Below are 93,375 nucleotides of genomic sequence, written 5' to 3'. Positions count from 1 at the left end.
CCATCGACTCCCTGCGGGCAGGTGCCCGGACGGCCTGATCGTGTCAGGATCTGCCCGTCCGGCCGTGCCGGTCGCGGTCGGAGAAGGGCGGTAGCTAAGGTGTGCGCCACAGTCAATCGGCCGCATCGACGCCGCTGCTGCCTGAAGGACGTCGGGTACGTGGGGGGACGAGCTCGGCATGGCGCAATCCGTGGACGATCTTTTCTGTGAGTTCGTGCGGACCCGCTCGCCGGCGTTGCTGCGAACGGCGTTCCTGCTGACCGGCGACCGGCACCTCGCCGAGGACCTGGTGCAGGACGCGCTGGCCCGCACGCACCGGGGCCGGCGCCGGCTCAATGATCCCGGGCACTTCGAGGCGTACACCCGCACCGCCATGTACCACCAGCATGTGAGCTGGTGGCGGCGCCGCAAGGTAGCCGAGTCCCTGCCCGGCGAACTGGCCGATGTGGTTCAGCCCGGCAGCGACCATGCTCGCCGCACTGATCTCAAGCTTGCCCTGCACCAGGCTCTCGCTCAACTCACCCAGCGGCAACGCGCCGTGCTGGTGGCGCGGTTCTTCGAGGACCGCAGCGAGGCCGAGACCGCGGATCTGCTGCAATGCTCAGTCGGCACGATCAAGAGTCAGACCAGCAAGGCTCTGGCCCGCATGCGGGAGATAGCGCCCGAGCTGCTTTCGGCAGTGATGGAGGAGGCCTGATGACCAACAACCTCGGGCCCCTGCGTCAGGCCATGTCGGATCTGAGCGAGCACGGCGGCACCGCCGACATGTACGAGCGCACCCTGCGCAAGTCGCGGCAGTCACAACGGCGGACAGCGCTCACCACCGGCGCAGCGGCGGCGACGCTGGTGTTCGCCATCGGCGGCACGGTCGCCTTCGCCACCCGTGACAGACCCGACCCTCCGACGCCACCCGGATCCACCAGCACCAGTGATGGACCCCAAAATCCCACCTGTCCGACGACGCAGACCCTCGGGACCCTGGTCGAGCTGCCGGCGGGCTGGACTTTCGCTTCCAGGGCAGTGGACTGCGTCGAGACGTGGGCGGCGGCCGACGTGCAGCGTCCGGACGCTGGCGCCGTCATCTACCTGTTCCATTACACGGCCGCCACGGGCTGGCGATTCCACGACCAGGGCACCGGTTGGGACTGCAAGGACCTGAACCTGACCGAGCCGGCGTCGTTCTGCACGTCCTGACCGCCTGCCCGGGAAGTCCCCGGGCTGAGGATCCGCGGCCCCGGCCACCTGCACGCCTGAGTGTGGTCCGCTGGGTTGGCAGCGCGGCGGTGACGGTCCTTGTGCTCGGCGATGGCCGGCGGGTCTCGTAGGCTCTGTCAGTGCAGACCAGTCGAGGACGGATCATGACGCAGATGTTGGACGCGGCGGAGAACGCCTCGCCGGTCGATGCAGTCGAGGCGGTCACCCGGGAGCTCGGTGCGGCGCTGGGTGCGCGCAGCGTGTCATTCCTGATCGCGGACCTCAGCGGTCGGGCGCTGGTCCGGTTGGCCCATGTGCCGCTCGGCGGTGCCGGTGACGGCCGCCGGGACGGTGACGAGGTTGCCACGGTGATGCCGTTCGACAACGGCCCCGCCGAGCAGGCGCTACGCAGCCAGACAGCGGGGGTTTTCGCGCAGCCTGACGGATGGATGGTGTTGGCGCCGGTGACCGACCGTGGTGAGGCGATCGGTCTGCTCGAGATGATCCTGCCTGACGAGCCCGCCCCGGCGATGCTGCAGGAGATCGCCCGCACGGCGCACGTGCTGGCGTTCGTGGTGATCGCCAACCGGCGGTACACCGATCTGTTCGAGTGGGGGCAACGCACGACCCCGTTCACCCTGTCCGGCGAGATCCAGCGCCGCCTGCTGCCCGCCTCGTTCACCTGTGAGAGTAGTGCGTTCACCCTGTCCGGCTGGCTGGAGCCCGCCGCCAGCGTCGGCGGGGACACCTTCGATTACAGCCTTGCCCGCGACGTGCTGCACTTCAGCGTCACCGACGCGATGGGCCACGGGGTGGCCAGCGCGCTGACCGCCACCCTGGGCGTGGGCAGCCTGCGCAACAGCCGTCGCCGCGGCACGGCTGCTCTGGTGGCACAGGCTGACACCGCGGATGCCGAGGTGGCCGAACACGCCGCCGTGCCGGGCAGTTACATCACCGCGATCCTCGGCCGCCTCGACCTGCGTACCGGCGTGTGCGCGCTGCTCAACGCCGGGCACGTGCCGCCGCTGCTGGTGCGCGACGGGGACGTCCGGTCGCTGCCGCTACCGGCCAACTTTCCCCTGGGTATGTTCGCCGGGGCCGGTTACCGCGATGGCGAGATCACGCTGCGACCCGGCGACCGTCTGGTACTGCTCACCGATGGCATGCGGGAGCGTAACGCCGCCAAACTGGATCTACCGAACATGCTGCGGTCGATTGCTCACCTGCACCCGCGTGAGGCTGCCCGGGCCCTGGCCGACGCCGCGCTCGAGGTCAGCGGACCGACCCTCGCCGACGATGCCACGCTGTTCATCCTGGACTGGCACGGCGGGCACAGCGAGGAGCGGCGGACTAGCGCCGGCGCCGACCAGGCGCGCGCCAGCGCCGCGCTGCCTGACTGAGCTACCGGCCCGTCGCGTCATCGGCGGACGGCACGCTCGCCTCGGCGGCCTGCACGCTGTCATACACGTCGATGACCCGATCCACCGATGTGACCGTCAGCACGTTACGCACGGCGGGCTGCGCCGCGGCGACGGACAACCGTCCGTCAGCGACACGCATCGCCTTGAACATCACCACCAGCGCACCCAGTGCGCTGGAATCCATGAAGCCCACCCCGGCCAGATCCACCACCACCTGCGGTTCACCGGCGTCAACCAACCGTTGCAGACCCTCGCGCAACTGCGGAGACGTCGCCATGTCCAGCTCGCCGCGCACCTCAAGCACGGTGCAACCCCGGCCCGGCCGGGCCGACAACAGCAAGTCCACGACACACTCCCCACGCCGATGATCCCCGCATACTCTATTCTGCCGGCGGGCGAAGCGCCGCCGGCAGGTGTACGTCGAGCGGACATCTTGACCGTTTCAGCTCAGCAACCCCGGGTAAGGCTGACAACAGCCGGTGCGTCCCGCTTCAGCCCGGCGCGGTTGCGTACGGGTCGAGGAGGAACTTCGCGATGCGCGTGACCATGACGCTGTCGCTGCCGCGGCAGCCGACCTCGGTGACCCGAGCCCGCCACACACTCGTCACCTTGCTGAGCCTCACCGAGGCCACCGAGGAGTCTCGTGGCCATCTCGCCGTGCTGATCACCGAGGCATGCGCCAACGCGGTGATGCACGCCGATCTCGACAGCACCGTCGACATCAGCATCGATATCGATGATCACATGTGCCTGCTCGAGGTCGGCAACCGCGGCAGTAGTCCCAACGGCGCTGGGCGGCTCGACGTCGACCTGCCCGACCCGCTCACCGTCGGCGGCCGTGGGCTGCCCTTGATCGCCGCACTTGCCGACGCGGCGGCCTTCGTCGCCGGGCCACCGGATCAGGTGCTGCTCCGCATCACCAAATACCTCGCCGACCCGCTGCCTCAGTCGACCTGATGACCGGAAATGCCCGCCCGGCGCCGACGTGCGTCACCAGGCGGTCGGTGCAATACCACCACTACGGAGCGTGTCGTCAGCTCACTGACGGCTCTCCTTGATCTTCGGCAACAGCGTGCCGTGGTCACACCGCGCCTTGATCTCGCTCCTGTTGCCCGCGGACAACAGCACCACCTGGATCTCCTTGGCCGGCCCGGGGTGGTAATCCTTGAGGCGGTAGCCGGCGGCAGGAGCGACGTCCACAACGCGAGCCTGATCGCCGGTGCAGAGCACTGTCACCACACCACCGAGTGCCCGCAGGGCCGTGCCTGGCTTCGGGGAGGTCGGCGCCGGCGCGGCACTGGACGGGACCGTCGACCGTTCGGCACTGGCTGACGTCGTAGGACCAGGGCCGGCCGATGAACCGGCTCCGGCGCTCGATTCAAGCGGCCCAGCCGGAGCGGCCACCGTGCGGCTTGGTCGAGAGACTGGTGCGGGCTCCGCGGACGTCTGCCGGGCAGCAGGTGTCTCGGTGGCAGACACATCGAGGGCAGCGTCGGGCCGAGCGGCACCCTCACGTGCGGCGATGCCGCCCGATCCGCCGTCGCCAGGTACGAACTGAGGGAGCACTAGCGAAACGGTCGCTGCCGTCGCCATGAGAACGGGGATCAACACGGCATTCGGGATGCGGCGACGCCGATCGGGAGCGGGGTCGGCGGTGGGCGGGGCCGACACGGGCGGGACGGATGCCGACTGCGCCGCCTGTTTCACCCGGCGCTCGGCGTCATCGGCGAGGCCGTGCAGGGCCGCGGCCACCTCCGCGGCGTCCGGTCGATCCGCGGGGTCCCGGGCGAGGCAACGGTCGAGGAGGCGGTGAACCTCCGGTGACACGCCCTCGATGTCCGGCAGCGGCGCCGGATCGACGTACACGTGAGCCGTCAACATCTGCGTGGGGGTCTCCGCCGACCAGGGCAGCTCGTTGGTCAGCGTTCGGTACAGCAACAGCCCGAGCGCGTAGACATCGGAAGCGGGCAGGACAGTGCCACCGGCGAGCCGTTCCGGCGCGAGGTAGGCCGCAGTGCCCAACAGTTGTCCGTCCGCCTCCAGCTCCGGCCGACCCACTGTGGTGGCGATACCGAAATCGACCACCTTCACACCGGCCGGTGTCAGCATCACGTTGGACGGCTTGATGTCCCGGTGCACAAGCTGACGTTCGTGCGCGGCGGCGAGCGCCTCGGCGACCTGCGCGCACGTCCGCATCGCGACGGCCGGCGGCAGCGGACCGGCGGCAAGGCGCTCGGACAGGGTCTCGCCGGGCAGCAGTTCCATCACCACGTACGAGACCTGGCGGCCGGCGGCATCGGTGTGCTCGCCATAGTCGTACACACTCGTCACGTGCGGGTGCCAGAGCCCCGCTGCGGCCCTGGCCTCTGCCTGGACGCGTTGCCGCGCGCCTCGGGCGGCGGCCTGCGCGCCGGCCAGGACCTTGACTGCCACCCCACGTTCGAGGACGCGGTCCCACGCCCGCCAGACGACCGACATGCCGCCAGCGCCGAGACGGCTCTCGACCTGATACCTGCCGTCCAGCAGATCACCGACCATCACTGGGACAGCTTGCCAGAGTGGACCCTAGGCGGCAGGGCGACCGCATTCCACGCTGGTCAGAGGCCGTCACGGGCAAGGTCCCGTCGCTTGGGGCCACGGGCTACCCGATCAACCGGGCGCGCTCCGGTGGCCAGCGGGCTGACCCGAGGCCTCAGGAACCGGCCGGCTCCCAGAGCAGGATCTGGCGGTGGTGGCTGAGACGTGGAGCCAGGCGGCGCCGACGACGTGCCCGTCGATCTCGGCGACGAACGGCAGATGTGTGTCCCTGTGGGAGGCCACCCAGTCGGTGTACGCACTGAGTCTGCCCTCGTCGATGCCGCGTAGCCCCGCGAGCGCCGCCACGTCTGCCGCGCTGGCCCTCCGCACGATCACCCGGGGAAGTCCAGGGCGAGCCGATTGCTGGCGGTGCCCCCAGTCGGCCCGGCCGGCACTTCGGTGTGCGGTGGGGGACAATCGACTCATGTTTGTCATCAAGGAGCGGTTCTTCTCGATCGGCGACGACTTCGACGTGCTCGACGAGCACGGCACCAAGGTCTTCCACGTCGACGGCAAGGTGCTCAGCGTCCGCGACAAGGTCGTCATCGAGGACGCCACCGGCCGTGAGGTCGCCACGCTGCACCGGCACCTGGTGGCGCTGCGTCCCACGTACGAGATCCGCATCGGCGGCGAGAAGGCCGCTGAGGTTCGCAAGAAGCTGCTCACGCCGTTCCGCGACAAGTTCACCATCGACGTGCCGGGGCCCGATGACCTGGAGATGAAGGGTGACCTGCTCGACCACGAGTACGTGATCGAACGCGACGGCACCGAGGTGGCCTCGGTCTCCAAGCGGTGGCTGACGATCCGGGACACCTACGCCGTGCAGGTCACCGCCGGCGTGGACCCGCTGCTCATCATCGGTAGCGTCCTCGCGCTCGACCTGGCCATGAACCGTGACAAGAAGAAGGCCGACGAGGACTGACCGTCTGGGCGGCAACCGCGGTGCGCGGGGTCGGGCCACGGGTCTGGCCCGGACGGCCGCTCGAGGGCGGAGGGGTCGGGTGCTGCTGCACCCCGACCCCTCCGGCCTGCTCCGTCGGCGCGGGGATAGGAATCTCTCAGCTCACCCGCAGCGTTGACCGTTGAGGTTGAAGGCGGTCGGCGCCGGATTGGTGCCGCTCCAGGTGCCGTTGAAGCCGATGCTGGTGGACGCGCCGGGGGCGAGCCTGCCGTTCCAACTCATGCTGTCCGCTGTGACGCTCGTTCCGCTCTGTTTCCAGGTGGCCGACCACCCCTGGCTGACCTTCTGGCCGGTGGTGGGGAAGTCGAAGGCGAGTTTCCAGCCGTCGACAGCGGTGGTGCCGGTGTTCTTGATAGTCAGTGTCGCGGTGAAGCCGCCCGGCCAACTGTTCGCCGTGTAGGCGACCGTGCAGCCGCCGGTCGGGGCGGTGGGCGCGGTCCGCACTGTCAGGCCGGGCGAGGCCGCCGAGACGTTGCCCGCCGCGTCGCGGGCGGTCACCACGAAGGTGTACGGGGTGTCCGGCGTCAACCCGGTGACGGTGTACGCGGTGCCGGTGGCGCTGCCCACCTTCACGGTGCCGGCGGTGTCGACCCGGTGCACGTCGTAGCCGGTGACGGCGGTGTTGTCGGTGGACGGCGTCCAGGTCAGCGCGACGCTGTCACCGGTGATCGTGCCGGCGGTCGGCTTGCCCGGGACGGTCGGGGCCTGGGTGTCGCCGGGCGTGGTGCCGCGCGGCAGCACCAGGTGGGTGATGGAGTTGGCCGGGAAGGTGGTCGTGAGGTCGCCAGCGGTCACCGGAAGGTCTGCCTCCCGGACGACGCCGCTGAGATCCGCCCCGCTGTAGCGGTAGACCTGAGCGGTGCTGGCGGAGGCCCCGGTGAGGGCGACCGGGCTGGTCAGGTCGTCGCCGGTCTTGTTGACGACGACCACCGTGAGGGCCTTGTCGGCGCTGCGCTCGGCGGCGTACACCGCCAACTTGCCCTGGTCGGCGCTGGTCGCCTGGACGGAGGTCTCGCCGAACGCGCCGCCCTTGCCGTCGTAGTTGCGGTAGACGCGGAACGCGTTGGCCACCGGTTGGTCGGCCGTGGGCGCGGTCCAGAGGGTGGCCAGGTCGAGCCCTTCGCGGCCGAAGATGCCGAGTACGTCAGCCTGGGCGAGGGCGCCGTTGAGCGACCCGAAGCCACCCCAGTTGTACTCGGTCATCGCGACCTTCGTGCCTGGGTAGTGCTGGTCGACCAACTCGCGCAGGCGCGGGATGAACCGGACCGGACTGTTGATCCAGCTTTCGTCCACGTAGGTCGGGTCCCAGAGTTGGCGGGTCGAGCGCAGCCGCAGCGCCTGGGTGTTGGCGTCGCCGGCCGCGTCACCGAGCACGCCGGACTGCTGCGGGTAGAGGTGGACGTCGAAGTAGTCGAGGATGCGGGTGCCGTGCTGCTGCTCGTACTCGCGCATCCGGTCCAGGTACCACGGGCCGAGGTCCTGGCCGCCGTGCGCGGCCTTGTCCGGTGGGTTCGACCAGCATCCGGTGCGTGAGCAGGTGTCCTGGTCGAGGCCCGAGAAGATGATCGAGTTGAGGCCCCAGCCGACTGGACCGAGCGTCTTCGCGCCGGGGTCGGCAGCCTTGATCGCGGCGGCGTACTCGTAGGTGCGGTCGCGTAGCTCGTCGTATCCCATGCCGGTCGGGCGGACGTCGCGGTGGGTGGATTGCCACAGGTCCGGCTCGTTGTCCAGGTTGTAGAACTGGACCCCGCCGTCGGTGGCGGCGCCGAACTGCCCCTTGAGGTGGTTGACGAAGTCGGTGACGTACTCCGGGCCGACGGCGACGCTGGTGTCCTTCGGATCGTTGCCGGTGACCAGCGTCCCGTCCGGCTTCTTGCCGTTGCCACAGTCCGGTGCCCAGGTGTCGGTGGACTCCTGCGGGCCGTACTTGGCGACGCTGAAGCCACAGGCCCGCGACCGGTCCTTGGCGATCCAGCCGAGCATCGGCACCGTCATGACCGTGGCGGCGCCGGTGGCCTTGTTCTGCTGCACGAACCGATCGCTCTCCGAGCCCTTCGGGAGGTCGCCGGGGCTCGGGTTGTCGTTGGGGATGTTCTCGAAGTACCAGTCCGACGCGCGGTTGGTGGTGTCGGCACGGAAGTTGTAGCGGGTGGTGGCGTTGCCACCGTAGCGGTGCACCGGCAATCGCAGGTCGCTGGCGAGGGCTTGGTCGGCGAAGTTCATGCCGTAGATGTACGGGCTGATCTGGTGCCGGGCGGCAGTGGTGTCCACGGCCAGCGCCGGGCCGGCCGCGGCCAGGGCGGGCTCCGGCAGGGCCAGACCGCCGAGGGCCGTGGCGAGCACGACCGGAAGTAGAGCTGTGGTGGGACGCACGAGCATTCCTTTCGCATAGGAGCTCGCCGATGGGAGCGCTTCCACAGCGTTACGTCTTCGCGGCTTCGAGTCAACGCCCAACTCAGGGGCAGTTGGCGAGCGGCAGGTCGGCTTCACTTATACTGACGTCTATCTATGCGTACCTCAGCGTCGCATGACCGGAACGTTCCTGCTGGCCCGGCCCCTGTGGTGGGAGACCAGCCGTCCTGGAGGATGACAATGCGCAGATTTCTCGCTGTGTTCAGCGCCGCCCTGATCCTCGGCGCCGCAGTCGGCAGCGTCCCGGCCGGGGCATCCGGGGCCTCCCGGCCCTCGTGCCCCCGTGGCCTGCTCTTCTGTGAGGACTTCGAGCGACTGCCTCCCGGGGGGCCCAGCACGTTGAACTGGGGCGTCGACACCCGCCACGGCACGCTCACCGTCGAACGTGCCCGTCGTGGCAACCAGGCGCTGCACATCCGCACCGTTGACAACGGACGTGCGTTCCTGCGCGTCGACGACTTCGCCGCGCCGGGCAACCGCTTCTACGGGCGGATGCGTCTACGCGTCGACGCCTTCCCCACGGCCCCGGACTGGGCGCACTTCACGCTGGTGGAAGCGACCGGCACCGGCAGCGCGGAGGTCGTCCGGCCGGTCGGGGGGCAGTACGCGCCCACGGTCCCCGGAACCTTCTGGGGGATCGGCGCCGACGGCGGTCCGACCGGCGACTGGACCAACTGGCGGGAGTCCGCCCCGGTCGTTGAGGACACCTGGCAGTGCTTCGAGTGGAAGATCGACTCGGCGGACAACCGCGTCGAGGTGTGGATCGATGGCGTGGCGAACCCGGAGTTGACAGCCTCCACGACCGACCACGGTGGCAACAACGTGCCCTTTGTCCTGCCGACGGTCGACACGGTGAAGATCGGCTGGCAGCTCTACCAGGGCGGCACGACGCCGGGCGAGTTCGACCTCTGGATCGACGACATCGCCCTCTCGAGCAAGCGGCTCGGCTGCTGATCTGAGGCCGGTGACTCGGAGGCTCTCTGCCGGGGTGCGGCCTTGCTGCCGCACCCCGGCGACGCGGACCGGCCTCCATGGCGATCATCGACATCTCCCGCTACGATCCGACATCGATGGATTACTGAGCGTTGATGTGTTCTGTCCGCAAGCCCTGGACGCTGGCAATCCGGCGCCGCTACGAACGTGGTGCCGACCTGAGGATCCACGCCGTCTCGACGAAGGGAATCCGGATGACGGAGAGCGCGCAGACCACCGAGAGCCGAAGCCTCCCGCCCGCGCGGCCGTACCCGTTCAGTGTGCCCGACCGCCTGGTCGTCGACCCGACCTATGGCGAGCTGCGCGAGAACGAACCGATGACCCGGGTGAAGCTTCCCTACGGCGAGGAGGCGTGGCTCGCCACCCGGTACGAGGACGTCCGTACGGTCCTCGGCGACGTGCGGTTCGGTCGCGCTCCGGCCGTCCAGCGTGACGAGCCCCGGCTCACCCCGCGCCAGCAGTACAGCGGCATGCTGACCTTGGACCCGCCCGATCACACTCGGCTGCGCCGGCTGGTGGCGAAGGCGTTCACGGCACGTCGGGTGGAGGCGCTGCGACCCCGAACCCAGGAGATCGCCGACGCGCTGGTCGACACCATGGTCCAGCTCGGTCCTCCGGCCGACCTGGTGGAGCACGTCGCCACGCCGCTGCCGATCCAGGTGATCTGCGAGCTGCTCGGAGTCCCGTACGCCGACCGCGACCGCTTCCACATCTGGTCCGAGGCGATCGTCTCGACCACCTCCCTGCCCGCGGAGACGATCCAGGAGTACCTGAACAACCTCTGGGGCTACATCGGTGGTCTGGTCGCCGAGCGCCGCCGCGAGCCCGGGATCGACGACCTGCTCGGCGCGTTGGTGCGGGCCCGCGACGAGAATCAGGATCGGCTCAGCGAAACCGAGCTGGTGGAGCTGGCCGCAGGGCTGCTCGCGGCCGGCCACGAGACCACAGTCACCCAGATCCCCAACTTCGTCTACGTCCTGCTGCACAATCCGGACCAGCTCGCTCGGCTGCGGGCCGACCCGTCGCTGGTGCCGGCCGCGGTCGAGGAACTGCTGCGGTACGTGCCGCTCGGCGTCGGCTCCTCATTCGCCAGGTACGCCAAGGAGGACGTCGAGGTCGGCGGGGTGCTGGTCCGGGCAGGTGAGCCGGTTCTCGGCTCACTGTCGTCGGCGAATCGGGACGGCACCGTCTTCGCCGACCCGGACCGGCTGGATCTCGCCCGCGAGCAGAACCCGCACCTGGGCTTTGGCCACGGCGTACACCACTGCGTCGGCGCGCAGCTGGCCCGCATGGAGTTGCAGGTCGCCGTCGCCACCCTCGTGACTCGCCTGCCCGGGTTGCGGCTCGCCGTACCGGAAGCAGATCTGCGGTGGAAGCGGGGCATGTTGGTGCGGGGCCTGCTCGGCATGCCGGTGGCCTGGTGAGCACCGCCTGGCGAATCGGGGTGGACTCGGGCCGCTGCATCGGCACGAGCATCTGCGCCGGCACCGCGCCCGAGCACTTCCGCCTGGTCGACGGCCGGTCCACGCCGCTGACCGACGTCGTCGTCCCGGACGACGTCATCCTCGACGCCGCCGACTCGTGCCCGGTGGAGGCGATCACGGTCCACGACACCACCGACGACCGGCTGATCGCGCCGCAGGAGTGACCCGAGATCGAGCCCGGCCGTACCGGTAGCGCCCGCTGTCGTTCAGCCAGAAGGGAAGGCGGATCTCGGACAGTGCGATGCTGGTGGGCTCCTCTGATCCGCAGGATGCCAGGTAGCCCCCGGCCGACACCGGCGTCAGCAGCCGCCGTCGCCGGCTGCCGGACGATCGGAGATGCTGATGACCACCCCGATGGGCTCGCGCCGGCACCGCCCCAGCGACGACGTCCGGCGGCTGCACACCGCGCTGCTGCGGATGCCCGTCGACATCGCCACCGACGAACTGGTTGACGCCCGGTACGGGCCGTCCACCCGTCGCGGGGTGGCCGAGTTCCAACGGGCGCACAAGCTGCCGGTGACCGGCACGGTGGACGGGGCGACCCGGGACGCGGTGCAGATGGTGCTGGCCGAGCCGCCGTCCCGGTTCGTGGTGGTGGGTCGGGTTCGTTGGGTCGACGGGCAGCCAGCGAACGCTCTGACGGTCGGCGCGTTCGACCGGGACCTGCGGCACGCCGAGCAGCTCGGCGAGGCGACCACCGGGGACGACGGGCTGTATCGCGTCGACTATTCGCGCGACCAGTTCACCCGCTCGGAGAAGCAGTCCGCTGACCTGTTCGTCCGGGTGTCCGCTGGTGATCGGCTCCTGTCCGACCCGCCGCTGAGCGCGGTGCTGTTCAACGCTCCCGAGCTGGCCGCGCTCACTGTGGATCTGTCCGGTGGCGGGGACCGGGAACGCAGTGAGTACGAGCGGATCCTCGCCACGATTGTCCCGCTGCTCGGCCAGGTCCCGCTGTACGACCTGAGGCAGGACGACGAGGTCGAGGACGTGACGTTCCTGGCCGCCGAGACCGGACTGCCCGCGACGGCGCTGGCGCACTTCGGTGTGGCGCAGAAACTGGCCGCGTCCTACAAGCTACCGGCGGTGTTCGGTTACGCGCTGTTCGCCGAGCGGACGCTGTTGACCACGAGCCGCACCGGTGCCGCGCTCGCCCGGTTCGACGTCGATCTGAACACCGAGCTGCGGCCGCTGTACTACGACATCGCCCTGCTCGACGAGCACACCGTCCGGAACGCCGTCGCCGACGCCGTGCGCCATCGGTACGTTCCCGAGGACCTGCTCGGCGAGCTGGACCGGATCCTCGACATGCTGGCCCGGGTACGGCCGGAGGCCAAGGAGTACGTCGAGCAGGAACGGCCGAAGGTGTTGTACGGGCGGGTGGAACGGTTCCTCGCCGACGGCGCGCACGAGCGGGTCCAGAGTCTCCTCGCCGCCGACGCCGCCGGTGACCTGCCCGGGCTGATCGCCCGGCTGGCCGACGCGGCGGCGTTTCCCGACCGGTCGGCCGCCGAGGCGGCCGGCGCGGCGAGCGTGCTGGCCGACGTGCTGGGCTACGACGAGACGATCGTCGACCGGGTCCGCGACCGCGAGGGGATCGAGGGGGCGGCCGACGTACGCCGGCTGGCCCGGCTGGCCCCGGCGGACTGGCGGCGGGTGTTGCGGGACAGCACCACTGATGTCCGGGTCGCCGGTCAGCCGGTCCGGCCGGAGCTGATCGACCTGCACGCCGGCGCGCTGGCCCGCAAGCTGGAGAGGCGCTATCCCACCACGGCCTTCACCGCGCAGCTCGAACGCGACGCGGGCGTCGTGGCCGACACCACAGCCAACGCCGCATCCGGCATTGAAGGCGAACGCCCCGACGGCAGTCCAGATCGGCCCGGCCCCGGTCAACGGGCCGACCCCGACGAGCAGCCCGGCAACGAGGAGCGGGTCAGCGCCGCCGAGCGCGCCTTCGGTGGGCACCGGGACGCGGTGCTCGAACTGCTCACCGCGAATCCGGACTTCGACCTCGCGACCGGCAACGTGGAGCGGCTGCTGCGGGACCACCCCGAGCGGCTGCGGACCGGGCGGCCGGCGCTCAAGGCCGCACAGCGGATCTTCAAGCTGGCGCCGACCTATCGGCAGACGACGGCGTTGCTGGCGGCCGAAGTGCCGTCGGCGGCTCGGATCCACGCCCTCGGCGAGACGCGGTTCGTGGCCACCGCCGTGGACACCGGACGGTTCACCGACGAGCAGGCCCGGTCGGTGTATCGCCGGGCCGTGGACGTGCACGTGGCGAGCGGGTTGCTGGCCGGTGAGCTTCAAAGCGCGGCGCGGGCGCTGCCGGTCCGGGCACTGGGCGGCTCGGCGGCCCCGGACCTCACCGCTGTCAGCGCAGACTTTCCCAACCTGAGCAGCCTGTTCCAGCTCGCCGACTCCAGCTACTGCGAGCCGTGCCGCAGCGTGCACAGTGCCGCCGCGTACCTGGTGGACGTCCTTCAGTTCCTCGGCAACCGGCTGGTCACCGACGCCGACACCCCGGGGCCGGCCACCACGGTCGCCCGGGACGTCCTGTACGGTCGCCGGCCGGACCTGGGTGACCTGGATCTGAGCTGCGAGAACACCGACCTTCCGCTGCCCTACCTGGACCTGGTGTGCGAGCTGCTGGAGGAGGCGGTGGCGCCGGACGCGGGCCTGGCGTTCGGGGGCCCGCTCAGCGGCGGCGTCGATCCGGTGGAGGCGCCGTCGGCCGGGCTGCTGAGCCTGTTGCAGGGCCAGGGATGGCCGTTCACCGACCGTTCCCTCGTTTACGAGCCCGACCTGGCTGGGGCCCGAGTGGTACGGGACATCGGCGTGGTGGCCAAGGCTACGCCGGACGGGGCCGGCGGGTGGTTCGTACGCCGATTGCGCCAGACCACCGGCACCGCGCTGGAGTTGGCGGCCGCGCCGCAGCACGTGAATGCCGCCGCCTACACCCTGCTGGCGGGCAGCCGGTACGCGTTCGCCCTACCGTTCGACCTGGCTCACGAGGAGACCCGCAGCTACTTCGCCCAGTTCGACATGGCTCGGGCCGACCTGATGCGGGCGCTGCGCCGGTCGGCGGGCCCGAGCGACGAGGCCATCGCGGCCGAGGAACTGGGAATCAGCGACGCACAGCGGCAGTTGGTGGTCACCGCCGACCCGGCCGCTCAGGACGACATCTGGAACACCGCGCCGCTCGGCGCTCTGGGCGGCATCGCCCGGGTGGACAACTTCCTCGCTCGGGCGCGCCTGGACTATCGGGAGTTGACCGAGCTGCTGGCGCTGGCCTGGGTCAATCCCAGTAACGCCATGTTCGTCAAGCACCTGGACACCGGGTCCGACCTCAGCGCAAAGCGGATCCAGCAGCTCGCCGACGCGCGCCTGGACCGGATCCACCGGTTCCTGCGCCTGCTGCGTGCGCCGGCCTGCACCGGTTGGACGCCGCCGTTGCTGGACCGGGCGATCCGGGCCGACGCGCTGGGCGGCGGCGCCCTGGACGACGGTCTCCTGGTCGCGGTGGCGGCGCTGCACCGGCTCACGGCGCGGCTCGGGCTGCCGTTGCCCGAGGTCGTCGACCTGTTCGCGCCGCTGGACGAGTCCCGGTACGCCGAGGTGTTCCGCAACACGGCGAACGGCCCGGTCCTCGAGGCGTTCGAGCCGGCCAACGTTCTCGCCAACGAGCAGGCGGAGCTGACCACACCCGGCTCGGGTGCTCCGCTGTCGACGCACGAGGCGTACCTGGCGACCTGCCTGGGGGCCACCACGGCGGACACCGCCCTGCTGGTGGCCGACCTTCCGGCCCCGGCGATCGTCAGCAACGTCGGTCTGCACGCGGTATACGCCGGGACGCTGCTGGCCCGGGCGCTCGGCCTCACCGCCACCGAGTACCTGATCATGAAGGATCTGATCGGGTCGGATCCGCTCACCGCGCCGGCCACCGCGCTGGCCTTCGTCGAGCGGTTCGACGCCGCCCGGGCCGGCACCGGCATCCGCCCGGCTGACCTGCGCTACCTGCTCCGACACGAAGCCGACGACCTGGCCGCGCGGGACCTGCCGGACGAGACGCTGACCGCGGTGCTCACCGGGTTGCAGACCGGCTACCAGAGCGGGTACGCGGCGACCCGACCCGCTGTCGACCCGACGGCGCCCCCCGAGGAGAACCTGCCGGGCATGCGTGCCCTGCTGGCCACCGTGCCCGGGATGACCGAGGCGGACCTGGCCGGCTTCGCCTCGATCGTGGACGGTGGTTGGACCGATGCGGTGACCACCCCGGCGCAGTTCGTCGACGCGAAGCTCGCCGCCCTGGTGGACACCACACCGATCACCGCAGCGATCGTGGCCAGCCCCACCGAGGCCCAGCAGACCACGCTGCTGTTGGCCATCACCACGGCCCTGTCCAGCTACGCGTACACCCGTACCAAGCAGGAGCTGGCGGTGGCGGCGGTGGCCGGCACCTTCGGGTTCTCGGCGGACGCCGCCGCGACCGTGCTGGCCGGCGCGGAGCTGACCCGGCCGCTGCTCGCAGTGCTCACCGACGACGCGCTGGTGGACCTGGTGAACGAGCCAGCGGCGCCGCCGACGGTCACCCCGGCCGGGTTCGACGAGCAGTACCGGGCACTGCGCCTGCTGCACGTCCTGAGCCGACTCGTCGACCACCTGACGGTGCCCGACGCGGATCTCGGCTGGCTGCTGACGAACGCCGGGTCGCTCGGCTGGCTGGACCCGGACCGGGCGCCCTACCAGACCGGCCGGCCGCCGGCCCCGTTGGCCGAGTGGATCAGGTTGGCCGCCGGGGTCGAGCTGGCCCGCACCTACCCACCGGTGGCGAACCCGCTGGACGCGGCGACGCCGTGGACGGTGTACGGGTTGTTCGACCTGGTCCTGGCGACCGGCACCACCTCCACGCAGGTCCACACCCAGCTGGCGCAGCTCGGTGGCTGGGACGCCACAGTGCTGGCCGACCTGGACACCCACCTCGAACTGTCGGCGATGGACCTCACCGCGTACCGGTCGCCGGCGACGATCCAGCGACTGGCCCGGGCGCTCACCCTGCTGCGCCGGCTGGGCCTACCGGTGGCGGCGGCGGTGCCGCTGGTCCAGCCGGTCACCACGGCGGCCGGGGCGGCCACCATGCGGCAGGCACTGAAGGCGCGCTACGCCGAGGCCGAGTGGTTCGGGGTGCTCCAAGGGGTGCAGGACCGGCTGCGGGTGGCCAAACGGGACGCGCTGGTCGCGTACCTGTTGGCCGAGAACCCGGGGCTGCGCGACACCAATGACCTGTACGACCACTTCCTCATCGATGTCGAGATGGGCGCCTGCATGGCGACGTCGCGCATCGTGCAGGCGCACGCCACAGTTCAGTTGTTCGTGCAGCGCTGCCTGCTGGGCCTGGAGCCGGACAGCGTCGCGGCGGTCACCGAGGATCCGGGTTGGGACCAGTGGAACTGGATGGCCAACTACCGGGTGTGGGAGGCCAACCGGAAGATCTTCCTGTATCCGGAGAACTGGATCCTGCCGGAGTTGCGCGACGACAAGTCGGAGCTGTTCACCGAGCTGGACGACCAGTTGCAGCAGGACGAGCTGACCGACCTGGCGGTGGAGAACGCCACCATCGCGTACCTGGAGAAGCTGGATGACCTGGCGCACCTGGACGTGATGGCCTGCTACTACCAGCACGACAGGCATCTCATGCACGTGTTCGCCCGCACCCGGGGCGGCGACCCGACGGTGTACTACCACCGGCAGTTCGAGCGGGAGCGGTACTGGACGCCGTGGCGGCGGGTGCCGCTGGACATCGCGGGCGACCACCTGCTCGCCTTCGACCGCAACAGCCGGCTCACAGTGGCCTGGCCGGTCTTCACGCAGGAGACGGACACGTCGCAGACCTCCCAGATTCCGGACCCGGACGGCATCCCGCCGGGCGGCACGGAGACGGAGCGGCCGCGCCGGCGGTGGCGAATCCAGCTGGCCATCGGCGAGCGGACGCAGGACCGCTGGCAGCCGAAGAAGATCTCCAAGGACGCGCTGTACTACCCGGCCAGCGGCTACCGGGAGGACCTCCCCGAGGCGGACGAGTTCACCTGCTTCGCGTACGCGGCCGGAGCGGCCGGCCAGGCGATCAGCGTGCTCACCGGCACCGAGTTCGTCGGCTCGTTCGCGTTGACCGGCTGCCGAGGCTATCCGGAGCCGGTGCCGGGCGGCGGTTCCGGCAGCCTGCTGCTGTCGCCGGTGTTCAAGGACACCGAGCTGCTGGCCGAACGGTTCACCGAACTGGTCTTTCGGGAGCAGAACGACCTGGCGATCAGCACTCCGCTGATGGGCGCGTTCCAGACGCTGGTGGCGCAGACGCCCGGCCGGTTCCGGGTGACGTACCCCATGCAGATGTCGTTGCTCGACTGGATCATCATGCTGCTGGGGATGGCGCAGAGCGTCCGAGGCTTTCACGACCGCCGGCCGGTGCTGCCACTGGGCACCCTGATGCCGTACTTCTACGGCGACTACGACCGTGGTTACGTGATCATCCCGGGCTTCTACGACCGGCGTGCCGAGGACCCGGCCGACCGGATCGAGAAGACGTACAGCGACGTGGACGAGTTCGCCCGCGACGTGTTGGCGCTGCTCACCGAGTACCTGCGCCGATACGCCGAGGACCCGGCGCACGACCTGGCGGCCGCCGTGCAGGCAATGACCGAGGACGCGGAGTACCACCGGCTGGTCGCCGAGTTCGAGGTCTACGGCACCCTGTCGTACGGGGTGCGGTTCGCGAACTTCTACCACCCGCTGCTGTGTGTCCTGCGGGCCACCGTCTACCGGTCGGGCGTGGCGGCGTTGCTGAGTCGGACCACCCAGCTCACCAACACGGGGTTCGACTTCGCAACCACCTACCAGCCGGCGCCGGTGGTCGTGTCGCCGTACCCGGTGGAGGATCTGGACTTCGCCGCGGACGGCGCGTACGCGGGCTACAACTGGGAGCTGTTCTACCACCTTCCGTTCGACATCGCGCTGCGGCTCAACCGGGACCAGCGGTTCGCCGAGGCGCGCAACTGGTTCCACCACATCTTCAACCCGGTCGGCACCGCCGACGGCGCCGTCGCCCCGCAGAAGTACTGGGTCACGAAGCCGTTCTTCCAGACGGGAGTGCCCGAGCTGCTCAACCAGCGCATCGGCGACATTCTCACGGCGATCGCGGCCGACCCGTCGGGGGCCAGCATCACCGACCTGAAGTTCGCTGTGGAGCAGTGGCGGGCGAAGCCGTTCAACCCGCACGTGGTGGCCCGCAGCCGGCCGGTCGCCTACCAGCTCGCCGTGGTGGTCAGCTACATCAAGAACCTGGTCGACTGGGGTGACCAGTTGTTCCGGCAGTTCACCCGGGAATCCGTCACCCAGGCCACCCAGCTCTACATCCTGGCCGACAAACTGCTCGGGCCGAAGCCGAGCGTGGTGCCGCCGCTGGTCAGCCCGGCGCCAGCCACCGTCAACCAGCTCCAGGCCACTGTGGACCTGTTCGGCAACGCGCTGCTGGACCTGGAGAACCTGATCCCCGACCTGGACCTGCTGCCGCACGGCGGGGCGGAACTGCCCAGCCCGCTGAGCTACTCGGCGCTGTACTTCTGCGTCCCGCCCAACGAGGAGATGCTGCGGCTGTGGGATCTGATCGCCGATCGACTTTTCAAGATCCGCAACTGCCAGAACATCGACGGGGTGGAGAGCATGCTCGCCCTGTTCTCACCGCCGATCGACCCGGGGGCACTGGTCCGGGCCGCCGCCGCCGGCATGTCCGTCTCGTCGTTCCTGGCCGGGCTCGGCGCACCACTGCCGAACTACCGGTTCCGGGTGCTGGCCCAGAAGGCCACCGAACTCGTCGGGTACGTCGGTGAGCTGGGCGGCGGGCTGCTCGCGGCGATGGAGAAGCGGGACGCCGAGCAACTCACCCGGCTGCGCGCCGGCCAGGAGATCGCCCTGCTCGACGCGGTACGGGCGGTGAAGGTCGCCACCATCGCGGAGGCCGAGGGCAACGTCGCGGCGCTGGAACTGAGTCGCAAGGTGGTGGAGGAGCGGCAACGCTACTACGCCGGCCGGCCGTACATGAACGCCTGGGAGATCACCGCCACCGCGTTGTCCGGGGTGTCGCTGCTCGGCGAGACCGCGATCGCGGTGGGCTACATCCTGTCCGGCGGGCTGAAGCTGATTCCCAACTTCACCGCCGGTGGCGCCGGCTTCGGTGGCTCACCCACTGTGACCCTCACCCTCGGCGGGGACAAGGCCGGTGCCGCCGCCGACTCGGCGGTGATGACCCTGGAGGCGATCGCCCGGGCCCTGGACAAGGCCGCCGGGATGGCCGCCAACCAGGGTGGCTACCGCCGCCGGATGGACGACTGGGAACACCAGGCGGCGCTGGCCGGTCTCGAACTGACCCAGCTCGACCAGCAGCTCCTCACCGGGCGGCTGCACGTGGCCATGCTCACCGACGAGTTGGCGGCGCACGACCGGGAAGCCGACAACGCCCGGGCCACCGAGGAGTACCTGCGCGGCAAGTACACAAACACCGAGCTGTACCAGTGGATGGTGAGCCGGGCCAGCTCGGTCTACTTCGGGGCGTACCAGCTCGCCTTCGACGTGGCGAAGAAGGCCGAGCGGTGCTTCGCCCACGAGTTGGGCAGCGAGGCCACGTTCCTCCAACCCGGCTACTGGGACAGCCTGCGCAAGGGGCTGACCGTGGCGGACGCGCTGCGCCACGACCTGAAGCGGATGGAGGTGGCCTACCTCGACCGGCACAGCCGCGAGCGCGAGCTGACCCGGCACGTCTCGCTGGCACAGCTCGACCCGGCGGCGTTGATCGAGCTGCGGGCCACCGGCAGTTGCGTGGTCAACGTGCCGGAGGCGCTGTTCGACCTGGACCACCCCGGGCACTACTTCCGCCGGCTCCGCACTGTCAGTCTGTCCATCCCGTGCGTGGCCGGCCCGTACACCCCGGTCACCGCGAAGCTCTCCCTGATCGGCAACCGGTACCGGACCACCACCGCGGCCCGGCAGGCCGCCACCAGCGCCAAGGACAAGTACACCGAGGTTCCCGGCGACGAGCGGTTCGCGTACAACGTGGGCGGGATCGAGTCGATCGCGACCAGCAGCGGCCTCAGCGACAGCGGCATGTTCGAGCTGAACTTCGCCGACGACCGCTACCTGCCGTTCGAGGGCAAGGGCGCGATCGGCACCTGGCGACTGGAACTGCCGACGGCAGTCCGCCAGTTCGACTACGACAGCATCAGCGACATCATCCTGCACCTGCGGTACACGGCCCGCGACGGCGGCTCGACGCTGCGCGGCCTGGTCGAGGACTCCCTGCGGGAGGTGCTCAACGAGATGCTTGTCGACGCCGGACGGACGGGGCTGTACCAGGCATACAGCCTGCGCCATCACTTCCCGGACGAGTGGTGGCAGCTCACCCAGCAGCAGAGCACCGAGCTGACCATCGGGCCGGAGCACCTGCCGTACCTCGCCCGAGACCACCAGCCGGTGGTGGACCAGGTGACCTGGTACGCCCGGGTGGACGGTGACCCCGGGACGTACGACCTCACGGTGGCCGGTGACCCGGTGACGTTGAACCGGGACGCCGACCTGCACCAGTGCGTGGGTCAGTCCGATCCGCTGGTTCTCGGCACCCCGGTCACGCTGGCGGCCGACCCGGACGGCCTGACCGACCTGGTCGTCCTGCTGCACTACCGGCTCGACGGCTGAGGGGGAGCGGTGACGACCAGCTACCCGGTCGGCGGCGGATCGTGGGGGCCGGCGCCCGGCTCCCGGTGGCGCGGTTCCGCCGACCCGACCGGCGCCGGCGCTCCCGGCGGACCGGGTGGGGCATTCGGACCGGGCGGGCCGCCGACCGACGCGACCGGCGCCGGGTCGCCGCCGGCCGGTCGGGGCGGGACCGGGCCGGGACTCGGCGGACCGGCGATCAGCCTGCCCACCGGCGGCGGCGCGATCCGGGCCATCGGCGAGACGTTCGCCGCCCACCCGGTCACCGGGACCGGCGGCATGTCCGTTCCCATCCCGGTCAGCGGCGGCCGGTCCGGGTTCCAACCCGACCTGACCCTCAGCTACGACTCGGGCACCGGGAACGGCCCGTTCGGCCTCGGCTGGCAGGTGCCCGTGCCAGCCATCACCCGGCGCACCGACCGCGGCCTGCCCCGCTACGACGACACCGACACCTTCCTGCTGTCCGGGGAGGACGACCTGGTCCCGGTACCCGGCGGCACACCGGTCGCCGGGCACACGGTGCAGCGGTTCCGGCCACGGACCGAGGGGGCGTTCGCCCGCATCGAGCGGTGGACCCGGGACTCCGACGGCGACGTGCACTGGCGCACCCTGTCCGGGTCGAACCTGCTGGCCGTGTACGGCCGCGACGGCGGCTCCCGCGTCGGCCTGGGCGGGCGGGTGCACACCTGGCTGCTCTGCGAGACCCGCGACGATCGGGGCAACGCGGTCACCTACACCTACAAGGCCGAGGACACCGCCGGCCTGGACCTGGACCGGCCGCACGAACGGCACCGCACCGACCGGAACGTCAACCGCTACCTCAAGTCGGTGCGGTACGGCAACACGGTGCCGCTGCTCGACTCCGACGGCCGGCGCCCGGTGGACCTGACGCCGACCCAGATCGCCGACGCCGGCTGGCTGTTCGAGGTGGTGCTCGACTACGGCGAGCACCACCCGGACACCCCGCTACCTGCTGACACCGGGGACTGGACCTGCCGGCCGGACCCGTTCTCCACCTACCGCGCGGGATTCGAGGTCCGCACCTACCGGCTGTGCCGCCGGATCCTGATGTTCCACCACTTCCCCGACGAGCCAGAGGTGGGCGCGGACTGCCTGGTCCGCGCGGTGGAGCTGGAATACGCCACCGGGCCGGTGCTGTCCACCCTGGTCGAGGTGGTCCAGCGCGGCTACGCCCCGGCCGCCGGCGGCGGGCGCACCAGCGCGGCACTGCCCCCGGTGACCTTCGAATACACACCGGCCACCATCGCAACGACCACCCGGGAACTGGAGCGCGGCAGCCTGGAGAACCTGCCGGCCGGCGTGGACGGACGGACCGAGCTGTGGGTGGACCTGAACGGGGACGGACTCGCCGGGGTGCTGACCGGGCACGAGGGTGCCCTCTACTACCGGCCGAACCTCGGTGCCGGCCGGATCGGCCCGGTCGCCGCGCTGCCCACCGTGCCGTCGCTGACCAACCTGGCCGGCGGACGCCAGCAACTGGTCGACGTGAACGGTGACGGACGGATCGAGCTGGTCCAGCTCGGCACCGTACCGGCGGGTTTCGTCCGCCGTACCGACGACGCCGGCTGGTCCGGCTTCCAGCCGTTCCGCGAGCTGCCCGCCGTCGACTGGGCCAGCCCCGACCTGCTGCTGCTGGACCTCACCGGGGACGGCCGTGCCGACCTGCTGATCGCCGGTGACACAGTGCTGGCCTGGCACGAGTCGCTGGCCGAGGCGGGATACGGCCCGGCGCGACCCGCGATCTGGCCCGCCGACGAGGACCGTGGGCCGCGGCTGCTGCGCTCCGATGACCGGCAGAGCATCTTCCTCGCCGACATGTCCGGCGACGGGCTCACCGACCTGGTCCGGGTCCGCGACGGTTCCGTCTGCTACTGGCCCAACGTCGGCTACGGACGATTCGGCGCCGCTGTCGAGATGGACGACGCGCCGTGGTTCGCCGGGCTGGACGAGTTCGATCCGGCCCGGGTGCTCCTCACCGACGTGGACGGCACCGGCGTGATGGACCTGTGCTACCTGGGCCGGCGCGAGATCCGGCTCTGGTACAACCAGTCCGGCAACGGCTGGTCGGCCCCCGCCGAGCTGCCTGACCTGCCGCATGTCACGCCCGATTCGACGGTGACAGTGACCGACCTGCTGGGCACGGGCACCGGCTGCCTGGTGTGGTCGTCGCCGCTGCCCGGCGACGCCGCCGGCCCGGTGCGCTACCTGAATCTGGCCGCCGACGGCAAGCCGCACCTGCTCACCCGGGTGGTGAACAACCTGGGCGGCGAGACCACCATCCGGTACGCCGCTTCCACCGCCTTCCAGCTGGCCGACCGGCGAGCCGGCCAGCCGTGGGTGACCGTGCTGCCGTTCCCGGTGCAGGTCGTCGAGCGGGTCGAACAGGTGGACCGGATCACCGGGACCCGGCTGGTCACCGGCTACCGCTACCACCACGGGCACTACGACGGCGTCGAGCGGGAGTTCGCCGGCTTCGGCATGGTCGAGCAGATCGACGGCGAGTCGTTCGTGGACCACGTGTTGGGCGTCGAGGCGGTGGACGGAAGCCAGGACACCTCGCCCGAGCTGTACCAGCCACCGGTCACCACGAAGACCTGGTACCACACCGGCGCCCCGGTCGACCTGTCCGCCGAGTGGTACGCCGGCCGGCACCTGCCCAGCGAGGAGTTGCCGGCCGGAGTCTCCGCCGCGGAGCTGCGGGAGAGCCGGCGGGCGTTGCGCGGCCTGCCGCTTCGGCAGGAGGTGTACTCGTACGACGGCAGTGCCGCGCAGGAGCACCCGTACGGGGTGGTCGAGCAGACGTACCAGGTGCAGCGGCTGGACGCGCGGGTGTTCGTCGCCGTCGAGCGGGAGGCGGTCAGCCTCTCCTATGACCGGCAGCCGGACGAGCCCCGGATCAGCCACCGGCTCAACCTGGTCCTCGGCCCGTACGGCACCGTCGTCCAGGCTGCGGCGGTGGTCTACGGCCGCACCACGCCCGACCCGGAGCTGCCCGCCGAGGTGACCGCCGAACAGCGACGCCGTCACGTCACGTACGGCGAGCAGTGGTACACCCCGGACATCGACGAGACTCTGCCGGTGCCGGCGTACCGGATCCGCGCCGCGTACGAGGCGGTCGGGCACGAACTGACCGGGTTGGCCCCGGCCGGCCCGCTGTTCACCCGCGCCGAACTGCTCGTCGGGTTCGCCGCGGCCACCCCGATCGGGTATGAGGTGGTGGCCGACGAGGTCGGCGCGCAGCGGCGGTTGCTGTCCCGGTCACAGGTGCGGTTCCGGGACAACGCGCTGACGCCGCTGCCGGCCGGTCAGTGGGACAGCCTGGGGCTGGGGCACCAGACGTACCAACTCGCCTTCACCCCGGCCGCGCTGGCCGCCGGCTACGGCACGGCGGTGACCGACGCGGACCTGGCCGCCGCCGGCTACGTGCACCTCGACGGCGGCCCGGACTGGTGGATCCCGTCCGGCGAGCTGCGCTACCCAGCCGATCCGGCCGCGCACTTCTACCTGTCCAACGGGGCCCGGGACGCGCTGGGCATGGCGACGGCGGTCACCTTCGACGGCTACCACCTGCTCACCGAGCGGGTGACCATCGACCAGGCGGCCTGGTCGGTCACCACAGCTGTCAACGACTACCGGGTGCTCGGCCCGAGCCTCGTCACCGACCCGAACGGGCAGCGCCGCGCGGTGCGCTACGACGAGTTGGGCCGGGTGGTGGCCTCGGCGCTGCTCGGCCGGCCCGGCGCCGGGGACGGCGACACGCTCGACGATCCCACGTTGACGTTCACCTACGACCCGTTCAACTGGATGGTCAACGGCCAGCCCGCGTACAGCCGGGGCCGGCACCGGGAACGGCACGGCCCGACCAACCCGCGCTGGTTGGAGAGCTACGAGTACAGCACCGGCACCGGTGGTGTGGCGATCACCAAGTCGCGGGTGCATCCGGGCAGGGCCCTGGAGGTGGGTGAGGACGGGGTGGCCATCGAGGTGGACGCCGACCCGCGCTGGGTCGGCACCGGCCGCACTGTGGTCAACAACAAGGGCAACCCGGTGAAGCGGTACCAGCCCTACTTCAGCACTACCCACGAGTACGAGGACGCGGCGGCGCTGCGCGAGATCGGCGCCACAGCGATTCGCTACTACGACCCGCTGGGCCGGGCCGTGCTGACCCGGTATCCGGACGGCACCCTCAGCCGGGTCGAGTCCACGGCCTGGTCGCACCGGTTGTTCGACGCCAACGACACGGTGCTCGACAGCCAGTGGTACGCCGAGCGGGGCAGCCCCGCCGGGTCCGATCCGGAACCGGCCGACCCGGCCACCCGCGCCGCGTGGCTCGCCGCCAAACACGCCGACACGCCCTCCGTGATCCACTTCGACAGCCTCGGTCGGGCCGTCTACACGGTGGCCGACCGGGGCGCCGGCCAGCGGTTCGGCGTACGCACCAGGGGAGACCTCACCGGCCGGTCCTCGGACGGGTACGACGCGCTGGGCCGGCACATCGCCAACGCGGCCACCGCCATGCACGGCGCGGGAGTGCGGTCGTGGAGCGCGGAGAAGGGCGAGCGGTGGGTGTTCCAGGATGTGCTCGGCGGCGTGCGCCGGATCTGGGACGAACACGGCCGAACCTTCCGCACGACGTACGACGCCCTGCACCGGCCCGTCGGCGTGTACGTCCGCGAGTCCGCCGGCGCGGAGCGCTGTGTGCAGTACGTGGTCTTCGGCGACCGGCATCCGGACGCGGCGACGCTGGGCCTGCACGGCGTGCCGTACCTGGTGTTCGACCCGGCGGGCCAGGTGCGGGTGCCCGAGGTGGACTTCAAGGGCAACCCGCGCCGCGCCGAACGGAGACTCGCCACCGATCACGTCGACGGCCCGGACTGGTCGCCGGTGGCAGCCGCGCCCGACCACGTCGCGCTGCTGGCCGCCGCGGCGCCACTGCTGGAGAGCGAGGTCTTCGGCACCGCCGCCGAGTACGACGCGGTGAACCGCCCGACAGTGGTCACCCTGCCCGACGCCACCGAGCTACGACCGACCTACCTCGAGGGCGGCATGCTGGGCCGGCTCACCGCGCGGCTGCGCGGCCAGGGCGCGGAGGTGGAGTTCCTGTCCGAGCAGGACTACGACGCGCTGGGTCGGCGGCGGTTCGCCCGGCACGGCAACGGGCTGGTCACCGAGTACTTCTACGACCCGATGACGTTCCGGTTGGAACGTCTGCTCACCGCTGGGGTGCGCGACCTGCACTACACGTACGACCCGGTGGGCAACCTGACCCGGGTGGCCGAGCCGGGCGCGCCCACCTTCTTCGGCAATGCGGCGGTGCCGGCCGCCAGCGACTACGCGTACGACCCGCTCTACCAGTTGGTCCGTGCGAGCGGGCGGGAGTTGGCCGGGGCGCCCAACGACGCGATCCGCGACCACACCGATGTGCCGCCGGCCGGAAGCCTCACCGATGCCGGCGCGGTACGTGCCTACACCGAGGAGTACGAGTACGACCCGCTGGGCAACCTCACAGTGCTCCGGCACCGGTTCCGGACGCAGGCCGGTGTAGGTGCCGGCTGGACCCGGCATCACCGGTACGCGTACCAGGACGACCCGGCCGACGCCACGAACCGGCTGGCCTCCACGAGCCTCCCCGGCGACGCCGACGGTGGCCCCTACTCGGCCCTGTACGCGCACGACGCCGTCGGCAACCTGACCGTCATGCCGCACCTGCCGGCCCTGGAGTGGAACGTCCACGACCAGCTCCGCCGGGTCGACCTCGGCGGCGGTGGCGAGGCCCGGTTCGTCTACGCCGCGAGCGGGCAGCGGCTGCGCAAGGTCGTGGACCGGCCGGGCAGCGTCCAACTCGAATGGATCTTCCTGGGTGCGGTCACCGTGTTCCGCCGACGCAACCGGGTCACCGGCACCCTCCAGCACGAACGGTGGACCACCACGATCGCCGACGACACCGGTCCGGTCGCCCAGGTAGAGGTCAAGACGGTCGACGTCGGCGGCTTCGACCCGGCCAACCCGCTCGGCGTTCCGCTGATCCGTTACCAGCTCACCAACCACCTCGGCTCGGCCGTGCTGGAGACCGACGCGGCCGGAGTGCTCATCTCCTACGAGGAGTACCACCCGTACGGAACTACCGCCTACCGGTACGGCCGGCCGGGCGCCGACCTCAGCCTGAAGCGGTACCGCTTCGGCGGGCACGAGGTGGACGACGAAACCGGCTTCTGCTACGCCGGGGCCCGGTACTACGTGCCGTGGCTGGGACGGTGGGCGAGCAGCGACCCGGGCGGCTTCGCCGACGGGGGCAACCTGTTCCGGTACTGCCGCAACAACCCGGTGGGAATGGTCGACCCGGCCGGGTTCAATCCCACCACGGTCAAGGGGCCGGAAACCCACGACATCTCCATAACGGAGTCCCACTTCACCGGGTCCGAAAACCCCACAGTGGAGGACTTCCGCCGCTACCTCAGCAGCCACGGCGCGACCCTCGACCCACGGATCAACAACAAGAACTCGGTCATCTACTACCAGGCCAACGTCACCCTCAACCTGGAGGGGGGCAACTGGTCCGAGCACCCGGGCGGCACCTGGGTGCTGCACGCCGTACTGCCGCCCCCGGCACCACCGAAGCCGAAGCCGGCGCCGCCTCCGCCACCACCGGAGCCGCCACCGGCCGAGCCGCCGCCACCCACACCGGCCCCGCCACCCGAACCGCCGCCGGCCGCGCCGCCGGCCGACTCCGGCGGCGGCAAGGCTCCGGCCGCACCCGGCGCCGTCGGCGGGGCCGCCGCGCACACCGCGCCCGCCGCCGAGAAGTTCATCTGGAACTTCAAGTTCAAGGGCGGCCGGGGGACGTTCCGCGGCAACATCCTCGAATGGCTGTACGGCATGCCGTGGCGCGACAACACGGCGGACTTCGACCTGGAGACCAGCACCACGGTCAAGCAGATCAAGTCGACCGACCGGTACCGCAAGGCCGGTGACATCGCCCGGGAGGCGACCCGGGACGCGGATGCCGCGATCCAGGCCAACCCGAGCGGCACCATGGCCGGCAAGCGATCTCAGGCCGTCATCATCACCGAGACCGACGCGCCGGCCAGCGCCGGAAACGCGATCCGCACTGCCACCAACCCGGGACGCGGTCGGGATATCCCGGCCAGTGCCACGGCGCCGGAGCACGTGCGCGGGCTGCCGGGCCGGACCGGCATGCTCGGCAAGGGGCTCAGTGTCCTCGGCTTCGGCCTGTCGGCGTTCGCCCTGTGGGGCGACTACCAGCACGGCGACTGGGAGATGGGCGTCGGTGACGCGCTCGGCGCGGTCGGCGGTGGCCTGGAGCTGTACGCCATCGCCGTGCCCGGTGCCACTGTCGCCACCGTCAGCGCGATGACAGCCGGACTGGTGATCGGTGGCATCGGTCTGGCAGCCGTCTCGTACGTCAGCATGAACCGGGCCGCCGAGGCCGGCGACACGCCGGGGGTGGTGGCCGGTGGCGTCGGCATCGGGGCGGGTCTGGCCATCGCCGCGGGTGCCATCGGCATCGCGGCCGGCAGCGTGGTGATCGCTCCGGTCGTGCTCGTCGTCGGCATCGTCGCGGCCATCGGCGTGGGAATCTTCCACGCGGGCCGTTACTTCGACTGGTGGTGACCTCAGCGTCGACAGTAGGTTTGCCACACCCTTCGGCCCGGCTGACCGTTCGAGTTCGGCTACCCACTCCGGACCCGGTCCGTCGGCGTGCACTTCAAGCCGTGGGGGCTGGCACCGTTCCTGCCGATGCCCGCGGTGGAGCTGTGTGACCGGCCGGCGACGGTGGAGCAGGTGTGGGGCCGGCCCGCCATCGCTGAGCTGCGAGACCGCCTGGCCACGGCCGAGGGACCCCACGAGATGCTGACGCTGCTTGAGGACGAGCTGATGCGACGGCTGGGCGACGCGGCCGGCCTGGGGCTGGTCCGCCGTACGAGCCGCATCATCGCCGCGACCAGTGGGGCGGTGGCGATCGACGATCTGCGGGCTTCCGCCGGTGTCAGCAGCACTCACCTCGCACAGCGGTTCAAGGAGCTCGTCGGCGTCACACCGAAACGGTTTGCCCGCACCTACCGCTTCGCCGCCCCACCGTGCTCTCGATCAACCGTTACCTCTCGGTGCGCTTTGGTTAGCGCATGATCGGTAGTCCCGCCTTGCGGTGGGACGGTCCCGGTCTTGCCGGCGGGTGCCGTGCCGGGTTCACGTTTCTCGGCCACCTGCCCGCGGGTGCGGGTCTTCTGGTCGGCTCCACGTGCTGCCACCGGGCCACTCCCGGCGGTTGTTGTCTGTGCCGCGAGGGCGGCCAGGTTGCGGGCGGCGTTGAGGTCCCGGTCCAGGACCAGGCCACACGTGCCGCATTCGTAACTGCGCTCGGACAGGGCAAGTTTGGTTTTCACTGTGCCGCAGCCTGAGCAGGTTTTCGAGGACGGGTACCAGCGGTCGGCGGTGATGAGCCGGCCGCCGTTCCAGGTTGTTTTGTAGGCGAGTTGGCGGCGGATCTCGGCGAACCCGGCATCGGCGACGTGTCGGGCCAGTCGCCGGTTGGTCAGTATCCCGGCCACGTTCAGGTCTTCCACCACGAGGGTGCCGTGGGTGGTGGCCAGGCGGGTGGTGAGTTTGTGCAGGCGGTCGCGTCGCAGGTTCGCCACCCGAGCGTGCGCCCGAGCGAGGCGGGTGCACGCCTGTCGCCACCGGTTCGACGGGCGCTGCCCGGTGCGCCGGTCCGGGCCGGCCTTGCGGGACACCGCCCGTGCGAGAGTACGCAGGCGGCGCTGGGCGTCGGTGAGGTGACGCGGGTTCGGTACCAGGTCGCCGGTCGACAGGACCGCGAGGTGCCGAACGCCGACGTCGACACCGACGACCGACTCGGGGTGGGCCGGCGTGCGGTCGGGGCGTTCGACCTCGACGCAGAACGCGACATACCAGCGTCCGCCGTCGCGGCGCAGAGTGGCGGAGATGATCCGGGCGGTGTCGGCCTCCACACGGCGGGCCAGTTTCCGGGTCGACTCGTGCACCTTCAACCGACCCAGCCGCGGCAGCACCACATGCTTACGATCCCGATCGACGCGGATGGCACCGGTGGTGAACCGCACCGATGGCGTCGAGCGGCGGCGCGACTTGAACCGGGGAAACCCGACCGGCCGTCCCGTGCGCCTACCTGACCGGGAGTCGGCCCAGTTCTTCAACGCCCGGGCCAGGCCATCCAAGCCAGTGTTGAAAGCCTCTTTCGACACCTCGGCCCACCACGGCGCCACCTCGCGCTTCCCAGCGTTCCACGCCTTACGCAACCCCGCCAGCGACCACGACAGCGACGGCGTCAGCAGTTCGTCCGGCACACCATAGGTACGCTCAGCGGCCCGCTGGTCCATGTTCGCTTTCACCCGCGCAAGCGCCCAGTTATGAGCCACCCGAGCGGCCCCAGCATGCGCGTACACCGCCCGTTCCTGCGCCGGACTCAGGTCCAGGGCGAACCGGTACGCCTGGAACGACTTCACCCCGGAGCCTCCGGGTCGGTGACAGCGTCGACCGCGCGGCGGGCGCGGCTCGCGGTGCCACGGCGGCCCTGTAGCCGGGCACACAGTGACGTCAGAATCTCGGCGACGTCACCCACCATCATTGTCCACAAGGAACTTTCCCGTCGCTCGTCCAGCGCCGAGCCGACCTTGGTCACTACCCGCGACACCGCGAGGTCCCCCCGGTTGCCCACGCGGTCAGCCGAACGACCTGGCGGTCCAGGTCGGACCTCTGGTTGGTCGATAGCACGCGGGCATATCACCGTGAAATCCGGCGGCGGCGGGGTGGTGGGCTGCTCCTCTAGGACCAACCCACCGACCTGCCGAGCGGGCACGGGCAGGCTGCCCTCCCGGAACAGCGATACGCCGTAACGGATGAACACCCTCCCGCTTCGCCCACTCCCTCAAGTTCACCACTTCATTCCAGCACTTACTGAGTGCCTAACAGCCGGTAACCCCGCCGAACCTATTGACTGGGCCGGCCTCGCCGGTGGCGCAGGCTACTTCGATTAGGCTCACTCTAACCTCAGGGCATTCCCAAGCAGAGGAGCGCGCCGATGGGCGACGTGGTCATGTACAGCTCGGTGTCGGTGGACGGCTTCATCGCGGACGAGAACGACCAGCCTGGAGCACTGTTCGACTGGTTGACCAGCGGTGACGTCCCGTTGGACGAGAGCGGCGCGTTGAAGGTGTCACAGACGTCCTACGACTATGTCCGGCCGTACTGGGACCAGATCGGGGTGACGATCGCCGGCCGTCACGTCTTCGACATGACCGACGGCTGGGACGGGAAGCCGCCGAGCGGGATCGACCACGTGGTCGTCGTGACGCACCGGCCGAAGCCCGAGGGCTGGGATCCCCAAGCGCCGTTCCACTTCGTCGACGGCGTCACGGCCGCCGTGGCCAAGGCGCAGGAGCTCGCGGGTGACCGCGTCGTCGAGGTCGCCGCTGGCGACGTCGGCGGCCAGGTGCTTGCCGCGGGCCTGGTCGACGAGGTGCGCATGGACGTCGTACCCGTGGTGTTCGGGTCCGGAAAGCGCTACTTCGGGTCGGTCCACGCGCAGCACCCGTTGGGGGATCCTGACGTGGTGATTCAGGGCAACCGGGTGCTTCACCTGCGCTATCGGGTGCGCCGTTGACGATCTGGGCCCTCGGCCAGCGGGTCGTGGACCCGGCCGAGGAACAGCGGTACGCCGGTGAGCCGGTCGTGAATGACGTACAGGAATGGCCGGTTGACGAAGAACTGCGGCCCTTGCGGGATCGACGGCGGCCGGACGATGACGGCGGACGCGGCTGCGGCCTCGGTACCCTTCTCGTCCACCGCGATGAACGTCTCGTGCACCACGTCGTCGATGGACAGGGCCGGTTGGGTGCTCATGCCGGTGAAGTTGGCCTGTGACGTGAACGCGGTGGGCATGCCGAGGCTGCTCAGCGCGGCACGCAGCTCGGCCGGCAGGCGGAACGTCCACCGGGGCAGGCGCAGCTCGACGTCGGTGATCTGGAACCCGGTCAGCAACGCGCCCAGCCAGGTCGCATCGAGGCTCGCCTCAACCGAGGCGAGATCGTCCCGGGTGGGCATGACGATGGCCATGGCAAGCCCGTCGCCCGCGTACGGCACGTCGACTGCGCGCCAGCCGTCTCCCTCGAGGTAGCCCATCCGGTCGAACGGACCGCGCATGGTCGGGACGTCGACGACGGTCCCGTCATCTCTCGTGAATGGTCCCGTCGCGGTGGCCGCAGCAGTGAACGGGTACTTCCAGGCCGCCTTGAGGTAGAGCGTGTTTGTCAGGATCAGGCTGGTGTTGGGGCTCACGGCGTCGGACTGCAACAGCTCTGGGATCTTCGCGTTGGTCCGATCGGAAACCCAGGTGTTGATCTCCTGTCGGGCCACTTCCGGCGCGCCGCGGAAGTCGACCGGTCGTGGCGTGGCACCGTAATAGCCGGCCAGGGTGTCCCTGAACCTGGGTCGCAGGACCAGATCGAGCCGCGTCCACAGCGCGTTGGCAGTGGTCAGCCGAGGCTGCTTGACTCCGTCACCGTCCTGGTAACGGCCGGCGAGCGCCTGCTCGACGGTGTTGAGTCCGCGGTCGAGCGCGCAGGGGCGCGGACGCGGCGCGTGAAGCACCGTGTCCAGCTCGTCTGCCGTGGTCGAGCGGGCGCCCGCCCTGGTCATCGCGAGCGCGAGCCCGACCGAGTACGGCGCGCACACCACATTGCCGCCCGCCCGGGTCGCCGCCACCGTGCGGTAGAGGTCGGCCGTGAAGCCGCGAATGGCGGTGGCGGTGGCGGTGGCCTGCATCGTGGCCGGGTCGGCTGGTACGCGGTCCGTATCCGCCGAGGTGGACGGCGGGCCGGGCCAACGAAGATCACCCGGGGCGGCGGTGAGGGCAGCTGCCGCGAGCGGGACCGCCCGCAGAACGGATCGACGCGAGACCATATATCGAGGTTAGGGCAGTCCCACGGAGACCCGCCAGGCGCGAGCCGAAATTCATCGAAACTCAGCGATGTCCTTCACTCGTACCGGTACTTCAGCGAGTCCGCCTCGGCCTTCTCGATGTCGGCGATCGTCAGCTCGGGCATTCGTAGCTGGGCCAGCGTCACCTCGGCCGAGGTTGGCTGAGCGTCCGCCGGCAGCCACTGCTCGGGCTTCCAGGCCCCGCTGCGCAGCAGCGCCTTGGGGCAGTGGGGATAGACCTCATCGATCCCCAGCACCAGTGCGCTGGCTGGTGGCTTGCCCACGGCGGTCAGCTGCGACAGCAGCTCGGGACGAGTGGAGACGCAGGCCCGGCCGTTCACCCTGAGCGTCGTGGCGCGCCCCGGGGTGATGAACAGCAGCCCGGCCCGCCCGGTGGTGACGACGTTCTGCAGGCTGTCCAGACGCTTGTTGCCGGTGGCGTCCGGTATCGCCACCGTCCGTGCGTCCAGGACGGCGACGAAACCGGCGGGGCCGCCGCGCGGGGAGACGTCGCAGTTGCCCTTCGCGTCCACGGTGGCAACCAGGACCAGCGACGAGCAGCCGATCAATCGCCGGGTCTGCTCGGTGAGCTCGGTCATCTGCTTCCGTACGGCCGCGTCACCGGGAAGTTCGTAGACCCGGCGCAGCGCCTCCTGGTCGGACACGGCGTCGAGGCGCAGCGAGTCGAAGGCACTGGCGGCGGAGGTTGGCGTCATGCATCGACACTAATCGACCTACCTGACCGGTCCGGCCGTCGCGGCTGGCGGCCTTGCCCAAATCATCTTAGTCATTAAGATAATGCAGTGTGACCATATCGACGGATTTCTCGGTGGCGATCGCCGGCGCCGGCCTCTCCGGCCTCTGTCTCGCCCAGTACCTGATGCGCGCCGGCATCGACGTACACGTCTACGAACGGGACCCGGGCCCCTTCGTCCGGCGGCAGGGCTATCGGATCATCCTCGACCGGTACGGCCTGGAAGCGCTGCGCGAGAGCCTGCCGCGCTCGCTGTACAACCTGGCGCTGACCACCGGCGACGAGCCCGGCGGACACCTACGTTTCACCGACAGCCGGCTGCGGGACGCATTCACCATCACCTTCAAGGACGAGCCGCACGCGACCCGCCAGGTCGACCGGCTGACCCTGCGGTCGATCCTGCAGTCCGGGCTGAACGGGCGCATCCACTACGGCAAGGACGCCATCGCGGTGGACAGCGGCGACCCGGCACGGCCGCGGCTGCTGTTCTCCGACGGCGGCGCCGCGGCGGCAAGCGTCGTCGTGGGTGCGGACGGTGTCGGCTCGGCGCTGCGAGCGCAGATCATGCCGGACGCGAACCCGGCGAACAGCCCGATGGCGGGCATCTACGGCCGGTCGCCCCTCTGGCGCAACGGTGAGAGCATCATCCCGGAAGCGCTGCACAGCAGCGGGGTCCTGGCCATCGCCGACCGGCCTGGCCGCGCCTTCTTCTTCACCTCCATGCGGTTCGGCGAGAGCCCGTCGGAGGCGTTCGCGCGCCTGGCCCCGGGCAGCTATGCGCCCACCGGCGACGACTACGTCATGTGGGGACTGTTGCTCCGGCAGGAGGAGGTGCCCATGGGCATCCGGGGTGACCTGCTGACGCTGTGGAGACTGGCCTCCGGGATGAGCATGGACTTCCACCCGGTCATCCGGCGGCTGGTCGGTACGGCCGAGCTGGACGCCACGGTGCTCAACCTCTTCGCCGCCGGCCAGCGCCCGCGTCGGTGGGCGGTGCCCCGGGCAACGATGATGGGCGACGCCGTGCACGTCATGCCGCCGTTCGGCGCGCACGGCGGCAACACAGCGCTGCGTGACGCCGCCCTGCTCGGCCACAAGCTGGTCGAGGCGCGGGCCGCCGGCGCGCCGGTGGAGGAGGCGATCGCCAGCTACCAGGACGAGATGGTGCGCTACGCCTTCCAGGCCGTCGACACCGCGACCAGGCTGATGCGCCGCCTCACCGGGGGAGCGGCGGCACCCCACTGGGTGCTGACCCGCGTGCTACCTCGGCTGCACCGCGTCACCGTACCGGAGGGATGATTGCCGGCATGTCCCACGAGCCGGCCCGTGCGTCCGCGATCACCGACCTGATGCGCGCCGGGCGGGAGACGTCGCGGCTGTCCATGGTGTTCCGGTACGCCGTCGCGGAGCGGCTGGGCCTCACCGTGAGCGACCTGGAGTGCCTGGACTACCTGGCGGACGTCGGATCCGCCACCGCGGGGCAGGTCGCCGAGCGGACCAACCTCACCACCGGGGCGGTGACCAGCATGCTCCGCCGGCTTCAGCAGGCGGGCTACGTGACCGCCGAGCGCGATCCGGCGGACCGGCGGCGGTTGATCGTCACCCTGCGGCCGGAGCGGGCCGCCGAGTTGGAGCGGCCGTACGAGCGGTTCGCCGAGCGGGCGGAGCGACTCGTCGAGGGCTACAGCGTCGAGGAGGTCGCGCTGCTGGTCCGACACTACGACCGCATGCAGGCGATGTACCTCGCGGAGTTGGACCGTCTCCGCGACGGCGACACCGCGCATCGGTCAGCCTGAGGCGGCGTGGCGCGTACCACGTCACCTACGGTTCCCCGCCGCCCGCTGACGCCGCAGGGACGGCCGGGGCGGCCAGCTTGACCCTGGGGCGGTCGGCGTCCGGATGGCGCAGCTCGTCGAAGATCGTCAGCGCCTCTCGCCACGCCCGACGCGCGGCGTCGAGGTCACCCGCCGCCCGCAGGCTGTCGCCCAGGTTGTCCAACACCTCGGCCTCGTCGTAGCGGTCGCCGAGCTCCCGGTGCAACTCCAACGCCCGCCGGTAGCAGTCCGCGGCCCGGTCGTGGTCGCCGAGGCCGTGGTGGACGTAGCCGAGGCTGTCCCAGGTCAGCGCCGCGCCGTGCCGATCGCCGGTCTCCTCGTGCAGCCGCAGGGCCGCCTGGCAGCAGTGCAGCGCCGGCCCTGGCTCGCCGAGCCGGGCGTGCATCCAGCCCAGATTGTTGAGCGCCTTGGCCTGCCCGACCTGGTAGTCGGCGGCCCGGTACAGGTCGAGGGCCAGCCGGGTCTCGTCGAGAGCCGCCCGCAGCCGGCCCTGCCGTGCGAGCACCCAGCTCACCCCGAGGTGTGTGTGCGCCCGTCCGGTGTCGTCGCCCAACTCGCGGTACAACTCCAGGTCGCGCCGGTAGTGCCGGTGCGCCGCCTCGTGATCGCCGGACCAGGTGCAGGCGATGGCGAGACCCCGGTGCGCCAGGGCCTGACCGGCCAGGTCACCCCGGCGCAGCGCCGCCGCCAGGGCGGTCCGTTGCGCGGTGGCCAGCTCGGCCCAGTGCCCGCTGCGATCGAGGTACGTGGTGAGGGCCGCCGCCAGCGTCCAGGCGTGCCGGTCCAGGCCGGTGCCCGCTGCCTGCTCCACACACGCCAGCAGCACGTGGTGCTCGGCGGCGAACCACGCGGTCGCCCACGCGTGCTCCGGGCGGTCGCCCACCGTCACACCCGGCTCGGGTGCAGGCAGCGCTGCCGGCCGCGCCAACCGGTACGGGTCGAGCAGATGGTCCGCCGCGCGCGAGGCGTGCAGGTAGTGGTCGAACAGGCGGCGTCGGGCGGCCTTCCGTTCGGCCTCGGGGTCGGTGGCCTGACACAGCTCGGAGGCGTACGCGCAAAGCAGGTCGTGCATCGCGTACCGGCCGGGGGTGCGCTCGGTGAGCAGGTTCGCCCGGGTGAGGTCGGCCAGCAGCGGTTCGACCCGAGCCGGCGGCAGGCCAGCGAGGCTGGCCACCGCCGCCCGTCCGGCGTCGGGGCCGGGATGCAGCCCGAGCAGCCGGAACAACCGGGCCGGATCGGCGTCCAACGCCCGGTACGACCAGGAGAAGACCGCCCGTACGTCGGTAGTGGGGTCGCCGGTGGCCAGTGCGGTGAGCCGAACCGGGTCGGTGTCCCGCAGTTCGGTGGCGAACGCCCCCAGCGGTACGTCGGGCTGCCCGACGGCGCGGGCCGCGACGACGGCCAGGGCCAACGGCAGGCCGGCGCAGCAGCGCACGATCTCGTCCAGCGCCGCCGCCTCGCGCCCGACCCGCCCGCGGCCGAGCCGACCGGCCAGCAGCTCCCGGGCCTCGGCCGGCCGAAGCACGTCCAGCGTCACCGGGTGGGCCCCGGCGTTCACCACCAGGCCGGTGAGCCGGTTGCGGCTGGTCACCACGACCAGGCTTCCCGGGGATCCTGGCAGCAGGGGGCGCACCTGCTCTTCGTCGCGGGCGTTGTCGAGCAGCACCAGAACCCGGCGGTCGGCGAGCAGGGTCCGGAACAGGGCGGCCTGCCGGGGCAGGTCGGTGGGCATCCGCTGGGGCGGCACGTGCAGCGCCTCCAGGAAGCCGCGCAGCGCTTCGCCCGGCGACACGGCCCGGCCGTCGAGGTCGAACCCGCGCAGGTTGACGTAGAGCTGCCCATCCGGGTACCGGTGCGCGACCCGGTAGGCCCAGTGCACCGCGAGGGTGGTCTTGCCGACCCCGGCGGTGCCGGCGATGGCGGAGATGACCACCGCCCGGCCCGGTTCGCCGTCGCCGCCGTTCCGGGCGGCTCCCGCCAGTTCGGCGGGCAGCAGCGCGTCCAGTTGCCGCAGCGCCGTCGCACGGCCGGTGAACCAGGCGGGGGCGCCGGGGAGCTGGGCCGGAGACGGGCCGTGGGGCTCCGCGGCTGTGGGCTCGGCCGGCGTCCGCCCCCGCAGCACCCGCAGGTGGGCCTCGCTCAACTCGGGGCCGGGCTCCACGCCCAACTCGTCGACGAGGTGGCGGCGGGTCTCGGTGTAGAGCCGCAGCGCGGCGGCCCGCTGGCCGCAGCCGTCCAGGGCGAGCAGATACCCAGCCACCAGCGACTCCCGCAGCGGATGCTCGGCCACCAGGGGGCGCAGGGCACGCGCGGTCGCGGCGAACCGGCCGAGGCCGAGTTCCACGGCGGCGAGCCGCTCGTATGCGAGCAGGCGTTGCTCGTCGAGGCCGGTGGCGGCAGCGTCGACGAAGGCTCCGGTCGCTCCGGCCAGCGCCGGCCCACGCCACAACGCCAGGCCGTCGCGCAGCAGTCGCGCCGCCTCTGCCCGCCGGCCGGCTGTTTCCTCGGCGCGGGCCCGCTCGACCGCCACGGTGAACTCGGCGAGGTCCAGCTCGCCCATGGGTACGGTGAGCCGGTAGCCGCTGCCCTGGGTCGTCAGCAGGTCGGCCACTCCCACCTCGCGCAGGGCCGACCGGATTCGGGAGACGCAGACCTGAACCTGGGTGCGGGCGCTGGCGGGTGGTCCTTCGGCCCAGAGCGCCGACACGATCTGCCCGAGGGGCACCAGCCGGTCGGCGTTGAGGAGCAGCAGCGCGAGTACCGCGCGTTGCTGGGGGCGGTCGATGGGAAGGACCCGCCCTCCGGCGGTCACCTGGACGGGGCCGAGGAGGGACCACCGCATGGCGTTCCTGTTCGGTCGTTTTCGGACGTCCACAGTCTAGGGACGGCACGGCCCTGCACGGCCGGCGCCAAGCGGTCGGATAGCGGACGACAAGCGGGTCCGCCCAGGCTCTCCTAAGTCGCCGGATCTGTTGGTCCGGGCGGGAGGCAGGCCGGCACGACGTCGGCCGAGGCGGACAGGGAGAGCGACATGCGAGTAACCAAGGGACGGGGCATGCTGGCGGCCGTTGTGTCGACGGCTGCCGTGGTGGCCGGCTTGGGCTGGGCGGCACCGGCCTCGGCGGATCCGGCGGGGTTGGAGACGGTCACCCAGTCGGCTGCGGAGAGCAGCCTGGACAAGTCGGCGTTCGCGTCCTGCCCGACCGGCAAGGTGGTCACCGGGGGCGGCGGCTTCCTCCTCGCCGGTTCGTCGGCCGCCGGACGGGTCGGGCTGGACCGGTTGGAGCCGCTGGCGAACGGCACCGGGTTCTTCGTGACGATGCGTGAGGTGGGCCCGGTCAACTTCACCGGCGACTGGGCACTACAGGCCCTCGCCCAGTGCGCCACCACGCCGGCCGGGTACCAGGTGGTGGCCACGACCGGGGCGATCGGAACGGAGTTCGTCACGGCAAGCTGCGGGACGAAGAAGGTCATCGGCATGGGTGGGCGGATCAACAGCGGCCTGGGCGACGTCGTGCTCGACCAGGTGGTGCCGTCGTTCGACCTGACATCGGTGACCGTCCGGGCGGTCCCGGTGCAGGGCACCTCGCCGTCCGGCTGGAGCGCCACCTCGATCGCGGTCTGCGCCACCGCGCCGGCCGGGTTGGAGCGGATCTCGTCGACGGGGACGAGCGCGAGCGACCCGTCCTCCAGCCGCGTCAAGGCGTGCCCGGCCGGCAAGGGCCTCTACAGCGCGGGCGTGGATATCAACGCCGGCAATGGTCAGGTGCTGCTGACAGCGGTCAACATCACCGGGGGGAACACCGTGCGGTTGCGAGCTGACGAGGACGCCGACGGCTTCGCCGGCTCGTGGAGCCTCAACGCATTCGGCATCTGCGGGAGCTGATCCTGGGGCCGGGGCCGCCGCTGGAGGCCCCGGCCGTTGACCCCCGGTGGCGAAAGGCGGCGAAACGTCGGCATTGGCGCGTGGTGAACGACGGGTATCCCGGACGGCGGTTCTGCGCCGATCATTGCTCCGAGATCGATACGAATGATTCTCACCTCCGGGTGGAACGCCCGGGCGCGGAGGGCGAGACGTCGGCACCGGTAGCCGGGCGAGACCGTACGGCCCGACTCCGCGTCCCCGGAGGATCGCCATGCCCCGTCCCGCTCTCCGTAACCGGCTGGCGGCGTTCACCGCCGCCGTCCTGACCGCGAGCGTCCTGACGGTGACCCCGCCGTCACCGGCGCTGGCCGCCACGACGTTCGCCGCCACCGACTACTGCCTTGGCCAGTGCGCCGACATCCTGCCGCCCGGGCAGAACGGCAACGCCACGCTGGTCGCCATCCTGGCCCACCAGGCGCTCGGCACCCGCCCGGCGCACTCCAGCGACCAGCTCGACGAGTACGCGAACCTGGTCTACAACTACGCCGGGCTGACCGACGAGCAGATCGCCCACTTCTACAACGACGCCTCGTTCGGTGTTCCGGCCGCACAGGTCGAGAGCACCGTCTCCCCGCGATCGGACGTCACAATCGTGCGGGACAAGGCCACCGGCGTCCCGCACGTCACCGGCACCACCCGCGCCGGCACCATGTTCGGCGCCGGCTACGCCGGAGCCCAGGACCGGCTCTGGGTGATGGATCTGCTGCGGCACGTCGGCCGTGGAAACGTCACCTCGTTCGCCGGCGGAGCACCGGGCAACCGGGAGCTGGAGCAGAGCGTCTGGGCCAACTCGCCCTACACCGAGGCGGACCTCCAGGTCCAGGTGGACGCGCTGCGCACCAAGGGCACCCGGGGTCAGCAGCTCTACACCGACGTGGTCGACTACATCGCCGGCATCAACGCCTACATCGACAAGTCGATCGCCGACGACAACTACCCGGGCGAGTACGTGCTCGCGGGCGCGGGCAAGCCGAAGCACTTCACGATGACCGACCTGATCGCCACCGCCGGTGTCATCGGCGGGCTCTTCGGCGGGGGCGGGGGCAGCGAGATCCAGTCCGCGCTGGTCCGGGTGGCCGCCCGCGCCAAGTATGGCGCCACCGAGGGCGACCGGGTGTGGGCGGCGTTCCGCTCGCAGAACGACCCGGAGACCGTGCTCACCCTGCACGACGGACAGAGCTTCCCGTACGGGGCGACGCCGCCGGGCGCGACGAGCGCGGTGCTCCCCGACGCCGGATCGGTGGTCGCCGAACCCCTCGCGTACGACGCCACCGGCGGGGCCGCCGCCCGCACCGGTGCCAGCACCGCCACGAAGGAGCTGCTCGGCGGCCTGTCCAACCTGCGCGCGCACGGCATGTCCAACGCGGTGGTGGTCTCCGGACGGCACACCACCACGGGCAATCCGGTTGCCGTGTTCGGGCCGCAGACCGGCTACTTCGCCCCGCAACTGCTCATGCTCCAGGAGTTGCAGGGTCCGGGCATCAGCGCGCGTGGCGCGGCGTTCGCCGGGCTGAACCTCTACGTGCTGCTCGGCCGGGGCCAGGACTACGCGTGGAGCGCCACCTCCGCGTCCCAGGACCTCACCGACACGTACGCGGTGCCGCTGTGCACCACCGACGGCAGTGCCCCGACGCTGCGCACCAACCGCTACCTCTACCACGGACAGTGCCTCGCCATGGAGGCGCTGGAGCAGCGCAACTCCTGGACCCCGACGCTGGCCGACTCCACCCCGGCCGGCTCGTACACACTGCGCGCGTTGCGCACCAGGTACGGGCTGGTCTCCCATCGGGGCCTGGTGAACGGGCAGCCGACGGCGTTCACCAAACTGCGCTCGACCTACCGGCACGAGGCCGACTCGGCGATCGGCTTCCAGGCCTTCAACGACCCGTCGGCGATGGGCAGCGCGGCGGCCTTCCAGACCTCCGCAGCCGACGTGGGGTACGCGTTCAACTGGTTCTACGTCAACTCGACCGAGGCGGCGTACCTCAACTCCGGCGCGAACCCGGTCCGTCCGGCCACCGCCGACCCGAACCTGCCCACGAAGGCCGAGCCGGCGTACGAGTGGGCCGGCTGGAACCCGGACACCAACGACGCCACCTACATCCCGGCGTCGGCGCATCCGCAGTCGGTCAACCAGGACTACTACGTCAGCTGGAACAACAAGCAGGCGCGGGACTTCGGGGCGGCGGATGGCAACTTCAGCTTCGGCTCCGTACACCGGGCTCAGCTGCTCGACGGCCCGGTGCGCGCGGCGATCGCGCAGCGCAAGCTCGGTCGCGCCGACGTCGTGAAGATCATGGCGGATGCGGCGGTGACCGACCTGCGCGGCCAACAGGTCCTCGGTGATCTGCTGCGGGTGTTGGACAGCACGCCGGTCACCGATCCGGCGCTGGCCGACGCGGTGAGCAAGCTGCGCGCCTGGCAGCAGGCCGGGGTCCGCCGGGTGGAGACGTCCCCCGGCTCCAAGGTCTACCAGCACGCCGACGCCATCCGGATCTTCGACGCCTGGTGGCCGCTACTGGCCTCGGCGCAGTTCCGCCCCGGCCTCGGGTCGGACCTCTACGCCTCGCTGGTCGACGCCATCGAGGTGAACGAGGCGCCGTCGGGTGGCCAGAACGGCGGGCGCGACGGCACCGCGAACTGGGCGTTGCAGGGCCAGGCGCACAAGGGCTCGTCATTCCAGTACGGCTGGTGGGGCTACGTCGACAAGGACCTGCGCACCGTGCTCGGCGACCCGGTGGCCGGTGGGCTGGGCCGCGCGTACTGCGGCAACGGCAACCTCGGCGCATGCCGGCAGGCCCTGCTCGACGCGCTCGGTCAGGCCGCCGCGGTGCCGGCCACCACCGTCTACCCGGGTGACAAGTCCTGCGGGGCCGGCGACCAGTGGTGTGCCGACGCGATCGCCCACTCCGGGCTCGGCGGCATCACCCACCCGGTGATCGCCTGGCAGAACCGCCCCACCTACCAGCAGGTCGTCTCGTTCCCGGCGCGCCGGGGCGACGACGTCACGAACCTGGCGCAGGGCCGTCCGGCCACCGCCTCGAGCACCCAGTTCCTGACCAGCTACACCCCGGGCAAGGCCGTCGACGGCAGCCTCGGCAGCCGGTGGGCGAGCAGCTACAACGACAACCAGTGGCTCCGGGTCGACCTCGGCGCGGCCCGCAGCGTCAGCCGTGCGGTGTTGCGCTGGGAGGCCGGTTACGGCACCTCGTACCGGATCGAGGTCTCCGCCGACGGCAGCTCCTGGTCGCCGGTGTTCGCCACCACCACCGGCAACGGCGGCGTCGACAACGCCACCTTCGCCCCGGTCACCGCCCGCTACGTGCGGGTGTACGGGGTCAAGCGCGCCACCTCGTACGGGTTCTCGCTCTACGAATTCGAGCTGTACGGGAAGTGAGCCTGCCCGGAGGGGGCGGCGGAATCACTCGCCGCCTCCTCCGGTGCGTCCCGTCCTCAGCGGGGCCCAATCAGCGGGACGGCTGCACGAGGAACGATCTGATGTGGTCCAGCGCCATGTCCAGGGCGACTTCCATGGGTGCGACGTCGTGCGCGGCGTTCGCCAACAGGTAGCCGCCCTGCAGAGCGGCCATCAATCCCGTGGCCAACTTCTCCGGATCGGCATCCTGGCGCAGTAGGCCGCTGTCGCGCATCCGGTGCAGACCATCACTGATCAGCTTCTCCCATGCCGCGAATGTCTCCGACACTGACGATCGAGCCTGCTCATCCTGATCAGACAATTCGAGAGCCATTGACCCGAGGCCGCACCCGTATCTGCCGTTGTTCAGCGAGTTGGCCTGGACCAGCGCGTTACGCCACCGGATCAGTCCTGAGAACGATCGCAGTCGTTCCAGCCCGGCGCTTTCCCGCTGAAGCACAAGCGCGCCCCGATAGGTGACCAGAGCGCGCACCAGTTCCTGCTTGTCGGCGAAGTGGTGGTAGAGCTGGGACTTGCTCGTCTGGCTTGCCTCGCGGATGTCGTCGAGGGTCGTCGCGTTCACTCCGCGCACGAGCGTCAGCCGGTTCGCTGCATCGAGGATCCGCTCTCGCGTCGCGATGCCCCGTTGACTGATCCGCCGCCTGTTCGTCGGCACAGTCACCTGCTCGTCGCTCATCTGTCAAGTGTATCCAGCGCTGATCTAGGTCGAGTTGGACTTCGGAGTCCAGCGGGTGGACGTGTTCTGTGCTCCTGATGAGCGGTGGGACCATCACCAAAATCATCGTTGGTGCGAGATTGCCGGGACCATCCGGTCCCATACGGCGCGCGGACCCGGGGTCCGCGCGCCGGAGGTGTCAGGCCGACGCCCGCCTCGGAAGCTTCCAGCCGGGACGGGGGAAGTGGCAGGTGTACCCGTTCGGGTAGGTTTGCAGGTAGTTCTGGTGCTCAGGCTCGGCCTCCCAGAAGTCTCCTGCCGCGGTGACCTCGGTGACGACCTTGCCGGGCCACAAGCCCGAGGCGTCGACGTCGGCGATGGTGTCCTCGGCGACACGCTTCTGCCCGTCGCTGGTGTAGAAGATCGCCGAGCGGTAGCTGACGCCGATGTCGTTACCCTGGCGGTTCTTCGTCGACGGATCGTGGATCTGGAAGAAGAACTCGAGCAGCGCGCGGAAGTCGGTCTTGTCGGTGTCGTAGACGACCTCGATGGACTCCGCGTGGGTGCCGTGGTTGCGGTAGGTGGCGTTCGGGACGTCGCCGCCGCTGTAGCCGACGCGCGTGGACACGACGCCGGGCTGGCGGCGGAACAACTCCTCCATGCCCCAGAAGCAGCCTCCGGCGAGGATTGCCTTTTCGGTGTTCACGTCGTCTCCCTGCCTGTCGTCGTGCCAGCCCACCTGGACACGCAGGTACAGACGCTCCCCGGGTTGGTGGTATTCCCGCAGTCTCCACCATTCCTGGACTCCAGAGTCCGTGAGGCGCGCGTCACGCCGATACCGGGCCGTTGCCTCGTCGAGGAAGCTGAACTGGCGCTTCTCGCGTGACAACAGCGGTAACCAGGTGGAACAGAAGTGGACTTGACAGACCAGTTTTACCGTGGCTGGGTTCGGGATCTCAACCTGACCGAGCGGATCACCGGAGAGACGATCATCCGCGCTCGCTCCCAGGGTTCGGGGGCAGCCCTCGTCGCGGAGCGGGTTGTTCGCCGATGTTGGCCGCCTGCCACTGGACGGGGTGGCACCCTGAGCACGTGGACAGGGCAGTGAGCCGAGGGAAGCTGGCATCGGGATTACCGTGAACGGTCTCTGATGCGTACCGCGTTGATCGTAGTGGCCGCGCTGACGACCGCGGTGGTCGTCGACCTGATCTCTGGCCTGGTCATCCGCCGGGTAGCCCGTGGCCGTTACCAGTGGTTGTTGGAGCCGCTGCGGCATGCCTGCCGCCGCCCGGCCGCGGCGCTGCTGCTGGTGGGGGCGCTGTACTACGCGCTGCCGTTGGGTCCGGCCGGGTGGCCGCGTCATCTGCGGCACGCCGTCCTGGTGGCTCTGGTGCTGTCCGGGGCATGGTTAGTGATCAAGGCGTTGCACGTCGCCGAGGCGGTCGCGTTCAGCCGGCTGCCGGGTGACGCGGTCGCCAGCCGACGGGTCCGGCGGGCCCGGACGCAGATTCGCCCCCTGCGGCGGCTCACCGTCGCCGTGGTCACCATCGTCGCGATCGGCCTGATCCTGATCACCTTCCGGCCGATACGCCTCTTCGGCGTCTCCATGTTGACGTCGGCGGGGGTGGTCGGGGCGTTGATCGGCCTGTCGGCCCGTACCGCGCTGGGCAACGCGTTCGCCGGTGTCCAGGTCGCTTTCGCCGACGGATTGCATGTCGGCGACGTGCTCGTGGTGGACGGCGAATGGGGCCGAGTTGAGGAGGTGAAACTGACCAACGTGGTGATCCGGCTCTGGGACGAGCGGATGCTCATCCTGCCGACGACGTACTTCACCGAGCGGCCGTTCCAGAACTGGACCCGGAACGAGTCCAGAGTGATCGGCAAGATCCAGATTCATGTCGACCACACCGCCGACCTGGACGACCTGCGCCGGGAAGCACGCCGGCTGGTCGAGTCCTCAGCGCTGTGGGATCGCGACCAGTGGGTGCTCCAGATGGTCGACTCCACCCCGCAGGCGGTGGTCATCCAGGTACAGGCTTCGGCCGCCGACGGCGCCAGCGCCTGGGACCTGCGCTGCGACCTGCGCGAGGGAATGCTTCGCTACCTTCGCGACCGCCATCCCCAGTGGCTGCCCCGCACCCGCAGTCAGTATCAGCCATGACCGATCAGACCCGCCCGCTCTCCTCATCTCGCCAGCCATCGGGCTGTGGGTGATAGCCGTATGCGGCGGCTCGAACCGTTTCCTCGTTCTCCAGCCCAGAGCCAATCGCGCCGCCGACGGTGGCCAGCGAGCTGGTGATCCAGGCGAGCGTCAGATAGTCGGTGAAGTGGACTGGCCGCTGCAAGGTCTGTTCCAACACGGTTGTGTCGACCAGCAGCGCCCCGACGAGCACCGTACCCACGAACAACACCACGTAGGACAGCACCGTTGCCAGAGTGAGGGTGAGGATCGTACCCAGGTTGAACAGCCGTGCCAGCTCACTCGGCGTCTCGCGGCTTGGCTTCTCCCACAGGTCGTGCGCGACGATCAGCCAGGCCACCAACGCTGTCAGCCCGAGCAGCATGATCACGGCAAGCCGGAGTCCGCCGAGCGCGTCGCCCATCTGCCAGATGGTGTCCGTGGTGAGCGCGAACGCGGCCGTGCCGAACGCGCCGACCAGCAGCTTCGACAGGCCCAGCAGGGCGCGCCCCGGACGGTTGGCGCGAACCATGCCGATCAACAGCCGTAGTCGGCCGACGAACCGCGAGGCGACGTAGCGCCGCTCACCGAGGTCGGTCTCGCCGACCACCCGGTGGATGGCGGGAACCCGGCTTGTCATCCTGGCCGGTGCCCAGTCGGCTGGCGGCACCCGCTGGTCGGAGGCGTCGGTCAGCAGCCGGCTCACCAGATCCGGAACGGCTGCCCGGGCCGCTCGCAGTTGGTGCAGTCCCAGGGCGGGCAGGGACACCACAGCGACTCGACGCCGAGCGGAGGTCTGCACGACCAGCGGCACCCGCTCAGCATGCAGCGGCAGGTCGGTCAGGCAGATCGCGACGTCCCACTGGTCGTCGACGCGCCGCGAGGCAAGATCATCGAGTAGTGCCTCAACGCCGCCGTCGCGGCGCGGCGCTACTGCTCCCCAGCCTTCCCGGACGGTCCACCGCACGTCCGCGTTCACCCGCTCGGCGAGCCCGCTGGTCAGTTCGGTGGTGAGCCGCTCTGCCACCCGGGCCGGATGATCCGGCGGGGTTGCCACGAGCCCGACGACAATCTCCGGGCGGTCGTGCGCACTCTGCGTCATCGGTGCTCCTCACCGGTAGCCGGGCTCGGCCGCTGGCCGCGAACGACACCGGGGGACCTACGCGCCGTCGCGGCAGCTCCCCGTGCCGGCTGAGGTAGCGGAAGCAGGCCACCGAGAGGAGCACCCGACCAGCCTGTACAGCGCCACCGCGACGCACTCGTCGAACCGGGCGCCCCGCCCACGCAGCCTAAGAGACCACCCCGATCGGTGCAGCGGATTCAGTGGAAGGGGCTCGCGGTCAGGACGATTCGTCCGAAGACCTCGCCGGCGTCCATCTTCTGGTGCGCCACTGCCGCCCGCTCCAGCGGCAGAACCTCGTGCACCACGGTCTGCAGTTCCCCGCCAGCGGCGGCGGCGAGCTGCTCCGTGCGTACGGCCTGTCGATCGGCCGCCGTCACCGTCGCCGCGCTGAAGGTGGCGAACGACATCGACTTCTGGAACGCGGCCATCAACCTTGTTCCGAAGTCCGCTGGCGGTTGACCGCCGACCGCCCCGACGGCCGCGAGCCGGCCGTTGGGGTTGAGTCGGTCGAAGAACGCGGGCATGTCCGGGCCCGCGACGACGTCGATGATGACGTCGTAGCCGGCGGGATCGTCCGAACCCCCAGCCCCGGAGCTGCCGAGCGTCACGGCGTCGACTGCGGGGAGGCCCGCCGGCAGGGACAGAACCTCAGCGATCGGGGCGACTGCCTGCTCGGCGTAGCCGCCGCCCGTACCGGTGAAGGCCCAGCCGCGTTGCCCTATCCACGCGGGGTCGATGCCGTCGCCCACGGCCGTGATCGTGCCGGCAACCTCGCCGCCCGGAATGTGGCCCTCGCGGAAGCCGTACGCGGCCAGAGCCGCTTCGGATCAGGACGTCGGCACCAGCCACACCGGCCGCCTCAATGGTGATCAACGCCTGCCCCGGAGCGGGCACCGGGACAGGAAGGTCGACGACCGCCAGGCCACGGGGATCGCCGAACTTCCTGATCATTACTGCCTTCACTGTTCGTCACCCTTCCCACGTCAGTCCTTCGTTCCCCACCAAGCAGGCGTTGGCCACGGAGGCGTTCGCGGATCAGATGAACGCGTGCGTTGCCGTCGTCGACGAAGGGCTCACCGACCCTGACCCCTGGCGCGGCCTGTGTCTCGTGATCGAACAACTGTGTGAGCTGGAAGCCTGAAGCCGAGGCTTCACCGCGGCGTTGACCTCGGCATTTCCCCACGCCGTGGACCTCCCCGCCAAGCGCGAAGCCGCCCTCGCCTCGCTGGCCGAACTGATGCGCCGGGCCAAGGGCACCGGCCACCTGCGGCCTGACGTGGGCCTGGACGATCTGGTTCTCATGCTGATGGCCAACGGTGGCCTGTACGCGACCTCGACGAACGCCCGGGCTGCCGCCTCTCGGCGCTTCGCCGCGCTCACGATCGAGGCGTTTCGCACCTGATCGGCACCCGGCTGGCGGCACGCGGACAATGGGGCGATGAAGCGAGATGTGAACCTGATGCGGTTGACCGGAACGCGTGCCGACGGCGCGGTGGCGACGGGCGCGGCGGCTACCGGCGCGCGGGCTGCGGGCGCGGCGTCGGTCGGTGCCCTCGCCGTGGGGGCGCTGGCCGTCGGGGCCGTGGCCGTCGGGGCGCTGGTCATCGGGCGGCTGGTGATCCGCCGGGCGGTCGTGCGGGAGTTGCGCGTCGGCCGGTTGGAGATCGACGAGTTGGTGGTGCACAGCCGACCAACTGCTGAGGCATGACCCACGCGGCACCGTTCGGTGCGCGCTCGGGCCGCCCGGGACGGGGTGGACAGCCTGTCGGTCTGCCCACCCCGCTGAGAGCGGGTCAGTAGCGACGCAGGACGCGCTTGTCGGCGTCCAGGTGGCGGTCGAGTTTGATCACGATGAACTCGTTGTTGTCCGCCTGGCCGGCAGTCCGGCCTGCCGACGACGGGAAGTTGTTGTCATTGAGGACGGCGAGCGTGCGGTCGTCGAGGATCACCACGTCCTCTATCGTCTGGAACGGGAACGTGAACGGGTCACCGAACCCACCGACGTGCCGAGGGTTGGCGATTGCCATCAGGTCGGCCACCAGCGTCTTGTCGAGCAGTCCGTCGCGGTTCCGGTCGCGCTTGTCGGCGAGGTAGATCTTCTTGACCTGCGCCGTCTCGCCCTGGCCGTTGTCCCGCTCGATGATCAGGAAGCGGTCGCGATCGACCATGATGGCGTCACCGATCGCGTGCGCGGGAGAGTCGAGCGCGTAGGCCCAGCGTCGGCCGGTGTAGGCGTTGGTCCGGGTGTCGAACTCGTTGAGCCGGAGGGTGCCGGCCGGATCACCCGTGGTCGTGCCCTCAAGCAGCGGGTAGAGCGTGCGACCGTCTGGCGACTGGGCCATGCCCTCGAAGCCCTTGCTGCTGGCGAGGTTGGCCGGGGTCGCGCCGCGGCCCGGGTTCTCGGGGGCGAAAACCCCGGGCAGCGGCACCGGCGCCTGCAGCAACCGGCCCGCCCGGTCGAAATGCAGCAGGTACGGACCGAACTCGTCACCGACCCAGTACGTGCCATCCGCCGTCCGGGTGATCGACTCGACGTCGAAGTCGGCTCCGGTGAGCACGCGGTCGGCACGAGTGAGCGGGAATGGCACCTTGCCGTACGGGTCGGTCAGGTTGATGCCACCGAGCACGTCCACCGCACCGCTGCCAAACTCGGGCGCGACCCGCTGAACACGCAGCACGAAGTCGGCACTGTTGGCCTTGTTGCCGAAGCCGTTGTCGGACAGCACGTCGAAGGTGCCGTCGGTGTTGCGCAGGACGCCGCTGAACCCCTGGATCGGTTGGTCGGCGAACGGCGGGGTGATCCCGTTGATGGGGGCACTGCCGAGCGACGAGCCGGACGGTTCGCTGCCGGGAACGAAGGTTGCCGCTGGCAGCGCGGCGAACGTCAACAACTCGGCCTGGTCCCACGTGTTCCGCTCAGCCGCCGCCGCGGTCGCGGCGCCCGGCAGCGTCAGGGTCAGCGCGACCGCCGCAGCAGTCAGGCCCACCCGCTTGCTTACTGCCATCAATCCTCATCTCTCCGGGTACGAGCAGGGCGTTCTCGGTCCGCTGGCACCGTAGAGCGATGCGGTGAACTCGAACTGGACACAGGGGAATGTCCGCTGAAACCGCCGGCGGATGCCGCACGGCTGTCGACGATGCAGAGCGCCGGGCCTCTCGCCTGCCGACGTACGGCTGGCGGGAGGCCCGGCGTTGGTCAGCCGTCAGCGGCCCTGCAGGCGCTTCACGTTGTCGCCGAAGGTCCACCCCTTCGACCCGTCCCAGTTGGCCGACCAGGTCATCAGGCCCTTGAGGCCGGGTACGGAGTTCCACGCCTGCGTGACCAGCGAGGTCGACAGGTGGCCGCCGCCCGCCCCGATCTGCGCCGGCAGGCCGGGGACCTGCTTGTCGTACGGCACCCGGATGGTGGTGCCCTGGATGGTGAGCCCGTTGTTCAGGCACTGGGTCTGCACCGTGAAGCCCTGCACGGTGCCCGCCGGGTACGAGTCGCCGGCGCAGCCGTACATGCTGCCGTTGTAGTACTGCATGTTCAGCCACCAGAGCCGGCCGTTGTCCACGTACTTCTTGATGATCGGGAGGTACGAGCCCCAGATCGAGCCGTAGACCACGCTGCCGCCGGTGACGTAGGCCGTCTCCGGAGCCATGGTCAGGCCGAAGTTCGACGGCATCCGGGCCAGCACGCCGTCGATGATCCGGATCAGGTTGGCCTGCGACGTGGACAGGGTGTTGATGTTGCCGCTGCCGGTCAGGCCGGTCTCGATGTCGATGTCGATGCCGTCGAAGTGGTAGGCCGTCAGGATCGGCACGATCGTCGCGATGAACCGGTCGGCGACCGCGCTGGAGCTCAGGTCGATGCCCGCGGCGGCCCCGCCGATCGACATCAGGATGGTGGCGCCGGCGGCTTTGGCCTGGCACATCTCGGCCGGGGTGGCAACCTTCACGCCGGCGTCCATGCCGTTCTCCCAGAGGACCGTGCCGTCCGAGCGGATCACCGGGAACGCCGCGTTGATCACGTTGTAGCCGTGCTGGTTGAGCCTGCTGTCGGTGATCGGGATCCAGCCGAGGCCGGGGTGCACGCCGTTGGAGGCCCCGTCCCAGTTCTCCCAGTAGCCCTGCAGCACCTTGCCGGTGGGCCGCGACTTCACCGCGCAGGTCCCACCGGTTGGTGGTGGCGTGGTGGGGGGAGGTGTGGTCGGTGGTGGCGTGGTGGGCGGCGGCGTCGTCGGTGGTGGCGTGGTGGGCGGCGGGGTGGTCCCCGAGCACGCTCCGAGGTCACGCCAGAGCGATGGAGTCGAGGCGGGGTTCCAGCCGGCGCCGGGGTGCGCGGTGTGGGTGACCAGCGCCTGGTAGAGCCGGCCGCCATAGGTGACCTGGGCGCCCGCCTGGTAGGTGGGTCCTTCAGCCCAGGTGGGGGCGGTGCAGGCGACCATCGGAACGGCGTTGGCCGAGGGTGCGGCCGCCATGCTGCTGGGGACGAAGGCGACGGCGGCCGTGACGGTCATCGCCGCCCCGGCCACCGCTGCGAAAATCCGACGTCTTCTCATTGCTCACTCCCCAGGCTTCGACGACCCGCGACCTCCACATATTGACGTTCGTGACGCTTAATATCAAGGGTTGTTTACAGATAACGGGAAGTTGGGGGAGTGGTCGGCGCGGGGGAGGTCATGAGCCCGTTTGGTGGCGTTTCCTCCCGCAAGGTAAAGTTGAGTTATTTTCCTCTTCTGTCCGAGATTCGCCGTTGGCGTGAATACGGTGAGGTCGGGCGATCAGGCACGTCATCGCGCCCAGCGGCTCGGCGTCATCGGTACACGCGCTGCTTCGTGGTGCTGTCGGCCGGTACGGCGTGGGCCGGGTCGCGATGGCGGCTGCGCACATCTGCCCGCGTTCGGAAACCACAGACCAACGAGGGAGAAGAGACATGCTCGGTATCTCGCTACGTCGGCCGAAGACCATCGCCGCAACGCTCGCCGCCGCGACGCTGGTGACGGTGCTCGGCTCAGCCGCCCCAGGCGTGTCAGCGGACGGCGGTGCGCGACCAATCCCGGACGAGGGGCATCGCACCAGACCGACCATCGTCCTGGTGCATGGCGCCTGGGCGGACGGCTCCAGCTGGAGTGGGGAGGTCAAGAGACTCCAGGCACGCGGCTTCGATGTCCAGGTCGCGCCGCAACCCAACCGGGGGCCGTCGATCGACAGCGGCTACCTGAAGGACTTCCTGTCCACCATCGAAGGTCCCGTCGTGATCGCCGCCCACTCCTATGGCGGTTTCGTGACGAGCGACGCCGCGACCGGCAACAAGAACGTCAAGGCAATCGTGTTCGTCGACGCCTTCGCCCCGGACAAGGGGGAGACCGTGGAAGAGCTCACCGCGGGCTCCGGCTCGATTCTCGAACCAGCCCTGACCGACCCCACGAGCGTCTTCAAGCTCGTACCGTTCCCCGGCGCCCCGGAGGGCGCGGCCGACGCGTACGTCCTGCCGAAGGTGTTCATCCCCGGCTTCGCCAACGGTCTGCCGCGGCGGCAGGCGGAGGTGCTCGCCGTGTCCCAGACCGCTCTGGCCACGAACGCGCTGGGGGTGCCGGCCACCGAGCCGGCGTGGAAGACGATCCCGGTGTGGGCGGTCATCGGCACCGAGGACCGGGTCATCCCGCCGGCCAGCCAGGAGGCGATGATGAAGCGGGCGGGCGCCGACATCACCCGGATCGACGCCGGTCACCTGGGCCTGATCTCGCATCCCGGCGAGGTCACCGAGGTCATCCTGGAAGCGGCCCGGACGACCGCCTGACGTTCTCCTGACCTCGGCGGCAACGTGAGCCGGATGGCGGAAAGGCCGGCCGTGGCATCGCGGTGAGCGATGCCACGGCCGGCCGTGGTGTCAGTCGGGCCGTGGTGTCAGTCGGTCGCCTTGGCGGCGGCCTCGATCTGGTTGGTGACCGCGCCCGCGTCGGTGACCATGGACAGGTGAGGCGCGTTGATCTCGGTCGTGTGCGCCTTGGCCCTCCTGGACATGGCGATCTGCTGAGCGGCGGGGATGACGGCGTCCTGCTTGCCGACCACCGACCACGAGGGAATGGTGAGCCAGGTCGGCTCCTTGGACTCCTCGACCAGGGCTGGCGAGACGACGGGACGCACGTGCCGCGCCCCGAGCGGATGGCGCACCGTCGGTATTCTGCACCCGTCATCCGACAACCTCCCCTGCGTGTTCGTGCTCGGTGACCTGAGCGCCCAGGGATGCGGCCCTTGAGAGGACCCGGCGATGAGCCTGTCGTTCCCGTTGCACCAGAATCCGAGCCCGGCGAGCGCGCAGCGGCGAGCCGAGATCATGGCCAATCCGGGGTTCGGCACGTACTTCACCGACCACATGGCACGGGCGGTGTGGAGGCCCGACGGCGGCTGGCAGGACTCCGAGATCATCCCCTTCGGTCCGATCCTCATGCACCCCGCGGCGGCCGTACTGCACTACGCCCAGGAGATCTTCGAGGGCATGAAGGCGTACCGGCACCGAGACGGCTCGATCTGGTCGTTCCGGCCGCACGCCAACGGCGAGCGCTTCGCCCGGTCCGCCCGGCGGCTGGCACTGCCCGAGCTGCCGGTGCCGGACTTCATGGCCTCGGTCGAGGGACTGGTCCGTGCGGATCAGGTGTGGGTGCCGGACGAGGACGAATACAGCGTCTACCTGCGGCCGTTCATGTTCGGCTCCGAGCCGTTCCTGGGGGTTCGCCCGGCAAAGGAGATCACCTACATGGTGATCGCCTGCCCCGTCGGCGCGTACTTCTCCGGTGGCGTCAAGCCGGTCTCCATCTGGCTCTCCACCGAGTACACCCGGGCGGCGCGGGGCGGCACGGGCGAGGCGAAGTGCGGCGGCAACTACGCCTCCAGCCTGGCGCCGATGGTCGAGGCCGCCGAGCACGGCTGTGAGCAGGTCTGTTTCCTGGACGCCGCCGAGGGCCGCTACGTGGAGGAGCTCGGCGGCATGAACCTCTACTTCATCACTGCCGACGGACGGATAGTCACCCCGGCACTCGGCACGATCCTCGAGGGCGTCACCCGGGCGTCGATCCTCATCCTCGCCAAGGATCTGGGCCTGGAGGTCGAGGAGCGCCCGGTGGAAATCAGGGAATGGCAGGAGGGTGTGGCGTCCGGCGCGATCACCGAGGTCTTCGCGTGTGGCACCGGCGCCGTGGTCACGCCGGTCGGGCGCCTGGTCTGGGAGGGCGGCGAGGTGACGGCCCCGAAGGCCGGCGCCGAGGACTCGGTGACCATGCGGCTGCGCCGCCACCTGCTCGACATCCAGTACGGTCGGGCCGCCGACCCGTACGGGTGGATGACCCGCCTCGTCTGACGAGGAACGCCCGGGACCGTCCCGACGGCCGCTCTGACCAGCCGCTGCTGTCCGCTGGGGCCCCACCGGCGGGCGGCGGCGTCACGGCGTGCGGTAGTGGCCGGTGAGCCGACCGAGCTTCATGGCCAGGTGCAGGCACAGCCGTTCGTTGCCGTCCTTGAGGTCGGTCCCGGCGAGCTGTTCCACCCGTTGCAGCCGGTAGTAGAGGGTCGTCCGGTGCAAGCGGAGCTTCTCGGCGGTGGCGTGCGCGTTGCCCGCCAGGTCCAGGTAGGCCTCCAGGGTCTCCAGCAGCACCTGGTGGGCATCGTCGCGCAGCAACCGCTCCAGCCCGGGATGGACGCCCGCGACGGCGAGGTGCTGAGAGTCCAGTTGGGACAGCACCCGGTAGATGCCGAGGCCGGCCCAGGAGACCACGCCGCCCAGCGCGGGCAGTTGCGTGCCGACCCGGGCGGCCTGCGCGGCCTCCTGGTAGGACTCCACAGCGTCGGACAGCCCGGCACGAGGCTGGCCGATCCCGGTCACCGTCCGGTCCACCGAGGCCAGGCCCCGGGTCGCGGTGCCCAGCGCGTCGTTGAGGTGCCCGGCGGAGGCTTCCGGCGAGGGTCGGCCGGCGACCCGGTCGCCGCAGACCAGCAGCACCCCGTGGTCGTGCCAGACCAGGTGCAGCGTCTCCCGCACGCCGATCCAGCGGCGGGTGTTGACCAGGGCCTGTTCCAGGGCGATCCGGGCCACCTCGTCGGGCTGCCGCCCGGCGGCCGGCACGAGCTGGGCGACGAGCGCGACAGTCGACCCGTCGGCGACCACCACGCCCTCCTCCAGCAGCGCCCGCGCCGCGTGCTCGCGCGCCTGCCGGCTCTCCACCAGCAGGGTGCGGGTGGCCTCGGTCTCCCGCTGGGAGGCGAGCTCACCGAGCAGGTTCTCCCGGTACAGGGCCAGCGACAGGTCGGCGAAGGGGCCGGTCGCGGTGGCGATGTCGGCATCGGTCATCGAACCGTCCGCGTCGATGAACCAGACGAACCCGAGCAGCAGGTCGTCGTGCCGGATCGGCACGCACACCCTTGCCAGCAGGTCCAGTTCGGCGCACGCGGGGGTGCGGATCGGCGCGTGCGCCGTGAGCACGCCCATGTCCCGGAACCAGGCGATCACCTCCGGCGTCGTCTGCCGGCGCAGGATCGACGTCCGCCGGACTTCGTCCATGGGACCGTCGTGCTCGCTGTAGGCGACCACCCGCTGTCGGCGATCCTCGATGAGGGCGGGTCGGCCCACCCGGGCGGCGACGGCGTCGACGATTCGCTGGAGCTCACCGTGCATATAACTCCCCTGGTTGCGCTGCGTGACAGGGATCGCGCGACCGCCAGTCCTTACCCTCCGGTGCCGACGGGTCATCGCGCAAGGTCCACTGTCGAAGTCACGACAAAAAGACGGGCGGTGACGCGGCTGTTCCGGCATCTGTCCGAAGACCGCAGCGGCGGACGTTTCTAGGGTTCCGGTACGGATCGCGTCGGCGCCGCCACGCCTGGCGGCGCCGGCGGAGGGGGGGCTTGCGGGTGGGAACTGGTAGGCCCTGGCGGGGCGTGTTGGTCTCCATCACCACGCCGTTCCGCGCCGACCTGTCGGTCGACGTCGACAAGCTCCAGGAACACGTCCGCTGGCTCGCTGCCGAGGGGTGCCACGGGGTCGCGCCGTGCGCGTCGGTGGGGGAGTACCGGGCTCTCAGCGACGACGAGCGGGCCGCCGTGGTTCAGGCGACGGTGCAGGCCGCGCCGCCCGGCTGCGCGGTGGTGCCCGGCGTCGGTGGCTACGGCAGCAGGCAGGCCCGCCGCTGGACGGAGCAGGCCGCCATGGCCGGTGCCCACGGCGTGCTGGCGCGGCCACCCGAGGGGCCCGCTGCCCGCCCCGCCGACGTGGTCGCCCACTATCGGGAGGTGGCGGCGGTCGGCCTGCCGGTGGTCGCGCACAACGAGCCGTCCGACACCCGGTTGGACCTCACGCCGGACCTGCTGGCGACCGTTGCCGAGATCGACGGGATCGTCGCGGTCAAGGAGGTCACCGGCGACGTACGCAGGTTGCATCGCCTGCGGGACCTCTGCCCCCACGTCGACGTGCTGGTCGGCGCCGACGACGTGGTGCTCGAGCTGGTGCTGTGCGGCGCCACCGGCTGGGTCGCCACAGTGCCCAACGCGCTGCCCCGCCAGGCCGTGCGCCTGTACGAGCTGTGCGTCGCCCGCGACCTGGGCCGGGCGCTGCCGCTCTACGCCGAACTGCACCCGATCCTCGGTTGGTCCTCCCGGCCCGAGTCGGTGCAGGCCGTGAAGCTCGCCATGGAGTGCGCCGGACGGTTCGGTGGGCGGTGCCGCCCACCGCGCGGACCCCTGTCCGAGGCCGCCGTCGACCAGGTACGCCGGGACGTACGGCGGGCCCTTGCGGCGACCACCGAACCGGCCTCCGGAGCCTCCCCTGGCTGAGTCGTCGGGGGCGTCGGTCCTTCAGGTGTCGGAAGCGGCCGGCTCACCTGCCGACATCTGCACGGTGACCGGCACCGACCCGCGCTCCTAGATTCGCTGCGCGGCCTGCTGACAGGCGCTTCGCGAAAGCCCCCACCGGGGCGCCGGCACCGCGTTTCCTCCGACGAGAGGTGGTTTCGTGCACCGTACCCCCAACCGAGCCCGGCTGAGGCGGGCCGTGCTGGCCGCCGCCGTGGTGACCACGCTCGTGGCTACCGGGGCGGCGCAGGCCGCCGCGGCCCCGGCCAACCCGGCCGGCGGCACCGCGCCGTTCCAGGTCCTCGATCCGCAGGCCTGGCAGAACCCGGACACGATGACCTGGAACGACTACAAGGCCGTGCCCGGCAAGAACTGGGCCGACCCGAGCGTGTCCGGCTCGGTCCGCAACTTCAAGATCGCCCTGGTGGCCCTCGACTATCCGGACGAGACGTTCGCGGTCTCCCAGCGGGCCCGATCGACGGTCTTCGGCAACCCCCAGTCCGTCGCGACAAACATCCCCCGGGCGGACGTGCCGAAGTTCTACCAGGACTTCCTGAACACCCCGAACACCCTCAACAAGGGTCACACCCTGCACGAGTACTGGATGCAGGACTCCAACGGCCGCTACGGCGTCGACCTCACCGGGTTCGGGCCGTACCAGATGCCGTCCAAGTCCTACCAGTACGGGCTGGACAACGGGTTCAACCCGGGCGCCTGCCCGAGCGGGGACGTGTGCGGCAAGAACATCCGCACCGACGGCCTGGGCGCCTGGCGGGCGGCCGTCGGCGAGGAGGTCGCCAACCAGTACGAGTTGGTGTTCATCCTCAGCGCCGGCCAGGACGAGTCGTCGACCTGGCAGGAGTTCGGGCAGATGATCTTCCAGAACAAGGAGGACGTGCCGGACGCCTGGGGCCCGCCGGACCCCAACCTGCCGAACTGGGCGAAGACCCGCTACGTGGACTGGACCTCGTGGAAGGCGGCGGCGACACTGTGGCCGAACGCCGGCGGCGGTTCCTCGACGCAGGGGGAGAGTTCCGGCATGGGCGTCTACGCCCACGAGCTGTCCCATCTGCTGGGCATCGGCGACAACTACAACAACCCGTACGGCGAGCCGCTGCGCAGGGCGTACACCGGGATCTGGAGCATGATGTCGCGCGGGTCGTTCAACGGCCCGGGCGGTCCGCACACCCGCTGGCAGATCCCGCCGACCAACGGCGGCTCGATGGGTTCGCTGCACACCCTGCGGGACAAGATCAAGATCGGTCTGGTCGGTGAGGAGCACGTGCTGCGACTGTCGCGGGAGTCGTTGGCCTCGTCGGGTCTGGTGGTCGCGCAGGTCACGGCCCGGGCGGTCGACGCCGGCCCGAAGGGCCTGAGCGGCGTCAACATCGCGTTGAACAAGGACCTGTCGCCGACGTGTGGTGTCAGCACCGACCCGTTGTGCGACGGTGGCAACTTCAACAACTACACGGTCGAGGTTGTCGACCGGATGGGCGCGGACTCCTTCACCCCGGACAGCGGCGTGCTGGTCAGCAAGACGAAGAACGCCGACAGCGCGCCGTTCCAGTGGGTGGTGGACGCCAACCCGCAGGACATCAACATGATCGACTTCTACCGCCCCGACGGCACCCCGCAGAAGATCACCATGGGGGACTACCGGCAGCTCTCCGACGCGCTGTTCCACGCCGGCGCGGACACCGGCAGCCAGTACGAGTACGTCGACGAGGCGAACCGACTGCACTTCTACATCATCGACCTCAAGCGGGACTCGGCCGGCTCGCTCTCCTACACAGTGGCGGTGCGTTCGCTCGACGGCACCGGCGGGCCGAGCAGTCACGGCGTGACGCTGGGCAAGGGCGAGGTGACCGGTGGCGGCAAGCCGACCAACCGCGGGGTGACCTGCTCGTTCGAGCTGACCAACACCGGCTCGTACTCGGCCGGCGGGCAGCAGCACCCGGAGAACGTCAGCGCGTACCTGAAGTCGGACGTCTTCCGCCTGTCGGCGGAGGTCGCCGGCAAGGGCTGGCGGACCTGGCTGCCCAACCAGCTCGCCACCGCGCAGTTTGGTAAGGCCACCACTGTCAAGGTGTCGGTGGGTGCCACCGCCGCCGCCGCGGCCACCGGTTTCGTGAAGCTCACCGCGACCTCGGAGAGCGACCCGACGAAGACGGAGACCAAGCAGTGCCGGGTCGAGAAGTCCTGATCGACGCCCAAGGTTGACCCCGTTTCTGCCGGGTCCGCGGCGGCCTGCCGCCGCGGACCCGGCAGGCGGACGGAAGGAGGATGACGTGCGGCGAAGCACCATGGCTCTGCTGCCCCTGCTGCTGGTCGGCGCGACCAGCTGCGGTGCCGTCGGCGCTGCCGAGGAGGCGGTCTCCCCGACGACCGTCCGGGTCCTTGTTCGCGACATCAACATCCGGGCCGCGGGCGTGGACTGCGCCGGCACCGGTCCCTACCAGCACTTCCACAACCGGGCATCGTTCCGCGTGCTCGACCCCGACGGAACGGCGCTGGCCAGCGGGCGGCTGCCGGCGGGGACCGCCGTGGCGGCCTTCGCCGAGGACCTGGGGGTCGAGCGCCTGCCCACCTACTGCGAGTTCGCCGTCGGTGTGCGCGTGCCGCAGCGGGACTCCTACCGGCTGGAGGTGGACGGCCAGCCGGCGCTCGACCTGACGCCGGACACCAGCGAGGGCCCGGCGCTGGTGGCGGTGGTCCCCTCATGAGGCGGGCACTCCTGCCGCTGTTGCTCGCGGCGGCGCTGCTGGGCGGATGCAGCACGCCCGAGCCCGAGCCCGCGCCGACGCCCGCCGGCGGCGCGACGGCGCTGCCCGGGCCGGTCCCCGCCGACCTGGCGCTGCGCCCGGTGCCCGGCACCGCCCCGGCCGCCCCGGCATTCACCGGCGCGCTGACCGACGGCACACCGTTCGCCGCCGCCGAGCTGTGGGCGCAGCGGCCCGTCGTGCTCACCTTCTTCAGCTCCTGGTGCACCACCTGCGCCAGCAACCAGGCCGCCCTCGGCGACCTGGCCCGCAGCTACCGGGACCGGGTGGTCTTCGTCGGCGTGGCCGGCGCGGACCAGGCCGACGAGGTCCAGGACTACCTCCGCGCTCACCGGGTGGAGTACCCGATCGTCGTGGACGACCAGCAGACGATCTGGCGTTCGTATGCGGTGCGGGAGCCGCCGGCCGTCGTGCTGGTGGCCAAGGGCGGCGCCCTGCTCCGCGGCTGGCCGGGCGGCCTGGACGCCCCCACACTCGACCGACAGCTGCGGGAGCTCGTGCTGGCCGACCAGCCATAGTCCCGTCCCCCAGCACCTCGGTGCGGCGCCGACCCGGCACCGGTCGGCGCCGCACCGAGGCACCTCCGTACCCGAGCACGGGTGCCCGCCGACGAGGGCCGCGCCCCGTCGAACCACACCCGGTGAAGTTCCTACACGTGCAGGTGGTGGCACAAGGCGGTCGGCTCGTAGCGTACGCAGCCTCGGACACATCAAGGAGATTGCATGCCTACAGTGGGAACGCGTTGGCGCACCGGCGTGGCCGTACTGTCCGCGACTGTGCTCGCCGCCCTCGGCGCGGCGCCGCAGGCGCAGGCGGCGGACGGCCCGCCGTCGATCGTCGTCCAGGACGGCGTCACCCAGCCGGTGTTCGGCTACGCCGACGCCATTCGGGAACGGCTGTTCATCGACTCCACCTTCGACAGCGACAACGACGGTCTGCGCGACATCATCGCGTTCGACCTGATGCGGCCGGCAGCCACCGCGCAGGGGCTCAAGGCCCCCGTGGTGATGGACGCCAGCCCCTACTACTCGACGGTCTGCCGAGGCAACGAGTCCGAGTGCAAGGCGGACCTCGACGGCGACGGGCTGCTCGACAAGTGGCCGCTGTTCTACGACAACTACTTCGTGCCGCGCGGCTACGCGGTCATCCTGCTGGACATGGTCGGCACCAACAACTCCACCGGCTGCCCGACCACCAACGCCAACCAGGACAACCTCAGCGCCAAGCAGGCCATCAACTGGCTCAACGGCCGGGCCACCGCCCGTAACGCCGCCGGTGAGGTCGTCAAGGCCGACTGGCACAACGGCAGGACGGGGATGATCGGCAAGTCGTACGACGGCTCGCTGGCCATGGCCACGGCGGTGACCGGCGTGAAGGGCCTGACCACTGTCGTGCCGATCAGCGGACCGACCGAGTACTACGACTACGTGCGCAGCAATGGGGTGGTCACCCGTGGCAACAGCTACGTGTCGTCGCTGGCCAACACGGTCACCAACCCCGAGCGACGGGAGTACTGCAAGCCGGTGCGCGACGCGATAGGCGCCGCCGACGGCGACGAGCACGGCGACTACACGGCCTTCTGGAACGAGCGCAGCTACGTCAAGAAGGTCCCCAACGTCACCGCCAGCGTGCTGCTCTACCACGGCCTCAACGACGACAACGTCCGGCCGGACCACTTCAGCAAGTTCTGGTACGCCCTCGCGGAGAACAACGTGCCGCGCAAGCTGTGGCTGTCGCAGGAGGGCCACGTCGACCCGTTCGACTCGCGCCGCGCGGTGTGGGTGTCGACGCTGCACCGGTGGTTCGACTTCTGGCTGCAGAACGTCGCCAACGGCATCATGGACGAGCCGCGGGTGGACCTGGAGCGCTCCGCCGACGTGTGGGAGACCCACGCCGACTGGCCGATCCCCGGCAAGGCGGACACGGAGGTGTTCCTGCAGCCCGCCACCACCGGCGCTGGCGGTCTCGGGCTGGTGCCCACCGCGAAGCCGGCGACCGGGGCGTTCCAGGACAGCCGCACGCAGAGCCAGAACACCATGATCCTCAACCCGGACGTGGTGCAGCCCAACCGGCTGGCCTTCCTCTCCGCGCCACTCTCCGCGCCGCTGCACATCTCCGGCACACCCACAGTGCAACTGCGCGCCTCCGCCGACCAGACCGACACCAACCTCGGGGCGATCCTGGTCGACTACGGCACCGACGAGCGGGTCGCGCACCGGGCCTCCGGCGAAGGGATCATCACCCTGGACACATCGGACTGCTGGGGCGAGAGCAGCCCGACCGACGACGGCTGCTACAAGCAGACGGCGAAGCGGGTGGCCACGGCCGACTACGAGCTGGTCACCAAGGGCATCATGGACGCCCAGAACCGGCAGTCGATCCGTGTGGCCGTGCCGCTGGTGCAGGGGGAGTCGTACAACTTCAGCTTCCCGCTGCTGCCGGAGGACTATGTCTTCAAGCCCGGCCACCGGATCGGCGTGATCATCGTGGCCAGCTACCCGCAGTACTCCAGCCAGGCGGACACCACCGCCGCGAACCTGCAGGTCGCTCTGAAGAGCAGCAACATCGTCCTGCCTGTGGTCGGCGGTACCGCCGCCGCGCACGCCGCCGGCCTCTGACCGGCTGATCGACGGGCCGCCCGGGGCGGCTCGTCACCGGGGCGGCCCGGCGATCAACCCTCCGCGGAGGGCCGACGATCGCCGGGCTGTCCCGCTTGCCACACCAGGCTGCTGCGCGGTGCGGGCTCGACGAGTACGGGGCACGCGGCTGCCGGGGAGACCCCGTACGCTGGCGTGGTGATCGACTTCCGCGCGGCAGTTGAAGCACGCGATCCCGATGCCATCACGGCGGCCCTTGCCGACGACGTGGTCTTCCGCAGTCCGGTGGCGTTCAAGCCCTACCCGGGAAAGGCCATCACCGCGGCGATCCTGCGCGGCGTGCTGCGGGTCTTCGAGGACTTCCGGTACACCCGTGAGTTGAGCGGTGACGGGGGTCGCGATCACGCGCTGGTGTTCGAGGCGAGGATTGGCGACGTCGCCGTCGAAGGTTGCGACTTCCTGCACCTGGACGAGACCGGTCTGATCGACGAGTTCACGGTCATGGTTCGCCCACTGTCCGCCGCGCAGACTCTGGCCGCCGCGATGGCCGCCCAGTTCGAGCAGATCCAGCGTGAGGCGACCGCCGGCTAGCTCGGCCGCAGCCGGTCGCTCGTCGGACGCTTCCGTCTGGTCCACACATCCCAGGTCGATGATCCACCACGAGCACCGGGCCACTACCGCGCCGGCAGCAACGGAAGCGCTACCGCCGGCGCGGCCCGGCGTCAGAGCCGGGAGGTGAAGGTGGCCAGGAACCTGTGCGGGGTGACCGCGCCGGTGTTGTCGAAGCAGATGACGTCGACGTCGGCGTTGGTGGTGTACGGCCAGGGTTGGGTGAGGTGGCAGTAGTTGCTGCCGGCGCCCTGCGCCACCACCTGGGCGTGCGTCTCCTTGATGCCGATCTGCGGGAAGGTCGCCAGGTAGCGACCGGAGGGCGCCAGCGGCGCCACGGTGTTCGCGCCGACGCCGAGCACCGAGTTGTCGTTTGTCGGCCCGCCGACGGCGGTACCGAGGTAGCCGAAGTACGAGGGTGGGCCGAGGGAGCCGATCACCGGCCGCCGACGGTGGTACGAGAGGGCGAAGTCGGTGTTGATGAACGCGCCCGCCTGGTCGTAGCAGAAGACGTACACCTGCACGCCGGTGCCGACCGCGCTCCAGGAGTAGACCTTGCAGCGGCGGGGACCGGCGTTCGGCTGCACGGCGGTGACCTGCACGTTGCCGGCGAGCAGATCGGCCGATCCCACCCCGGGCAGCCGCACCAGGTACTGCCCGACGCCCAGCGGCCCGACCGTGTTCACGCCACCGGTGGAGTTGTACGACTGCGCCACCAGCCCGCTGCTCCACTGCACGTACGCGTGGGAGGTGCCGGCCGGCAGCACGCCCGAGCTGGTCGTCCAGAGCACTGTGAACGGAGTGTCATCGCGCGTGCCGCCCGGCTTGTGGCACTGCACGTCGACGATCTCGTCGGTGCCGGACTGGAACCAGCGGACCACCTCGCAGTAGTGACCGGTCCGGTTCACCGGGGTCACGTGCGGCACGCCGCGTGAGCTGGCACCGATCTGCGGGAAACGGACCTGGAACCGGCCGGGCGCGAGCTTGATGCCGTCGGCCCAGGCGGCTGGGAAGGCGGTCTTCCAGCTGCCCCACTGCCGGCTGGTGTCCAGCACGGTCCAGACCGGCACTGTGGGGTCCTTGACGTACGCGAAGCCCCAGCGGTCGGCGGTGGCCGCCGCGGCCGGTGTGGGCGGCGCGAGTGCGCCGGCGGCCAGGACGGCGGCCAGTGCCGTGGTGACGAACGATCGGAGACGCATCTGTTCCTCCAGTCGACGGGAACATGTCGGAGAGGAGTGTGCGCGCGGTGATCTGATGGTCACAGTCGGCTACATTGTGTTCCGGTGTCGGCTGTCCGCTACTCGTGGCCCGCTCAGCGGAGTTGGTCGGCCAGGTGGCGCACCGCGTCAGTGAACGCCTTCTCCGATTCGCAGGGCCGGTGTCCCTTGATCGGTGGCGGGAAGATGTCGCCGGCCGGAGGTGTGACGGCGTACGGGTCGCGAAGCCGTCGGTCCACCGTCGCCTCCCGGTCGCACGCCGCGGGTGCCTTGTCGGGGCCGTGCGGCGGAAAGACGCGACCCCCGATGGGGTCGGTGTCCCGCCACAGATTCACCCATCGCCAGTTCACCCGTTCGGCGATCTCGTGGATCACCTCGTCGCTGACGTACGCGGGAAAGAGGCGCGCGTACAACCGTCGGAGAGGCGAGCCGTGGGTCAGCAGCCCGACCCGGTCGGTGACCCGCGGCGGCAGTTGGAGCACTGTCGCGGCGAGCAGGACGGAGCCGTGGCTGTGCCCGGTGAGCACCACCGCGTTACCGGAGTCGACGAGGTGGGTGATCCGGCAGGTCAGTTCGGGAACGGCACGTTCGGCGTAGCACGGTGGCGCGAACGGGTGCGCGGATCTGGGCCAGAACGTGCCCAGGTCCCACAGCACGCCGACGTATCGGCGGAACCACGGGGTGCGATGGGCGAAGATTCCACCGAGGACCAGGCCGACGATGAGAGCGGCGATCAGATAGCTGCCGACACCGATGAGGAAGTTGACGAAGCTGACCGGCAACCCGACGTAGCGCTGGACCATTTCGCCGGGAGGCGTCGGCAGCAGGCCGAGCGCGACCGCTGCTATACCGATCCCGGCGAGGCAGGCGTAGAGCACCGCGAGCGGCAACAGCCGCTCGGTGAACCGGGCCCGGGCCACGGTCTTGCGCACCTGGTGCAGCCGCGGTGTGGCATTGGGCGGCGCGTCCGGGAAGTCACGAGCAACGATTGCCGACGCGGCCCGGATCCGTCCCGGTCGTGACGCCACCGACACCACGGCGGCGACGGCCAGCGTCACCAGCACCGCCAGCGAGAAGCCGAGAATCGCCCAGATGCAGGCACGTGGCGGGCTGGTTATCAACGCCTCGGCGGTGGGCGCGCCCCTGTTCAGAACGTCGGACACCCGATAGACCAGCTCAGCGGAGAACGTGATCGCCAGACTGATCGCGGCTACGGAGGTCGCCAGGGCACCGAGCCCGAGGGCGGGCGCGACATTCGGATCTCGAGCCCGATGCCAGAACAGCACCACCCCCAGGGCGGCAAGCAGCACCGCCTGACCGATGAACAGCCCGACGACGCTCAGGTTGTAGCCGGGCAGCCCGTTCCGCTCCGGCCAGGATGCCGAGCTGGTCACAACGAGGATCCAGACCAGCACGGTCAGACCGAGGGCGATCGTGCGTAGCGCGCTGACCAACCGGTCGAGCCGCAGCTCCGTGGGCGTGGCCAGGGGTGGGGTGCAGAGCAGAACCGCGCACGTGATCAACAGAAGTCCGGCAGCTGCCGTCAGCGCGACGGTGCCGATCGACAGACCCTGTGCGGACCGGGCTGCGAGCAGGCAGAGGTCCAGCGTGGCAAACGCCGCCGCGACGTGAATCGAGCGCAGTCGTGCCACCAGTGGCTCATTGTCCCACCGGCCGACGGCGGTGAGCCGGTCCGCCGCACGAGGGTGGTCGGCCGCGCGGAAGACGTCAGAGGGAAGTGCCGGGCGCGCGCTGAGCCCCCACACCAGGCTGATGGCCGCAGCCGGTGCCAGTGCGAGCACCGCCAGGCGCAGTCCGGCAGGACGCCCCCCGAGCCAGGAGAGCCAGCTACGTCCGGCCAGGCACTCCGGTGAGGACATGCACTTCCACGCGATCACATCCAGGGCGACCCCCACGATGCTCAGCACGTACATCGAGGTCATGGTGAGCGCCAACAACCGGCACAGGGCCTTGATCACCGGGTCGCCACCGGCTCCGGCCGGACGCATCCAGATGGCGAGGTTGATCAGCATGAAGGGCAGCAGGATCACCATCGACAACGTTCGCACCGCGTTGCCAGCGGGCAGGTTGTTCCAGCGGTAGGCCTCGAGCGTCACCGCGCCCGCCTCGCTCTCCTCGCGGTCTACCGCTCGCGGCCGGTAGAAGCCGCCCCGGTGGTCACCCGCCACCTGCTGCACGTGCGGTCGGTCCAGCAGGTCATCCGGGCCGGTCGCGGACACCCCGTGCACCCGCAGTTCCACCAAGCCGTCAGCCCCAGCGCGCCCGCCCCCGTCTCGCTGATCCATCCGGTACCGGCCCCCCGGCGTGTACGAGGCTCACACCGACCCGCTCGGGTGATCCGAGGGCGCCCGTGTGGCCTAGCGGGCGTACCCCGCGAAGGAAGATGCAATCTCGTGCTCGCAGCGCGAGGTCGACATCCGGGCGGGCATGTTCGCCGGGCATTCTTCGGGTATCGACTCGACGACCGGCCCGGCGTGGTACCAATTACCCGGGAAGGCGAAGCCGGCAGGAATGGGCGGCCCATGTCGACAAGGGCAGCAGCGCTGCTTCGGAAACCCGGGCAACCGCAGCGACCAAGCCTTCTGGAACTCTTCTTCGACCTGGTCTTCATCTTTGCCCTCAATCGTGTCTCGCAACGGCTGGTTGAGGAACTCACCGAGCAGCGAGTCGTCCTCATCGAGGCTGGCGAGACCCTGCTGTTGCTGCTGGCCTTCATGGTGCTGTGGTTCGTCACGGCGTGGGTCACCGACCTCTACGATCCGCAGCGGCCCCAGCTTCAGGTGCTGGTCTACACGGCCATGCTCGGCGCGCTGGTGATGGCAGTCGCCGTGCCGCACGCGTTCGGTGACAGAAGTCTGGCCTTCGCCGGTGCGTACGTCGCGGTTCACATCATCCGTGGCCTGGTCATCGTGCCGATACTGCGCGGCCACGAAGCTCAGCGCCGAGCAGCTGGAGTGTTCTTCTGGTTCACGTTGTCGGCCGTGCCGTGGATCGCCGGCGCGATCGTGACGGATCTGACCCGCAGCCTGTTGTGGACGCTCGCGATCGCCATCGACGGCACGGCACTTCTGATGTTCTATCCCGCGCCGTGGTCCCGCCCCACCCAACGGCAATGGCCCGTCCTGGCCGAATATCTCTCTGAGCGTTACCAACAATTCTTCATCATCGCCCTCGGTGAACTTATTCTGACGACCGGGTCGGCCTACAGCGACACCTCGTTTCGGCGGGGAGGAGCCGTGGCAGCCTTTGCGGTCTCATTCATCACGACCGTGCTCCTGTTTCGCGTCTACAGTTTCAGGGCGGGCCAACTGCTACCCGAAGCCATCAGAGTCGCCGCTAAGCCCGCGCATCTCATCCGAGAGGCTTTCCTCGCGCACGTACTCATGGTGGCCGGGATCGTCGCTGTCGCCGTCGGGTACGAAATCGTGATCGAACATCCGTTCGGGCACACCAACGCGGCGTGGATCCTCGTTGTCCTGGGCGGACCGATGCTCTTCCTGATCGGACGAGCCCTGGTGGAACATGCCGTATTCGCCCGGGTGTCCCACTCCCGGATCGTCGGCGCTCTGGCGCTTGCCGGTGCCTCGCCGTTCATGATCCTTTTGCCGCCGCTGGCCGTGGCCGCCACCGCCGTCGTCGTCCTCGCCGGCATCGCGGCTTCCGACGCCGTCCACGCCAGGGGGAAACCGCCCGAAGGGCCGCACCCGCCCCATCCCAGAGAGTGAGCCGAACCGGACATCGTCCGGCTGTCGGCTCATGACCCCGTGGCGTCCGCTCGCTGTCCGCCCCCGGGGCACTCTTCGGGCGGGGCGTAGGCACGAATGGTGCCGTTGTGCCGAGCGACAGTGCCGTCAGCGGTGAGGGGTACGAGTCGTTTACAGACGGGACACCGTCCCCGTTGGTGCTGCGAGCGCTGAGTCACGGTGCCTCCCCGGTAGGTCGTGCGCGCATCCGCCGAGCCATGCCGCCCATCGTTGCCGATCGAGGCTCGGAAGCGCGCTGATCACGGGGGCGACAGCCACCCTCGGGCGGCCCGGTGCGCAGGCACCGCTAACCTCGCGGCAGCACGGTGATGGCCGCGACGGCGCTGTTGATGACGGTGGCCGTCACGGTACGGGTCACGGCCGCCGCCGCGGCGTCGGCGCCCCAGTCGCCACGCTCGAGTTCCTTGGCCCGCGTGATGACCGGTGACGTCCACGGGATCTCGCGGTGGAACTGCGGGAGCGTCCCGCTCGCCGAGAGCAGCGCCGCGAGCGCGGCGACACGGGCCTGCGGCTGCGCACCGTCCACGAGGACCCGCCGGACGTCGGCAAGCAGGCGGGCCCGTCGTTCGGTTCTGCCCTCCCGTAGGGCTGTCGTCCGGAACAGGCCGAGCACCTTGCGGGGCTCCTGGTCGATGTCGCCTCGCGCGATGAGCCGCTCCAACACCGGCTTGCGCAGGACGGGGCCGACCGCAGCCAGGGCCGTCTGCACCCCTCTCGGTTTCTCGGCGAGGTAGTCCCACGCCGGGCGCAGGAGGTCATCCGACGGTGGATGACCCGCCACGCTGCTGACCCGTCCCCGGGCCTCGGTGGTCAGGTGACCGCCGAGGGCGAGGTCCGCGAGGACGGCTCCGCCGAGGACGTAGAAGAGGGTGTTCTCTCCCGCGATGGTTCCGGAGTTGGGTTGGAACAGGAGCAGCAGGAGGTCTTCCACCACTGTCGGCGTCACTGATCGGGCTTCGGTGGTCATCGGCGGGGCTCCCAGCGGAAGAGTCGGGTGGCCAGGGCGACGGCGACGACGACCCAGCCGAGGGTGGGCGCCAGCAGGAGCAGGGAGTCGGTCACGGCGACGCCGCCGTTCCAGGCGTTCATGGTCAGCTCGGTGGCCGCGCCGCCGGGCAGCAGCCGCTTGAGCCCGGCGAGGTTCTCGGTGCCGGTGATGCCGACCCAACTGGCCACGGCGATCACCCCGAGGGTAACGGGCAGGGTGGTGACCTGGGCATGTTCGGGTGAGTTGGTCAGCCCGGCGGTGGCCAGCGCCAGGGCGATCATCATGGCCAGGGTGGCGATGGTCGCGACCGCGAGCAGGGCGATGTTGGCCGGTACGCCGGCGACCACGGCGAGGGCGGTCAGGATCGCGGTGACCTGGATCAGGGCGATGACGACGACGGGCAGCAGGAGGCCGGCGAGGATGGTGGTGTCGGTTGCGGCGGTGGAGCGTAGGCGTTTGAGGAAGAGGTTCTGGCGTCGGGAGGCCAGGGTGGTGACGGCGGTGGTGTAGAGCCCGAAGGCGGTGATGGTGAAGAGGATGATCGCGGCGATGTAGCCGAGGCTGCCGAGGTCGGCGAAGGTGTCGTGTTGGCGGACGAAGTAGGCGCTGACGACGACGGGGATGATGAGGCTGGTGATCAGGACCAGTCGGTTGCGGAAGATCTGGATCAGTTCGCTGGAGGCGATGGGAAACACGGTGGCGCTCCTGTCGAGACGGCGGGTCAGTTGTCGATGGCGCGGAAGACGTCGTCGAGGCGGGTCGGCCCGGCCTCCAGGCCCTGCAGCTCCACGGCGTGGTCCTGCGCCCAGCCGAGTAGGAGGTGCAGGTCGTTCTGCAGTTCGAAGGTCTCGACCACGACTTTCCCGTCGGCGTCGGCGGCGGCCCGTACCGGCAGCGCCGGGGCCCCTGCGGGGAGGGTGAAGCGGATGACCGCGGGCAGGGTGCGGGTCAGTTCGGCCACGGTGCCCTCGCGGTGCAGGGTGCCGTGGTGCATCAGTCCGATGCGGTCCGCGCGTTGTTGTGCCTCCTCCAGGTAGTGGGTGGTGAGCACGATGGTGGCGCCGTTTTCGCGGAGTCGGTCGACGGTCGTCCAGACGGCGTCGCGGGACTGGATGTCCAGGCCGGTGGTGGGTTCGTCGAGGACGATCAGTTCTGGGGTGCCGTAGACGGCGGTGGCAAAGTCGAGGCGGCGCTTCTCGCCGCCGGAGAGCTGAGCTACTTTGCGGCGGGCTCGGCTGGTGAGGTCGACGAGGTCGAGTACCCGGTCGACGTCGTCGGTGCGTGCGGTGAGTCGGCCGATCAGGCCGACGGACTCCCGAACGGTGAGGTCGGGGGAGAATCCGCTCTCCTGGAGCATGACCCCCATTCGGGGACGTACCGCCTGGCGGTCGTCGGGGCGGTGCCCGAAGACACGTACGGTGCCGGAGGTTGACCTGCGGTGTCCCTCGATGACCTCCAGTGTCGAGGTCTTCCCGGCTCCGTTGGTGCCCAGCAGCGCGTAGAGCTCTCCAGGTCGTACCTCGAAGGAAAGGTCCCTGACGGCGTGGAAATCACCGTAGGTGAGGTTCAGCCGGTCAACTTCGATGACGGGTGTGGTGGACATGCACCTATGACAGCGCGGGCGCAGCCGATCTGTCAGTGGCACCACGTCATCACCGCAAGTGACGTGGTGTCACTGGTGCTGACCCCTGGCTGCCGGATACTGACCTGGTGACCGCGAGACCGCCGCGCTTCACCCAGTCGACGCAGGGAAGGCTGCGCCGGCTCAACCTCGCGACATCACTGCCGCCGGTGGTGTTCGCCGCGGTGATCCTGCTCTACACCGACGCGCGCGCCTGGTGGCACTTTGTCGTCCTGGCACCCGGTGCCGTGGCGGCCGTGGTGGCCTTCGAACGGTGGACGGCAAACGACCTCGCCCGGGTGGCGCGGCCGTGCCTGATCGTGGCGGCGGTGGTTTGGCCACTGGGGGTCCTGGTGACCGGCAGCCCCAACGCCTACTGGGGTGTCTGCGCCGTGGGGTCGCTGTCCCTGCGCGAAGTGCGACGGCACCGGGCTCTGACAATTGCCGGGCTGTTCACCTACGTCGCCGTCGTCGGCGTGGCGCGGCTGCTGGTGCAGCGGGACGACATCGTGGGCGTCCTGGTCACCTACGTTCTCATCCCGACCGCCCTCACCGTCCTCGTGACGGTCTTCACGGTGTTGGGCGAGCGGTTCTACGACCTCATCCGGGAGCTCGAACAGACTCGGGAACGCGAGGCGGAGTTGGCGGTGGTCCGGGAGCGGGTGCGGTTCGCCAGCGACCTGCACGACATTCAGGGCCACACCCTGCACGTGGTGAAGCTGAAGATCGCCCTGGCTCAGCGGCTGTTGCTGGCCGACGCCGCTCGGGCGGAGAAGGAGCTGCAAGAGGTGTACACGTTGGTCAGCGAGACCATCGCGCAGACCAAGGAACTCGCCTACGCGCAGCGGCGGCTCAACCTCACCGCGGAGATCGAGAACGCGAAGAACCTGTTCGAGGCCGCCGGCATCCGGGTCCGGGTGACCCGGGAGGCTGAGGTCGATGCCCGCGCCGGCGAACTGCTCGGGCAGGTGCTGCGGGAGACGACCACGAACATCCTGCGGCACGCGCAGGCCACCCAGGTGCAGATCACGCTCACCGCGTCGGGCATCACCATCGTCAACGACGGCGTGACCGCCACCATGCCCCCGCAGCTCAGGGGACTGGCGGCGCTGAGACAACGGGTCGCGGGCGACGGAGGTGAGCTGTCCGTGGAACAGAAGGACGGGCGGTTCCTGACCGCCGCGACCTTCCCACCCGCTCGCGCCGACGCGGCCCCGACGGTTACCGGGAGGGACGACCGATGACCACCATCGTGCTCGCCGACGACGAGGCGCTGCTGCGTACGGCCCTGGCCGCGCTGCTCCCGATGGAGGGCGACATCACCGTTCTCGCCGAGGCGCAGGACGGCCGGTCGGCGATCGCCGCCACCCTGCGGCACCGGCCCGACGTGCTGGTCATCGACCTGGAGATGCCGGGCGTGGACGGCCTGGGCGCGGTCGCCGAGATCCGCCGTGAGCGACCGGAGCAGGTGATCCTCATGCTGACCCGGCATGCCCGCCCCGGTGTGCTGCGTAAGGCGTTGAAGCTCGGCGTCCAGGGCTTCGTCAGCAAGTCCGCCGAGCCAGCCCACATCACCTCGGTCATCGCCACCCTGCACGCGGGGAAACGCTGGATCGACCCGGACGTGTCCGCGCTCGCCGTCACCGAGGACAACCCCCTCACCGAGCGTGAAGCCGACGTCCTACGGGTCACCGGCGAGGGCTACTCGGTCGCCGACATCGCCACCAGGCTCCACCTCGCCCCGGGCACCGTCCGCAACTACCTGTCCAACGCGATGCGCAAGACCCAGACCCGGACCCGCCACGAAGCGGCCCGGTACGCCCGCGAACACGACTGGCTGTAGGCGCATCCGCCGTCGCCGACCGTGACCGTGAGGTGCGACTGTCCGCGGAAATGTCACTGTGACGTGGTGGCACTGACGGCGAGGCGCCATGAGCGCTGCAATGGGATCTCCACACCGACGAGAGGGAGCTCCCCGATGAACGCCCCCAGAGCCGCGAAACCCTGGACAGGGACGAGCCCTTCTGATGCGGGAGGCTCGCGCCTCCAGACGCCGGAGCATTCCCGGCTGGCCGTCGACAGCTCCCGGCCCTTCGGCGCCCACCTTCGGATGAGCTGGTGGAAGCCGCTGGTGGTCATCGGCGTGCCGCCGCTGGCGATGGTGGTGCTACAGGTTCTGCTCTACCAGCTCGTGGGCGTCATCGAGGGCAGCGACGACCCGATGTCAGCCACCCTCACGCCGTTGAAGTTCCTGGCCGTCAACCTCAGCATCGGCACGGCGGGCGCCCTGGCGATCCTGCTCCTGGTCTGGATCGCCAGGGTGCCGTGGCGCAGCCTGATCAGTGCACCCCGAGCCTTCGACGCTCGCCGCCTGACGTACTACCTGGTCGCGGCGGCGCTGCTGGTGGGTGCCGGGATCGGTGTCGTGGCGCTGGTCGCGCCCGACGCCCCGGGCTGGACCGCCTTCGGTGTCACCGGCACGACGATCGGCATGCTGGCGATCGTCGCGCTGAGCACCCCGGTGCAGGCCGTCGGCGAGGAGCTGATGTTCCGAAGTGCGGTGCTGCCCGCCGCCGCGTCCTGGGTGCGTGCGGTTCGCCCCGCCCTGGTCGTCGGGCTCGTCGTGTCCGGCCTGGGCTTTGCCGTGGTCCACGGGTCGGCTGACCCCTGGTTGTTCGGCTACTACACAGTGATCGGGGTCAGCACTGGCCTGATGGCCATCATCAGCCGTGGCATCGAGGCACCGGTTGCCTTCCACGTCGCCAACAACGTCCTGTTCACGACCGTCAACACGGTGATGGCAGACGGCGAGGCCTTCGCGATCGACCGGTCCACCGACTCCGGTGACGCGTCCCTGCTGATCCTCGGTGCCGTCAACGTCGCCATGGTGGTGCTGGTCTGGGTGCGCGAGCGGCGAGGCCGGCCCCGCGCCGTCAGTAGTCGGTAGGACCGCAGCCGTCGTGACCAGCGAGCGATTGGAGGCGTCCTCGTCTGGTCGGATGTGCGTCGGTGCTTCCGCACCTCGCTCTCCTGGGGGAGTGGAACCGACCCACTGAGGGAGGCGTCACGCTGTCGGCTTGGCGAGGGTGCTGGTATGCCCGCTTTCAGTAGTCGTCGCTGGGCGTACGGCGCCTTGGCTTGGTTGATCGTCTTTGTGGTGTCCCACGTGATCCTGGTGTTCTTCCCTGGGCGCGATCCGACCGGCGGCGGACCGTGGGGCATGAGGGCCTACGTGATCTTCAACGTGGTGCTCATCGCGGTGTCGGCCCTCGGAGCAGCCGTCGTTCTGGCCACTGTCCGCCCGCCGGCGCGACACCTCCCCCGGTGGCTGATTCTGACCCCACTGGTGTTCGGCAGCACCCTGCTCGTCATCCGGGGTGTGCCAGGAATGGCCGAGAACTATGTGATGGTCAGCGGTGTCCGTCGCGGTGGTTTCATGGGGGTGGCGGACGTCTCCACTGGCGAGTTCTGGATCGGCATCGCAATCAACACCTACTTCTTCGCCGGAGCGGCGTTGCTGGTCGGGACAACCGTTTCCTACGGCCGACGATCAGCGAAGCCGTCTCGCTGAGGCGTACCGGCGTCCGCACGGGCGATCTCCTGCCGCAACAGCGCCGCCTCGTCGTCGCAGTCGCAGAGCAGCAGCACCTTGAACTCTGGTTGGCCGAACGGCCTGGCCCAGTGGTGTACGGCCTGCGACAGGATGCACAACAGCGTGTGCCGATCCTCGGCGCTGCTGGACAGCACCCGTGGCGCGTTCTCGACGACGATGAGATACCCGTCCGCGGGCAACCAGTTCAGGTCGCGGAGGCAGTCGGACAGCGCGGCCCAGTTCCAGCCGAAGTAGCCGGGAAAGAGCAGCGCGTCGGAGAACTCGTAGAAGGTGTGGTCCGCATCCGTCATCCTCGCACCGTCGAGCCGGGCGACGACGAATCTGCCGGCTGCCGGTAGCACCGCCGCCAGCTCGACCAGGGCACTGCGTGAGCAGACCTCGACCTGATCGGCGGAGCCGCTCCACCAGCTGCTCATCAGACGATGACCAGGTTGGCCATGTCGACGACCGGCCGGTAGCCGAGGGCCGCGTAGATCTTGTTCGACGTCGGGTTGGCCTGGTCGGTGAACAGGCAGACCTGCGTACCCTCGGCCTGGATTCGGCGGGAGACCTCGGCGACCGCGTTGCTGGCCCAGCCGCGCCCCCGTTGGCCCGGCGGTGTGTACACCGGGCCAAGGCGGGCCACGCCGAACGACGGTGGGTTGGCGCCGGTGAGGTGCACCGGCTCCCCGGTCTCGTCGAGCCAGAACCACAGCCGTCCGGCGTGGATCCGACGCAGCACCTCCGCATGGTCGGGCGCTTCGTGCGCGCTGGCACCACGCGGGCGGCCCGCCTGTTCGTCGGCGTCGCCCACGAACGCGGCGAGCCACTCGGTGACCAGTCCCGCGTCGTCCACGGTCGCGGTCACCAAGCTGCCGGGCACCGGTGGCGGCGGTGTCAGCTCGCCGAGCTGGTGCAGCCGTGTGTGCTGGTCGACCCGGACTTCGCCCCCACCGAGCTGGGCCAGCGCGGCGGCGCACAGGTCGACCGCGGGCAGGGCTCCGTTGACCGCGAGGACCTCCTCCCCGCGCTCGTGCAACGCGTGGGCGAGCGCAACGGCCGCCTCGTCGGGCATGGGCAGCAGGAACGGCGGATAGGGGGCATACGGCGCCGAGCGCATCCCGGCACCGACCACCGCCCCGGAGTCGTCGCTGACCACGAGCCACCAGTTACGGTCGGGCTGAGGGATACCCTCTGCCCGTTGCGACAACAGCCGGTGCGCGATGGTGGTCACGACCGTGCTGACCACCGGATCGGCGCCCAGGTAGTCACCCGCAACGGCCAGGAACTCGCCCGGATCGCTGAGGAATCGCAGCCGCAGCCCGGTCCTCGGGACAATGCTCATCCGCGTACGCTAGCCACCGCCCACCGGATCGACACCGGAATTTCGTGCGGCCCGAGGACCTGAGGGCGCTGCACCGACCGTGCGGCGGGCCCACGGTTGGTCTCCGCCGGGCGGGCCCACGCCACCCCCGGCGAGAAGGTGTTCCTGACGATCGCCAACGCCGTCGTCGCCCTGCTCGGCCTTCTCGTCATCGCCCTGACGCTCGTCCGGGGCGCAGGGCGTCGCCGCCCTCCGGGCACGTGATGCGGGCGGACCCGGCGCGACGCCGGGTCCGCCCGTTTCAGGTGTGCTGGATCTCGCCCTGCCGCTGGTCGACCCGCACACCCTCGAACAGGTGCTGCGCGGAGTCGGCCGTGATCAACGAGCGAGGGCGGCGAGCCTGAACTGCTGGTTGGTTTGTCCGTGGCAGTCGTAGAGCTGGATCTGGGCGCCGTTGGCGGTGCTCCAGGCGTCCAGGCATCGTCCGGACTGGACGTTGCTGATGGTGCCGTTGGAGTTGACGTTCCACTGCTGGTTGGTCTGGCTGTGGCAGCTGTAGATCTGCACTGCCGCGCCGTTGCCGGTGCCTGCCGCGTCGAGACACATGGTGCCGTACACCTGGAGTTGTTTGCCCGAGGTGTAGGTCCAGGCCTGGTTGGTCTGCTTGTTGCAGTTGTAGAGCTGGACCCGGGTGCCGTTGTTTCGCGAGGCGTTGGGTACGTCGACGCACCGGCCGGACTGCGTGCCGACGATCTCACTGGCGGAGCCAGGTGGGACGGTCGGCGGGTCGGTGGGGGTCGGCGGGTCGGTGGGGGTTGGCGGATCGGTCGGGGTTGGCGTCGACGGCAGCAACGGGCAGGTGCTGCGGTAGGTGACCACGCCGCTGGAGTCCAGCAGGGGGCAGAGGAACTGGCTGTACCGCGCGTCGTTGTCGAGGAACATCTTGACGAACGGCAGCATGGTCCGGACCATCACCGGGTTCGACCGCCCGACCATGAAGCCATGATCCGCGCCGGCGACCTCCACGTAGACGCTCTCCGTCGTGGCCGGGAGGCTGTTGTACAGGCCGGTGGCGTAGGACGGGGTGACCACCGTGTCCGCCTGACCGGCGAAGATCATGGTGGGGACCCGGTCGTTGGCCAGGTTCGACGACGGCGAGTACGGCGCGATGCCGACCACTGCCTTCAACGACGGGCGTCGCGTGGCTGCGCTCAGCGCGCCGCCGCCGCCCATAGAGTGACCGGCGACCGCCAACCGGTTGGGGTCGACCCGGTCGCGTACGGGGCTCTGCTGCGTGAGGTAGTCCAGTGCGGCGAGCAACTGGGTGCCTCGGGCCGTGTCGAAGTCGTTGCGGCTGTTGGTCTCGATGCCGATCACGACGAAGCCGTGGGACGCCAGCCACGGTCCCATCCAGGCCAGTTCGGCGGAGAACAACGCCGTGTAACCCGGCGAGATCGCGATGGCCCCGAAGGTTCCCTGGCTGGTGTCGGTCGGGTAGTAGATCCGGCCGCCGTTGAAGCCGTACCCGGTCGGGACGCTGACCGAGGTGTTGGCAAAGGGGCCGTTCACGGCGGTGACGCTGGTCCGGGTGGGATCCGGGCCCCGCTGGTACGGGTTGTCGGCGGCCGACGCCGACCCGGTCGCCAGGGTGATGGTGAGCAACCCGACTGCGGCGGCGATCCCGGCCGCGGCGAGCTTGAACAGCCGGCCCTTCGAGCCGGTCGACACTCGGTCGGCCTTGGTGTTCCCCGTGGGCGGGGAGTGGTCTGCAGGTCCTCGCACTGTCGGTACCTCCTGGTGGTGGGAGAGCGAGGGGCGGGCGGGCTCGTCGTGTGCCGAGCCTGCCCGCCCCCGGTGATGTCCGATCGTCAGCGTTGCAGGGTCAGCAGACCCGGCCGGTACGGCAGCAGGCCGTAGTCGCCGCCGGAGCTGGGAGAACGACCCTGGTAGAGCAGTTGCAGGTTGCAGGCGTCGACCGTCATGGTCTGGTCGGCGTTGGTGCGCAGCAGCTCACCGTGGCTGATGTCGTTGGTCCAGGTGGCGCCGCTGTTGGCCTTGCCGGCGAACGGGTTGCTCTCGGACGTCGCCTGCGGCGTCCACGAACCGCCCAGGCTGCTGGCCGTGAACGAGCGGAAGTAGCGCCCGTTCGACCCGATGGCCTCGACGATCATGAGGTACTTGTTCAGGCCCTGGAGCTTGTAGACCTGGACGGCCTCGAAGAGGTTGTTCGTCGAGTCGGTCATGATGGTCGTGTAGTTGGAGCCGAAGCTGCCGGGGAAGTTCCCGATCGGCATGCTGGCCCGGTAGATCCGGCCGTTGTCGCCGGCGAAGAACAGGTACATGTTCTGGTCGTCGCCGATGACCGCCTGGTCGATCGGGCCGGTGTTGGAGTTGGAGATGCTGCCGGTGAACAGCGTCTGCGCCGACGACCACCCGTTCGGGTTGGTCGGGTCGCTGGACGTCCGGTACGAGAACGCCGTGCCGCCCCACTGGTAGGCGAGCACCCAGATGTTGCGCGGCGCGAAGTAGAACAGCGACGGCGCGACGGTCGCCGAATTCATCGCGTTCTGGCTGGCCGAGCCCATCTGCGAGTAGTTGCTGAAGAGGCCGAAGTTCATCGAGCCCCACGTGGTGCCGGTGTCGTGGGTGGTGGCGTAGACGAGCTGCTGGCCGTTGTACGGGGCGACGGTGAAGTCCTTCAGCGACACCCAACCCGACCTCGGCTGCGCCAGCGCGCCGGTCGACGACCAGCGGTACGACGAGGGAAGGTCACACGTGGTGGTCGGCGGCGGCGTCGTCGGGGTCGTGGTCGGCGTGGGCGTGGGCGTCTGGGTGCCGCCGCCGAGGGAGGCCAGCCGGAACTGCTGGTTGCTCTGACCGTTGCAGTCGTAGAGCTGGATCTGGGCGCCGTTGGCGGTGCTCCAGACGTCCAGGCATCGCCCGGACTGCACGCCGCTGATGGTGCCGTTGGAGTTGACGTTCCACTGCTGGTTGGTCTGGCTGTGGCAGCTGTAGATCTGCACTGCCGCTCCATTGCCGGTGCCTGCCGCGTCGAGACACATGTTCCCGTACACCTGGAGTTGTTTGCCCGAGGTGTAGGTCCAGGCCTGGTTGGTCTGCTTGTTGCAGTCGTAGAGCTGGACGCGGGTGCCGTTGGTGGTCGCCGCGTTCGGCACGTCGACGCACCGGCCGGACTGGGTGCCGACGATCTCGCTGGCCGAGCCCGGTGGGACGGTGGGGGTGGGGCCCGGCGTGGTGGGGGTGGGGCCCGGCGTGGTGGGCGTGGGGGTGGTGCCGGGGCCGGCGCTGTTCAGGGCCTCCAGCGTGGAGGTGTAGGCGGCCTTCTTGTTGCCGCTGCAGTCGAAGAGCAGCGGAGTGCCGCCGGAGCGCCACGAGTCGCAGTCCCGCACCCCCCACACGGTGAGCCCGTTGCAGCGAGCCACGGCAAGGCAGTCGTTGACCACACTGCGGTAGGTGTTGGCCTGCGTCGTGCCGGACCCCTCAATGTCCAACTCGGTGATCTGCACGTCCACGCCGAGCGCGGCGAAGCTGGACAGCGTGGTGCGGTAGTTGCTGTTGTACGGCGAGTTGGCGTTGAAGTGCGACTGGAAACCGACGCAGTCGATCGGCACCCCACGAGACTTGAAGTCGCGCACCATGTTGTACACGGCCTGCGTCTTGGCCCAGGTCCAGTTGTCGGTGTTGTAGTCGTTGTAGCAGAGCTTCGCGTTCGGGTCCGCCGTGTCGGCGGCACGGAACGCCGCCTCGATCCAGTCGTTGCCGGTGCGCTGCAGGTTCGAGTTACGACGGGCGCCGCTGTTGCCGTCCTCGAACGCCTCGTTCACCACGTCCCAGGAGTAGATCTTGCCCTTGTAGTAGCCGGCCACCCGGTTGATGTGGTTGAGCATCGCGTTGCGCAGCGTGGTGCCCTCCATGCTCTGCATCCAGCCCGGCTGCTGCGAGTACCAGGCCAGGGTGTGGCCGCGGACCTTCCAACCCCGGGAGATGGCGTGGTTGACGATCCGGTCCGCGTTGCCGAAGGTGAAGTTGTTCTGCTGCGGCTCGGTCGCGTCGATCTTCATTTCGTTTTCAGGGGTGATGGCATTGAACTCGCGGTTCAGGATCGTCGTGTAGGCGCTGTCGTTGAGTTTGTTGGCGGCGACGGCGGCACCGAAGTACCGGCCGGACTGGGCTGCGGCGGCACCGAGGGTCGTCTCGGCGGCCTGGGCCAGATTGGGCATCAGTGACACGACCAGGGCCAGAATTATCGCGGCCGTTCCGGAAAGAGTGAGTGTTCGTAGTCGGGTGCGCCCGATGGGACGGGTCCGGGAAACCATGCTGATCCTCCAGTGGTGGGGTAGGGCATTCCTGTCGCTGTTCCAGCGGGAGGCCCCGGTGGAACAGCGGCGGACGCGATGGTGAGTTCGCCCGAGCGGGGGCGGGACTCAGGTCGGGCGTCCGCCCGGCTGCGAGTCGGTGCGGGCTACCTGGCCAGCGGATAGAGGAGTTGTAACAGGTAGGCCCGGTCGCCCGTGGGGGAGTGGTTGCGGCGTTGGGCTCTTTCGGTGGTGGACGTGGACTCCTGGCAGGTGGGTGAGCCCGACGGTCGCGTTGAGCGCCTCCAGTGCTAACTGATCTTGTTAACGTTCACACTTGTCGATGGCTCTCAGGCTGGCAGAAAATTCCAGAGTTTTCAACCGGTAGTTTCGGACCTGTTACGGATCCGGGCGGAAGGGGTGGAGTCCGCGCGCACAGCGGCTGGTCGACCCGCGTTACGCGTGGACCAGACCGGAATCGACACGCTGGACGGCCGCATCGGCGGGCTCCACGCGCGCTGTGGCGGATCACGGAACCTGCTGCGTGCCCGGCGCAGAGCGGAAGTCGGGCTTACGGCTGCTCGTCGGCCTCGGGGTTGAGCTGGCGCATCAGCACCGCGAACCCTTGCCCCGACTCCACGAAACCCAGCTTCCGGTAGAGCGCCAGAGCGCTGTGATTGCTGTCGGTGACCTTGAGTCGTAGCTGTCGAAAGCCGGCCGAGTGCGCGCGGTGCAGGACCCGCGAGATCATCGCTGTGGCCAGACCATTACGGCGCCAGGGCGCTCGGGTGCCCAGGCAGTGCAGAATCGCCGTCGGCGTGTCCGTGCTGCCGTCGGCGAGCGCGAAGAGGAAGGCGGCCACCGGGTTGTCGCCTCGGTCGGCATCGGCGAGCACCAGGCAGGAGAGGTCGGGCAGGAACCGCGGATGCCCGGTCGCGTGCTGGGGCCAGGTGCGCTGGTCTGGTCGAACCGCTGCGGGGCTGTCGGCGTAGGCCTCATTGTGGGCCAACCGGGCGAGTTCGTCGTAGCGCTCGTCGACAGGTGTCAGCACCAGACCGGGCGGCAGCGCGGGAGCCGGCGGCTCGTCAGGCACCGCCAGGACGAGGTCCCGCTCGTGCCGGACCAGCGCGAAGCCGCCACGGATCAGCAGCTCGCGGCCGGCCGGGTCGTTCTCAGCAGACCGGATACCGAGGACGGCCTGTGCCGACCCCCGGTCGTCCCGCACCTGCTTCGCCTGGTCGATGAGCCAGTGGTGCAGCTCTGCGCGGACGTCGTCCGCGACGTCGGGATGAAACACGTTGGTCAGGCGAATGCGGAGCACGTCGTCCGCTGTTCCCATGTCGGCGACCTCGCCGTACGCGGCGACGCTGCCGGTGTCGTCGCGGCCGACCCGGGTGCGTCCGGCGCTGTCCGGCCCGAGAGTGGCCAGTCGGTTCCGGACGTCCTCAGTGCGCTGCTCCATGCCGACCGGGCCGACCGCCTCGGCGCGCTGGAAGAGTGCTGCCAGCTCTGCTGCCTCGGCTGGTGTGGCGCGACTCCAACTCGCGATCCTCATCGATGGCCATCCTATGGACCTGGCTCGATGAAGGTCAATCGCAGGCCGGATCGCCGACGAGCGTCGACCTAACCTCCTAGGATGCTCTACGGATTGTGCCTCACCCGACAGTGTCGCCACTGCGGCAGTTGGACAAGGTCGCCAGCAGCCTCAGCTGCTCGAACCGCCCGCAGCAACGCTTCCGGCAAGCGGAGCGTGACGCTACGGAGGTGGCCGTACACGCACCGGAACGCTGCGCTCCGCCGACGCGGGTGGCTGAAAATTCCCGTCGAAATCCGGTAACCAAATCGGCGTGCCAATCCGTCAGGTCAATGACGGATCGCCACTGCGGGCGGTCGGCCGAGGAGGAACAAGGACATGGGCGACGTGCATGGGCGTTTCAGGGACGACCTGGCCCGACACCCCGCCCCGCCACTGGGTGACCTGGTCCAGCAGGCGGTGGTGCAGGGCCGCCGACTGCGCCGCCGGCGTCGCCTGGCGCAGTTCTGCGCCGGCGGTTCGGCGTTGGCGATGCTGCTAGTGATCGGCCTGGCCGCCGGTCCGCTCGGCATCGGAGCGGATGACACCGGTCAGCCCGGCGGGCCGAACCTGGTTCTGCCGGGCGGGTCGGTCGACACCGGCTCGCCGTCCCCGGCCGATTCCCCAGGTGGCGGGTTCGAGCCGGGCACCGAAGAGAACCCCGCTCGGTCAGTGCAGCCGATTCCCTTCACCACTGTGATCGACACCGTGAGGATCGGGGCGGGGCCGGACGGTGAGCTGGCGACCACCACACCGCAGGGCGCCCTGGAACTGCTGATGCGGCTGCTGCCCCCGGGGAAGACCAGCGGGTACGCGAATCTTGAGAGCAGCGGGGCGGGCCCCGGCATGCCGTTCGTCCAGCTTCACCTCGACCGCGGCGACGGACCGGGCATGCTGCGGCTCTCCATCTACCGGGACCGCCTTGGCGGCGACCCTCGCCCGGGGACGGTGGAGCTGACCGAGGTACCCGGCAACTGCGTGCAGAGCCAGATGATCACCGTGCACCACGGCGGCGGCCTCCAGGTCGATCTCATGATCGCTACCTGTCTGGTCTGGGACCCCAAGGGAACCGTTCCGGCACCGGCCGTTCTCTCCCTGAAGGAGGCGATCGAGATCGCCGCCAACCCGGCCTGGGGGACGCAACTGCCGGCCGAGTACGTCATCAACGGTGCCAAGAGGTTCCCCAAGTTGGCCCGGTCGAATGGCTGACGAAGACTTCGTGGAGTTCGCGCAGGCGGCCGCCGGCCGGCTGCGCGACGCCGCCTTCCTGATGTGCCGCGACTGGCATCTCGCCCAGGACCTCACCCAGACGACGCTGGCCAAGGTGTACGCCAACTGGAGGCGGGTCCGCCGGGCCGACGATCCCCACGCGTACGCCCGCAAGATACTGCTGCGCTGCATGCTCGACCAGCGGCGACGTCGTTCCAGCCGCGAGTTGGCGATGTCGGCGCCGCCGGAGCGGGGCGAGGAACATCCGGCTGAGCTGCGCATGACGTTGCTGGACGCTGTCGCCACCCTGCCGTTGCGGGACCGGGCGATCATCGTCCTGCGCTACTGGGACGACCTGAGCGTGGAGGCGACTGCCGAGGTTGTGGGCGTCTCCATCGCCGTCGTCAAGAGCCAGAGCATGCGCTCCCTCAACCGGCTGCGCGAGCTGCTCGGCGAGACCCGATCCGAGCTGTTCGCCGAGGAACGCCATTGACAGGTCCCGTCTGCGGGCGGGGCGTGGCGGATCCCGGTGTGGTCGGACCGTCGGCCGGCACCGCCGGGGTGGCGACGAAGATGCCGCCACGCGTCGCCGGCCGAAGCGCCACGTGTGGTGGCAGGTATCTGCGTTTGGGGAGGTTTTCGGTGTCCGTATCGAGCAGCAGGACGAGCCGAGGCCGGATTCGCGGCAGAGGCAGAGGTTCGGTCGCGGTCGTGCCGGTGGTCCTGTCGGCGCTGTTGGTGATGGCCGCAGGGTGCCATCGGGGGGAGGCCGGTGTCGGCTCCGACGAGCTGCACACCGTGAACGCGGAACGGGGCGACCCGGGTCTGCTGCTGGGGGCGGGCGATCTGGGAGCGGACTGGCACGAGGACGACGCGCGAACCGGTCTGGCGTCCTGGCCGTGGGAGCAGGACAGCTGCCCCAACTACCGGAGCAGCGACTACCTGGCCAAGTCGCATCGGCGCGCTGCCGTGGAGCGCTACTACCGGCTGTCTGACGGCTCGTCGCCGGCCCACCACGTCGTGGAGACGTACGAACCTGGATGGGCCGAGCGCAACGTCGATGACGTCCGTCAGGTCCTCCTGCGGTGTGCGAGCTACCCGGTCCTCGGATCGCAGGTCTCGTTCGACGTCGTGGATCCGCATTATCTGAAGGGCGCCGGGATGCTCATTCGAGGTCGTATCGCGCATGCGGACACCCCGAGCACCGTCACGTACTTCGTGATGGTGAGACGAGGCGAGACGGTCTCGACGGTCCGCCTGCCCGATCCGGGCAGCCAGGCCGTGGTGGACTCGATCGCGGCCAGGGTGGTGGCCCGCCTTGGCTGAGCGGACAGGGCGCCAGCTGTCGCGACGCTGGGTCCTCTCCGCGGCCACCATGTCGCTGGCCGGCGTTGCGACGGCCGCCTTCGGTGCCACGCGTGGCACCGACGGCGACGGAGCCGGACCATCGCACGGTTCCTCCCCGGCCAGCCCCATCCCCACGACGCCGGCCATCGACTGGATCGGCCAGGCGAGAACGCGCATCAAGGCCTACGTGGAGCGGTACGACGGCCACCTGGCGGTCGCGGCACTGGATCGGCAGGGAACGGCTTCGGTGACGGTCGGCGCCAGACGGTTCGAGACCGCCAGCATCGTCAAGGTCAACATCCTCGCGGCTTTCCTGCTGCGCCAGAACCCGCCGGGCAAGGCCCTGAGTTCTGGCACCCGGCGGTTGGCCGAGGCCATGATCGTGTCCAGTGACAACGATGCGGCGGTGGCCCTGTGGCAGCGGATCGAGGGCTCGCGCGGGCTCAACGCCGCGAACCGCGAGCTCGGCCTGCGTGAGACGAAGCCCAACTCGCACTGGGGACTCACCACGACCACGGTCGCCGACCAGCTTCGTCTGCTGACCGCGCTGACGTCGCCGACGGGACCGCTGACCCCGCAGGACCGCACCTTCATCATGGGTCTCATGAAGAAGGTGATCCCCGAGCAGCGGTGGGGAGTCACTGCCGCGCGGGAGCCGGGCGGTCGTTCCGAGTACGTCAAGAACGGCTGGGACACCGCTGATGTCGACGGGGGCCGCTGGCTGGTCAACAGCATCGGTCGGATCGTCGAGGCCGATCATGACTGGCTGATCGCCGTGCTCTCCGACCATCACGTGAGCCAGAAGGAGGGCATCCGCGTCGTCGAGAAGGCCGCCACGTACGTGCTCAAGGAGCTACGCGCCGCCACTGCCCACGACGGGCTGTCACCGGGGTAGGCCCGGGTCCGCTCCGGCCGACAGTGGGTCGGTCGACCTGCCGGGTAGGCGCCTGTCATCGCCGGCAGCACACAATTCCCGATCTTGTACCCATCCGTCTGCGGGTCGGCCTCGAATGCCTCATGACAGCAGCAATCGAGTACAAGCATCTGAGGAGTTCGTATGAAGCGGCGCCTGTTTGCCACGGTCGGCGTGATCGCCGTGCTGGCCCTGTCCGCCTGCGGCGGAACCGACGGCGAGGACACCGCCAGCGGCACGCCGAGTACGTCGGCCAGCGCGCCGATGGCCTCGGCTTCGCCGTCGACGATGATGTCGGGTCAGTTCGGCTCAGGGTGCGCGGCCGTGCCGACCGATTCGTCCAACCCGGGCAGTTTCGAGGCGATGGCGAAGGTGCCGGTGGCCACCGCCGCGTCCGGTAACCCACTGTTGTCGACGCTGGTCACGGCCGTGAAGCAGGCCAACCTGGTGGACTCGCTCAACGGCGCGCAGGGCGTGACGGTGTTCGCGCCGACCAACGACGCTTTCGCCAAGATCCCGAAGGCCGACCTGGACAAGGTCCTGGCCGACGACGCCATGCTGAAGAAGATCCTCACCTACCACGTGGTGCCGACCCAGTTGTCCCCGGACACCCTGGCCGGCACCCACAAGACGATGCAGGGCGACGACGTCACGGTGACCGGTAGTGGCACGTCGTTCACCGTCAACGGCACCTCGATGGTGGTCTGCGGGAACGTCTCGACGGCCAACGCCACCGTGTACATCGTTGACAGCGTCCTGATGCCCAAGAGCTGAGGGTGTCCATCCCCGTCGAGCCCCGGCCGGCAAACCGCCGGCCGGGGCCGTCCCGAATCATGACAGCCACCCGCGGCCTCGTCGTCGGCGTGCTGAGCGCCGGGGTCGCCCTCGGCGTGGCCCACCTCGTCGCGGCGCTGGTCGATCCGGCCGCCGACCCGGTGCTGACAGTCGGTAGTGCCGCTGTGGATCTGGCACCGCAACCGGTCAAGGCATTCGCCATCCGCACCTTCGGCACCAACGACAAGGTCGCCCTCCTCGCCGGGGTCTACACAGTGTTGGCGCTGAGCGCGGTCCTGCTCGGCGCGGCGACGTTACGACGACGCCGTCACGGTCTGGCGGGCCTTGCCGCGTTCGCTGCCGTCGGTGTCGCCGCCGCCCTGTCCCGCCCGACGGCGACACTCGTGGACGTCCTGCCGGTACTGGCGGGGGCCGGAATCGGGATGGCCGCGATGCTGGTGGTGGCACACGCCGCTCGGACGCTCCCGGTTCCTGGCTCGGGTCGGCCGCGGCTGCTCAACCGCCGCCAGTTTCTGGCCACGGCGGCGGGAGCAGCGCTCACCGCCGGCGCCACGGCGACCATCGGCCAGACTGTCGGTCGCGGCAGAGCCGCAGGTGCCCGTTCCCGCGCGGCCGTTCGCATACCGCCGCCCACGCAACCCGCGCCGCCGCTGCCCGGGGGCGTCTCCGCTGGCGTGGACGGCGTCTCGGCGTTCCTCACCCCCAACCGGGACTTCTACCGGGTCGACACCGCCCTCACCGTCCCGCAGGTCGACGTGGAAACCTGGCGGCTGACCCTGAGTGGAGCGGTCGATCGGCCCCGTACCTGGACATTCGACGAGCTCCTCGCCCGCGGCGTGGTGGAGCGCGACATCACCCTCAACTGCGTCTCCAACGAGGTCGGCGGCCCCTACATCGGCACCGCCCGTTGGACGGGGATCCCCCTGGCGCCGCTGCTACGCGAGGCCGGCATCCACGCCGGGCAGGATCAGCTCGTCAGCCGTTCCGTGGAGGGCATGACCATCGGCACCCCGCTTCAGGCGATCCTCGACGGTCGCGACGCGCTGTTGGCCGTGGCCATGAACGGCGAACCCCTGCCCCTGGAGCACGGCTTTCCCGTCCGCATGCTCGTCCCCGGCCTCTACGGCTATGTCGGGGCCTGCAAGTGGCTCACCTCCATGCAGGTGACCACGTTCGACGCGTTCGATCCCTACTGGGTACAGCGCGGGTGGGCCGCCGAGGCGCCCGTGAAGACCGCATCCCGCATCGACACCCCGAAACCCTTCGCCCAACGGCGCGCCGGTCCCGTCATGATCGCCGGTGTCGCCTGGGCGCAACGTCGCGGGATCACGGCCGTCGAGGTGCAGATCGACGACGGGCCGTGGCGGCAGGCCCGCCTCGCCGACGGCCCCTCAGCGGACCTGTGGCGGCAGTGGACCTACCGCTGGGACGCCAGCCCTGGCAGCCACACCCTGCGCGTGCGAGCCACCGATGCCACCGGCGCGACCCAGACCGATCAACGGGCCGCGCCCTTCCCGGATGGCGCGACCGGCTGGCACAGCACGACAGTGACCATCACCTGAAACTGGTGCGTCCGACGGTTCGTCGTCGGGGGCCGGGAAAAGAATCCGGGCCGGGACCAATCCGGTGGACCGGAGGCGACGAATCCCTCACGACAGCACCTGAGCATCGACGCCGTACCCAGGCGGAGACGGAGATTTGTTGTGAGATTGTCCCGAGCCCTGCTCACCGTGCCCGCAGCCGCCCTGGTCCTCGCGTTTCCGGGGGTCGCGTACGCCGACGAGAGCGTGCAGGTCCAGCTGCAGGATCTCAACGAGACCGGTGCCACCGGAACCGCGACGTTGACCGCCACGAGCGGCGGTGACCTGAAGGTCATGATCCGGTCGAAGGGCATGACGCCGAACTCGCCACACGCCCAGCACGTGCACGGCGCGGCGAACGGCATGGACTTCCACTGCCCGGACAAGTCCGCCGACGCCAACGGCAACGGCTTCGTCAGCACCGAGGAGGGCCTCAAGATGTACGGGGACATCTTCATCTCGTTGACCACCACCGGGGACACGACCAAGGCCAGCGGCCTGGCGGTGGATCGGATGCCGACGGCCGACGCGAAGGGCAACCTCAGTTACGAGCGCACCATCCCCGCCGGGGACCTGCCCCAGGGCACTATCGCGCACCTGAAGGACCTGCACCTCGTGCAGCACGGCATCGACGCCAACAAGAACGGCAAGTACGACATGGAAGCGCTCGGCGAGTCGACGTTCGCCAAGTCCGTCGGCGTCAACGGCATCCCCGCCGAGGCCACCGACCCCGCCACCTGCGGCATGGTCAGCGGCGCGGCCGCCGGCTCCGTACCCGCGGGGGGTGTCGCCACCGGAGATGGCAGCACCTCCGGCGGATCGCCGATGATGATCTACGCCGTGGGTGGTCTCGCGTTGCTCGGCGCCGCCGGTGCGGTCGTCGCGCGTCGCCGGCCCGCCGGCGAGCGCTGAGCCGACGGCGATCATGATGGGCACCGGTGGCGAACCAGCGCCGGCCGGCCGTCGCCGGGGGCGTCACGCGCTCCTGGCGGCGGCCGGCATCCTCACCGTGACGGCGGTCCTGACGATCGGTGTTGCAGTCGCCAAGCGGGGCGGCGACCCACCCGGACCCGACACGTCCGCTGCGGCACCAGCCGCCAATGCGTCTCCTGTCCCGGCGAGCGGGCCGGGCGAGTTGACCTCGGGACCGCTGATGGCCGATTCACCGCCGACGCGGGTGTCGATCCCGTCGCTGAAGGCCACCGCCGCCATCGTCGCGCTCGGTCTGCAGTCGGACGGCGCGATGCAGGTTCCGGACAGCGCCACCGACGTGGGCTGGTTCACCAAGGCGCCGACGCCCGGCGCTCTCGGCCCGGCCGTGCTGGCCGGGCACGTCAACTGGAAGGGCCGCCGCGGGACGTTCTTCGACCTGGGCAAGCTACCTGTCGGCGCCGGGATCACCGTCGATCGTCAGGATGGCAGCACCGCGATGTTCACCGTCACCAGGGTCGAGCAGCATCCCAAGGACCGCTTCCCCACCGCCGAGGTGTACGGGGCGACCGACCATGCCGCGTTACGCCTGATCACCTGCGGCGGCGAGTTCGACGACACCACCCAGCACTACCGCGACAATGTCATCGTCTACGCGCGCCTCGCCCACGCTCGTCCCGCCTAGACACGAGTGCGGCGGCACACCGAGCCGTCGACAGCACAGGGAGAGGACATGCCGAGAATGAGCGGCGACCCGGAACAGGGGCGGCGGTTGCGAGCGGTGCCGCCGGACACCGCGACCCCACCGAACGCCGACGAGTTGCTGACGCGGGTCGCGCGGGGCGACGAGGCGGCGTTCGCCATGCTGTACGACGCCGTGGCGGGCAGGGTCCTCGGGCTGGCCCGGCGGGTCGTCCGCGATCCGGCGCAGGCGGAGGAGGTGACTCAGGAGGTGATGGTCGAGGTGTGGCGCACCGCCGGCCGCTTCGACGCCGGCCGGGGTTCCGCCTCGGCGTGGATCCTGACCATGGCGCACCGCCGCGCGGTGGACCGGGTGCGCTCCGAACAGGCCCACACCGACCGTGCTCTTCGGGTCGCCGCTACCGAGACACACGTCCCCTACGACGAGGTGGTCGAGGATGTCAGCGCCCGGTTGGAGCGGGAGCAGGTCCGCCGGTGCCTGGGCCGGTTGACGCCGGTGCAGCGGGAGTCGGTGACCCTGGCCTTCTACGGCGGTCACACCTACCGAGAGGTCGCCGAGAAGTTGCAGACGCCGCTGCCGACGGTGAAGACGCGGATGCGCGACGGACTCATCCGGATGCGCGACTGCCTGGGCATCGAGATGGAGGGACGGGCATGAGCGCCGATGTTCACACCCTCGCTGGTGCGTACGTCCTGGACGCGGTCGACGACGTTGAGCGGGCTGCGTTCGAGCGGCACCTGGCCGAGTGCGAGCCGTGCCGCGTCGAGGTGGCCGAGTTGCGGGAGACCGTTGCGCGCCTCGCCGACGACGCCGTCATCGAGGCGACCCCGCCGGGTCTGCGGGAGCGGACCCTCGCTCAGGCGGCCCGGACCCCGCAACTGCGCGTCAGCTCCGCGGGTGCCAGCGGCGGACGGCAGGCTGGCAGGTGGCGACAGCTCACGGTGGCCGCCGCCGCAGCCGTCCTCGTCGCCGGTGGCGCGAGCGCGGTCACCTGGACCGTCAGCAACGATCGGATCAGCGAGGAGCAGGCCAGCAGCGACCAGGCCCGGCAGATCGCCGCCGTCCTGGACGCCCCGGACGCCCGGGTGTTCGAGCGGTCGCTGCCGCCCGGTGGTGCCGCCACAGTGGTGGTCTCCCGTGACCGTGACCGCGGTGTGGTGCTGCTGCGCGACCTGCCCGCGCCCGGTGCCGGGCGGATCTATGAGCTCTGGCTCATCCGGGGGAGTGAGCCCCGCAAGGTGGGACAGCTCGCCGAGGGGGACAGGGCGGCTACCACTGTCATCGGCCCGGTCGCCGAGGCGGGCACGTTCGGGGTGTCCAACGAGCCCGTCGGTGGTTCCGTCGCCCCCACTCAGATCCTGGGTACGGTGGCGCTGAGCTGAGGTCACCTGACCCATCCGGACGGCGGACCGCTCCGAATCACCCGCATGGATGACGAGCTGCTCGCCGGCCGGTACCGCAGGCTTCTGCTGATTGGGGACACCACGTCCTCGGGACGCGTCTGGCTGGCACGCGACGAGGTGCTTGATCGGCACGTCGCGCTCAAGCAGATCACCCTCCCGGGTTGGGTGAGCGACGCGGAGCGGTCGCGGCTGCGGGACAGAACGCTCGGGGAGGTACGCGGCCTGGCCGGTCTGGATCATCCCGGCGTGGTCGCGATGTGGGACGTGCTGAGCACCGACGGGTATCTGTGGCTCGTCATGGAGCACGTGCCCTCCCGGTCCCTGTCCGAGGTGGTTGTCAGCGACGGTCCGCTGGCGCCGGCCGAGGTGGCGCGGGTCGGCCTGCACCTGATCGCGGCACTGGGTGCCGCCCACGCGAGGGGAGTGACGCATCGGGAGGTCCGGCCGCAGAACGTGCTGTTCGCCGACGACGGGCGGGTCATGCTCGGTGGATTCGGTCTGTCGATCTTCGACTCCCGGGATCCCGCGACCGTCACCGCGGGGAGCCTGTCGACGGTCCAGTACACCGCACCGGAACGTGCCCGCGACGGTAGGGCCACCCCCGCGACCGACCTGTGGGCCCTCGGCGCGACGCTCTACCTGGCTGCGGAGGGCCGTCCGCCGTGGAGCCGGCCATCGACCCTGGCCATGCTTGCCGCCCTGGCCACCGAGGCGCCGGACCGGATGACCGTCCTGCCGCTCGAACCTGCGATCACCGGTCTCCTGCTGCGCAACCCCCGCCAACGCCTCTCCGCGCGGGAGGCCCGCGACCAGCTGGAGCAGGTGGCCGCGGCGACGCCCGCGCCGGTGGCGCGGGCGGGCCGTTGGCCACGTGTGCGCGCCAGGTCACGCCGGCGACCCGGGGCCGTCACGCCGACGGTGCCGCCCGTCGCGGACGCGATCACCACAATGGTCATTCCGGTCTTGACACCCACCTCCCGCGATCGGACGACCGGCTGGGCGTTCGCCGGTGCCGTGGTGGGCCTGCTGGCGGTCGCGGCCGTCGTCGTCACGGCAACCGGTGCCGTGATCGGCGGCTGGCGTGGCCAGGACAGCCTTTCGGCGGCCGAACCAGGCGGTGCGGCCGCCGGCGTGGTGGAATCGACCGCGCCGGCACCGCCGGCCCACCCCTGCCTGGGGGACGCCGACTCCAGCGAGGCCGAGCCTCTGCGAGCGCCTGGCGCACCGCTGCCGTACGCCCTGCCGGACGGGTGGGCGTGGCACCAGGACCCCGCCGGATTTCTGCTGGCGGTGCCCGAGGGATGGAGCCGGCACACCGAGGGTCCACTGGTGTGCTTCCGCGATCCCGCCGAGGTGCGGGCCATCGCCGTCGACCCCGCCGCGACAGCTTCCTCCGTACCGTCGAAGCGGTGGGAGGCCGCCGAGCGCGACGCGGTGACCACCGGGGCGCTGGCCGGCTACCAGAGGATCAGTATTGGGCCGGTCATCCGCCCGGGCGGCGCGGCGGAGTGGGAGTACACCTGCGACCAGGCCGGCGGCACGCGGCTGCACGTCCGCCGGCTGCTGATCAACGAGAGCAGGGCCCGCGCTTACAGCCTGTCCTGGATCACTCAGGACAGCCAGTGGAACGAGACCGAGCCGCTCCAACGCCTGGCACTGGCAAGCATCCGCCTCGACTGACGCGGCGGTTGCCGGTCGCACGGGTCGACGAGGCGGTGCGAACCTGAGGGTGGACGAGTGTGGGTGGGGTGCGGCCCGGCACCCCACCCGATGGTCACTGCCGCAGGAGCAGGGCGAGGTCGAGGACCACGTGCCCGTTGAACACGCCTGTCGTCTGAGCCGCGCCGGTGAGGAGGTCGACCCGGTACAGCCGGGAGCCGCCGATGCCGTTGAGGACGGCGTAGGCGTTGTTGGCCACGGCGCGGTCTCCACTGAGCGGGCTGTGGATGTCGAAGCCTGCGTGGAGGTTCGCGTTCACCCCCAGTGCGCCGGTGGCGGCCAGTTGCCCCGAGTTGGCGGGGGATTGCAGGACAACCTGGTCGAGGGTGGTGTCGATGTCGAACAGGGTGGTGGCGGTGGCGGGGTTCAGGTCGTTGTTGGTGTACGCCGCACCGGTGACACCGACGGCGGCGGTGCTGGGCGGGTAGGTGAGAGGGCCGTCGACAAGGGTTGTGCCGCCGGGGTTGATGTTGTGGCGCAGGTTCTGCCCGGTGTCGCTGATGATCCGGAGTCGGTCGGCGGCGGGGTTGAAATCGACGCCGAACGACGTGCCGCTCAGCGCGACGGTCAATTGGCTGATCTTCGTGGCCGCCGCGGTGCGCGTGTTCAGCGCGTAGATGCCGCCGTTGTTGCCGACGCCGTAGAGGCTTCCGTCCTGGACGCGAAAGTCGATGCCGACGAGCGCTTCGCTGCCGGGCAGGTCGACCGGGCCGATGGTGCAGGCCAGGGCGGGGCGGTTGGCGGCGAACTTGATCAGGTGCTGACCGTCGGTGAGACCGATGGCGACGAGCCCGTTTTGGCCTCCGGCGTTCAGCAGGTCCCACAGCAGGGTGCAGGTCCCAGTGCCCAACGAGGGCAGGCCGCGAGCCGGGATGCTCGCTGCTGTGCGGTGGTCTGGTGGGGCGGCGGTGACTGGCGTCGCGGTGATCCCGATGCTGACGACGATCATTGTGACGGCTGCGAGCAGCTCCCGGCGATGCGTACGGTGCATGAGGGGCACTTCCTTGATCAGATGCACCGTCGGACTCCTCGGCGGAATCCGACGCCGTTTCCGGCGACGGTGCAGGGATAAATTCCCTGCTCAGAGCCTATGTAGAGGCGATCCGCAGCATCTGTCGGGATTCAGCCTTTCCTTCAACTTTCGCACCTTCTGCACGGTGCAGTCGACGTGCGGCGACCAACCACACCCGACACGGCCGGAAAGCAATCCGGCTCAGGGCGCTGGCGCCCTGAGCCGGATCAACTCTGTTGCTTCGGCCGTCCCGATCAGGTGACGTTGATGTCGCTGCACCACATGTAGGTCTGGTCCAGGTGCGATGCCCGCCAGAGCACGAACAGGATGTGGTTCCCGCTGCGTGACGGGAGCGAGACGTTGAACGAGATGTTCTGCGCCGGCGCGTAGCGCCCGGTCGTCGTGATCAGGTCGAGGTTGCCCCATCCGAGCTTCTGGGTGGACGGGTTGAACCCCTGCTTGGTGACGTAGACCTGGAAGTAGTCAGCGCCGTGGCTGGCCTGGTCGTACAGCTGGACCGTGAGGTTGCGGCTGACGGTGGTCGTCTTCCACGCCCCCGGCTGGTTCACGCTGTCGTTCCTGGACAGGGCGTTGCTGCACAGCTGGCCGTCCGGGGTGCGAGCCTGGTACTGGCCGCCGAGGCCGTCGCGCAACTGGCTCATCCAGTTCCACATGGTGTCGGGGTTGGCCTGGAACGCCCGCCAACACATGGGGTCCTGCTGCTGCATGGCGGGGTTCATGTGCTGGTTGCCCCACGCCTTCCAGCACTGGTAGGCGCGGCTCATCGGGTTGATGATCGTGCCGTGGGCCTGGGCTGCCCCGGTGAAGGGCAGCATGC

General features: G+C 70.1%; 72 protein-coding genes and 1 pseudogene (1 of these 73 cut by a window edge). 45 read left to right on the top strand and 28 right to left on the bottom strand.

All coding sequences use genetic code 11. The features are described from left to right. The first annotated feature begins 178 nt into the window (after window positions 1-178). The 3 genes from ABZU43_RS11685 (at window position 179) to ABZU43_RS11675 (ending at window position 2,594) form a co-directional block, all read left to right on the top strand. On the top strand, window positions 179-697 hold the full coding sequence (locus ABZU43_RS11685) for a SigE family RNA polymerase sigma factor (protein WP_355006460.1): 519 nt from the start codon (window positions 179-181) through the stop codon (window positions 695-697). Beyond that, window positions 697-1,194 (top strand): hypothetical protein, encoded by a 498-nt coding sequence (locus ABZU43_RS11680; RefSeq protein WP_355006459.1) that lies wholly within the window; start codon window positions 697-699, stop codon window positions 1,192-1,194. Before ABZU43_RS11685 ends, ABZU43_RS11680 begins: the two co-directional genes overlap by 1 nt. Window positions 1,195-1,358: 164 nt before the next feature. After that, window positions 1,359-2,594, top strand: coding sequence for a PP2C family protein-serine/threonine phosphatase (locus tag ABZU43_RS11675; RefSeq protein WP_355006458.1), 1,236 nt, complete (start codon window positions 1,359-1,361; stop codon window positions 2,592-2,594). 1 nt (window position 2,595) lies between these two features. Here ABZU43_RS11675 and ABZU43_RS11670 read toward each other — a convergent pair whose 3' ends face one another. Next, complete coding sequence (locus tag ABZU43_RS11670) at window positions 2,596-2,961, bottom strand: STAS domain-containing protein (protein ID WP_355006457.1); 366 nt, start codon at window positions 2,959-2,961, stop codon at window positions 2,596-2,598. 188 nt (window positions 2,962-3,149) lie between these two features. Here ABZU43_RS11670 and ABZU43_RS11665 point away from each other — a divergent pair, with 188 nt between their 5' ends. Further along, window positions 3,150-3,572, top strand: a complete 423-nt coding sequence (locus tag ABZU43_RS11665; RefSeq protein ID WP_355006456.1) for an ATP-binding protein — start codon at window positions 3,150-3,152, stop codon at window positions 3,570-3,572. An 81-nt stretch (window positions 3,573-3,653) separates the two neighbouring features. Here the strand turns inward: ABZU43_RS11665 and ABZU43_RS11660 are convergent, their stop codons facing one another. Further along, the gene (locus tag ABZU43_RS11660; RefSeq protein ID WP_355006467.1) at window positions 3,654-5,153 is read right to left on the bottom strand and encodes a protein kinase; all 1,500 of its coding nucleotides are present in this window, start codon (window positions 5,151-5,153) and stop codon (window positions 3,654-3,656) included. 463 nt (window positions 5,154-5,616) lie between these two features. Between ABZU43_RS11660 and ABZU43_RS11655 the strand changes: the two genes are divergently transcribed. Then, complete coding sequence (locus ABZU43_RS11655; protein ID WP_355006455.1) at window positions 5,617-6,114, top strand: LURP-one-related family protein; 498 nt, start codon at window positions 5,617-5,619, stop codon at window positions 6,112-6,114. Window positions 6,115-6,255: 141 nt separating this feature from the next. Here ABZU43_RS11655 and ABZU43_RS11650 read toward each other — a convergent pair whose 3' ends face one another. Then, entirely contained in the window at window positions 6,256-8,532 is a 2,277-nt protein-coding gene (locus ABZU43_RS11650; RefSeq protein ID WP_355006454.1) for a glycoside hydrolase family 44 protein, read from the bottom strand. A gap of 213 nt (window positions 8,533-8,745) precedes the next feature. On the opposite strand from ABZU43_RS11650, the gene ABZU43_RS11645 reads away from it, so the two are divergent. The 6 genes from ABZU43_RS11645 to ABZU43_RS11620 all read left to right on the top strand — a co-directional run bounded on the left by ABZU43_RS11645 (window position 8,746) and on the right by ABZU43_RS11620 (window position 28,964). Beyond that, window positions 8,746-9,519, top strand: coding sequence for a hypothetical protein (locus ABZU43_RS11645; protein WP_355006453.1), 774 nt, complete (start codon window positions 8,746-8,748; stop codon window positions 9,517-9,519). Window positions 9,520-9,752: 233 nt separating this feature from the next. Then, window positions 9,753-10,982: a cytochrome P450 gene (locus ABZU43_RS11640; protein ID WP_355006452.1), complete on the top strand. Its 1,230-nt coding sequence runs from the start codon at window positions 9,753-9,755 to the stop codon at window positions 10,980-10,982. Next, window positions 10,979-11,206, top strand: coding sequence for a ferredoxin (locus ABZU43_RS11635; protein WP_355006451.1), 228 nt, complete (start codon window positions 10,979-10,981; stop codon window positions 11,204-11,206). The genes ABZU43_RS11640 and ABZU43_RS11635 overlap by 4 nt, the downstream gene beginning before the upstream one ends. Before the next feature lie 178 nt (window positions 11,207-11,384). Further along, complete coding sequence (locus ABZU43_RS11630) at window positions 11,385-20,777, top strand: neuraminidase-like domain-containing protein (protein ID WP_355006450.1); 9,393 nt, start codon at window positions 11,385-11,387, stop codon at window positions 20,775-20,777. 9 nt (window positions 20,778-20,786) lie between these two features. Further along, complete coding sequence (locus ABZU43_RS11625) at window positions 20,787-28,448, top strand: SpvB/TcaC N-terminal domain-containing protein (RefSeq protein WP_355006449.1); 7,662 nt, start codon at window positions 20,787-20,789, stop codon at window positions 28,446-28,448. Window positions 28,449-28,535: 87 nt separating this feature from the next. Next, on the top strand, window positions 28,536-28,964 hold the full coding sequence (locus tag ABZU43_RS11620) for a hypothetical protein (RefSeq protein WP_355006448.1): 429 nt from the start codon (window positions 28,536-28,538) through the stop codon (window positions 28,962-28,964). Here the strand turns inward: ABZU43_RS11620 and tnpB are convergent. Then, on the bottom strand, window positions 28,895-30,319 hold the full coding sequence (gene tnpB, locus ABZU43_RS11615) for an IS607 family element RNA-guided endonuclease TnpB (protein ID WP_355006447.1): 1,425 nt from the start codon (window positions 30,317-30,319) through the stop codon (window positions 28,895-28,897). The two genes, ABZU43_RS11620 and tnpB, sit on opposite strands and share 70 nt — an antisense overlap. Then, window positions 30,316-30,507, bottom strand: coding sequence for a hypothetical protein (locus ABZU43_RS11610; RefSeq protein WP_355006446.1), 192 nt, complete (start codon window positions 30,505-30,507; stop codon window positions 30,316-30,318). The genes tnpB and ABZU43_RS11610 overlap by 4 nt, the downstream gene beginning before the upstream one ends. A 387-nt stretch (window positions 30,508-30,894) precedes the next feature. On the opposite strand from ABZU43_RS11610, the gene ABZU43_RS11605 reads away from it, so the two are divergent. After that, the gene (locus ABZU43_RS11605) at window positions 30,895-31,476 is read left to right on the top strand and encodes a dihydrofolate reductase family protein (protein ID WP_355006445.1); all 582 of its coding nucleotides are present in this window, start codon (window positions 30,895-30,897) and stop codon (window positions 31,474-31,476) included. Here the strand turns inward: ABZU43_RS11605 and ABZU43_RS11600 are convergent. Beyond that, the gene (locus ABZU43_RS11600; RefSeq protein ID WP_355006444.1) at window positions 31,458-32,774 is read right to left on the bottom strand and encodes a serpin family protein; all 1,317 of its coding nucleotides are present in this window, start codon (window positions 32,772-32,774) and stop codon (window positions 31,458-31,460) included. The two genes, ABZU43_RS11605 and ABZU43_RS11600, sit on opposite strands and share 19 nt — an antisense overlap. Window positions 32,775-32,848: 74 nt before the next feature. Beyond that, a complete protein-coding gene (locus ABZU43_RS11595) occupies window positions 32,849-33,508 on the bottom strand; it encodes an MSMEG_1061 family FMN-dependent PPOX-type flavoprotein (protein ID WP_355006443.1) in 660 nt (219 codons plus the stop codon). 89 nt (window positions 33,509-33,597) lie between these two features. Here ABZU43_RS11595 and ABZU43_RS11590 point away from each other — a divergent pair, with 89 nt between their 5' ends. Together ABZU43_RS11590 and ABZU43_RS11585 are read left to right on the top strand one after the other, a co-directional pair. Beyond that, a complete protein-coding gene (locus ABZU43_RS11590; RefSeq protein WP_355006442.1) occupies window positions 33,598-34,845 on the top strand; it encodes an FAD-dependent monooxygenase in 1,248 nt (415 codons plus the stop codon). 8 nt (window positions 34,846-34,853) lie between these two features. Continuing rightward, a complete protein-coding gene (locus ABZU43_RS11585; RefSeq protein WP_355006441.1) occupies window positions 34,854-35,342 on the top strand; it encodes a MarR family transcriptional regulator in 489 nt (162 codons plus the stop codon). Between the two features lie 25 nt (window positions 35,343-35,367). Here the strand turns inward: ABZU43_RS11585 and ABZU43_RS11580 are convergent, their stop codons facing one another. After that, on the bottom strand, window positions 35,368-38,223 hold the full coding sequence (locus ABZU43_RS11580) for a BTAD domain-containing putative transcriptional regulator (protein WP_355006440.1): 2,856 nt from the start codon (window positions 38,221-38,223) through the stop codon (window positions 35,368-35,370). A 189-nt stretch (window positions 38,224-38,412) separates the two neighbouring features. On the opposite strand from ABZU43_RS11580, the gene ABZU43_RS11575 reads away from it, so the two are divergent. Together ABZU43_RS11575 and ABZU43_RS11570 are read left to right on the top strand one after the other, a co-directional pair. Beyond that, window positions 38,413-39,267, top strand: a complete 855-nt coding sequence (locus tag ABZU43_RS11575; RefSeq protein WP_355006439.1) for a hypothetical protein — start codon at window positions 38,413-38,415, stop codon at window positions 39,265-39,267. A 250-nt stretch (window positions 39,268-39,517) separates the two neighbouring features. Further along, entirely contained in the window at window positions 39,518-42,703 is a 3,186-nt protein-coding gene (locus tag ABZU43_RS11570; RefSeq protein ID WP_355006438.1) for a penicillin acylase family protein, read from the top strand. A 70-nt stretch (window positions 42,704-42,773) separates the two neighbouring features. Here ABZU43_RS11570 and ABZU43_RS11565 read toward each other — a convergent pair whose 3' ends face one another. Continuing rightward, window positions 42,774-43,418, bottom strand: coding sequence for a TetR/AcrR family transcriptional regulator (locus ABZU43_RS11565; protein WP_355006437.1), 645 nt, complete (start codon window positions 43,416-43,418; stop codon window positions 42,774-42,776). Window positions 43,419-43,596: 178 nt separating this feature from the next. Beyond that, complete coding sequence (gene msrA, locus ABZU43_RS11560; RefSeq protein ID WP_355006436.1) at window positions 43,597-44,103, bottom strand: peptide-methionine (S)-S-oxide reductase MsrA; 507 nt, start codon at window positions 44,101-44,103, stop codon at window positions 43,597-43,599. Window positions 44,104-44,547: 444 nt separating this feature from the next. Between msrA and ABZU43_RS11555 the strand changes: the two genes are divergently transcribed. Further along, window positions 44,548-45,558, top strand: coding sequence for a mechanosensitive ion channel domain-containing protein (locus ABZU43_RS11555; protein WP_355006435.1), 1,011 nt, complete (start codon window positions 44,548-44,550; stop codon window positions 45,556-45,558). Window positions 45,559-45,562: 4 nt separating this feature from the next. Here ABZU43_RS11555 and ABZU43_RS11550 read toward each other — a convergent pair whose 3' ends face one another. Both ABZU43_RS11550 and ABZU43_RS11545 read right to left on the bottom strand, forming a co-directional pair. Continuing rightward, window positions 45,563-46,678 (bottom strand): hypothetical protein, encoded by a 1,116-nt coding sequence (locus ABZU43_RS11550; RefSeq protein ID WP_355006434.1) that lies wholly within the window; start codon window positions 46,676-46,678, stop codon window positions 45,563-45,565. A gap of 218 nt (window positions 46,679-46,896) precedes the next feature. Then, complete coding sequence (locus ABZU43_RS11545) at window positions 46,897-47,448, bottom strand: zinc-binding dehydrogenase (RefSeq protein ID WP_355006433.1); 552 nt, start codon at window positions 47,446-47,448, stop codon at window positions 46,897-46,899. 113 nt (window positions 47,449-47,561) lie between these two features. Between ABZU43_RS11545 and ABZU43_RS11540 the strand changes: the two genes are divergently transcribed. The 3 genes and pseudogenes from ABZU43_RS11540 to ABZU43_RS11530 all read left to right on the top strand — a co-directional run bounded on the left by ABZU43_RS11540 (window position 47,562) and on the right by ABZU43_RS11530 (window position 48,407). Then, window positions 47,562-47,840, top strand: a complete 279-nt coding sequence (locus tag ABZU43_RS11540) for a hypothetical protein (protein WP_355006432.1) — start codon at window positions 47,562-47,564, stop codon at window positions 47,838-47,840. 15 nt (window positions 47,841-47,855) lie between these two features. Next, window positions 47,856-48,101 (top strand): annotated as a pseudogene (locus ABZU43_RS11535) (TetR/AcrR family transcriptional regulator); the annotation flags it as partial. A gap of 36 nt (window positions 48,102-48,137) precedes the next feature. Then, window positions 48,138-48,407, top strand: a complete 270-nt coding sequence (locus ABZU43_RS11530; RefSeq protein WP_355006431.1) for a hypothetical protein — start codon at window positions 48,138-48,140, stop codon at window positions 48,405-48,407. Window positions 48,408-48,492: 85 nt separating this feature from the next. Here the strand turns inward: ABZU43_RS11530 and ABZU43_RS11525 are convergent, their stop codons facing one another. After that, window positions 48,493-49,704 (bottom strand): esterase-like activity of phytase family protein, encoded by a 1,212-nt coding sequence (locus ABZU43_RS11525; RefSeq protein ID WP_355006430.1) that lies wholly within the window; start codon window positions 49,702-49,704, stop codon window positions 48,493-48,495. 198 nt (window positions 49,705-49,902) lie between these two features. Continuing rightward, entirely contained in the window at window positions 49,903-51,243 is a 1,341-nt protein-coding gene (locus tag ABZU43_RS11520; RefSeq protein ID WP_355006429.1) for a glycosyl hydrolase family 18 protein, read from the bottom strand. A gap of 374 nt (window positions 51,244-51,617) precedes the next feature. On the opposite strand from ABZU43_RS11520, the gene ABZU43_RS11515 reads away from it, so the two are divergent. After that, a complete protein-coding gene (locus ABZU43_RS11515) occupies window positions 51,618-52,484 on the top strand; it encodes an alpha/beta hydrolase (RefSeq protein WP_355006428.1) in 867 nt (288 codons plus the stop codon). Window positions 52,485-52,591: 107 nt separating this feature from the next. Here the strand turns inward: ABZU43_RS11515 and ABZU43_RS11510 are convergent, their stop codons facing one another. Further along, on the bottom strand, window positions 52,592-52,858 hold the full coding sequence (locus tag ABZU43_RS11510; protein WP_355006427.1) for a hypothetical protein: 267 nt from the start codon (window positions 52,856-52,858) through the stop codon (window positions 52,592-52,594). Window positions 52,859-52,955: 97 nt separating this feature from the next. Here ABZU43_RS11510 and ABZU43_RS11505 point away from each other — a divergent pair, with 97 nt between their 5' ends. Next, window positions 52,956-54,041 carry a branched-chain amino acid aminotransferase gene (locus ABZU43_RS11505; RefSeq protein WP_355006426.1) on the top strand — a complete coding sequence of 362 codons (1,086 nt, stop codon included), beginning with the start codon at window positions 52,956-52,958 and terminating at the stop codon, window positions 54,039-54,041. An 81-nt stretch (window positions 54,042-54,122) separates the two neighbouring features. On the opposite strand, the gene ABZU43_RS11500 is transcribed toward ABZU43_RS11505, so the two are convergent. After that, a complete protein-coding gene (locus ABZU43_RS11500; RefSeq protein WP_355006425.1) occupies window positions 54,123-55,352 on the bottom strand; it encodes a helix-turn-helix domain-containing protein in 1,230 nt (409 codons plus the stop codon). Window positions 55,353-55,588: 236 nt separating this feature from the next. Between ABZU43_RS11500 and ABZU43_RS11495 the strand changes: the two genes are divergently transcribed. The 6 genes from ABZU43_RS11495 to ABZU43_RS11470 all read left to right on the top strand — a co-directional run bounded on the left by ABZU43_RS11495 (window position 55,589) and on the right by ABZU43_RS11470 (window position 62,492). After that, a complete protein-coding gene (locus tag ABZU43_RS11495) occupies window positions 55,589-56,506 on the top strand; it encodes a dihydrodipicolinate synthase family protein (RefSeq protein WP_355006424.1) in 918 nt (305 codons plus the stop codon). Window positions 56,507-56,684: 178 nt separating this feature from the next. Beyond that, window positions 56,685-58,727, top strand: coding sequence for a M6 family metalloprotease domain-containing protein (locus ABZU43_RS11490; protein WP_355006423.1), 2,043 nt, complete (start codon window positions 56,685-56,687; stop codon window positions 58,725-58,727). Window positions 58,728-58,812: 85 nt separating this feature from the next. After that, window positions 58,813-59,247, top strand: a complete 435-nt coding sequence (locus ABZU43_RS11485) for a hypothetical protein (RefSeq protein ID WP_355006422.1) — start codon at window positions 58,813-58,815, stop codon at window positions 59,245-59,247. After that, window positions 59,244-59,822 carry a redoxin domain-containing protein gene (locus tag ABZU43_RS11480; protein WP_355006421.1) on the top strand — a complete coding sequence of 193 codons (579 nt, stop codon included), beginning with the start codon at window positions 59,244-59,246 and terminating at the stop codon, window positions 59,820-59,822. Before ABZU43_RS11485 ends, ABZU43_RS11480 begins: the two co-directional genes overlap by 4 nt. 204 nt (window positions 59,823-60,026) lie before the next feature. Then, window positions 60,027-61,922: a CocE/NonD family hydrolase gene (locus ABZU43_RS11475; RefSeq protein WP_355006420.1), complete on the top strand. Its 1,896-nt coding sequence runs from the start codon at window positions 60,027-60,029 to the stop codon at window positions 61,920-61,922. Between the two features lie 177 nt (window positions 61,923-62,099). Next, window positions 62,100-62,492 (top strand): nuclear transport factor 2 family protein, encoded by a 393-nt coding sequence (locus tag ABZU43_RS11470; protein WP_355006419.1) that lies wholly within the window; start codon window positions 62,100-62,102, stop codon window positions 62,490-62,492. A 131-nt stretch (window positions 62,493-62,623) separates the two neighbouring features. Here the strand turns inward: ABZU43_RS11470 and ABZU43_RS11465 are convergent, their stop codons facing one another. Together ABZU43_RS11465 and ABZU43_RS11460 are read right to left on the bottom strand one after the other, a co-directional pair. Further along, on the bottom strand, window positions 62,624-63,709 hold the full coding sequence (locus ABZU43_RS11465) for a hypothetical protein (protein WP_355006418.1): 1,086 nt from the start codon (window positions 63,707-63,709) through the stop codon (window positions 62,624-62,626). Window positions 63,710-63,822: 113 nt separating this feature from the next. Further along, the gene (locus ABZU43_RS11460) at window positions 63,823-65,967 is read right to left on the bottom strand and encodes a hypothetical protein (RefSeq protein ID WP_355006417.1); all 2,145 of its coding nucleotides are present in this window, start codon (window positions 65,965-65,967) and stop codon (window positions 63,823-63,825) included. Between the two features lie 303 nt (window positions 65,968-66,270). Here ABZU43_RS11460 and ABZU43_RS11455 point away from each other — a divergent pair, with 303 nt between their 5' ends. Continuing rightward, window positions 66,271-67,473, top strand: coding sequence for a low temperature requirement protein A (locus ABZU43_RS11455; protein WP_355006416.1), 1,203 nt, complete (start codon window positions 66,271-66,273; stop codon window positions 67,471-67,473). 325 nt (window positions 67,474-67,798) lie between these two features. Here ABZU43_RS11455 and ABZU43_RS11450 read toward each other — a convergent pair whose 3' ends face one another. Genes ABZU43_RS11450 through ABZU43_RS11440 form a run of 3 tightly spaced genes read right to left on the bottom strand, consistent with a single transcriptional unit; the run spans window position 67,799 to window position 70,103 of the window. Next, entirely contained in the window at window positions 67,799-68,479 is a 681-nt protein-coding gene (locus ABZU43_RS11450; protein ID WP_355006415.1) for a GPP34 family phosphoprotein, read from the bottom strand. Then, window positions 68,476-69,195, bottom strand: a complete 720-nt coding sequence (locus tag ABZU43_RS11445; RefSeq protein ID WP_355006414.1) for an ABC transporter permease — start codon at window positions 69,193-69,195, stop codon at window positions 68,476-68,478. Before ABZU43_RS11445 ends, ABZU43_RS11450 begins: the two co-directional genes overlap by 4 nt. Before the next feature lie 26 nt (window positions 69,196-69,221). Further along, window positions 69,222-70,103, bottom strand: coding sequence for an ABC transporter ATP-binding protein (locus tag ABZU43_RS11440; protein ID WP_355006413.1), 882 nt, complete (start codon window positions 70,101-70,103; stop codon window positions 69,222-69,224). A 107-nt stretch (window positions 70,104-70,210) separates the two neighbouring features. Here ABZU43_RS11440 and ABZU43_RS11435 point away from each other — a divergent pair, with 107 nt between their 5' ends. From ABZU43_RS11435 to ABZU43_RS11420, 4 genes are all read left to right on the top strand, one after another. After that, window positions 70,211-71,365 carry a histidine kinase gene (locus ABZU43_RS11435; RefSeq protein ID WP_355006412.1) on the top strand — a complete coding sequence of 385 codons (1,155 nt, stop codon included), beginning with the start codon at window positions 70,211-70,213 and terminating at the stop codon, window positions 71,363-71,365. Further along, the gene (locus tag ABZU43_RS11430; RefSeq protein WP_355006411.1) at window positions 71,362-71,964 is read left to right on the top strand and encodes a response regulator transcription factor; all 603 of its coding nucleotides are present in this window, start codon (window positions 71,362-71,364) and stop codon (window positions 71,962-71,964) included. The genes ABZU43_RS11435 and ABZU43_RS11430 overlap by 4 nt, the downstream gene beginning before the upstream one ends. A gap of 135 nt (window positions 71,965-72,099) precedes the next feature. Further along, on the top strand, window positions 72,100-73,068 hold the full coding sequence (locus tag ABZU43_RS11425; RefSeq protein ID WP_355006410.1) for a type II CAAX endopeptidase family protein: 969 nt from the start codon (window positions 72,100-72,102) through the stop codon (window positions 73,066-73,068). Between the two features lie 210 nt (window positions 73,069-73,278). After that, entirely contained in the window at window positions 73,279-73,692 is a 414-nt protein-coding gene (locus ABZU43_RS11420) for a hypothetical protein (protein WP_355006409.1), read from the top strand. On the opposite strand, the gene ABZU43_RS11415 is transcribed toward ABZU43_RS11420, so the two are convergent. After that, complete coding sequence (locus ABZU43_RS11415) at window positions 73,659-74,150, bottom strand: barstar family protein (RefSeq protein WP_355006408.1); 492 nt, start codon at window positions 74,148-74,150, stop codon at window positions 73,659-73,661. The genes ABZU43_RS11420 and ABZU43_RS11415 overlap by 34 nt on opposite strands. After that, a complete protein-coding gene (locus tag ABZU43_RS11410) occupies window positions 74,150-75,058 on the bottom strand; it encodes a GNAT family N-acetyltransferase (RefSeq protein WP_355006407.1) in 909 nt (302 codons plus the stop codon). Before ABZU43_RS11410 ends, ABZU43_RS11415 begins: the two co-directional genes overlap by 1 nt. 96 nt (window positions 75,059-75,154) lie before the next feature. Here ABZU43_RS11410 and ABZU43_RS11405 point away from each other — a divergent pair, with 96 nt between their 5' ends. Beyond that, entirely contained in the window at window positions 75,155-75,301 is a 147-nt protein-coding gene (locus tag ABZU43_RS11405; protein WP_355006406.1) for a hypothetical protein, read from the top strand. 114 nt (window positions 75,302-75,415) lie between these two features. Here ABZU43_RS11405 and ABZU43_RS11400 read toward each other — a convergent pair whose 3' ends face one another. From ABZU43_RS11400 to ABZU43_RS11390, 3 genes are all read right to left on the bottom strand, one after another. After that, window positions 75,416-76,765 carry a ricin-type beta-trefoil lectin domain protein gene (locus tag ABZU43_RS11400; RefSeq protein WP_355006405.1) on the bottom strand — a complete coding sequence of 450 codons (1,350 nt, stop codon included), beginning with the start codon at window positions 76,763-76,765 and terminating at the stop codon, window positions 75,416-75,418. Between the two features lie 140 nt (window positions 76,766-76,905). After that, window positions 76,906-79,278, bottom strand: coding sequence for a non-reducing end alpha-L-arabinofuranosidase family hydrolase (locus tag ABZU43_RS11395; RefSeq protein WP_355006404.1), 2,373 nt, complete (start codon window positions 79,276-79,278; stop codon window positions 76,906-76,908). Between the two features lie 646 nt (window positions 79,279-79,924). Then, on the bottom strand, window positions 79,925-80,908 hold the full coding sequence (locus ABZU43_RS11390) for a GNAT family N-acetyltransferase (RefSeq protein WP_355006403.1): 984 nt from the start codon (window positions 80,906-80,908) through the stop codon (window positions 79,925-79,927). Between the two features lie 357 nt (window positions 80,909-81,265). Between ABZU43_RS11390 and ABZU43_RS11385 the strand changes: the two genes are divergently transcribed. The 11 genes from ABZU43_RS11385 to ABZU43_RS11335 all read left to right on the top strand — a co-directional run bounded on the left by ABZU43_RS11385 (window position 81,266) and on the right by ABZU43_RS11335 (window position 91,486). Further along, the gene (locus tag ABZU43_RS11385) at window positions 81,266-82,135 is read left to right on the top strand and encodes a hypothetical protein (RefSeq protein ID WP_355006402.1); all 870 of its coding nucleotides are present in this window, start codon (window positions 81,266-81,268) and stop codon (window positions 82,133-82,135) included. Then, window positions 82,128-82,628 (top strand): SigE family RNA polymerase sigma factor, encoded by a 501-nt coding sequence (locus ABZU43_RS11380; RefSeq protein WP_355006401.1) that lies wholly within the window; start codon window positions 82,128-82,130, stop codon window positions 82,626-82,628. Before ABZU43_RS11385 ends, ABZU43_RS11380 begins: the two co-directional genes overlap by 8 nt. Window positions 82,629-82,846: 218 nt before the next feature. Continuing rightward, the gene (locus tag ABZU43_RS11375) at window positions 82,847-83,461 is read left to right on the top strand and encodes a hypothetical protein (protein WP_355006400.1); all 615 of its coding nucleotides are present in this window, start codon (window positions 82,847-82,849) and stop codon (window positions 83,459-83,461) included. Beyond that, a complete protein-coding gene (locus ABZU43_RS11370; protein ID WP_355006399.1) occupies window positions 83,454-84,377 on the top strand; it encodes a serine hydrolase in 924 nt (307 codons plus the stop codon). The genes ABZU43_RS11375 and ABZU43_RS11370 overlap by 8 nt, the downstream gene beginning before the upstream one ends. A gap of 162 nt (window positions 84,378-84,539) precedes the next feature. Next, the gene (locus ABZU43_RS11365) at window positions 84,540-85,169 is read left to right on the top strand and encodes a fasciclin domain-containing protein (protein ID WP_355006398.1); all 630 of its coding nucleotides are present in this window, start codon (window positions 84,540-84,542) and stop codon (window positions 85,167-85,169) included. A 59-nt stretch (window positions 85,170-85,228) separates the two neighbouring features. Next, window positions 85,229-86,752 carry a molybdopterin-dependent oxidoreductase gene (locus ABZU43_RS11360; protein ID WP_355006397.1) on the top strand — a complete coding sequence of 508 codons (1,524 nt, stop codon included), beginning with the start codon at window positions 85,229-85,231 and terminating at the stop codon, window positions 86,750-86,752. 141 nt (window positions 86,753-86,893) lie between these two features. Beyond that, on the top strand, window positions 86,894-87,682 hold the full coding sequence (locus tag ABZU43_RS11355; RefSeq protein WP_355006396.1) for a hypothetical protein: 789 nt from the start codon (window positions 86,894-86,896) through the stop codon (window positions 87,680-87,682). Between the two features lie 241 nt (window positions 87,683-87,923). Continuing rightward, window positions 87,924-88,385: a class F sortase gene (locus tag ABZU43_RS11350; RefSeq protein ID WP_355006395.1), complete on the top strand. Its 462-nt coding sequence runs from the start codon at window positions 87,924-87,926 to the stop codon at window positions 88,383-88,385. A 48-nt stretch (window positions 88,386-88,433) separates the two neighbouring features. Continuing rightward, window positions 88,434-89,060: a sigma-70 family RNA polymerase sigma factor gene (locus ABZU43_RS11345; RefSeq protein WP_355006394.1), complete on the top strand. Its 627-nt coding sequence runs from the start codon at window positions 88,434-88,436 to the stop codon at window positions 89,058-89,060. Further along, on the top strand, window positions 89,057-89,785 hold the full coding sequence (locus ABZU43_RS11340; RefSeq protein WP_355006393.1) for an anti-sigma factor: 729 nt from the start codon (window positions 89,057-89,059) through the stop codon (window positions 89,783-89,785). The genes ABZU43_RS11345 and ABZU43_RS11340 overlap by 4 nt, the downstream gene beginning before the upstream one ends. 45 nt (window positions 89,786-89,830) lie before the next feature. Beyond that, window positions 89,831-91,486, top strand: a complete 1,656-nt coding sequence (locus ABZU43_RS11335) for a serine/threonine-protein kinase (RefSeq protein WP_355006392.1) — start codon at window positions 89,831-89,833, stop codon at window positions 91,484-91,486. Window positions 91,487-91,580: 94 nt separating this feature from the next. Here the strand turns inward: ABZU43_RS11335 and ABZU43_RS11330 are convergent, their stop codons facing one another. After that, window positions 91,581-92,516, bottom strand: coding sequence for a DUF4394 domain-containing protein (locus ABZU43_RS11330; protein WP_355006391.1), 936 nt, complete (start codon window positions 92,514-92,516; stop codon window positions 91,581-91,583). Window positions 92,517-92,791: 275 nt separating this feature from the next. Beyond that, window positions 92,792-93,375: the 3' portion of a lytic polysaccharide monooxygenase gene (locus ABZU43_RS11325; RefSeq protein ID WP_238680842.1), read on the bottom strand. 22 nt of this gene lie beyond the right edge of the window; only the last 584 of its 606 coding nucleotides appear in the window; its start codon lies off the right edge, out of view; the stop codon is at window positions 92,792-92,794.

Source organism: Micromonospora sp. NPDC005205 (assembly GCF_040608275.1).
In the GTDB taxonomy this organism is placed as follows: domain Bacteria; phylum Actinomycetota; class Actinomycetes; order Mycobacteriales; family Micromonosporaceae; genus Micromonospora.
The sequence above is the reverse complement of the archived record's forward strand: the minus strand, read 5'-3'. Positions and strand labels throughout refer to the sequence as shown.

Excerpts from the sequence above, each read along its gene's own strand:
- ABZU43_RS11380 (WP_355006401.1), top strand. The coding sequence starts at position 82,128 with ATGGCTGACGAAGACTTCGTGGAGTTCGCGCAGGCGGCCGCCGGCCGG.
- ABZU43_RS11540 (WP_355006432.1), top strand. The coding sequence starts at position 47,562 with ATGGTGATCAACGCCTGCCCCGGAGCGGGCACCGGGACAGGAAGGTCG.
- ABZU43_RS11465 (WP_355006418.1), bottom strand. The coding sequence starts at position 63,709 with ATGCGTCTCCGATCGTTCGTCACCACGGCACTGGCCGCCGTCCTGGCC.
- ABZU43_RS11430 (WP_355006411.1), top strand. The coding sequence starts at position 71,362 with ATGACCACCATCGTGCTCGCCGACGACGAGGCGCTGCTGCGTACGGCC.
- ABZU43_RS11350 (WP_355006395.1), top strand. The coding sequence starts at position 87,924 with ATGGCCGATTCACCGCCGACGCGGGTGTCGATCCCGTCGCTGAAGGCC.
- ABZU43_RS11450 (WP_355006415.1), bottom strand. The coding sequence starts at position 68,479 with ATGACCACCGAAGCCCGATCAGTGACGCCGACAGTGGTGGAAGACCTC.
- ABZU43_RS11335 (WP_355006392.1), top strand. The coding sequence starts at position 89,831 with ATGGATGACGAGCTGCTCGCCGGCCGGTACCGCAGGCTTCTGCTGATT.
- ABZU43_RS11550 (WP_355006434.1), bottom strand. The coding sequence starts at position 46,678 with ATGACGCAGAGTGCGCACGACCGCCCGGAGATTGTCGTCGGGCTCGTG.
- ABZU43_RS11650 (WP_355006454.1), bottom strand. The coding sequence starts at position 8,532 with ATGCTCGTGCGTCCCACCACAGCTCTACTTCCGGTCGTGCTCGCCACG.
- ABZU43_RS11390 (WP_355006403.1), bottom strand. The coding sequence starts at position 80,908 with ATGAGGATCGCGAGTTGGAGTCGCGCCACACCAGCCGAGGCAGCAGAG.
- ABZU43_RS11580 (WP_355006440.1), bottom strand. The coding sequence starts at position 38,223 with ATGCGGTGGTCCCTCCTCGGCCCCGTCCAGGTGACCGCCGGAGGGCGG.
- ABZU43_RS11440 (WP_355006413.1), bottom strand. The coding sequence starts at position 70,103 with ATGTCCACCACACCCGTCATCGAAGTTGACCGGCTGAACCTCACCTAC.
- ABZU43_RS11570 (WP_355006438.1), top strand. The coding sequence starts at position 39,518 with ATGCCCCGTCCCGCTCTCCGTAACCGGCTGGCGGCGTTCACCGCCGCC.
- ABZU43_RS11660 (WP_355006467.1), bottom strand. The coding sequence starts at position 5,153 with ATGGTCGGTGATCTGCTGGACGGCAGGTATCAGGTCGAGAGCCGTCTC.
- ABZU43_RS11385 (WP_355006402.1), top strand. The coding sequence starts at position 81,266 with ATGGGCGACGTGCATGGGCGTTTCAGGGACGACCTGGCCCGACACCCC.
- ABZU43_RS11415 (WP_355006408.1), bottom strand. The coding sequence starts at position 74,150 with ATGAGCAGCTGGTGGAGCGGCTCCGCCGATCAGGTCGAGGTCTGCTCA.
- ABZU43_RS11630 (WP_355006450.1), top strand. The coding sequence starts at position 11,385 with ATGACCACCCCGATGGGCTCGCGCCGGCACCGCCCCAGCGACGACGTC.
- ABZU43_RS11515 (WP_355006428.1), top strand. The coding sequence starts at position 51,618 with ATGCTCGGTATCTCGCTACGTCGGCCGAAGACCATCGCCGCAACGCTC.
- ABZU43_RS11340 (WP_355006393.1), top strand. The coding sequence starts at position 89,057 with ATGAGCGCCGATGTTCACACCCTCGCTGGTGCGTACGTCCTGGACGCG.
- ABZU43_RS11500 (WP_355006425.1), bottom strand. The coding sequence starts at position 55,352 with ATGCACGGTGAGCTCCAGCGAATCGTCGACGCCGTCGCCGCCCGGGTG.
- ABZU43_RS11595 (WP_355006443.1), bottom strand. The coding sequence starts at position 33,508 with ATGACGCCAACCTCCGCCGCCAGTGCCTTCGACTCGCTGCGCCTCGAC.
- ABZU43_RS11525 (WP_355006430.1), bottom strand. The coding sequence starts at position 49,704 with ATGGCAGTAAGCAAGCGGGTGGGCCTGACTGCTGCGGCGGTCGCGCTG.
- ABZU43_RS11640 (WP_355006452.1), top strand. The coding sequence starts at position 9,753 with ATGACGGAGAGCGCGCAGACCACCGAGAGCCGAAGCCTCCCGCCCGCG.
- ABZU43_RS11600 (WP_355006444.1), bottom strand. The coding sequence starts at position 32,774 with ATGGTCTCGCGTCGATCCGTTCTGCGGGCGGTCCCGCTCGCGGCAGCT.
- ABZU43_RS11425 (WP_355006410.1), top strand. The coding sequence starts at position 72,100 with ATGAACGCCCCCAGAGCCGCGAAACCCTGGACAGGGACGAGCCCTTCT.
- ABZU43_RS11455 (WP_355006416.1), top strand. The coding sequence starts at position 66,271 with ATGTCGACAAGGGCAGCAGCGCTGCTTCGGAAACCCGGGCAACCGCAG.
- ABZU43_RS11530 (WP_355006431.1), top strand. The coding sequence starts at position 48,138 with ATGAAGCGAGATGTGAACCTGATGCGGTTGACCGGAACGCGTGCCGAC.
- ABZU43_RS11685 (WP_355006460.1), top strand. The coding sequence starts at position 179 with ATGGCGCAATCCGTGGACGATCTTTTCTGTGAGTTCGTGCGGACCCGC.
- ABZU43_RS11365 (WP_355006398.1), top strand. The coding sequence starts at position 84,540 with ATGAAGCGGCGCCTGTTTGCCACGGTCGGCGTGATCGCCGTGCTGGCC.
- ABZU43_RS11605 (WP_355006445.1), top strand. The coding sequence starts at position 30,895 with ATGGGCGACGTGGTCATGTACAGCTCGGTGTCGGTGGACGGCTTCATC.
- ABZU43_RS11395 (WP_355006404.1), bottom strand. The coding sequence starts at position 79,278 with ATGCCCAATCTGGCCCAGGCCGCCGAGACGACCCTCGGTGCCGCCGCA.
- ABZU43_RS11565 (WP_355006437.1), bottom strand. The coding sequence starts at position 43,418 with ATGAGCGACGAGCAGGTGACTGTGCCGACGAACAGGCGGCGGATCAGT.
- ABZU43_RS11655 (WP_355006455.1), top strand. The coding sequence starts at position 5,617 with ATGTTTGTCATCAAGGAGCGGTTCTTCTCGATCGGCGACGACTTCGAC.
- ABZU43_RS11665 (WP_355006456.1), top strand. The coding sequence starts at position 3,150 with ATGCGCGTGACCATGACGCTGTCGCTGCCGCGGCAGCCGACCTCGGTG.
- ABZU43_RS11585 (WP_355006441.1), top strand. The coding sequence starts at position 34,854 with ATGTCCCACGAGCCGGCCCGTGCGTCCGCGATCACCGACCTGATGCGC.
- ABZU43_RS11345 (WP_355006394.1), top strand. The coding sequence starts at position 88,434 with ATGCCGAGAATGAGCGGCGACCCGGAACAGGGGCGGCGGTTGCGAGCG.
- ABZU43_RS11480 (WP_355006421.1), top strand. The coding sequence starts at position 59,244 with ATGAGGCGGGCACTCCTGCCGCTGTTGCTCGCGGCGGCGCTGCTGGGC.
- ABZU43_RS11410 (WP_355006407.1), bottom strand. The coding sequence starts at position 75,058 with ATGAGCATTGTCCCGAGGACCGGGCTGCGGCTGCGATTCCTCAGCGAT.
- ABZU43_RS11680 (WP_355006459.1), top strand. The coding sequence starts at position 697 with ATGACCAACAACCTCGGGCCCCTGCGTCAGGCCATGTCGGATCTGAGC.
- ABZU43_RS11475 (WP_355006420.1), top strand. The coding sequence starts at position 60,027 with ATGCCTACAGTGGGAACGCGTTGGCGCACCGGCGTGGCCGTACTGTCC.
- ABZU43_RS11505 (WP_355006426.1), top strand. The coding sequence starts at position 52,956 with ATGAGCCTGTCGTTCCCGTTGCACCAGAATCCGAGCCCGGCGAGCGCG.
- ABZU43_RS11675 (WP_355006458.1), top strand. The coding sequence starts at position 1,359 with ATGACGCAGATGTTGGACGCGGCGGAGAACGCCTCGCCGGTCGATGCA.
- ABZU43_RS11520 (WP_355006429.1), bottom strand. The coding sequence starts at position 51,243 with ATGAGAAGACGTCGGATTTTCGCAGCGGTGGCCGGGGCGGCGATGACC.
- ABZU43_RS11330 (WP_355006391.1), bottom strand. The coding sequence starts at position 92,516 with ATGCACCGTACGCATCGCCGGGAGCTGCTCGCAGCCGTCACAATGATC.
- ABZU43_RS11645 (WP_355006453.1), top strand. The coding sequence starts at position 8,746 with ATGCGCAGATTTCTCGCTGTGTTCAGCGCCGCCCTGATCCTCGGCGCC.
- ABZU43_RS11555 (WP_355006435.1), top strand. The coding sequence starts at position 44,548 with ATGCGTACCGCGTTGATCGTAGTGGCCGCGCTGACGACCGCGGTGGTC.
- ABZU43_RS11575 (WP_355006439.1), top strand. The coding sequence starts at position 38,413 with ATGCGAGTAACCAAGGGACGGGGCATGCTGGCGGCCGTTGTGTCGACG.
- ABZU43_RS11360 (WP_355006397.1), top strand. The coding sequence starts at position 85,229 with ATGACAGCCACCCGCGGCCTCGTCGTCGGCGTGCTGAGCGCCGGGGTC.